The sequence below is a fragment of the Paenibacillus sp. WLX1005 genome (assembly GCF_046603685.1).
Lineage (GTDB): Bacteria > Bacillota > Bacilli > Paenibacillales > Paenibacillaceae > Saccharibacillus.
Window position 1 is genome coordinate 2,900,730 of the sequence record NZ_CP176756.1, and the last position, 115,343, is coordinate 3,016,072.

Here is a 115,343-nt window from a genome sequence, read left to right on the forward strand (position 1 = left end):
AGAATCAACGTCTGACCGACACCATTCGCATTACGTGCCACCCAGCCATTTTTTTGATTCAGGAAAAAGATACCGCTACCATACACCGGTGATTCGGAAAAAGTAACCGTCGGTGCTGGCGATACATTGTCCCATATTTTCCCGTTATCCTGCGTTACATAAATCCGCAGTTCGTTACGCGTGATCCCCCAAGCCAGACCGGCATTCGCACTAAGCAACTGAAAATCAGTCAGTCTTGTTTGAATGCGATATCCTTCTTCTTGCGTTTTGTTGTCTCCACCTTTATTTATATTGGAATCCGTTGTTTTTTTGAGTGTAATTGTTTGTCCCTGATCTTCTTTTGACTGTTGAAGCTGTTGCTGTACAGATTCACTAACAGGCGCCATATCTCCGCCATTAGACGTACAAGCTGACAGAAGAAGGATCAAGGCTATTCCGGGTAGAAGCGATTTGGCAATACTCCACTTCATTGGTAATTCTCCTTCCACACACTTGCCCTGAGCCAAGATATTCATTGATCACAACTTATATTAGAGTAAACTATATTTTTGATAGGTGGTTTACAGAAAAGTTACAAGGCATTACAGTTTCAAGTCTTTTCGATACGTTTTTACAGTTTTTTGGGTAAAGGACAGAGAAGCCCTTTTTACATTCAGGTGTCTTTCCGCTACAATAGTAGCGAATCTGTAACACAAAATGAGAAGGAGATGATAATTTATGCCTGAATCCGTATCCAAACCTCACCGTGTTGTTGTCATTGGTACAGGTGCCGTTGGTGCCACTACCGCGTACACACTGTTACTGCGTAACCGAATGTCCGAGCTTGTCTTCATTGATGCCAATAAAGACCGTGCCCTTGGCGAAGCACTCGATATGAACCATGGACTGCCCTTCGTGGGTGGAGTCAAACTCTGGGCTGGCGATTATTCCGATTGCAAGGACGCCGATATTATTATCATCGCCGCTGGTTCTAACCAACGACCGGGCGAAACCCGGATCGATCTGTTGAACCGCAATGCTGCCATTTTTGACGACATTATCAAAAATATTACGCAGTATAACAATCATGGTATTCTGCTGGTCGCCACCAATCCAGTGGATATTCTGACCTATGTATCATGGAAAAAAAGTGGTTGGCCTGCCAACCGCGTTATCGGTTCCGGTACGCTGCTTGACAGCGCTCGCTTCCGCTACCTGATTGGTAAGCATAAAGAAATCGATCCACGTAGCATTCACGCCCATATTATTGGCGAGCATGGTGATTCCGAGCTGCCGGTATGGAGCCTGGCGAACGTAGCCGGTGCGACGCTTGATTTTGAAGAAGCCGAACGCGACGATATTTTTAACAGCACCAAAAATGCCGCCTACGAGATTATCAACGCCAAAGGCTCTACCTCGTATGCGATCGCACTTGCGCTCGATCGGATCGTCGCAGCGATTTTGCAAAATGAACACGCCGTATTGAATGTATCTTCCCTGCTGGATGACTATCACGGCATCTCCGACGTCTACCTCGGCGTACCGTCCATTGTCGGTCGTGAAGGTATTCGTGAGAAGCTGCAAATCCCATTGAACTCGCAGGAAGAACAGCTGCTGCGCGCTTCGGCACAGAAGCTCAAGGATCAGATTGCGCAATTGAATATTTAAATTAGAACAAGAATACAGGGCCAGTATGCGCCTGTATTCTTTTTTCATTTATTGCTCTGTATACATTTTTATCGAATCTATGTGTTTTGTCAATGAAAGCGATTGCAAATGTAGTGTTTATACGAAATAATTTAACAGCTTAGTCATCAAAAATCCACTATTTATGTATGGCTTAACAAAGCTTATTATGCAGCTCTAACTAAAGTCCTCCTCATACCATATGATACAGATGAATATAAAAAAGCATCCGTCGTTTCATTATGCGGATGCTTTTTGCTGTTCTATTTAGGTTCTATTATATATTTTACCAGATTACAATATTTATCTGCCATTAAGCATACTTCATTAATACGGCATCTCATCATCTGGCTCAGATGGACGATTTGCTTTCTCGATCAACTGCTGTGCCAGATTCTCAAAGCTATCCGGTTGCAGCAACTCAACCGGTGAGAAGCCTTTTTCAAACGTAAATGACTCGCCTTCAATGACCATCGCATAATGATCGCCCAGTTTGGCGATATGCATACGGAACCCGAAATCCGCCAGTAGCCCTTTCACACTCGTATCACCCAGCTTCACCCGAATCTCAATCTCCGGCTTGATCTCGACGATTCGCTCGGCTGCTTCAATAACCTGCTGCGGCTCCCACTTTTCCTGCAAATCGCGCTTATCACTAGCTGCCCACAGCTCCAGATCCTGCTCCTCGCGCTGACGCTCCACATTGCCTGCATCGGGCCACTTTTCTTCCACATACGTCTGTACATAATCCATCACCCGCTCATTAACGATCTCAGGAATGGACTGCTCATACGTCACGAATTTCAAAAAGTCCTCAAAATAACGCGCATGCGACGACTGATGCACCTTCAGCTCCCATTCTTCGATCATGCCTTCTTCCGGCATATGTGGGTACTGGATTGATTTCATGTTACGCGCACTAATCGCCATCTCCACTTCGCTGATCAGGCTACGTTCGTCGGAAATGCGAGCGATTTGCTTTTCAAAATCGCATTTCATTACAAATACGAACGGATCGTCCAGATGCGTGTCCAGCTTCACCTGCGAGACGATCAGCGCACCGCCGCGCACAGAACTGGTATCCAGATAGCTGCGTACCAGATCGTCGCAAGCATTTTTAAAATCATCCTTGTTATCGACCGTACGCAAACGAGCAAACAAATTGAAATTCGGATTGCTGGTCAGTTCATGTCCCGGCTCAACGAGAAAGGTTGCTACCTTCGTTGGCGGCTGCTCACTAGACGGATTCTTTTCCACTTTGCGCTTGGCGGTACGTGTGAACTCCGCATGTAAAAAGTTCTTAATCTGGCTCAGCTCATATTCGTCCTCATCCAGTGTTTGATAATGCTTATAGTTTTTGGAGGTCTGACCTTCCTTACCTTCGACCTGCAATACGAAAAATGATAAAAATTGAACGCTAAATCGCATGATCTGCTCCTTTATAACGTAATATGCCGATGCTGGTTGAACGTGCGGATTCCGGTCAAGTATCCACGTTAAGGACACTGCCGAATCAATAGCTACGTTCTCCACTATACTTGAAATCGAAGGCGAACGTAAGTTTTAATTTTGAAGATATGTAGCATGAAGCGGTATAATAAAATGAGCTTATTAATATACGATGATTGTCCGGCATTGTCGGATATCATCACTGGAGGATACATAACAATGAAACTTGATCTTGCACACCGTCAATTAAGCACGATGCCCGAACTGGAAACAAACCCTCTGGATATTACTGATTTTAACTTGTTTGACAATGAATTGACCGAAATCCCGGAGGCTACTTTTGCCATGCACAATCTAACGATTCTCAATGTTTCGGTGAACCGTCTCACTCATATTTCCAATCAGATCGGTGAACTAACCAAGCTGAAGATGATCGATCTGGGGCATAACCAGATTACCCATGTGCCGGATGCGCTGTATACGTTATCGAATCTGTCAGACTATCTGTATCTGCATAACAACCAGATTGAGCAATTGGATGACCGTATTGGCGATTTTCCGCAGCTTCGTTATTTGAATCTTAGCGATAATGGGCTCCAACAATTACCAGATGGGATTGGTAAGCTGGAAGCAATTGTGGAACTTCGCTGTATGAATAACACGTTGACTTCCTTACCAGAAGCTCTGAAAGGTCTGCATCGTATTCGTGAATTGCATTTCCGTAACAACCAGTTAACTGCAGTGCCTGACGTGTTCGATTCTCTGCATACGCTACGTGTACTGGATCTGGAAAGCAATCGTTTATCTTCGCTACCAAATAGTATTGGAAATGCTACACAATTGCGTCGTTTGAATCTTCGTCATAATGAGCTGACCACATTGCCAGACGAGATAAGTGGCTGTCATGCGCTGTTAGAGCTGGATTTGCGAAGTAATTTGCTGACTTCGCTACCAGAATCGTTGCGCAAGTTAACAGGTCTGGAGCGGCTGGATCTACGTTGGAATCATGAGTTACAATTTCCAGCTTGGCTGGACGAGCTGGAAGCCAATGGATGCACTGTGTATCGGTAATATGTCGATGGGAACTGGAAGATTTCATTTCTGCATGATGTAACTTGTATTGCATCACATTGCTATTGTTATTCAGCTGCATATTAGCCAAAAGAGGAAGCAACCTGCCACTTCGGCACAATTGCTTCCTCTTCTGCTATCTGCTATCTGCTATCTGCTATCTGCTATCTGCTTAACTATTATCTTCAATAGCTTGATTCAATGTATACCTTGTTTCAGCCACTGTTATACTTCCTTCATCTGCTTGAGCTTGCTTCTGGACACCCCCGGTTGGCGCATGGATAAGAGCGCATTGACTACGACTCCACTCACTACCATCACCATACCGATCCACATCCCAAGCGAAGACAGCATTACGCCAAGCAGAATCCATTCGCCCAATAAAGTAAATACGACTTCTAACGCCTGTGTCGCTTCTACTGCCGCTAATTGGGCTGGGTGTCTACGCGCCTGATCCGTCGCACCGAAAAACAATACCGTAGCAATAACACCGGAAAAGAGCGCAACCAGAAACGATTGACCAATCTGATTATAAGAAGGTCCTCCCTGCTGTACCCAGCCTACTACTGATAGCACAATCCAAAAAGGCAAGCTCGCAATGCTCATCCCAAGCGTTCGCTGAAAGGCATTCAGTCGACCATCGCATACTTGCATCATTTTACGGTTCCCAAGCGGATAGGCAAACGCCGCAATCACAATCAGCACAATCGCCTGCCAGCTTCCACCTCCTGCTTGTGCCTGTTCCAGCTGCATCAATCCGATTCCAACTAGCATTACTAGCGCAATGATCAGTGCACTACGGGGAATACGCCCGCGACGACGTACCGGTCCATCTGCTCCTGCATATTCGAAGAAAAAGAACGGTGAAAGCAGCATGCCTGCCACAATTGTCAATTGAAAGCCTGCTGCGGTTAACCATGCCGGTGCATACACAGCCGAAGCACATAGCGGTGCATAAAATAGTCCAAAGCCAACCGTACTCCATAGCAGCCATTGCCACGGCTGACGCTTCATCTCCTGCCATACCGGATGCAATTGCCGCCGCATCACGACCAATATCCCTAATAACGGTACCATGAAAAAGTAACGCAATGAGCCACTCCATACCCAGTAGCCACCACCAACTTCCATCAATCGATTCAATACAAAGCTGGAAGCGAAAAAGAAGGCTGCGGCAACACCAATCCAGACTGCCTTCATAATACTTCCCCTTCGTCATGATCTTTTCCAGTCAGCCATTGACCGAGACTAAGCCAGTTTTGCTCCATTAGCTGGGCGGCTTGCTCGGCTTGCCCTTCACGGCAGGCTTGCATCATTCGCTTATGATCTTCCGGCGACTGCGTATGATCAATTTGACTGAATTTTGCCAATTCCAAACGGCGGATTTTGGACATACTAATCTGTAGGGACGCAGCAATCTCCGGGTTGCCTGCCACCTCAATCAATACCTGATGAAAACGATCATCCGCTTCTACTGCACGCTCAGCATCCTGCTGCTGCAATGCAGCAATCAACTGTTCATTCGCTGCTTGCATCTCCTCATAATGCTCATCTCGCAACAAAGGAGTTGCTATTTTGGTAGCCAGTGCGTGCAGAACAGCTACCACTGGAAAAGCATGTGCTGCTGCTTCTGTATGTAACGGTGTAATCCGCGTAACTGCCCCCGGAAATGACTCAACCAGACCTTCGTCCTCCAAACGCTTGAGTGCTTCTCTAACAGGCGTACGACTGACACCAAACTGTGCAGCCAGCTCCGAATCGTTTAGTTTCTGTTCAGGCGGCAATTCCAATGAAATAATACTCTGCTTGAGCGTAAGATAGATTTGCTCTCTTAGCGATAAACGATGAATTTTTTGAATGCTTGATTTGCTTGCAGGCGATTCCGACAAACGACGATGTGAAGATGGTTGGGGAAGATTCTCATATGTATTCATAAAACCAATATATTGCATATCAATTAGGATGACAAGGTATTGCGTATTATTTTTCCAATATGATCCTTATCAGTACAAAGGTGATGAAAGAATCTGTACTCCCACATCAAAGTGAACATAATCAACCAACACAATAAATCCAATATAATCCATCAAAATAATACATGTAGACAACATCAATGTTAGTACGATACATTCCGGTACAGTACATTCATATACCGCAAAATAAAGAAAACAAAAAGCCTCTCCACCGCGATAAACGATGAAGAGGCTTGAGTGTAGACGTCAATCTACTATGAACGACGATTACCATTCAGCAGACTGTGACGGCGACCGTAGGAGAAGTATACAGCCAGACCGATGATCAGCCAGATGAAGAATGTGATCCATGTGAGAGCTTGCAATTGCAGCATCAAGTACACGCAACCAATCGCACTCAGAATCGGAATGACTGGCACCCAAGGAACGCGGAAGCCTCTTTTCAGATCAGGTTGTGTACGGCGCAATACGATAACACCAATACTTACTACTGTAAAGGCAAACAAAGTACCAATGTTAGTCAATTCTGCAAGACTACCCAGTGGAATAAAACCGGCGAAGAATGCGATAATTACGCTGGCAACCCATGTACCAACAGCTGGCGTTTGACTTTTGCCACTGATTTTGGAGAATACCGGTGACAATAGACCATCACGGGACATCGAATACAGCAAACGAGTCTGTCCATACATCATAACGAGCAGTACTGTTGTAATACCAGTAATCGCACCTAGCGATACGATCCAAGCAATCCCATTCAGATGCACATACTGCAATGCAAAAGCAACTGGATCACTAACATTCAGCATGTTGTAAGGCACGATACCAGTCAGAATGAGCGAAACGACAATATACAATACGGTACAAATCGCCAGTGAAGCAATGATGCCGATTGGCAAGTCGCGCTGTGGACGTTTGACTTCTTCCGCCGCTGTCGAAACCGCATCGAAACCAATGTAAGCAAAAAATACAGTCGCCGCACCCGCTGTCACACCGCTAAAGCCGAATGGCAAGAAAGGTGTCCAGTTGGTTGGTTGTACATAAAATACACCTACAGCGATAAAGATCAATACGACAACCAGCTTAATTGCAACCATAACGCCGTTGGCGCGAGTCGCTTCCTTGATACCACGCGTCAGCAGCAATGCGATAATCAATGTAATTGCCGAAGCCGTAATATCAAAATAGGTTCCTTTCGCCGGATTGAAGGCGCTAGTAAGCGCAGTTGGTAAATGAACCCCGAAACCTGCCAGCAAACTCTGGAAATACCCAGACCAGCCGCTTGCTACTGCAGCACTGGCAAATCCATATTCCAGAATCAAGTCCCAACCTAGAATCCACGCGATGATCTCGCCGAATGTGGTGTAACTGTAAGTATACGCACTGCCTGATGCAGGCACCGAGGAAGCGAATTCCGAATAACAGAGGGCGGCGAATGCGCAGACCAGCCCTGCAAGCAGGAAGGAAAGTACAAGTCCAGGTCCAGCATATTTAGCTGCTGCTACACCAGTCAGTACAAAGATCCCTGTACCGATAATGGCACCTACACCAAGTGTAGTTAGATCAAGTGGGCCCAGTACGCGTTTCAGATTGCCTTCGGATGGGACAATCGGTTTGCGTCTGAATAATGATTGTTCGCGTTTGAGATTGCTCATACAACAAATCCTTTCTTCCTGTAAGGTATAGTTACATTATGGACTAATATTAAACGACACCTATAAAAAACTACATAATACTACACTGTGGCGCGTTAAATTATCATAATCTTTTTTTCAGAGTGATATAAAATCTTCCACCTCCAACTTGTTCTTTATGTCCATTTCTACAATGAATGAATCAAAATTGTATATTTGAAACAAAGAATGTTGAAAATCGAATACATTTAGCCTTTTTTTCTGCAAAGCATCATTTATATTCATAAAACAAACTGCAACTGTCATGTAAGCAAATCTACATTGCTCATACATCTGTATGAATCTATTCTCCAACATATGGTATGACCTATACAAAAAACACGCCTGTCAAAGAACAGGCGTGTTGAAGTTGTACTGTAATTGGTTGATACCTAGTTGATACCAATTTTGCTTGGCCAGTTGCCATACCAAGCGTAACCAGCTCTGCGTTCCTGATCGATATCTTTTAGCGCGTATTTCACAACGCCATCGCGACCGGTGAAGATCGGTTTATTCGTATCCAGCTGGTAGAAGCGCGCCCAGATGGGTGCTGCACTGGAATCTGCAACGATATAGCTGTCTGTGCTATTGCGCTCATAACGATAACCCGTAATTTTCACTTTTTTGAACCAGTCTTCCGCAGCTTTGATCGAAGCTGTGATCTGGGACGTTGCTGGTCTTGTTTTCAGGAATTTAACAATCGTTGTGCTCTCGCCTGCGCTCAGCGAAGGAACTTCATAGATCCGTGCACTGGTTGGTTTCAGTGTATTCTCATCATGTTGCTGTCCCCACGCCGTCAATTTGCCGCTGGAGACATATTGGGTTTTCAGCAGGCAATCCACGCCTTTGTCGACCGCTTGTTTAGCTTTGCTTGCCAGATTGCTATCCACGAAGGAGAAATCACCTTTTTTGTTAGCGATTTCGTCTAGCAGGATCAGCACGTTGACCATTGCATCATCGTTGTACGTAATGTGCGTGTGGTAGTCGGAGCTTTTGTATACTTGCGGGAAACCGCCGTTAGCATATTGCATATTCAACAGGAAGTTGATACCTTTGATCGCTGCGGCAGAGTAAGTAGTATTTTTGCTGCTGGAATATTCGCTAGCAAGACGGCGAATTTCCGTATATGTAGCTTTATTGTCGATGGTGGATTTTGCCCATTCACCGCTCGTTTCAGAATAGTATTTTTTCCAGCCGCCATCGGATTGTTGATTTTTCAAAATGTCGGAGATGCTGGCTGTTGTGCCAGAACCATCTGCTGCCATGACGATCGCTGTCGGAGCCGGTATGAATAATGATGCTCCTACGGAACCTAGCAGAGCAATAGATAATGCACATGTTAATGTACGATTTTTCATGAATAATACTCCCTCTCAACATGATTTGTGCGATGCGTTAGGATGATGTTTTGCGATGTGCTGCCTCAACACGAGACTCATTCTAGCGAATCAATGTTAACGTTGTCAATTATTTACTCCACTTGCATATCATGCAAATTTAAAATAAATCATTTTCCATTTCTGTATTTTTATGCTGATATTTTTCAGTCACATATCCGCTTTTCTATATAGCAAAATACTTACATGAACCTGATCAAGCACATCCTGTTTCTGGATCACTGTACTGCTTTAAATGAAAAGTCCGTCATAGCAAAAAGACCGGGCAATTCAGCTCCGGTCTTTGCACTTCTTTCTATTATGATACAATACGGAAATTTGCAGCATCGCAATTCACAATATGTGTTCTACATTCGCAACAAAACAGATCATCATCTTTTCCTGAATATTATGTCACTTTTTACGTTTCATTATGCTGCTTGATGTTGCAATCGGCTTCATTGTTATCCTTTTATCCACTTTATATTAGGTGCTCACATGCCTGCTCAAACCCATTCAAGCAGTTCGGATTGACCGATTCACTCGTTCTGAACAGTACAGCATTAACACGATAAACGCCAATACAACATACGGAAATAGACCAATCTGTACATAACTCGCTACCAGGCCGAACAATGGCGGTAGCAATGTGGCGCCAGTATAAGCTGTCGCCATCTGATAGCCAATCAACCTCGCTGAATTGCCTTCCCCAAACCTCGCCGGTGTCTCGTGTAATAACCCTGGGAAAATAGGAGCGAAGCCAATCCCGATCAAAATCAATCCCAGCATAAGCAAACTACCCGGCAATGGCAATACTAACAAAATCGCTCCCAGCACCGCCAATACTTGTCCTAGCAAAATCAATGTACGATTACTTGCCCGTAACGTCAAAAATCCCGTTACAAACCGACCAATCGTAATCCCTGCAAAATAAAGCGAAATCCAGCCTGCCGCCACATCCGGTGCAACTTGCCGCGAACCAACGAGAAAGCTTGCGCCCCACAATCCGACGGTCGTCTCCGCTCCGCAATAAAATAAAAAGGTAAACAGTGTAAATGTAACCCCTCGCAATCGAAACAAGCCTTTACCGGGGATAGCTTGCGGAGAAATGTTAGTGTTGGCAGCAATTGTGTTCGTCTCATCTGCAAGATTAGCGTTCCCGCCTTTGCTATGGGAAGCTGCATCCTCATTTCCTTCTATAGTTATATTGTCTGCCACAACAGGCTCACCAGCCGTACTGTCTGCTAATACATGTTCACCAGTTGTACTATCTGCTACTATAGGCTCACCGCCAGCTGTATGAAATTCATTTGCTAGTATGGACTGTTGCCGCTGCTCTTTTTCCGCTTGTCGTAAACGAGACACTTTGCCCCACAGCGGTAATGTGAGCAGTAAGATGACAACGAGTATGCCCTGTACACACGCCACTGCTATATATCCACTACGCCAAGAACCCGCTCCAATATAATGCGCCATGATGATCGGCCCAGTGGTTGCTCCTACACCCCAAAAGCAATGCAACCAGCTCATATGATGTGCTTTATAATGAGAAGCAACGAAATGATTCAGCCCTGAATCGACTGCTCCAGCGCCAATACCGAGCGGAATCGCCAGTACTGCGAGCCATGTTAATGAAGGAACGAAGGCGAATCCTAATAATGCGCCTGCTGTCAAACAACAACTGATCAGTGTAATCACGCCTGTACCGAGCTTTTCGATCAACCGTCCACTGGCAAGGCTGGATACAATTGTACCTCCTGCCGCAATAATCGATAATACTCCTGCTGCACCAAACGGTGCACCGATATCGACGTGCAATACCGGCCATGCAGCACCAAGCATCGAATCGGGAATACCCAAACTGATAAAAGCAAGATAGATTACGATCAGGAAAAGAGTCGCCATGAATAGAACCTCCAGTATGTATACGATCCTTTTGTTTGTTTATTGAAAATCAGGATTATCATACCATCTATCCACTTTTTTGCAAGCGCATACGTGAGCTGATCCCATTGACTGATGTATTGACTGGTTTTTGTTTTATTTCTTCCCTTTTAAGGATATTACTTCTTCCACAATATGCTTCCATTGCACGTTTCGGCGCTCACGGGTAGCACGATCTACCCATTCCACTTCCCCATTTATAATTCCTTTGCCGATAACAAGGCGCACAGGTATGCCAATCAGATCAGCATCCTTGAACTTCACACCAGCACGTTCGTCACGATCATCCAAGAGTACGCTTACGCCATGCTGACGTAATTGCTCATACAACTGCAATGCAGTGTCATATTGCTGTTCGTCTTTTACTGATACCGGAATCAGATGCACGTCATATGGAGCTACTGCAATTGGCCAGCGTATTCCGTCTTCATCATGATGCTGCTCAATAATAGCAGACAACAGACGAGATACACCGATGCCATAACAGCCCATTAATAACGTCTGCTGCTCTCCCTGTTGATCATGTACACGCGCCTGCATCACTTCACTATATCGTGTGCCAAGCTCAAATACATGCCCCAGTTCAATGCCTTTGCCCAATTGTAATGTTCCCTCTGCGCAACGTGGACAATGATCACCTGCCTGTACATTACGCAAATCATACGAATCAGCCGCTGACAGGTGTACAGATGGTACGATATGCGCATAATGGTAATCTGCTTCGTTGCCACCACAGATTGCCTCCTCCATCTCATATACCGCATGATCAACCAATACACGCAAGTGATTATGCTCTAATTCTTCCAGCGCATAAGGTCCAAGGAACCCGACCGGTACACCTGTCAAATGAACGACTGTATCGTGATCTGCCAATGACAATTGTTCCGCCTGTACCGCACGTTGCAGCTTGATCTCGTTGATCTCATGATCGCCGCGTACAATGACCAGTAACGGTTGTTCATCCGCGATAAATACTAGCGTTTTGATAATAGCGGAAGCTTTCACATTCAGAAAGGCAGACAGTTGACTGATCGTTGTTGTGTGTGGTGTATGAATTTTCTCTGGGATGAATGGTAATGGTGTTCGGTTTGAGTTTGCCTTATCGCCCGGTGGGAATCTGTCAGCCTGAGTGTCATGTTCGGTGTGTGCATCTATGATTGTGTTAGCAGCTAGACGATATTCGGCTTTTTCCAGATTGGCTGCATATTGGCAATGCGTGCAGGATGCAATAGTATCCTCCCCCACATCCGTCAATGCCATAAATTCATGAGTCCATCCATCACCGCCAATGGAGCCAGCATCTGCTTCCACTGCACGGAAGTTCAACCCACATCGCTCAAAAATCCGGTGATATGCCTCATACATCAGCATGTACGATTCCCGCAATGCTTCCCGGCTACTATCAAATGAATACGCATCCTTCATCGTAAATTCGCGTCCACGCAGCAAACCAAAACGCGGACGATTCTCATCGCGGAATTTGGTCTGAATCTGATACACTCGAAGTGGCAACTGCCGATACGAACGAATTTCATTACGGATCAGATCAGTAATGACCTCTTCATGTGTCGGACCTAGTACGAAGTCACGTCCATGCCGGTCAGCAAAGCGCATAAGCTTGCTGCCATACGTATCATATCGCCCTGACTCTTGCCACAATTCGGCAGGGTGTAGAACAGGCAAATGCAGTTCCTGCAATCCCGCTCTGTTTAATTCTTCACGAATAATCTGCTCTACCCGTTGCAGTACGAGTTGCGCCAATGGTAGATGCGTATAAATACCAGCGGCAACTTGACGAATATAACCAGCACGCAATAACAGACGATGACTGGCAACTTCGGCGTCAGCTGGATGTTCACGCAATGTATGTCCTAGCAATTGACTCTGCTTCACGTCTATCACTCCTTCAAGATAAAATAACAAATTCGAATCTGTGCAATTGCAATAGAAAACGCAAAAAGACGCATCCGTCAGGGACGAATGCGTCGTGGTACCACCCTTGTTTATTCATCATGCTAGACGTGTACAGCTGCATGCCGTCAGACAATGATGAACCTCATTTGCCGATAACGGGGCGACCGGCAACACGCTCAACAGCTCTCCTTATGACTTACTAACGACATCGGGAAAGTACACGTCAAGGTCTGCTTGCTCACGGGGTAGGGCTTAATCTGACCGTATGGGAGAAACCTTTCAGCCGGTGGATTTCTTCTCTGTACAACGGTGGAATGGATCAAGGAGCCCGATCATTGCAATACTCGTATAGATCATGTTCCGGAATATGTAGTGAACAGATTACTGTATCCTTCCCCGATTCGTCAATCCCTTTTTTTCACGCTTCGTATTGACCGGATACATCTGTACACCATTCGGCAATCCATTGATACTTGAGTGAGGTTGCCGGTTTACCCAGTGCATAGCCTTGTCCAAATTGAATATGATGATGATGTAAAAACAGCAATTCCTCTGTCCGCTCAATGCCTTCCGCAATAATATGCGTACCCGATTCCAGCGCGAATTCTTGCAGTAATTTTACGACACGCTGCTGATCAGGACGTGAATCGACATGCCGCACCAGCGACTTGTCCAGCTTAATGAATTCTGGCTTCAGACTGACGATCGATTTGAGGCTATTATATCCTGATCCAGCATCATCGATAGCAATCCGAAATCCCTGATCCCGGTAATTGGACAGTACGTTTTCGAATGCTTCGTAATCTTCCACCGCCTGCTTTTCAGTCAATTCAAATACAATCTGCTCCGGCTTGAGCCCGTAACGGAATAGATGCCGCAGCGTCTCTCCGCTCCGATAATTCGTATCGCCCAGCACATCTGGATGAACATTGATGAATACGGCGCCCTGCGCAGCCGACGGTGAATAATCTAACGCCTCACGATAACGTTTAAACGATAACTCACGGCAAAATTGCTCAAATGCAAATACTTGATTCGTACCGCCAATATAATCGTAAAATGCATCGGTATGTGGGAATAACCGACAGAATGGCGGACGGTTCAACACTTCATAACCGAGACAGCTGCCATCCTGCAAATTCAGAATCGGCTGAAAAAACGTAGCGAGCTGTTGTTGCTTCATGATCTGTTTGAGTTTGAAAAATTGACGCTGGGACGTAATCAAATGCCCTGTTGTATACTGCAAATATTCCAAATAATCGTACGTTCCGTACTTCGCTCGCTTGGTCAGAAAGGGGATTTTCATGTGTATTCATCCTTTGAATGCGAAAGCCAGGACAATCATTCCTGTTGCGTGAATTATGATGGGTCTATAGTAACATTTTTTTCAAGAAAAATCGTTAATTTAACATAAAAAATAAAAAAAGAATGAACAATCGCTTTGGAAAACGATTGTTCATTCTTTCATTTAGTAATATAGGCATACAATCAGCTTATATCACCGATCTTTGGGATCATATTAGTTATAGTATGCTAGCCCTATTATCGAAACAAATTGGATTTGGCAAGATCAATCAACTCATCACCGCGTCCATTCATGATTGCTTTTGCCATCCAGAGTGAGAAGCCCTTAACTTGAGCACCTGTAATCGATGGCGGCATCGACAACTCCTGACGATTCACGACTACATCCAGCAATGCCGGACCTTCATGCGCCAGTGCGCGTTGTACCGCATCTTCCAACTGCTCTGGATCTTCCACTCGAATCCCCTGAATGCCGAGCGCATTAGCAACCGCAGCAAAGTCGGTGCTATGCAGATCTGTACCAGATTCCAGATAACCTCCAGCCTTCATTTCCAGCTCAACAAAGCTAAGTGCACTATTGTTAAACACGACGACTTTGACTGGCAAATTGTGCTGCTTCAGTGTGATCAGATCACCCATCAACATACTGAGTCCACCATCGCCAGAGAAGGAAATAATCTGGCGATCCCGTTCCGTTGCTTGCAAGCCAATCGCTTGTGGTAAAGCGTTCGCCATCGTACCATGATTGAAGGAACCGATCAAACGGCGCTGCTCGCTCATCTCCAAATAACGCGCTGTCCAGACCGTTGGTGTTCCTACATCCGCAGTAAAGATTGCATTGGATGCAGCAGCATCGCTAACAACCTTGGTCAAATATTGCGGATGCAACCCTTTGCTACTGTTATTCCCTTTCACTGCCATCTCATCCAGTTCCTCACGCACTTTGCGATAGCGATCCAGCGACTTGTCCAGATGCTTGCTATTATGTTCAGTAGTGAGTAGTGGCAAGAGGCGGTTCACCGTTTCTTTGACATCGCCACATAGTCCATAGGTAAGCGTCGTACGGCGCCCCAGATGAGAAGGATCAATATCCACCTGCAAAATAGTCGCCTTCTCTGGATAAAACTGACGATACGGGAAGTCCGTTCCCAGCATCAGCAATACATCGCAATCCATCATCGCATGATAACCAGACGAATAACCGATCAATCCAGTCAGACCGACAAAGTACGGATTATCGTATTCCAAATGCTCCTTACCACGTAGCGCTACAATCATCGGTGCTTGCAGTCGTTGACACAATTCCATTAATTCAGCATGAGAGAATTTGCAACCTGCTCCGCATAATAAGGAGATCTTTTTGCCTTCATTGAGGTAGGTTGCCAGCTTTTGCAAGTCCGCATCGTTCGGCACGATAACAGGACGTGTTGGATATGCCACCTGCTCTGGTACTGGATGCGTTGTTTCTTCCAAACCAGCGATATCTCCTGGTAAAATAACGACTGACACACTCGATTTGGCAATCGCAGTTTGAATCGCCATCGTTAAAGTACGCGGCATCTGCTTCTCAGTCATAATTGCTTCACAAAAGTCACTGCATTCTTGGAATATCATTTCTGGATGCGTTGCCTGAAAATAGCTGCTACCAATCTCATCACTTGGGATATGAGCAGCAATCGCCAAGACAGGCACTCGGTTACGATAACAATCATATAGACCATTGATTAGATGCAGATTGCCGGGACCGCTGCTGCCTGCGCACACAGCAATCGTACCGTTCAACTCCGCCTCTGCACCCGCAGCAAATGCGGCTACCTCTTCATGCCGCACATGAATCCACTCAATCTTGCCTGAACGACGAACCGCGTCAATGATCGCATTGAGCGAATCCCCGGTAATTCCGAATATGCGTTTCACGCCTGCGTTTACTAATGTTTCTACGACTGCATCTGCAATTGTTTTTTTCAATGTATTCACCTTCCGTTTCTACTATGTGTGACAATATACCGACTTATCATTTGTAGATGTATCATTTGTAAATAAGCTTTTATTCTTTCCACCACACATCGTTATAGCTGCTGTCCCGTTTGAACTGGACTGCGGCATAAGAACAAACAGGCAGAATTTTTTTATTTTCAGCGCGCGCAGCGTTAACGACCTGATCCAGCAAACCTTTAGCGATATTGCCACCACGGAAATCTGGATGTACATACGTATGGTTTAATGTCCATGTATCGCTGAATGGACCGGGAATGTATGTAATCTCACCGATAACCTGTTCTTCTTTTTTTAAGAAAAAGGCAGTGCCTTCTTGATACAATTGTCCACCTTCGATTAGCTGTGTTCCAGCACTGGCTTGATCGGCGGCACGATCAGTTGCTGTATAGCCGGATTCTTCAGCGGGTGTACGCTGCGTTACTACGCCGAATAGACCTTTAACAATACTAACGCCTTGTTGAATATCTTTTTTGGTAGATGCGATATGTTTCTTGGACTGGGTCATGCCTGTATTGGCTTTTTGCAGACTTTGCTTGAGTTGCTGGGTTGATGATTGAGCCTTTTCAGATGTTTGTTTGGCGTGATCCATTGTGTTTTGCAGACGCTTTTGCACCTGATCTACATCGCCTTTTACATCATCAAGTGTACCTTTGATACCATCCATCGTTTGCTTGACCTCGTTAATGCTATCTTTAATACCTTTTAATTCTTTGATTGGGTTTCTCATGCCATGCTCCTCCGTTTCGTCTTCACCTGTATTTTGCACGTCTCATAATTGGATATACATTGATGTTACGCTCATAGAAGTATGCTCATTATTGTATTACCCACATCTCGCCCACTTTAAGACGGCAATTCAGAATGAATATCCAAGAGCGAAGCTTGATGATTGCGTAGAGATTACATTCGCTTAACACTGAGATTTTAAATATGATTTGTTTACAACATTTACAAATGCGTATACACGAAAAACGGACGAAATAAAAGGAAAAAGATGGATTTTAACGTAAGTGGGATGTATTTGCTCCAAACCGGATTTTACACTGATTTAACGCAATTTACACCGCTTTCAATTTCAGTAGGAGGGGTTTATGATGTAGACATCACCAACATTAACGCTTCAACATACAGCATCACTAGCGTTGTTAGCGGTGATATCCACTCAATTCCTATCCTCAGGAAAGGAGAGACGTCCAATGGAGTAGGTTAGCGAACATACCGTTTCGACTGCAGAACAAACTGGCGTCCGTGAAAACGTCCATATTGCGCAGATTGAAGGTATGTGAAGACAACACTTATCCCATTTGACGACTGTAGGAGGAAGCTTTTTCAAGCAAGCATATTCTACTTGCAAGAAAGGAGCAGGATTCCGTTGGAAAAGGTTAGCGAAGCATACTGGCACAACTTCACGCAAGAAAAGTGTAGTGACAGCATTTTTCGTGACTTTGGAGTATGCGGGATGCAAAATGTGTATGATAAGTTGTATTGTTGATTTATGAATTTGAGAAAGTAGGTAAGGAATGAACTGTTTTCAAGCAAATGATATGAGTTGCTGAGAAGGGAGCAGGATTCCGATGCAATAACGTTAGCAAAGCATATTATAATCGACTGCACATAGAGAAATGTCCGTGAAAACATTTTTCGCAGATCGTGGATATGTGGGACATCACCTATGAATACGTTTCGTATTTCGTAATAAATCAGTACGATTTCAGGAAAGTACAAGTATGTGAAGTACGTATTTCTCAAACTTCAGAAAGGCTGTGAACAGAGGAAAATGCTATTTTCGAGCAAGCTTACAACAACTTGTTAGGAAGGGAGCAGGATTCCAATGAAGCAGGTTAGCGATGCATACTAAGGCGTAGTTCACGCTTGAGAAGTGCACGTGAAAGCATTTTTCGTGAAGACGTTGTATGCTGGAAATCATCCCATATGCAGCGACATGGATGGTTAACAGGGAAATGTGCGGACCCATTATTCAATCGATCTTGGATTGAATAACATAAATTGCCAACAGGCCAGTAGAAAATGGCTGCGGCAATCAAGTAAACAATCGCTAAACGATTGTCTGCGACTGCAGAGCATCGACGATCGGCAAGCATGGACGGCGAAAGTAACCATGTCAGGCATGTGGATTGTGTATACGTATAGGAGGAACGTTTAAAATTGAATATTGCTGTTAACGATTAAACCCCCACAGTCTTGTTGATTCAAGGATGTGGGGGATTTCATTTTGTCCAATGGTATGAAATTCAGGATAATAATATATGGCGAATCTTCTCCCCCGCCTCTTGCAGCACTTCGCCGGAACGATCAAATTGCAGCATGGACAGGAAGCCGTGAATCATCCCCTCTTCATTCTGATACTCTACTATATTGCCTGCTTGTTGTAGACTATCGGCATATTGTGCTCCATCATCTCGCAAAGGATCGTATTGAGCGGTAATGATGATCGCTGGTGGCAATCCGCTTAGATCAGAATACAGCAACGGTGAAGCATACGGCTGATCTTGATTTTCGCCCTTGCTAAAATAACTTTGCCGGAACCATGTCATCGTCTCTGCGGTTAACATATATCCTTGCCCATTCTCGCGGTAAGAATCGGTGTTTTCCCCTTTGCCAGTCGATGGATAGATAAGCAGTTGCCCTTTGATGGACGGTGCTCCCTTGTCTTTGGCGATCAGGCAAACGACGGCAGCTAGATTCCCACCTGCACTATCACCAGCAACAGCGATGGCTTGATTGTCTACTCCCCACTCTGCTGCATGTTCTGCAATATAACATAGAGCATCATACGCATCCCACACAGCTGCTGGATACGGATTCTCCGGTGCCAGTCGATATTCAACAGCGATAACTATGGCACCGGCTGCCACACTCAAACGGCGGCATAATTCATCGTGGGAATCCAGACTTCCCAATACCCAGCCACCTCCATGGTAAAAGACAATCGCTGGATGGATCGGCTGCTCATGTGGTGTGTATTTGCGAACGTTTATTGTACGATCAGCGAGTTCCATCTGTATATCAGTTACTTCATGAACAGGTGTACTCTGGCGCTGCTCTGCCATTTTCCCTTCCATGCTGCGGATTAATTTGGGATCAATCGTATGCAGTGGCGGAATCGGCATTTTGTTAAATGTATCAAGAAATTCTTGTACCTGCGGATCAAGTGGCATAAGATCAAGCTCCTTTTTCCAAATTATAAATAGTATGAATGGGATGATAGTAAACTCGGATACATAGAAATGGTACTGCCTGACTTTACTTTAGCGTATTGACATAGACAAAAGCAATTTGTGCAGAGCCGAAGCTCACTTACACTTAGAACACTGTATTGAACTGCAACTAGATGGATACGCGACGGAATAGCACAAGACAGAATGAATACATATAACAGATAAAAAGCCGCATTCCTTTGTATGGAAATACGGCTTTTCTCATTAGGTTGTTGTTCTCTTGATGTTATTCTGTTGATGTTATGAGTCTCTGTTCATTTATTGCAGCTTTTGCAGATGATCTTCAACACGGCTGACCACTTCATCAATGGATTGACCATCAATGCTGATCACCGGGAAATCGTACAGATCGTTATCACCATCGTTAATTGCACGCACAACGCCCAGATCGTAACCTTTTACTTCCTGGTCGCTTTCTACCAGATCTACCTGGTGTCCTTTCGCGACAAGTGCTTCTTTTACGTCATCAAAAGGTTTTTCTACTGCAATTTTAGCCATGGGAATAACCTCCTTTAAAATGTAAGCATGGATGCACAGGTCATTATATATCAAGCCATTATAGGTAATGATGAAATGACAGGTCATGTATGCTTTTCTATTACAGTGCTTCCCCATAATCAGCCATATTGAAACGTTAATTATATCATTTTATACATAAAGTTCGCTTATTCCTATGTTGCGGTTACGTTGGAGATACTTGAAGTGTGGGATATTTTGCAGCATATAAAAGAAAACAGGATGTCTCTTGTGTATACAGAGACATACTCCTTCTCATATTGCTATGCTGTTAGGAATGCCAGACTTCGTCAGCAATTTCCTTGATAAATCGTAGCTTGTCCCATTGCTGCTGCTCGGTAAGAATATTGCCTTCCTCGGTGGAAGCAAAGCCGCACTGTGGGCTAAGGCAAATCTGGTTAATGTTCAGGAATTCGGTCGCTTCTTCAATCCGCTTTAAGATCGTTTCTTTATTTTCCAGCTCGCCGATTTTGGAACTGAACAGACCGAGTACAACTTGCTTGTTCGCTGGTACATGCCGCAGTGGTGAGAAGTCACCCGCGCGATCAGTATCAAATTCCAGATAAAATGCATCTACATTTACAGTTCCGAACAGTACTTCGGCAATCGGCTCATAGCCGCCACTACCTGCCCATGTAGACTTGAAGTTACCACGACATACGTGCATTGTGACGGTCAGATCTTCTGGCAGATCCTTGATTGCTTCGTTATTCAGATGCGCATACAGCTTGGCAACAACCGCTGTATCAATGCCTTGTGCTTCGGTAAATTTCGTATCACACAGCATGCCCCATGTGCAATCGTCCAATTGCAAATTGCGGCAGCCTGCTTCATAAAATGCCAGAATCGCATCACGATACGCTTTGGCAACATCGGCAACCAGTTCATTGTTATCGCTGTACACTTTCGCAAGTTCAGCGCGGTTCTCTTCATTGCGATTCAGTTCCAAGAACAGCTGCGCTGGAGAAGGAATCGTCTGACGAGCAATCACATCGTCGCCAGCTACACGTTTCAGGAATTTGAAATCATCAAGATGCGGGTGATTGGCGTATTTGATTTTGCCAGATGCGTATGCCGTTTCAGCGCGAGTCTCTACGCCATGGAACAGATAGCCTTCGCCCAATACTTTTTTCGTTACACCTTCAAAGCCCCAGAAGAAATCAAGATGCCACCAAGAGCGACGGAATTCACCATCGGTTACAGCTTTTAGACCGACTTCTTTTTGCTTTTGAACCAGCTTGGTGATTTCTTCATCTTCGATGCTGCGAAGTTGCTCAGCGGTAATTTCGTTATTTTGAAACTGCGTGCGCGCTTCTTTCAAGTTTGCTGGACGCAGGAAACTGCCTACGATGTCATTGCGAAACGGAACATTTTTGCGTTGAACGGCTTGCTCATTGTTGAATACGATACTCATAGTATTGCCTCCTCGTTACCCTCATTTGCGTTGGATCTACTATAGCACGGAGGTAGCGCTTCGGCATAAGTTCAAAAAGCTATGACCTATTATAAATTAAAACTATAGCGGTTTAGCTTTAGGCTATAGCGGCAATATTGGTTGTTTGGCGTAGTGAAATAAAAAGACTCCCAAATAAATCGGGAGTCTGCATCATGTACATGTAGCAGTGAAATTATAAGCTGAGGCAATTCAAGCATATCATTCAAATGATACTACAACTTTAAAAAGACAATGCAAATCCCCACAAATTTTGTAGAGATACACCGTGCGATAAGTAAGGGTTCGCTGTAACAAACCCAACAACTTTCCCACGATACACAAGAACAGGTGGTGTAGAGGTGTATGGATTAGTCGCACTGTACGAAGAATATTTACTGCCATACGTACTATAGGAATTCCACATACTTGCACTATTGTATTTACTTCCATACGTACCATACGTGTTAAATACTGAATTCGCATTATACGTGTTCGTAGATAAACTTCCTAAAAAAACCTTACCATCATACGAATAAACGTATATTTGTGCAGGATTAATAGATGCTGCATAACTTGTACTCGTATGCCCAATCAGCATAATGACCATAACGATTAAGGCGAAACCTATCTTTTTCAATATCCTAATCCCCCATTCCATATTATCCCTATTTTAGGTGTAATATTAATAATGAGCAAGTAGAATATACATTTCATTTACTTCCGTTTTTATATCATTCATTTCTTTATGATCTTATACCGAATTGCCATTCCAAACTTCGTTTGCTGTCTCGCGCACTAAGCGGATTTTGTTCCACTGTTCTTCCTCGGTCAGCATATTGCCTTCCTCTGTCGAAGCAAAGCCGCATTGTGTGCTCAGACACAATTTGTCAAGATCGATATACTGCGTCGCTTCAGCGATTCGCTCCTTCAGCACGTCTTTACTTTCCAATCCGCCATGCTTGGTCGTGACCAATCCGAGCACAACATATTGGTCTTTGACATAGCGAAGCGGCTGGAAGTCGCCTGATCGTTCGTTGTCGTATTCCAGAAAAAAGGCGTCCACTTCCGCATTGGCGAACAGTTCCTCTGCTACCGGCTCATATCCACCAGCTGCAAACCACGTCGAACGGAAATTACCGCGACAGACGTGCAGTGCAATTACCATATCATCTGGACGACCAGCAATACTTTCGTTGATCAATCGCACATAATCACGCGCCAGCTGATCTGGGTCTTGACCGCGATTACGAATCAGCATCCGGTGTCGACTACTGCACAACGTACCCCATGTCGTATCATCCAGCTGCAAGTATCGACAACCAGCATCGTAAAATGCCTGAATCGCTTCTCGATACACCGCGATAATATCCTGATTCAGCTCCTCTGGATCGTTATACACGTCATTGCCGTTATAACTTTCCACAAAATGAAAGAGCGCGGGCGATGGAATCGTCATCTTCGCCATCCGATCACCGGCAAGATCCCGCAAATAACGAAAATGCTCGACCATGTGATGATCGCCAAAGGAAATCCGATCCACAATACGGAAGCTCTCCGCCCGGTTACGGTTATCGATCCCCGCCGTCGGCAATCCGATCTTCTCTGTCCCCTGTACCCCGCTAAAAAAGTCCAGATGCCACCAGCCACGACGGAATTCACCATCTGTCACTGTCTGCAAGCCCATTTCCTTTTGCTTGGCAACCAACAGCGCGATCTCCTCGTCCTCGATCACTTTCAACTGAGCCGCCGTCATCTCGCCACTTTCAAATTGAAATCGTGCCTCCCGCAGCTGTTCTGGACGCAGATAACTGCCTACAATATCACAGCGGAATGGAGGATGATTTCGACGCGTACCTGTCATTGGAATTGGCATATGCTCCCCCTATAATAAAAATTGATTCATATTCAGATAACTGTTGGATACCAGATCATTCAAAATATCAATATATCGCGAAGCAATCTCGCTCGGCTTACGATCCTTGTGCGCAATCCAGCCCACTGTAAAATCCTCATTCGTCTGTAATGGAACCGACATCAATTGCTCATAATTAAACTGTGACACGAGAATGCCCGTACCAATCGTATACCCGTCTGTGCCTGCCAGCAGATTGGCTAGCGTCGCCCGGTCATTCACCTTGATGCTCTTGCCTACCGTCGAGAAGCTGACCATCTCCTCCGAGAAATGCAGCGAATTGTTTGCTCCTTGATCAAACGTAATATACGGATAATTCGCCACATCCTGAGTCGTGACATACTCTTTCTGCGCAAGCGGATGACCGGCACGGATGAAGATATGTGGGCTTGTATTAAATAACGGTGTAAACATCAGATTGCCATCACTGAACAATTTGTTCATGACTTTGAAGTTACGTTCGTTAATATACAGGATGCCGATATCGCTACGCAATGTTTTGACATCCTCGATAATATTGTATGTTTGGGTCTCGCGTAGATGCAGATTATACTCGCTAATGTCACTTTGATCCATCAATTTCACAAATGCATCTGCGACAAACGCATAGTGTTGCGTCGATACGGAGAAGTGAGTCAGATTACGCTTGCTGCCATGATAACGGTTCTCGATCAGTTCCGCCTGCTCAATAATCTGGCGTGCATATCCGAGAAATTCCATCCCTTCTACCGAAATGCTAATCCCCCGGTTCGTCCGGTCGAAGATTGAAATGCCCAGCTCGTTTTCCAATTCCTTGATCGCATTGGATAGGCTCGGCTGGGAAATAAATAACCGCTTGGCGGCTTCGTTCATCGAGCCGCAATTTGCAATCTCGATCGCATAGCGGAGCTGTTGCAGTGTCATGCCGTTCCCCCTTTGACTGTATGACTGTAGATCCGCCGCTGTACGTCCGGGGCGGATCTGTCTATCTTTACACGGAGTTATCGTAGCACAGATAGCTATCGGAATCCAAGAGCCTTCACTAGAAAGCCAACAAATGAACAAAACAAATACAAAAAAAGACTGCCCGGTTATGACCGAACAATCTTTTCGTATCTAGCGTTATTGCCCAGCAATCCGAATATCCTCGACGACCTCAAGTCGCTTCAATTCCAGCGCCCGATCATCAACCCACTTCTTGAAATCTGCCGTCTTCATCGGTCGACTATAATAATACCCCTGAATATAATGACAACCGAGCTGTAGCAACTGATGTACATGCTGCTGAGTCTCTACACCTTCGGCAAGCACCTTCATACCGAGCTGTTCAGCCAGTTCCAGTACGGAGCGTACGACCGCTTCGTTCCGCGGATTACGATCAATATCGTATACGAGGGAACGATCGATTTTGATAAAATGAAACGGGAAGCTGGTCACTGTACGCATCGACGAATACCCCGTACCAAAATCATCAACAGCCAGCGTTACGCCCATTTTGACAATCTCATTACATAGTGCCATAATCTGCTCATCTTCACGGATTGCAGCACTTTCCGTAAATTCCAGACAAAGCATCTGCGGAGGCAAGCCGGTCTGTTTCAGTACCGTTTCTACTTTGTGGGCAAAATATGGATCAGTCAATTGGCTGGCAGATACGTTAACTGACATCTGCATATCGGTAAAGTACCCTTCATTCATCCAGCGCACTGCCTGTTCTGCTGCTTCCTGCATCACCCATTCGCCGATCAATCGGATCATACCGCTCTGCTCCGCAATCGGGATGAAGTCCTGTGGCGAGACAAATCCTAATTCCGCAGAATGCCAGCGCAGCAACGCTTCAGCACCAATCATATTGCCTGTCTCACTATCCACCTGCGGCTGATAAACAAGCGAAAACTCTTCATTTTCCAGCGCTGTTTCCAAACCTTGTTGCATCATCAGATACTGTTCCGCTGTGCTTTTCAGTGTCTCGTTAAACAATTGATACTGATTACGTCCCATTTGCTTGGCAGCATACATCGCCGTATCTGCATTGCGTAACAGAGTTTCCGGGTCGCCGCCATCCAGCGGTGCGGTGCAGACGCCGATACTGCATGATACGTGGTAGTATTTTTCCCGCAATGCAATCTGTTTGGCGAATCCGCGCAGAATATGGCTTGCCATCTCCGCAGGCGCATCCGCATCTTCATCGGTTGGCAACTCAACAAGCAGTGAAAATTCATCCCCGCCCATACGTGCCACAAGACTATTTTCCGGAGCATGCTGACGAATCAGTCGCGCCACATTGATCAGTAGCAGATCGCCTGCCGAATGTCCCATCGTATCATTAATCCATTTGAAATGATCCAGATCCATCTGCATGACGACTACACGATGATTGTATATACGTGAGCGTTCCAAAGCTTCTTCTAGACGCAAGTTGAATTGGTAGCGATTCGCAAGACCAGTTAGGGAATCGGTATATGCAAGCTCGAGCAGACGCGCTTCGTCTTTTTGCTGCTGCGTAATATCCCGAATGAGCAAATAGCAATGCACTTCACCTTCCATTTCCAGAAAGTCACTATTCACTTCTACCGTATACTGAACACCCTTGCGGTTAATGATCTGAATCTGCATATTTTGCGGCAGTGACTTTTGCAAAAAGCCCTGCTCAAACAAATACATATATCGAACTTTGCTGTCTTCTGAAAACAATTCAAAGATATCGATATCGCGTTGTTCATCGTCTTCGCCCGCCAGTTCGCGGAATGCCGGATTGCTCTCTACAGCGATTCCGGCTGCATTAACGAGTGCGATTCCCCCACTAGATAGGGAAAAGATTAGCTTGTACCGCTGCTCTGCCGCTGCTAGAAATTCATACTTGTTCATGGCAACGCGTAATGTGCAGGCAAGAATCAATCCAGCATACGAAGGCAGATTGTTAAGCGGAACGATTGGATTTTCGGGTAACACATTGCCCAGCAAAAAGGCAACAATCAGCCAGATCGAAGCGACAATTCCGCCGCGAACCATCGTCAGCATCATCTGCTGCTCACGTAAGTAGGCACGATTAAGCTTTAATTTGCGATAACCAAAAATAATAGTCATCAGCAAATAAGCTAATGAATAACAAGCAATGACCATAAACATCGTATCAAAACTAACACTATGCAATTCCACGCGCCAGTAATCGCCCTGGATGAGACTGACATGGAAAACATCCGGTTCCAAGAACATCAAAACAATGCCGCTGAGAGGCACTACCGCTACCATATGCAGTAAGATTCCTGATATTTTGATGCGGCTTAAAATTGTGAAAAAGTAAATCAATAACGTGAGTTCAGTAAAACTTAATACATATGCTGTGATCGGATTGATCTGACTGGCAATCGGAAAGTCTAACGATTGTGTCAGAAAATCGCTCAAGAAAATCAAGGCGAGAAGAACAATCAACACCATAGTCAGCCGATGTAACGGATGATTCGGGTGACGAAGCAATATCTCAATAGCCAGAAATCCCAGCAGTATAAACGGAATAAATGAAAGAATCAAAGACATCAAAAATACGTACATACGCTTTTTCCTCCAGACAGAAGGTAACCCACTTAACTTATTATCGAAAGATCAGGCGTAAATTGTTAGGTTTTTGTTCCTTTGGAGTTGGCTGGAAACGACTGTCAACCTGAGATGAGCCATTGACGCAATTCATCTGCACTCATCGGGCGTGCATAATAATACCCTTGCACATAATGACAACCAAGTTGCTTCAGCAATTCGACCTGTCGTACCGTCTCAACGCCTTCCGCTAGTACGCTCATATTAAGCTGCTCTGCCAGCTCTAGTACTGAGCGTACAACCGCTTCATTGCGCGGATTACGATCAATATCGAAGACGAGCGAGCGGTCGATTTTGATACATTCAAATGGAATGCTGGTGACGGTGCGCAGCGATGAATACCCGGTGCCGAAGTCATCGACTGACAGTGAACTGCCCATGGTGATAACATTTTCACATATAGTATGAATGTGTTCGCTCTCGCGAATCGCCACGCTCTCTGTAAATTCCAAACAAAACAATTGCGGCGGTAGCGTAGTCTGCTCTAGTACATGCCGCATTTTCACAATAAATTGCGGATCATTGAGTTGACTGGCAGATACGTTGACTGACATTTTCAACTTACCTGTACCATCCCTCTCCCATGCCGCCGCCTGACGTGCCGCTTCTTTCATAACCCATTCGCCGATCGGACGAATCAGACCGTTCTGTTCTGCAATTGGAATGAATTCCTGCGGTGATACCGTGCCGAGCGTAGCAGAGTTCCAGCGGAGCAATGCTTCTACCCCAACAGTACGGTCGGTACGGATATCAACCTGAGGCTGATAGACGAGCGAGAACTCGTTATACTTCAGTGCTGCTTCCAATCCGCGCTGTAGCTGCATCAATCGTTCCGCGGAATTTTTCAATTGCTCGTTAAAGATTTGATACTGATTACGACCTAGCTTCTTGGCATGATACATCGCAATATCCGCATGACTGAGCAGCATTTCCGGTGTATCCCGTTCATTCTCGGAAATGTAAATTCCAATGCTACAGGATACATCGTAATATTTCTCCTTCAAATTCACTTCCAGGTGAAATCCTGACAAAATACGATTGGCGATCTCAGTCGCTTCCTGCTGCAATTGATCTGACGTCAGTACGGAAAGCAGTGCAAATTCGTCGCCACCCATACGCGCAACCAGACTTGTTTCTGGAATATGCCGACGGATTAAACCGGCAATATGAACGAGCAATTGATCGCCAGCAGAATGTCCCATCGTATCGTTAATCCATTTAAAATGATCGACATCCATCTGCATCACAGCCAGATGAGTACCATCTGCACGGCATTGTTTTAGCATCTGCTCAATATACAGACTGAATTGATAACGGTTGGCAAGCCCAGTTAACGAATCGGTATATGCTAGCTCCAGCAGTCGCTGTTGATCCTTTTGCTCTTTGGTAATATCGCGAATCATGGCATAGCAGTACAATTCGCCTTCGATTTCTAAAAAGTCACTATTCACTTCAATCGTTAGCGAATCTCCAAGGAAGTTGATAACGGGTAATTGTATTCCTTGTGGCATTCGGCGTTCGCTATAGCCCTTTTTTTGCATATTGATAATGTCTTCACGCTGCTCCTCTGGATACAGTTGAAGCACACTCACATCGTTCCGATCAGCAGCTACGCCCATGATCGTACGAAACGCAGGATTCATCTCAATCGCAATCCCACGGGAATTAATCAATGCAATCCCATGTGTGGACAGCGTAAATAACAGCTTATAACGCTGCACTTCCCCAATCAAAAATTGATGTTTACTCATCGACAGTTGTAGAGTATAAGCCAGAATGAGTCCAGCATATGTAGGCAGACTGTCAATAGGTACATACGGGTTATCCCGCAACCACTCGCTAATGACAAAGCTCGTTAACAACCATACAACCGCATAGAAGCTTCCCCGGATAATGGTAAGCATCATGCGTTGTTCATGCTGATAGATACGTTTACTCTTTAATTTACGATACCCAAACCACATAATTAGTAGTAAATAGATCATCGTATAACAGGAAATGACGATGACCAGATATTGAAAGCCAATGCTCTGTACTTCAACCCGCCAATATCGTCCCTGAGCAACGGTAATACTGAAAACAGATGGTATACACTCCATCAGCACAATGCCGCATAAGGGGATAGCCGCCGCTGTATGCAGCACAAAACCGGGTAACGTTACCCGACTCAATTTGGTGAAAAAATAAATCAACAATGCCATCGCGCCAAAGCTAAAAATGTACGTTCCCCGAATCGTGATCTGCCTGGCAATATGATGATCCAACACTTGGGTTAAAAAATCCGACAAAAAAATTAGCGCAATTGCACTAATTAACAACATCGTCAGCCGGTGTAAAGCATGATCCGGATGTCGCCACAAAATCTTCAATGCCAAAAGACCAAGGGCTACAAAAGGAACAAAAGAGATAAAAAATGCAATCACAAATACATACATACTGTCGCCCTCCAGCTGAAATCAAAAAGCGTCCTATCTTACATATCGAAACGAAGCGTTCAAAAAGTTATATCTAATAGGCTTAATTAGTATATTTTTGTCGATATTTGTATCATTTTGGGCCGACAGGTAGTAATTCGGATGCAAAAAAGCGTGGTTGACGGCACTATACCGTTCAACCACGCTCTCCCATACATCAGAATGCAGATGACAATGATGATCAACAACTACATTTTTCACGCATGATCTTGACCTTGATATTTGCTTTGAATCGTATCTGTAACGTAGCAATTATTGCTGTTTATGCTCCTGATCGCGCAGCTCGACACGGCGAATTTTGCCGGAGCTGGTTTTGGGCAGATCGCTGACAAATTCGATTTTACGCGGATATTTGTAAGGGGCTGTCCACTCTTTGACATGGCTTTGTAGCTCACGTATTAATTCGGGTGAACCTTCCACCCCGTCGCGCAATACGATGAATGCTTTGACAATATGACCACGAATCTCGTCCGGGCTGGCAACGGCTGCACATTCCTTCACCGCCTGATGCTTCATCAGCGCCTCTTCCACTTCAAATGGTCCAATCGTATAACCGGAGCTGATAATAATATCGTCGCCACGACCTTCAAACCAAAAGTACCCTTCTTCATCGCGACGTGCACGGTCGCCAGTCACAAAGTAATCACCATTTACACTTTGCTGCTTGCGCTGTGGATCAAGGTAATACGTTTGAAACAATGCTGGCATATCATTACGTACGGCAATATCGCCCACTTCGCCAACTGGCAGCGGTTGACCATGCTCATCAATAATCTCAACAAGTCCCGGCGAAATGGATTGTCCCATCGCACCAAGGCGCACGGGCGCGCCCGTCAGATTGCCGATCAGCAACGTGCTCTCGGTCTGACCGTAGCCATCGCGAATCGTAATATCAAAATGACGACGGAACGTATGAATGACTTCTTCGTTCAGCGGCTCACCAGCGGAAACAGCACTGCGCAGCGCTGACAGATCATAATTGCCCAGCCCTTCCGTTTTTGCCATTAAACGATATTCGGTTGGTGTACAGCACAGCACGTTGACACCATGCTGCTGCAATAGCTGCAAGTATTTATGCGGTTGAAATGGTCCATTGTATACTAGCCCAGTTGCGCCCCAGCCAAGTACGGATAGGAATGGACTCCAGATCCATTTTTGCCAGCCCGGTGCGGCGGTTGCCCAGACGGTATCCTGTTCACGAATATCGAGCCATGGGCGGGTAATGCGCAGATGAGCATAGCCCCAGCCGTGACTGTGTACAACGCCTTTGGGATTGCCGGTTGTGCCGGACGTATACGCCAAAATCGCCATATCGTCACGATGGGTATCAACGACGGTGAATTGCTCAGATTGTTCATTCATCAATCCGCGCAAATCCAACCAGTTAGCGGGTAATTCGCGTTCATCCGCAGCAACCGAGATTTTCCAAGCCCATTCCGGCAGATGATCGTCGATCTTGTCGACTTCCGCCGTTACGCTTGACCAGGCAATAACGGCGCGTGCTTGCGAATGATGCAGACGATACGCCAGATCTTTGGCGCGTAGCATTTCGGAAGATGGAATGATGACGATGCCACTTTTCAGACAAGCCAGATAGATAATATAGGCAACAATCTGTCTTGGTACCATGACCAGCACCTTGTCGCCGCGCTTCAATCCAAGCTCTTGCATACCGTTAGCGAGCTGATTCGCTTGTTCTAGCAGATTGCCATACGTAATCTCTGCTTGCTCACCAGCTTCATTCAGCCATTTCAATGCGAGCTTGGTAGGGTTATGTTTTTCCATTTTCGACGTGATATTGTATCGTTCCGGTGCGATCCAATCCTGTTGATTCAATGTGATGACCCCTTTATGCTATATAATATGAAATGCAGTTCTTAAGCTTCCATACAGTATAGCACGTCCTAGTACCAGGTTCTAATACTAATTTAACATTTCAAGGTTCTTTCACAACATGAATGTCGTTCACAGGATCGTCGGAATGGATTGAAACGATGCGATTCTATTGTTAGTATTCTATCATTATAAATCCAAAATACCAGCACGCGGCGTAACGCCAAATGCTTGCGCGAGATCTATCAGCTCCTGCTGTGTAATTTTCTGACGGATCGGTAGATGAGCGATTAGCATATAAATTTGGGCGGCTTTCTCAATCGTTTCGATCAGACCAAATGCCTCGTCAATACAACCGCCTGTTCCAAAAATACCATGCTGCGGCCAAATGACAGCGCGGTGTTCTCTCATCTTGTCCGCAGTAGCACGACCGATCTGACTCGATCCAGGCACCATCCACGGAATGATACCAATCCCGTCAGGAAATACGACCACGCACTCGGTGCACATTTCCCACAGTGTACGAGTGAACGCATTTTCATCCAGATCATGGACAAAGGTCATCGCCAGAGTATGTGTCGCATGATTGTGAATGACGACGCGGTGCTGCGGATCAACCCGCAACCGCTCTATATGACTCATAAAATGCGCGGGCAGCTCACTCGTCGGTACTGCTCCATTCTCCAATCCCCATAACACTTCCAACTGTTCTCCATCTGCCGATACGCGCAATACGCCAAGATTACCTGCTGGATCATCCAGTACATTTTTAAAATATTTGCCCGAACCTGTCACGATAAAGTAACGTCCAGCCAGCTCATGCACTGGAAATGCTGGTTGCAGCGTACGTTTCACGTCCTGAATATCGATATAGGCAGCGACTTCCTGCTCATCCAGAATGCAACTGACATTGCCACCATTGCGCTCATCCCAGCCGGATTTCCACATACATTGTGTAATCTTCGCCATTTCATGAACGAAAGGAATGTCCAGCGAATGGTGCTGTGTTACATATTCATTGACAGGTAAGGTACTCATGATTATCACTCCTGAATGTAATTTTTTTCACAAGAATAGATAAGACGTAACGAAACTGGCTTAGGCGCAGAACTGAAGAAACGTATGAAACATCAACTGAGCTTCACGAGTCTTGATGATCGTTAATAGGCTTTTGTATGTGTTTATCATACTCTTTTTATTATGTACAGTCAATAAAAAACAAACATATTCAAAAATAAATAAACATTTATTTTCTGTTTATGTCTGAAAATTAACTTGTATTGCTTGTATTGCTTGTATTGCTTGTATTGCTTGTATTACTTACATAGTAGCTTGTAGTCCGCTTTACTCACTTAGCTTTATTCACTTAGCTTAATTTCTCATTTTCTCATTTCATATACTTTAGCCCGACTATTCCAACCGAATATCATATTAAGGAAATTTGCATAAACAAGTATTTTTGTAAGCGTTTTTATATTACACTGAACTGGAATAAATTTCTTATTTTGTATGGCACAATTCAAAGTATTCTATGCTTGTTTACTGAATCGAAATTTGCTTTGCCAACCTTATGTTGAAAAGGAGTGTATTTACGCATGAAAGGCAAAAAGACAGGCTTAATGTTACTTTCCCTCATCTGTTCGGCAACACTGGTTATTCCATGGAGTGCAAGCCCCTCCACAGCTTCTGCTTCATCATCCAGTCCATGGGTGCAAATCTGGGCAGACGATTTTAACGGAGCCAATGGCACCGGAGTCGATACGTCCAAGTGGAATCAGGAAATTGGCAACAACGGCGGTTGGGGCAATAATGAGCTGGAATATTATACGAATAGTACGAAAAATGCGTATATGGACAATGGCAATCTAGTTATTCAAGCGAACAAGGAAAATATGCAGGGCTATCAGTACACCTCTGCTCGCCTAACTACCGCAAATAAATTCAATGTCAAATACGGTAAAATCGAGATCCGTGCCAAAGTTCCATACGGTAAAGGCATTTGGCCTGCTGCATGGATGTTAGGCAGCGATATTGGCAGCAATCCGTGGCCAGGCAGTGGTGAGATCGACATTATGGAATATGTAGGGCCTGTCGCTCCGAACACCGTATATGGTACGATTCACGGACCCGGCTACTCGGGAGCCAATGGACTCTCTGCCGGCTATACGATTGGCGAGCGTTTTAGCAATGCTTTTCATACGTATACAGTCGAATGGGAACCGGCAGTGATTCGCTGGTATGTAGATGGCAATCTGTATCATACCCGCACACCAGTCGATGCAGGCGATAACACATGGGCGTTTGACAAACCGTTCTTCCTGCTGCTCAATCTGGCAGTCGGTGGCAATTGGCCGGGCAACCCGGATGCTAGCACAACCTTCCCGCAAAAATATCAGGTCGATTATGTGCATGTATTCCAACGTCAAAATGGTTATAACATCGTAGCCCTCAAAGCAGGTGCTAACAACAAATACGTCTCTGCCGAAAACTATGGCAATGGCGCGCTGATCGCTCGTTCAGATACTGTAAGCACATGGGAACGCTTTGAGCAGATCGATCTGGGCAATAACCGTATCGCCCTACGTTCGATGATTAACGGCAAATATGTGACCGCTGACAATAACGGCACCAGCCCACTCATTGCTAACAAAACAGCAATCGGGACATGGGAAACGTTTGAGCTAGGAACGACCGCAGATGGCAAACGAACGTTGAAGTCACTTGCGAATAATATGTATGTAACCGCCGAGAACGGCGGCAGCGGATCATTGATCGCTAACCGTAGCAGCGTCGGCGGTGCGTGGGAATCGTTTGAGCTGGTGAAGCAGTAACTACGTATATCAAAAAACAGGACAGCCCAAGGCTCTCCTGTTTTTTTACTGTCATCAATGCTATCTCTGATTCTCTCCACGTCGCAATAACGAGAATCCACCAGCGAATACAACGCCAATCCAGATTGTGAATACAAGGAAAATCATGCTAAACACGCTTCCCTGCTGCATTCCGAATATATTACTTGGCGACCAGCCACTATAGCCCTGATCCAGCAGCAAGCCAAGCACCGTCGTGCCCACCGCTCCACAAATAAAGCTCAGCATCATATACATACCCATGCCAACACCAACCTGTGAACCAGTTAATGTGCGCGATACCGCATTGGCAATTCCTACCTGTGCAAAAGTCAGTCCCGTATTACCCAGCACCAGCAGCACCATAATGACCAGATAATAACTACCAGTGAACAGCGATAACAATCCATACGTGATCAGCTGTAGCGTAAACGCAATGCCTAGCAAAAAGGAATTCCCTCGACGATCGGCAAGTCGACCACCAATAATGCCGAAGATTGCCGCTACCAGCGCACCGGGGAACATCACCAGACCGATCTGAAAGGAACTTAATCCATTCACACTGCTCAGCAGTTGCGGAATAAGATAGGGAACACACAGATTGAACACTAGCACCAGACAGGCGATGATGAGTGTCATCGTATAATTCCGATTAGCAAAAATAGCAGGATCGACGAATGGTGCTTCTTCCCTTTTCCGCACAATGTGCCAGACAAATGCAGCCAATAGCACAATGGTCAGCAAACCGAGCAATATACTTTTGTTCGTAATTGCCAGCAATAGCAGCGTTACACTCAATGCCAGCAGCACACCGCCCAGCAGATCGATCCGCGTCGCTTGCGTCTCATCACGATTCAGATATTTACGGAAAAATGGGATCGTGATTAGTGACAACAAGCTAATCGCAAACAGGTATCGCCAATCAGCAAAGCTTGTCACCAGACCGCCGATAATCGGACCGAGTGCTGTGCCCAGTGCCATACCGGACGAGGTAATACCAAGTGCTCGTCCGCGTTGCCTCGCATCCACATAGCGGATCGGAATTACCATCGATGAAGCGGGAATTACCGAAGCCCCTGCCGATTGCAGCACTCGCCCCGCAACGACCATGGCATAATTTTGCGATAGAAAGCCTAGCAGTGATCCTGCGGCAAAGACGAGCAGTCCGAAGGTAAGCAGATTTTTTAATTGATAGCGGTCAGCCAGCTTGCCATAGGTAACAGAGCCAATCGCATAGATGATAATATAGCCGGTCACGACCCAGCTTACCTGTGAGCTGGTCAGTTGGAATTCGGTTCGCAGGGCGGGCAACGCTACATTGAACATCGTCGAATTCATAACCGACAGAATCATGGCAAATGCCAGAATGTAAATGATTTTCATGTCATTGTTCCTTTAGTTGGATTGATGATAATTCGGTGGTGCGACGACTTTCAGATCAAGTTTGTCCATATTCGCCATCACTCGATCCATCCGAACGGCACCTGCCTCATTTGGGAACATATGATGCTCATATTCATCGCCCAATAGACGGAAAAACGGCTCAAACAATCCGCTAACTAGCAAGCCGACCACCTGTGTAAAATGATCATCCAGTCGGTAGGAATGCACCGTACCAGCAGGTACATGCAGAAAATCCCCTGGGAACAGCTGCACCTCCTGATCATTTGCCCACATCGTCATTTTGCCGCGAGTACAGAAGAATGTCTCTGTATGATGCTCATGATAATGCGAGACGATCTCGTCGCCTTTTGGTCCATCGCTGGCAACGACGATATACTCGCCACCGGTCGTTTGCTGAGTAGCAAGCAGACGATGCAGCTGATCTCCCGTCAACAGTCGAATGCCTTCTCCACTTTCCAACACATAACTGGTCACTTCGTTTGGCACATGATTATTCTCGACTAGAGAATAGGACGGAAATTCGTTGTTTGTGGCAATAGAATCATTACTTTTGTGGAATACGATATCTGCTTGCTGCTCTGCCTGACGAAGCTGCTGCTCCTCATACGTATGCTGACTTACTGGCGGATACTCGATGTAGGGATGGTGCTCGCCAAGGATCGGATAGATTGCCGTAATATCTCCGTTAATAGAATATGAAATAAAGTTGTTGCGATGTCCGATCATCCGATATGCATGCTCCGTACCGGGCGCAATATGCGCATAATCACCGGGCAATAGCAAATGACTTTGACCGTCCAGCAGCAGTTGTAATCGTCCTTCCAATACATAAATGGATTCAAAGGTGTGCTCATGTCGATGTAGCGGGAAGCTCTGCCCCTTTGCTCCGCCGATTACGGCTGCTGCGAAGATGCCGCCTGTACTTTGTTCATTCGCAATAATGGTTGCCACCTGATTGCCGAACAGATAACGTTCGCCCTCTCCACGTCGCAGCAGATACGGCATTTTCTCCTTTGGTAAATGGGTTGTTAGTGTAGATGTTGTCATCATTTGCCTCCTTGAAAAAGTGATTGGCAGTGCTGCTATAGTAGCGATGCCCAAACAATTACTTTCTCATTGTAGCCAACAGTGCAAATTTGAAATATAGTTAAAGGCGACGCATATATGGGCAATTACGACATAGGAGCGATAGAGAATGAACAGTCATAGAATATCGTACACCCGACATCCATTTGAACAAAATAATCCGCTAGCTTTTATTAAGATTGATGTGGATCATTCATATCAGCAGCATGCGCATGATTTTTATGAATTGATGTATATTTCTGAAGGGAAAGGGATTCTCTTTATAGAGCGGCAATCGCTGCACGTATCGGAAGGAGATTTATTTTTCATTCCACCGGGTACGCCGCATATGCTGCAACGGCAGGATCAAGATGCTACATCCGCTCCGCTGCAAATGCTGAATTGTCTGCTGCTGCCGGAAGTGCTAGCACCGCAGTGTCAAGAGGGACAACCCGCGTGGGATCTAGAATTTGAGCAGATCGCTTCCTTTTTCCGGCAATCAACGTCATGGCTTGGTTATCGGGAGCAGCAACATGAATTTGCTCGCATTATGTACGGCATGCATGTAAATCAGCAACATATGCCGCCCGGTTATCGGCACAAGCAGTATATTTTGCTATTGGATCTGCTGCATACGTTATATGTTCAGCATCAATTCAGCTATCCGGCGGTGCAAGCAAAGGTAGATCATCCGGCTGAATTTGCGATCAGTTATATCGAAACGCATTATCGTGATCCACTGCGGTTGGATGCGCTGTGTAGCTGGATCGGCGTTAGTCCGCGTCATTTGCAGCGGCTTATTAAACAAGCTACAGGTCAGACATTTGTACAATTGTTGCAAAATGTAAGGGTGCTGCACAGTTGCGAGCTGTTGCTGGAAACAGATTGGAGTGTACAGATGGTAGCTGCGGAGGTGGGGATTCAGGATATGAAGTATTTTTACCGGATCTTCAAGCAGCATTGCGGACTTACCCCTTCGCGGTTTCGGACGGAGCGTACTTCCAGAGAAAAGCATACAGCGGTGACTCAGGATGCTTCTATGAGGGATGATTAAAGTAGCAAAATGATCAACATAGCAAGATGATCACAGCAGTCAGATCATCACAGTAACAAGGTAATTACAGCAATAAGGTAATTCAGCAGTATGACAAAAAACCGGAGGTCTATTTCCTCCGGCTTCCTTATATGGCTGCATCAATGCACAGTTGAATCAGTCAATACGGACGCTTCAATGTACATCCACCACAAATTACATACAGATACAACGTGCACAATATATAACACTTTACGAGTCTATACACTTATTGCGGTGCATCGTGATCAATCGTTTCCAGTGGCAGACGCACTTCAGTTGTACTACAGCTATCGCATTTGTTTTTCGCTACTGCAAAAGCAATCGTTGCTAGACCTGCTAACGCTAATGTGGTGAGCACCGGATGGCGACTTGCCTCTACATACAGACTACCTTTGCGCACTGCGCTTGGACTGCTGCCACGTTCATGCAAACCATACCCCGGTTGATGCAATCCGCTCTGATCGGATGGCGCTGCCGGTTGCGGTTTGGATTGTCCACGGAAGCTGAGCGCATCGAATACGTTGTCGGCAAGCTGAGGTAATGTACCGCCTAATACGGAACCTACTTTTGCTTGTGAACCGACGAACATGTCGCGCTTCGGATGTTCAGCAGCGTATAGAATGGCCCGTGCTACTGCTTCTGGTGGATAGACGACACCGCGTTGTGTAGGTTGTTTCTCCAAATAGTTCTGTGCATGATCATTGTGCGGTGTGTCGATTTTGCCCGGATGAATCAAGGTAACAGAAACCGGCGCTTTGGACTTCTCCAGCTCTATACGCAGATTGTCCGTCCAGCCATGTACTGCATGCTTGGCAGACGAATACGTCGGTTGCAGATCACTGCTATGATCGCCCAGCAGACTGCCGATATTGATCAGCGCTCCCGGTACGCCGCGCTCGGTGAAATGCTGCACTGCTACTCTAGAGCCATACACTACGCCCCAGTATACGGTATCAAACAGACGCTTCATATCGTCCACGCTCACATCGGTTGTTTTACCGAAGATCGATACGCCTGCATTGTTAATCCATGTATCAAACCGTCCAAAGGTACGGATCGCTGTATCGGCAATACGTTGTACGTCCTCTTCCTTACCCACATCGGCAGTTACCCATGTTGCCGGATAGCCTTTGCCGCGCAGCTCTGCCGCCAATTGAATGATCGCTTCCTCATTGCGTGCAGCGACAACCACTTTTGCGCCTTTGGCTGCTGCCATTCTAGCCGTAACCAGACCTATTCCACTTGATGCACCGGTGATTACGATTACCTGATCTTTTAGTTTTTTGAGTGATATTGCCATGATGGTGATCCCTCCTTGAAATAGTCTCATCAACAATTTACCCGCAGATTCTGTCTACCAATCCTGATGACAACGGGTGATTCATTCCAGCCAAGGGGTCATAACGGCAAATCGGCTTTCGGAATATACACCGCTCTGCCTGTTGTTATGCCTGCCGGGTCCCTGCCAGCATTCTATCGTAGATGTACTGGCTAATATGTTTTTATTATGACAGGTCTGCGATAGAGAATCCACTTTTCGCAACGATAAAAAAGGATTCCGCCCGGTCATAGACCAAATTACGGAATCCTTGATATTTTATACCATAAGGTTGAAAAGGTGTGGTCTGTCTCGACAATGAGATATCACGTTTGATCCATCGTCAGACGCGGTTACACAACCGTATTCACTACGAAAGCAATTGCTGCACAGCTTGCCGCACATCGTCGCGCAGCAGTTCATGACCGAAGATCGACACATGTCCGCGATCCCCGCTAGAACGGATCAACCGACCTATTCCTTGACGTAAGCGCAGCAGCATATACGGCATATCCACTTCATGAAACGGATCATCCGACTCACGGCGACGTGCTGTGAATACCGGATCATTCGGCGGAAATGGCAGTGACCAGATAATCACACGCGACAATGAAGGTCCGGGTATGTCCAATCCTTCCCATAAGGTCACAGCGCATAATACACTGCTCTCTTCCTGCTGGAACGTGGAGATCAGATGACTGATCTCTGCCGTACCTTCATAGAGCATTCGATAAGGCAATGATGCACCACTTGCTTCTACAGCGCTACGGAATGCACTCAGTTCCTGCATGGACGAGAACAATACTAACGAACGTCCGCCTGTGTCTTCTATCAGGGACAGTACTTTTTCCGTCTGAAGAATCGACAGCTCTGCATCATTCGCTGTAGATATCGAAGACAGAGAACGAGATGACACAGCGGAACTCATCAGAACTTTGTCATCGAACAACTCCGCCTTCATCTGCTCCTCATAATCATAAGGAGATGCGACAGAAAAAGATTGATACTCCTGTATGCCCAGATTGTCGGCGATATAATCAAAGGAGCCTTCAACCGACAAGGTAGCAGACGAGAAAATAACCGGCATTTTGCGACCGAACACCATCTCTGCGAGTACTTCTTTTACCTTCTTCGGCATAATGACCAGCGTCAGATCATCGCCTTCGCCATCCACCCAAGAGATCAGCTGATCTTGCTGACGGCACAGACCGAGAGCGAGCTGAATCATCTCCAGATGCTCTTCTACAATCTTCATCTGGTATTCGTCCAGTGTGAACAATCCACTCTCAAATACCAGTTCTTCCTCGATCACATCAATATGATGCTTGACCCGATTGATCTGCGTCAGCAAGGCATCATTCCAGTCAATATCGCGACGATTCGAACCCGGCACCGGACGGCTGTGTGATGCTAGTAGCTCGAACAGCAGATCGCTCTCTGCAATTACTTCTTCTACTGCTACTGCCAGCGTTTCGCGAACTTCACCTTCCAGCAGACGCGTAACAATGCTCTCAAATAGCGCTTGCTTGAGCTTATACGTCAGCGCATTTTGCGCAGCCGTTTCCAGTAAATGCCCTTCGTCAAATACAACCGAACTGTGCTCCGGCAGCAGCGGCAATTGACCTTCACGTTTGCGACCTTCATACGTCCACACATGCTCCATATAAAAGTCATGCGAACAGATGATAATATCCGCCGCTTTGCGATAATGATCACGCGATAGTGTTTGACCACAGCGATGACGCTGCGAGCATACTAGACAATCCTGAAATACGTCCCAGCCAATTCGATTCCACTGTGCATCATCCAGCTCAGGATAATCTTTGCGATTGCCATACGGATAAAAGCGTTGCAGCGTATCTGTATAATGTACAAACTCCGGCAGATCGGTATAGATATCGCGATACAAATCATCTGCCAATGGCTCTGCCCGCACAGCATCCAGCTTGTTCAGACAAATGTACTGATCCGGCGATTTGCCCAGACGTGCATCGACATTCAGTCCTAGATACTGTGCCAGCTTGTTAATATCGCCCTCTGGCTTCACCAGCTGTTCAATCAGCGATTCATCTGCACAGGCAATGATCGCCGGCTTGCGTGTATACCGTGCATATGCAATGGCGTACAGCAGATACACTAACGTTTTGCCCGTTCCGACACCTGCTTCGGCGAACATCGTTTTCTTTTCGGCATATGCCTTTTCCAGCTGAAACGCCATATAAATCTGCTCGTCACGCAGCTCCAGACCAGCTTCTGGCAAAATATCATAAAATACATCGGCAATCCATTCGCCTGCTTGCTGCATAAATGGACGCTTCGAATCAAATGTAAAAGGATAAGTACTCAATCCGTTAGTTCCCCCACCCGCTTAAAAGTACAAGCCAAAAACCGCTGTATTGGACCCAGCTTTGGCTTGAATAGCATCATTTCATTATAACGGATAAGGTGGGGGTAAGGGAATCTTTATTTATATTTTATCTGCTGAATCTGTGCATCCAAATATTCCTTTAACCGATGCGCCAGTTCATCGTCCGCTAGCGGATTGCGATGTGTATTTTCCAAATAAATATGCTTTTCCGTTTCCGGCATCAGATACTGCTTGTACCATGCGAACAGATCCGGTCCATCACCCATGATGCGTACATATCGACGCAGTGTGTCCACATGCTCCAATGTATTGCGAATATTGGTCAGCCAATCCGCCCGGTAAAAGTTCTGCCAACGCCCCTGCGCCGCTAAATCCAGCGCCTGTTGCCCTTGTTCATATGCCCATAGTGCCTGTGAAATCTGGACAAATGCTCTTGCATGTTCGCCGCTACGATAATCACGGTATGCCGCGCATAACAACAGCAAACCACGGCAGCCACTCTCATGCAGCTGCACCTGAACGCCGAATTGGCGATACAGCCGCTCCGCATCTACAGGCTGCAATTGTGCTGCCACCTGTGCTGTCTCCGTTTGCAGCTGCTGCCAGCGAGGTAGTGCCTTTTCCATTAACGATTGAATCATCTTCAATTGCGCCGGAAATGGCAAATGACCTGTCAGCCAGTACAATCCACGATCTCCGATATGCTGCTGCTTCATCCAGTGACCGATCAGACGGCGTCCAACATGATGATACAATTCTTCCCCAGCGCGATCATCCTCATGCGGCCCGTACACAATCGTGGATTGTGCATACTGTTGATAGAGAGCAGCAATTTGGCGATGCAAATCATCATCGATTTGCGGATACAGACGATGAATCCATTGCTCCTGTTGATTTGTAGCATCGATATATCCTGTCTGCCATTTCGCAGCAATCAGATCAAGAAACGGCAAATGCTGCAAAATATTGCCGCAGTTGATCAGCCAATACCGATCAGCACCAGCCTGTAGCACATCATCTAGCTCACGATTCATCAATGCAGACGACGAGGGAAACATCGTCAGATGATTGGACGCCTGCAAATCATGAAAAGTCACATGATAGTAAATGCCATGCGGTCCGTGATCATCAACTTGCGGCAAAGCAGAGACGCGCACATTATGATTGCCATGTCGACGCGATACCATTTTCCCATAGCCGTTGTCCGCCCATATCTTGATCACACCATCTGGCAATTGCAAATGACCGTCCCGATACAACTCGGCAAGCTCACCATACAATGCAATACAATACACCGGCTGCTGCACAACATCTGCAATCATCTCATATTGCTTGCGCAGCACATTGGAGATCACTGTACCGCGACTGGATGGCGTATCAAATTGGGGATCATCTTCCCAGAACGGCTTATCTCCCTGTCCGCGAAATGATAATACCCAAACGATCTTCTCGTCTTGTTGACGCTCAATCGCCTGCCGCCATAACTGTTCAAACTGCTGTGGATACTGTTCGTATGAAGGCGTTAGCTCTGGAAACGCACGGGCAAACATCTCCGCGCCCAGTGGCTCAGCATGATGATGCGTTACCCATAAGCCCATATCGACAGCGAGTCGATGATGGATCCCTTCACGCGGAAGATCTGTGCCGGGAATGACCATATTCCCACCGCAGCGCAGCAATGCTTCGAATACCGGTTGCCATACATCTTCTCCCGGTGGATACACATCTGTCCAGCCGATCAGACAAACTTCATCATTCACAAACCAGCCCCGATAACGGACAGCAAACGGCTGTGAAACATACGGCAATTCCGCGATATATACCTGCTCACGCCGCGCAGGAGCCAACTCCGCCCAGAACCAGAACGGATCAACACCAAGCACATATCGGCTATAATGCAGCAATCCATAGATGATGCCCAGCTCATCTATACCGATGATGTCCAGTACACCTTGTGCGCCCATACGATGAACGAACATTTCCGGTTCTCTTGGCAGTAGGGGATCGTTTGCTATCTCCTCCATAAGCAGTATACGAATATGATGAATCTGATCCTCCTGTACATCAGTTTGCTGCTCATACTCTACACTATCATTTGCATCAAAAACCTTTATATTAGGTTGCTCGCCAAATACAGCCTCATGATCGCGATAGATCATACGTAGCACATAACGAATCGGCGTAGTGATCTGCTCTGGCTCAATGTATGTCACCTGTTTATCAATGGACCATGACATAAGTAATCACCTTCCCCATTCAATTGTAAACGCTATCACTCATACAATAATAGCAGAATTTTACAGAGGATGGGCTTATTTCAACAATCCTTTTTGTTGCAGGAAATCATGTGCTACTTGTGCTGCCGACTCTCCACCTACATTGACGCGGTAATTCATCTGCCGCATCTCATCATCGGTGATCTGTCCGGCTAGCTTGTTAAGCGATTCGGCAACTTCCGGGTATTGTTGGAGCGTTTCTTCTCTCATTAAGGGCGCTCCCTGATATGGTGGGAACAAATTGCGGTCGTCCTCCAGCACTTTGAGTTTGTACTGTGCCAGCTCGCTATCGGTTGAATACGCATCAATCAACTGAATATCACCAGACTCAATCGCAGTATAGCGAAGCTTCGGCTCCATCGTTGTCAGATTCGGAAACGTGAAGCCGTACAGCTTCTGCATTCCCACATATCCGTCATTACGGTCAGCAAATTCGCGCGTAAAGCCTACTTTCACCTGCGGAGCAACCTGTTGCAGATCAGAAATACGACTCAAATTATGCTGCTGCGCATAATCCGCTGGTACTGCCAGCGCATACGTATTGTTGTATTGCATCGGCGATAATAGCTCCATATGGAACGTTTGCTTCATGCCTTCTTTTGCCTGCTGATATACTTTGCCGCTATCTGTACTGTTGGCATCTTCACGCAGGAATTCAGCAATCGCTGTCCCAGTAAATTCAGGATAGATGTCTACATCACCATTTTGCAGCGCGTTGAACAGGAATGATGTTTTGCCAAGTCCCGGTTTGAGGGAAACATTGAGATTCGTGTCCTGTTCGATCAGCTGTTGATACATATTAATGAGGATTTCTGGCTCAGAGCCAAGCTTGCCCGCGATCACTAGATCTTTTTGCGATTGATTGACCAGTGGACCGACCGTCAAGGCAACCACTACAACCGCCGCAATACCAAGCATCCATACAGCACGGCGGAAATTCGCCCGCTCTACTACCCGCAACAGCAGATCGAATACAATCGCCAGCAGTGCCGCCGGAATCGCACCAAGCAGAATCAATGCGGTATCGTTACGGTCAATCCCTAGCAAAATAATATCGCCTAACCCACCAGCACCGATCAATGCAGCCAGCGTCGTTGTACCGATAATCAGCACCATCGCGGTACGAATCCCCGCCATGATGATCGGCAATGCGAGCGGCAATTCGACTTTGAATAACCGCTGACCACGTGTCATCCCCATCGCATCCGCCGCTTCCAGCAGTGAAGGATCGACTTTGCGGATACCAGTGTATGTATTGCGCAGAATGGGTAGCAGCGCATAGATAACAATAGCGACGATGGCTGGAACGATCCCGATACCGAGCAGCGGGATAAGCAGACCGAGTAGCGCCAACGACGGAATCGTTTGCAGCACAGCAGCGATGCCAAGCACACCTTCCGATATTTTCAGATGACGAGAGATGTATATGCCAAGCGGAATGGCAATGACTAATGCGAACAATAACGCGACAAACGAAATCAGAATATGCTGCGATAATGCCTCCAGCCACTGATCCTGACGCTGCGTCCAAACTTCAACCAGATTGTTCCACATCATTGCTCACCTCGCTTAGGCTTAACTTCTGCCTCATACGCTGATACATCCGAACCAGCAGCTCGGAAAAATTCACGTACAAACTCATCCACTGGTTGATGGATTAATTGCTGCGGCGTATCTACCTGAATCATTTTGCCATCACGCATCACACCGATGCGATCCCCCAGCTTGATTGCTTCCTGAATATCATGGGTGACGAATACGATTGTTTTATGAATGCTATCTTGCAGCTCCAACAGATCATTTTGCAGACGTTCCCGAGCGATCGGATCAAGTGCACTAAACGGCTCATCCATTAAAATGACCGGTGGATCAGCCGCCAGCGCACGTAGTACGCCAATTCGTTGCTGCTGTCCACCGGATAATTCATGCGGTTTACGAGTACGGAAGACAGCTGGATCAAGCCCAACCATATGTAGCAGCTCGTCGATGCGCTTGTCAGTCTTCTTCCGATCCCAACCGTTTAATTCAGGTGTAATGGCAATATTCTGCTCTACTTTTAGATGTGGAAACAGTGCAATCTGTTGCAGCACATAACCGATCCCACGCCGTAACTCATGTGGCTGCATCTCCTGTACAATTTGGTTGTTCACACTGATCATGCCAGAGCTAGGTTCAATCAGCCGATTGATCATCTTGAGCGTTGTCGTCTTGCCACAACCACTTGGTCCAACCAGTACAAAAAATTCTCCTTTTTCAATATGTACATTCATCGGCTGTACAGCGATTGTTCCGTCCTCATACTGCTTCGTTACCTGTTTAAATGTAATCATGTCTAACCTCCTACATCATCGTTACCTGCTCATGTGCTATTACCCTGCATACTGTCAGCTCACCCAGTAAATTACCTTGTATCGACAATATTTCATTTAACTTTTTATAGAAGAGGATCTGCGACTGATATGTAATGAGGTATGTGTCGGTAACGTAATAAACAACACAATATAAACATGAAAAAGACGACTATATTGAAAATAGTCGCCTTGTATATTGTATTTGTATCATGAACATTGTATTGATGATTGCTTATTCCTGTTCATGTGTATACAGCGCGGAATGAAGATAGACAATCAATCTTCCAGCGCTGCACGCAGATCGTCGATCAGATCTTCCACATCTTCAATCCCTACCGAGATGCGTACGAGACCCGGAGTAATACCCAGCTCGGTGCGACGCTCTTCTGGAATGGATGCATGGGTCATGCGTGCCGGTACAGAGATCAGACTTTCCACGGCACCTAGACTTTCTGCCAGTGTAAAGTAGTGCAGTCGGCTCAGCAAACGCTCTGCATGTTCATTACTACCAACGTCAAAGGAAATGATGCCGCCAAAGCCTTCCGCTTGCTCAGACGCCAGCTTATGCTGTGGATGCTGTTCCAGACCTGGATAGTATACTTTGCTAACCTTGTCATGCTGATCCAGAAACTTCACAATCTCCTGCGCATTGCGCTCAATTGCTTCCATGCGTAGACCAAGCGTTTTGATCCCGCGAATGAGCAACCACGAATCCTGTGGACCGAGAATACCGCCTACCGCATTCTGGATAAAATGCAGCTCATCGCCTAGCTTCTCACTGTTCACTACAGCCAATCCAGCGACCAGATCGCTATGTCCGCCCAGATATTTGGTCGCAGAGTGCAGTACGATGTCCGCGCCGAGCACAAGCGGATTTTGCCAGTATGGGGTTGCAAATGTATTGTCCACGACAACGAGTAGATTGTGCTCATGACCGATGTCGGAGATTGCACGAATATCCGTCACTTTCAGCAGTGGATTCGTTGGCGTCTCGATATAAATTGCTTTCGTATTCGGCTGAATCGCCTGTTTTACCGCTTCCAGATCGGTTGTATCCACAAATGTAGATTCGATGCCAAGACGCGTCAATACTTTGGTAAAGATGCGATACGTACCACCGTATACATCGTCAGTCAGCAATACATGATCGCCAGTATTAAACAATGTAAATACCGCGTGAATCGCTGCCATACCAGAACCGAAGGCAAAGCCGCGCTGTCCTTCTTCCAGATCCTTGATCAACTCTTCCAGTGCAAAACGAGTCGGGTTGCCTGTACGAGAATATTCATAGCCTTGATGCACACCGATTTGTTCCTGCTGATACGTACTTACTTGGTACACGGGGACGCTAACTGCGCCTGTATTAGGATCGCCTGTAATACCGGCGTGAATAAGTTTTGTTTTGCGTTTCATATTAAATGCCTCCTTCGTAAATTTTCTTGCTCAGATACCGTTCACTACTATCCGGGAATATGGTAACGATATGCGCACCATCCGGCGCTTGTTCTGCTTCCAGCAATGCCGCATGTAGTGCGGAACCTGCGGAACTACCGATTAACAGCCCTTCCAATCGCGCTAATTCTGCTACCCGATTGAACGCATCTTCATCCGTAATCGTATGAATGGCATGAAAGTACGATTGATCGATAAAGTCAGGAATCATCTCCATGCCGATCCCTTCCGTTTTATGCGAACCAGATGGACCGCCGTTCAGAATCGAACCTTCCGGTTCTACAATTACCGTCTTCAATTGCGGATTCTGTTCTTTCAAGTAACGCGATGTACCCATGAACGTTCCGCCGGAACCGGCACCCGCTACGAATACGTCAACTTTACCATTCAGATCGTTCCAGATTTCCGGTCCCATCGTTTCGTAGTAAGCTTTCGGATTTGCTGGATTGGAAAATTGACCTGGGCAGTAGGCGTCTGGAATCTCTGCTTCCAACTCACGCGCCTTTTCAATCGCACCACGCATACCGAGTGCAGTCTGAGTATGCACAATTTCTGCACCGAGTGCCTTCATCAGAATCTGCTTCTCGATACTGAACTTTTCCGGCACAGCAAAAATAACGCGAATGCCTTCGTGAATCGCCGCCATCGCCAGTCCAATGCCCGCATTACCTGCGGTTGCTTCGACCAGCGTACCACCACGCTTCAACTTACCCGTCGCAAGCGCTTCCTTCACAAGTGCGCGACCGACACGGTCTTTGACACTTCCACCCGGATTCATAAATTCCAACTTGGCAAATAAACGGATGCCACGCGGCAACTCATAGGCGTGAATCTCTACCAGCGGTGTATTACCAATCAAATCCATTGTATTGTTATATAAAGTCATGATCATGCTCCTGTTCTTCTTTTAGACCAGTGGTCAATAAAATAACAAACCTTGATGCAGTGCTATTTGATAGCATCGACTATAGTATGTTTATATTCATAACCTATTAAGTTCATAGGAATTGTGAATAAGCAATAATTTGAGTATATAATCGTTTGTGCTAACCGTCAAAGGTTATTTGCTTTTTACTACAATGAAAAAAAGATGACCAGACAGCTGCAAACAACTATCTGGTCATCTTGCTATATTGTCGTATTGTAAACATAGATCAAGGATAACGAAGAATGAACAGAACATCACTTTTCCGCATCCTCTTCTTTAACCAATCTTCTTTAACAGTCCAACTGTTATTTACGCGTACGGTCGATTTTATCTTTGCCGCGTTCTAATAGATCTTTGGTTTTGTCGCGCAACGATTCATCTTCTGTCGTGCGATCATAATCGGTATCCCGAACAGCTTCGGTATTGTCCATATTCGCACCAAGCGCGCCACTTGTACCAACACCGGTAGTAGGTGTACTGATATTCAGGTCGCGATCTACCGGTTGACCAGTACGATTCAGACGCTGTGCTTCTAATGCTGCCTGACTTGTACCTGGATCATCTTGATTCAGACGGCGATTCGCTTCGTCCAAACCATTCGTTTCGGTACGACGAATCGGTTCATTTAACATATCGCGATCTTCCTGACCATCCATAAGTGGCAATGTTTCACGCATATTACGATCTGTCTCGGATTCATTCCACTCGTTGCGATCTGCCAGATTGCGATCCTGAATGGGAGGATCATTGCGATGCAAACGTTGCTCCGATTCTTCTGTTGTGAACACACCGTTCACATGATCATCACTACCTTGAATCGGTGGCGTACCTGTAGCATCGGTTACAGTAGTAGTCGCTGCTGTTGCAGTTGTGTCGAAATAGCGGCTGTTGGTAGCATTGTTACGGCGGAAGACGTCATAGATGCGACCACGGTTACCGGCTGCACTATCGACCATCACCAGAATGTTACCTTCATTAATGTTAGTTTCATATTCCTTAGCTTCTTCTTCTGGAATACCTAGACCAATCAGTCCGCCTACCAGACCGCCGGCGCCCGCACCTGCTGCTGCCCCTGTCAATGCTACAGCAATCGGTCCAGCTGCCATAATCGGTCCAAAGATTGGAATCGCGGCGATGCCGAGTCCTGCCAGCAATCCCGCGACACCACCAATAACACCACCGGTTGCTGCACCTGTTGCCAGACCTTCCGGTGCTTTGGTGCCTGTTTCCTCGCTCAATTCGCGCAGATCACGGCGATTTTTCCCGACGATAGAAATATCGTCCGACGAGAAGCCTTCATCCTTCAAATCACGAATGGCTTGACTTGCTTCTTCCTCGTTCACAAATACACCTACGATTTTACGAGTTTCGTCCTGAAGATTGTCATTACGGTTGTGCTCGTTGTTCAACATGATGTTTCCTCCTTCGCATTCACGCGTATTTATCTTTCAGTTTTTAGATATCATTATGAACCGTAAACCGTGCGAATGATTGCGCACTCAGTGTACTATTAACCTTGATTATGGTTTTCAAACAAATGGAATATTGTACTGCTGCTAAGCTTCTATTCTTGCGTATCCTGCACATTGGCAGCATGATTTTGACGGAAAATCTCGTACACTTCTGTCGTCCGTCCAGCTGCTTCTGCAACCAGAATCAGAATGTTTCCATCGCCCAACTGATCATGATAGCGGTGTGCATCTTCTTCAGATAATCCATAGCCAATTAGTGCGCCAATAAGTCCACCCGCTCCTGCACCGAACAGAGCACCCGTGAACATGCCGATGATCGGTCCGGCTGCTAGAATAGGACCAACGCCTGGAATGGCAAATGTACCGATACCAGCCAACATTCCTGCTAATCCACCGAATACGGTCGTTTCTGACATACTCGTCTCTCGCTCCGCTTCAATATCAACGCCTGTCTCCTGTTCGATCAAACGTGCGTCTTCCGCATTTTTAGCTAGTACTGATATATCGCGTTCCTCGAAGCCAGCTGCTTTCAGATCACGAATCGTTTGTACTGCATGCTGTTCATTGATAAATACACCGACAATCTTTTCCATTACTTTGTTATAATAATCGCTCATGCGTTTCACCCTCATTTCATAAAGTTCAGCTCATGTTGTATGGTTCTATGTATTATTTAGACGTATGAATAGGTCTGTTAAACGTATATTGCATAATTCATAGTTACAAATAGTTGGAACGGATAAGATGTAGGATATGTTTTCTGTGATATTACGAAGGGCGACCATGCTATTTTATTAGATAAGATGCAGCGATATGAATTAAGTAAGAGTAACTGAAAGACATAATCATTCCAATCGCAGCTTCTTCCTTTCCCTTCTAACTCAAACCTAACATATGTAAACGCAACCAACTAACATCATGTTTAAAATGTCATTTATGATAGCGTTTTCAATATTATATTACGCACTTTGATCTTCTATTATGAGGTGACACAATAAGCCAATCATGACGTCATATTTCACATATTGCCTGTCATAGCGGGCTTTAAACAGGTTCCTATTGCTTTATTACTCATGGATGTACCGCTCTGTATTCTTTATAAAAAGAACACATCTATACCGCATGAGGAAGGAAGGCAGCACATTCTACATATTTACGCTATATTGCAACTTTCCTTACAATAGCCTCAACGCGATACCGCTTGTCGCTAAACAATAAGCCCAAGATATCGCAAGCAAACGTCACCCATTGCTAAAGGAGGAATAGGATGCAAAAGAATATGTCCGATACGGTTCAAGTCGACCGGCTATCCCAATCCTCAGTACGGGATAAACGTCAAGGCAGATGGAAACGAATTTCGCGCAATTGGGAGTTGTACTTATTAATCGCTCCCGCCTTTCTGTACTTCCTGATCTTTCATTACGGACCGATGTATGGCATCCAGATCGCCTTCAAAAACTTTATGCCCGCACGAGGCATTACCGAAAGTCCGTGGGTCGGCTTCGACCATTTTATCCGCTTCTTCAATTCATACTACTTCTGGGATCTAATCAAAAATACACTAACCATCTCTCTCTACCAGCTCATCGTCGGTTTCCCATTACCGATCCTGCTGGCACTCGCTTTTAACGAGATCAAAAATGGCTGGTTCAAGCGTACTGTACAAACGGTTACATATGCTCCCCATTTTATCTCGGTCGTCGTTATGGCAGGGATTATCGTTACCTTCCTCTCGCCGTCAACAGGCATTATCGTCAAAATGATCGAGTGGCTCGGCTTCACCTCACCATCCTTTCTCACTGATCCGGCATGGTTCAAGACGATGTACGTTCTATCCGGCGTCTGGCAAAGTACGGGTTGGGGCACGATCATTTATCTTGCTGCTCTGTCCGCTGTCGATCCGCAGCTGCATGAAGCCGCGATTGTTGATGGAGCAAGCCGCTGGCGTCGCATTTTGAGCATCAATATTCCGACAATCATTCCGACGATTACGATTTTGCTTATTTTGAATGTGGGCAGTATTCTTGGTGTCGGTTTTGAGAAAATATTGCTGCTGCAAAATCCACTCAATATGAGTTCATCTGATGTCATCGATACATTCGTGTACCGTACCGGTTTGCTGAATGTACAGTATAGCTTCTCAACCGCAGTCGGACTGTTTAACTCGGTAGTCAATGCGGTACTGTTAATCGCTGTCAATCAGGTCGCCCGTAAGACGAGCGAGAACAGCCTGTGGTAATCAAGCCGCGATATTCCCGACTGAAGGAGGAATTTGATTATGGCATCTGCAATTAAGGAAAGCCCGTCTGACCGCGTCTTTCTTATTTTCAATTACATTTATCTGGCGATTGCGCTAACCTGTGTACTGTATCCACTCGTCTATATTGTCAGCGCCTCTATCAGCTCGCCGACATACGTCAATTCCGGTGAAATGTGGCTGTTCCCGAAAGGAATTACATTTGAAGGGTATCAACGGGTATTCGAGAATCAGTCGATCTGGCAAGGATATGGCAATACGATTCTGTACACCGTTGTGGGTACACTGGTCAATCTGATCGTAACCATTCCCGCAGCGTATGCGCTGAGTCGGTCTGACTTTGTAGGTAGAGGATTTTTTATGGGTATGTTTCTGGTCACAATGTTCTTCAGTGGCGGCTTGATTCCAACCTATCTGCTGGTGAAGAATCTCGGTATGGTCAACACGATGTGGGCACTGATCTTGCCGGGTGCCGCCTCCGTATGGAACATTATCGTCGCCCGTACGTTTTTCCAATCCACGATTCCGAAAGAATTGCAGGAGGCTGCTCATATCGACGGCTGTACGAATCTGCGCTTATTTTGGAAAATCGTCGTACCGCTGTCCGCGCCAATCATTGCTGTAATGGCACTGTTCTACGGCGTTGGTCACTGGAACAGTTATTTTAACGCACTGGTATACTTAAATGATGAATCCAAATACCCGCTGCAAATGGTACTGCGTCAGATTCTCGTCTTGCAGGAGATGACGGGTAGCGGAATCGGTGCTGCAACGAGCGGCGAAGCAGCGATGGCAATGAATGCGCGCGCGGATGCAGCCGCACTGCTGAAATATGCAGTCATTATCGTATCTACTTTACCGATTATCGCGATCTATCCTTTCTTGCAACGCTATTTTGTACAAGGTGTGATGATCGGTTCGGTCAAAGGATAACACCACATAGGTCATCCATTTACAACATACATTGCATGTCGCAAGCGTTATCTGCTCCAACCCAATCTGAAGGAGGAATACTATGACTCACCCATCCCGTGTTCAATCCGGTTCATCCAAATCGATGTTTGCCCGGTTCAAAGCGCCCAAAACGGCAGCACTGGTCATGTCTTTTATTCTCGGTACTTCTATTCTTGCAGGCTGTTCCGGCTCGGCTGAGCCACAAGTCGGTAGCGCCGAATCTGCTGCCAATGTGAACAAGGAAGGCTTCCCGATCGTGAAGGAAAAGATTACGCTCAGCATGATGGGTCCCGATGTCGGTATGCAAAACTGGAAGGACATGCCTGCTTTTCAAGAAATGGAAAAGCTGAGCAATATCTCATTCCAATTCGAGAATCCACCACTGGACAGCTTTGAAACGAAAAAGAATCTCGTCTTCGCCAGCGGCGAATATCCAGACATCTTCTACGCTTCCTCGCTGACACAGGCGGATGAAGTGAACTACGGTAGCCAAGGGATTCTCCTGCCACTAGAAGACCTGATCGACAACGGCTACGCACCTAATTTGAAAAAAGTACTGGACGAACATCCTGAAATTCGCAAATCGATCACTACACCGGATGGACACATCTACTCTCTGCCAGTTATCAACGAACAAAGCATCTGGTACCGCAGTCCAATGTGGTACAACGGTGACTTCCTAGAAGCACTCAATGTCAAAGATACCGATCTGCCAACGACAACGGAAGAGCTATACGACCTGCTCGTACGTTTCCGTGACGAAGATCCGAACGGCAATGGCAAAAAAGATGAAATCCCGCTCGCTTCCGTCAAACTGGACGATATTCGTTCGTGGCTGCTGGGCGCATGGGGCATCTATGGGGAAGACATCTACAATGACGCCAACGGCAAAGTCCATTTTGCCCGTACCGAAGATGGATACCGTGAATTCCTGACGTATATGAACCGCTTGTGGAAAGAGAATCTGCTGGATCATGAGACATTCTCGCAAACCCCAGATCAGAAAAAAGCCAAAGGTGCTAACAATCAACTCGGACTGTTCCAAGATTGGCACGCTTACTTCACTCATGGCGGTAAACCAACGACCAAAGACCCTATGTTTATTCCCGTTAAGAGCGATGCCGTTGACAAACCTGCTGTAGCCGTTCATCCAGGGCTGTCCACTGGTGCATTTGCAATTACCGAGAGCAATCCAGCTCCAGAAGCTTCTCTGCGTTGGGTAGACTATATGTACAGTTATGACGGCGCGATGCTGTTCGACAAAGGACCAGAAGGTCTTATGTACGAAACCGTTAACAAAGAAGATCACACGAAGAAATGGACAGAACTACCGAGCCAGTATAACAGCCGTGAAGACTATCGTGGTACATTGACACCTAACTATGGTACACCAGCACCAACGCTGCTCAGTCAAGATCTGCAAAAAGGGTTAAAAGAAGATTTCGACATGTGGGTCGACAAGCAAAATGAGGAGAAAATTCTCGCTTACGATCCGCAGCCTCCATTCCCTATCCTGTATCTGACCCAAGAAGAGCAAGCAGAGATCTCCAGCTTGCGTGCTGATATGGATACGTACATCCAGCAGATGGAAGCCAAATTCGTAACGGGTCAAGAGCCACTTACTGGTTGGGATACGTATCTTGCTACGGTAAAACAGATGGGCAGCGACCGCATCATTGAGATTTATCAGACTGCATATGATCGCTGGAAAAATAGCTAAGCTGTCTGCTTCAACAACTCAGGTAACCCGGCAAAATGTCACCCAGAACTTCAAATGCACATCAAGAAAAGGCAGTCCCGCGAAGGGGCTGCCTTTTTCTCATTGCAATCATTTATGAAATGGAATTCCGTACCTGCAAATGATCTTCTCCTTCACTGCCATGATGCAATTTACGGTATTGCCCAGGAGTACAGCCCATTTCCTTTTTAAACTTGCGGATAAAATTAGCCGTATCCAAATAACCTACGCGCACGATAATATCCTTGAGTGGATCATCCGTTTCCGTAATCTGACGAATAACCTCATCCCGGCGTAGCTGCCAGATATATTGGGAAAAGGTCTGCCCGGTCTTATCCTTGAATGTCCGGCTCAAATACGAACTGGAAATGGAAAACTGCTGCGATATCGCTTCCAGACTGAGCGCATAATCGCAATACTGCTGATGTACATGCGCAACGACCTGATCCATGAGCGATACTTGCTCTGTTTCCTGCTTGTGCTCCGCACATGCACAGATTCGTACAGCCAGCTGCTGTAACCGTCCCTCTAGCTCTTCCGCTGTCTCGAATGCAGATAGCTGCGGCATATCGCGCAGACTGCCCAGCAATCCCGCATCGGTAGCAGCACGCAGCACCGTATTCAACAGATCGAACAATATACATCGCATCAGTGGCAGTGGCAGCGATTCACTGTGCACACCAGTCGTAATGACATGAATCATATGACTGGCAACTTGAATATTGCCCTGCTTCAAGCTCTGAGAAAGTTTTAATAGCGATTCATTGCTGATCCAGTATTGTCCACTGCCCTGTCGCGCATCATCGTCATGCAATTGATTGAAATAAATGACACTCGCATCATCACCACTTACCCGATACTCCATCGCGGTTGCAGCTTCGATAAACGACTGGTTGATCGCCTCCAGCTGCTCATATCCATTCCCTACACCGACATTCGGACGTATGCCATAATGATTGAACACAATATCGCGCACGGCTTCCACAATGTCCGTCATGCCATTTGCAATATTGTCATCCTCCTGCGGCTGCCAGCACACGGCAAGTGCCAGACGATTGCTGGACGAGTATTCTACCCCATACACCTGAGCAGATAAAGACTCCAACTGCACCTCACTCAAAATATCCGGCAGTGTCAGATAGGCACTCAATGTCTCATCCAGCAACTCCACATTACTCTGCTCTAGCGATGATTCTGGACGGCGGGCAATTAATGTATCTCCCGATACAATCATGACAAAATATCGTTTCCTAGCACCACGTAATCCCAGATCATCGATCAGACGCGCGGTTTCTGCATCATCCGGCTGCCCATGCTTCATCAGCATCAACAGACACTGATGCCGTACATACGGCTCCTGCAAGCCAACACGATCGCGATAATCAAGCAGCGTCTGACGAATCCATGCCCACTCGTTGTTAAGCGGCTGTGCAGATGCTTTTCCACTGGATGACGTTATACCACCACGGCTCTGTGCAAACTCCACCAGATCACGCAGCGGACCATATTGCCGCCTTGCTAGCATTAATGCCACTGGAATACCCGCAAGCGCCACCAGTGCGAAGATCAGCACAATGAGTGTCTGTACATGGAAGATACGGCTAAAAAATTGATCGCTCGGCATCGTAGTCACATACGTCCAGCCATTTTCCTGCGATTCTACCGCTACCACCGATTGTTGCTTGCCGTTCAATTCCATATTGTGAATACCGGATGTTAGCCCTGACAACGTACCCAGCTCTAACGGCGTTGGCGGTGTATCATGATTGTTCGTCGTCAGCACATGACCATTGTTATCAAAAATATAACTGTTACCTTTGAAGTCGCTCAATACCGAATCCATCATGCCGGTCAGACGCGATTCATTGATCAAATACACGACCGTTGCATATGGATACGCATCGGTCGGTTTGATCGGCACCATATGTACCAGCATGGACGATTGCCGCGAATTGACACTCACCTCTTCCGCAGGGCGAGTCATCGGATACTTGATTTCGTTCAGATCACGCCGGATCGCCTGCTGATCCCAGCCAGTGAACTTGTACGTTTTCCCAAATACGACATTTAATCCGCTTAATCCATCTGAAGAGTAAATGACCGAATCATTGTGAAAATAAAGTAGTAGATCATCCACAATTGCACTATTCGCACGATATTGATCCAAGCGACGAATCGCTTCGCTGCTATAATACGGATGCTTGACCATATAACGGGTCAGACTATTGTCATAACTCATACGAATCGCAATATCGCGTAGCTCTGTCATACGCCCGTCAATCGTCATTCGCACCTGATTGAGTTGATTGACATTGGACTGCTCAATCTCAGTACGCAGACTGTTGACCGCACTTTGGTAGATGAAGATCGTAATCACAATCAATGGAACTAGAAAAATCAGCAAATACGACACCATATAACTCCGCTGCAAACGGGAACCTAAGCCTGAACGTATCAACCTCATCCGTCTCCTCCTCACGCGCCTTCATTCATAGTATTGAATAATGGCGCAAATGAATTATGGAATACGCAACAACGTCATGATTGTTGTTGATCGGAAATGTGGAACAAAGCGTAATGTTTCTGTAAATCATCTTCTTCATTCGCAAATGACTATCAAATCGTGAAAACATTCATAACATTACAATGATTCATTTTACAAAACGAAAACATGATTAACCCAATTGTAACTTATTTTCGCTATCTGAAAAGGCTTAACTTTGTTTAAACACCAAATTTAGTACTTTTTGATCACCTTTGTCTAACGCAACATTTACATAGATTGTTGGAAAATCCGGCATAGATGCAGAAGTGCGTAAAATTCAATGTGATGAATTGCATGGGCAAGTAGGAGTTTATCAGGAAAGGAATGACTTTCTTAGCCTATTCTGGTATGATGAACACGAAATCCCGACAGAAAGGATGATGATCATGAGAACCTTTACTTTTTTTCACAGCTGTCCGACGCCCTTGACCATTTCTGAATCGGGAGCCATGACCGGATAACGTATCATAAGCTCCCTTCATCCAAAGGAGCTAACCGAATTGAATAATAATATCAACACAAGCACGAATACGAATACGAATACGAATACGAATACGAATACGAACCATGTTGTAAGTATGTCTGACTATGGATACAATGATTATTTTGCAGATCAATTTAATCAGCTGGAGCAGAGTACGCCGCTTATTCCAGCGCGTGTGACTGCTGTCTTCAAGCACGTACTGCGCGTCATGTCTGCGGATGGCGAACAGCTTGCACGTCCGAAGACTTCTGTCTTCCGTGATGCTCTGCGCGCCGAACGTCCGGCGATTGGTGATTTTGTTGCACTGGAGAGTCATCCAGGTGATACTTCGCTGATTCATGCCGTCTTACAGCGCCAGACATTATTTCTGCGAGATGATCCAGACCCGGATGCACAGCAGCAAGTCGTCGCGGCGAATTTTGATTATTGCTTTCTTGTTAGTTCAGCCAATGACGACTTCAACATCAATCGGTTGGAACGCTATCTGACCATTGCCTGGAACAGTGGCGCTCGTCCAGTTATCGTTTTGACCAAAGTAGACCTGGCACATCATCTGTCCACTTATCTGGATGAACTGGAAGCCGCAGCGGTAGGCGTGCCTGTCTTTGCCGTAGATAGTCTGAGCGGCAGCGGACTACCGGCACTTCGCGCGATGCTGTCTCCCGGTCAGACGATTGTGCTGCTTGGCTCATCTGGTGTTGGCAAGTCGTCACTCGTTAACGCACTGGCGGGTGAGGAGAAAATGAAAACAGGTGGCATTCGCGAAGACGATGCGCGTGGTCGTCATACGACTACTCACCGTGAACTGCATCTGCTATCCAATGGCGTGATCGTCATTGATACACCGGGTATGCGAGGGCTTGGTGTTGGTCAGGCATTAGAAGGGTTAGTAGAAACATTTAGCGATATTGAATCATTGGGTGAGCAATGTCGTTTCGCCGATTGCTCACATGAAAATGAACCCGGCTGCGCGGTACAACAAGCGCTAACCGATGGTACACTCTCATCCAAGCACTACATCAATTGGCAAAAGCTCAAACGCGAGATCGCCTTCAACGAGCGCAAACAAAACAGCCAACAAATGCGCCAGGACAAGCAAAAATGGAAAGCAATTAGCAAAGCTATTAAAGGCAATAAAAACAGCCCAAAAAACAGTAAAAAAGCTTAATTGGGACGTCTATTTGAATATTTCATTCTGTTTCGTCTCATTATTATGTAGTACCGCTATAATGGTCACTGCGCTAATCACTTTGCTATTATATCTTTAGTGTTGCTATGTCCATGTTACTCGCATGTCTACACAACAGTCACTCCCATGCTTATACCATATGGTTAAGTAAATCCACATAAATATATTCATACATTTATGTGGATGAATGAGCATATCCCTTCCATTTATTTAGCATATGCAAAAAAGCTTCCCTTTCTCTACACGGTTTTCAGAACCGCTTGAAGAAGGGAAGCTTTTTTATGCGTAAGATACTATTCATTTCTAACCAGTATGCTCTGAAAATTATAAAATTACAACTTCCGGCTCCGGTACAAAACCGAAGCGTGCATCTACTTTTTCCTGTACGAGATTGATCAGATACAGCACATCACTGGCAGTTGCACCCCCGGTATTTTGAATAAAATTGCCATGATGCGGTGAGATGCGTGCCTGTCCATGCTGGGTACCACGCAATCCCAGCTCATCTACCAGCTTGCCAGTCGGCTGACCGAAATCGTAGTTATTTTTGAATACCGATCCACAACACGCATGGTCAAAATGATGCTTGCCGCCCCGATCGTCGATCACATCGTGAAATGCCTGTGGAACACGATAACCCGCTGCTTCCAGACGAGGAATCCAGTTTTTGTAATAAGCAAAATACTCTGGCAAGATCGACGACGCGATACTCGACTCTCTCATCTCGCGCATAATCTCATCCCATTGCTCTTGTTCCGGTAGCGTGTACTCCCCGATATGCAAATCTGCACCAACGATAATCCACGGATTTTGCTGAAAAATGGATTGCTTGTACGCATACTGACATTGCTCTACGCCAATCTGCTGCATCCCCTTTTCCGGGTGCATCACATCAATGTAATACACACGCTCCAGCAAACCGCTAATATCGTGTTTAAAATATTTGGCATTCATATAAATGCCTGCTCCCATTGTACCGGGCAGCAAATACGTGAAGTCCATCCCCTGTATACCGGTCATAACACCGATCAGCGCAAGCCATGTCATCGGTACTCCTGCCGACACAAACAGCCGGTTTGTGGAAAATTCCAATTCTACATGGCGCTTGAGCGACAGGAATAGCATATCGTCCTGCGGCTGATCCGGGAACAGTACATTGGAACCCATACCGAACCATTTCACGCCCAGCCCTTTTTGCTGACTGCCTTCCAGTAGTGTCGCTAGTTCAGCAGTCGTTGCAGGCTGTCCCAGATGCCTCGCGGTGCCGCCAATTTCATACGTCGAATAAGGAGCCAGACTGGCATTCAGCTGGCATAATTGATCAAATTGCAGTGTGTTCACATTCATCGTAACCCCTCAGTTCATACACCAAATGTTTGCTTCTCTCTTTTGCATATTGTTGTAGATGTATACTCCAATTGCCGACGAGCGGCATCTTACCTATTATAGATAAGCTTGCATGAAAACCCAAGCATAAAAAAATAATAATTTTCTCATTTTCATGACTTTTTCAACATATTCATTGACTATGCCTGTGAACAGGCGTAAAATTTTAAATTGCGATTATATGAAATTCACGTGTCTGCACTACCCATTTTTGAATAAAAGGTGATAATTATGTCTACAAGTCCATACCGGATTTTGTTGTTCTATAAATTCGTCAACATTGATGATCCGGAAACATTAACCGCTGAGCATCTGCAATATTGCAAAGACCTCGGCATTAAAGGTCGCATCCTGATTGCGCCTGAAGGTATTAACGGTACACTATCTGGCACATGGGAGCAAACAGAGCAGTATATGAACGATATGCGTGCTGATGCACGTTTTGCCGATATGGTGTTCAAGATCGACGAATCGGACGTTCATGCGTTCAAAAAGATTTTCGTTCGTCATAAGCAAGAACTCGTCACGTTCCGTCTGGAAGAGGATGTAAACCCGAACGATCTGACCGGCACGCATCTCTCGCCCAAAGAATTTTACGAGCAGCTGCAACGCGATGATGTCATCGTCATCGACGGTCGCAACGACTACGAATATGATATCGGTCATTTCCGTGGTGCAATCCGTCCAGGTGTCGAATCGTCCCGTGAGTTCCCAGAATGGATCCGCGAGAACTTAAGCGAGTTCAAGGATAAAAAGATTCTGACGTATTGCACAGGTGGCGTGCGCTGTGAGAAACTGTCCGGCTTCCTGCTGAAAGAAGGCTTTAATGATGTTGCTCAGCTAGACGGCGGTATCGTCACATACAGCAAAGACCCTGAAGTCCAAGGTCGACTGTTCGACGGCAAATGCTATGTATTCGATGAGCGCATCTCCGTTACAATTAACCATACTGACGAGGATATAATCGTTGGAAAATGCTTCCACTGTGAAGATACGACAGATCATTATGTGAACTGCCCGGTGTGCAACTTGCAGCATATCGTGTGTGATAGCTGTGAAGATGAGCATGAGCATTATTGTTCAGATGCTTGTCGGGAACAGGCGCTAGTAACGGCACAAAAATGAATGTAAAAAATAGTCGACGATTGCTGTGTTCGCAGTGATCGTCGACTATTTTTAATTTATGGGTATTATAGCTTGGGTATATTCACATCATGCGGCTGGAATCAAAATATTGGCTTGGTCCGCCGTGATCGAGTTCAAGTTGTTCGCGGTAATTGCCGCTCGTATATTCGCCGATGATACGGCGCCAGAACGTTTGAGCGGGAATGTTGGTGCTGACCTGCGTAACTTTCCAGCGACCGGAATAGCGGTCGAACAGTTGATGGGCTGCCCATTTGCCGACACCAGCGCGTCTATATTTGTGCAGTACGAAGAATTCGGTCATATAGTAATCCGCAGCTTCTCCGGTTCCAAGTCGGTCAACAAGTGCAAAGCCCGCAATACGGTAATCCGAGTAGATGAGATATGGAAATTTGCGTCCGGGGCGGCTCCAAAATTCGTCAAGATCGGGGTATTCAGGGAAGCGTCCTTTGTCGTTCAATTCGATATTCAGATAATATGTAAAATCGTATAGATAGAATTGCATCATTTCGCGAATGACTTTTTTCTTGCTTCTTGGTACCAGTTCCAGCGATAGCGCCATGATCGCCCCTCCGTTGTATGTCAGTCGGTGTGTGTACACATCCAGCACATGAAAATTTTGGCATTTGTCTCATGCCTTCCTTCTACTATATAACGTGGATGTCCAAGGAAGCAAATCATTGTGTTACAATCAAATTATGAGGTGAGACAACGATATGACGATACAGAAAATCAACGATCGCCGCAAGCTGGATGAGAAGTTGCCGTCTATGCCTTGGTATGTAGAACAGTTCATCGGCTACAAGCTGCCCGATCTGTCACCGTCCACATTGCTGGAATACATACGGGATTATGAATCCTTTTTTGGCTGGCTGATTGCCGAAGGATTATCCACTGCGACGTCATTTACAAATATTCAATTGCAAGAATTGGAGACGCTGCGAATGGATGATGTGACAGGTTACCGACTACATTTGACGACCCGTGCTGAGAGTACGAACGCGCGTGTCACCGTGTCACGCAAGCTGTCCTCCCTGCGCTCGCTATTTCATTATTTAAGCCAAATTGCTGAGGATGATGACTTTTATCCCTTATTAAAGCGCAATATTATGGCCAAAATCGAAGTCAAACGGCTGCACAAACCTAAGGATACCGCTGCCAAGCTAAAAGGGAAAATTCTGGAGGATGAAGAACTGCTGGAGTTTGTCGGCTACATTCTCGAAGGGCACCGCGAGACCATTGCCAAAAACAAACAAGCACTGTATTCGTATGAGCTGAACCGAGAACGCGATGCCTGTATTGCCAGTCTCATTCTAAACTCCGGGTTACGCGTGTCCGAGGTTGTGAATTTGAATATGAATGATCTGGATCTTAATCAGAAGATGCTGTATGTATCGCGTAAAGGTAATAATGATGAGACATTCAAAACGCCCGTGTATTTCCGTGAGCAGGCGCGCGATGAATTGAATACGTATTTGCAATTGCGTGAGTCTCGTTACCGTACACCACGCAATGAGTCAGCACTATTCGTTGCCAAGCCGAATGGACAATCTTCCGGTAAACGCATGACCAAGCGTGCAATTCAAGCGATGATTATCAAGTACGCCACGCATTTTGGCAAGCCCTATTTGACAGTTCATAAGCTGCGGCATTCCTTTGCCACTGATTATTATTTGCAAAATGATATTTATAAGACCAAAGAGCAGCTTGGTCACGCTTCAACAGAAACAACGGAGATCTATGCGCATCTGACCGATAAAACGATGTCTGAGGCGATTGAACGTCGCAATGATCAATAAAGTAATACCGTCCTACTCTCCATCTGGAAGCGCAGGACGGTATTTGTCATACCAATCATTAGATGATTGTTACTTCTCGTTTGTCAGTTTAACCGCCAGCTCGATAAACGAAGCGACTGCTGTACGAATACGAAGCTCCACACCTTCGTCCGCCGGATTACCGTCCTGATCAAACTCACGCTGTGCGCCGCCAATGGATATCCATTCCGGGCAGTTGATGCCGTGCAGATTGCGCACGATCGTTTGCAGATGCAGCAGCGAAGCTGTACCAACCTGACCACCTGCGGAGTTAGCAGCTAGTACTACTTTGTTATTAAAGGACTCGCTGTTGAGGAAATCGAGTGCATTTTTCAGAACACCGGATAGGGAACCGTGATACTCCGGTGTTGCAAGCACGAGTGCATCCGCGCCTTTGGCAGCAGCGGACAGCTTCAGTACTTCCTCATGACCGTACGCTTCGCCCGGACCGTACAACGGCAATGGATGCTGTTGCAGATCAAATACTTCTGCTTCATGCCCTTGCTCTTTTAACAGACGAGCAATATATTCACACAGCCGGGTGGTGGATGCTTCCGGGCGCGTGCTTCCTGCGATGAGTGTTACTTTTACCATATTAATCTCCTCCTACGTTCTATCATCTCTATTTGTTCACATGCGCTTGTTCATCCTTAGGTAATGCGGGAAATCAGGATTCTATGTAAGCATTCAATAACGTGAACAATTCCATAATACCATCTTTTCCGCATGGAATAATAGGTGTTTGCTTCAAATTTGAAAAATGGGCAGCGACGATCTCTGGTTGTAGACGTGCATAGATCCAGTGCAGCGCAGTCACCTGCTCTACTAATTCCAGCCCTGCTTCATCTGCAACAATGACCACCTTCGGATAACTTTCCATTTTAAAGCCTTCCACGATAATCAGATCATACGGGGGCTTGCCGGTTTGTGCCAGTTGGTGAATCAACTCATCCAAGGGTGTCGATTGCCCATATAGAATTGCAGTACGAGACGGCGAAGTGATTGCTACCGCCGCCGCACCCGCTTCTGTATGGGCAAATGTATCGGTACCTTCATGATCCATTTGAAAATTATGCGCATCATGCTTGATGACTGCTACCCGTTTGCCTGCCGCTGCCCATAATGAGAGTAATGAAGTGATGAGTGTTGTTTTGCCAGCATTTTTGTAACCGACGATCTGAATAACCGGGATGGACGTGTTCTGCTGATTACCGCTCATTAGCGTACCAACCTCAGCACACTGACACTGGTGCCAGCAGGCAATGTTTCACTCGTTGGTGGAATGACGATTAGGCAATCGCTATCCTTGATCGTCACCATCACATTCGACTCATCCAGCAATGCGGGATAAGCGATCAGCTTGCCATCGTGCGCTTCCAGCCGTCCGCGTACATAGCGGGTAAAGCTGTTAATCTTCACATAGTCACGTCCCAGCTCTGCTTGCCACTCTGGCAAATAACTGTCCTGACTGCCCATCATTTGACGAATGGTTGGACGGACAAGTAATTCACAACCGACAAAACAAGCACCCGGATTACCAGACAATGCGAACAACAGCTTGCCATCCTTGACTGCACCAGTCGTTACGCTGCCCGGACGCATTGAGATTTTGTTAAACAGCATCTCTACATCATCACTGCGTACAAGGTCACCCATAATATCGTAATCTCCAACCGAGACACCACCGCTGGATACGACCAGATCATACGTTTCCAGTGCATTCAGCATCATGCCACGTGCCAGTTCCAGATCGTCTTCGACAGCTCCCAGCAGATGCGGCTCACCACCTGCGGCAGTAATTTGCTCAGCGAGCATAAGCGAGTTGCTATTGCGGATTTTGCCCGGTTCAATCTCGTCCTCCACACTAAGCAATTCCGTACCTGTGGAAAATACCGCTACCTGTGGACGACGATATACCGTGACCGTATGTACGCCAAAGGTCGCCAGTACACTAATCTCCCCTGCTCCAATTGCTCTGCCTTGCTCAAGTAGCACATCGCCCTGCTGAACTTCCAAACCGATCGGCGTAATATTACGTCCACTCTCCACCTGACGCTTGATACCGACAAAGGTCTCTCCGTCTTCTATCCGTTGCTCGGTCATTTCCAGCATTACGACCACGTCCGCACCATCCGGCACCATTGCGCCTGTCATAATGCGTGAAGCATGACCGGACGTAATATGTACAGATGGCGTATACCCACACGGAATATTATCAACTACTTTGAGCCAGATCATCTGATCACTAGATGCTTGCTCCAGATCAGCAGATAATAGTGCATAACCGTCCATGCCGGAACGACGAAAATGCGGATAAGGATGAGGTGCTGTGACCGTTTGTGCCAGAAAACGTCCGCCAGCTGCATGCAATGGAATCTGTTCAATTGCAGAAGGTTGGACATAAGCGGCAATCTTCTGTTGAGCCGCTGTGGGTGTAATCGGTTTACGATAAAATTTGGCAGGATCCAGCTGAGCTGGTATTGCACTATTTTGCTCTGATTCGGGTTGTGCTGTCATAAGTATAGTCCCTCCAAAATAAATATATATACAATCACTTCATTACAAGATTCACTTGATTATGCAAACTTGATGATAAAATCAAATGGTAAACATGCCAGGTACATATTTCTGTCCTGGTATCGTAGTCTCATTTATAACTCAACTATGGTAGACATGCAAGTCAACCTGTAATGAACGTACATGCAAAGGTCGGCAGGGCGTTGTATGTCGAAGATGGTTATTGAGTTTGCATACGTTGCTGTATCTTACTATAAAAAGTAGCGGGGATTGTTATAAAATGACGATTTACGTTTTCTACGTATTGTATGTATGTTAGAACTGGAAATGTTGGGTTCGCGGTTGAAGTAGCATAGAATATTATATTTTCTATTATGAATTTTTCATATGTTGATTTTTAATATTAACAAAATAGAACAAATCCCTCCTCGACTAACAATATGGTTGGTTGGTTGGTTGGTTGGTTGGTTGGTTGGTTGGTTGGTTGGTTGGTTGGTTGGTTGGTTGGTTGGTTGGTTGGTTGGTTGAGCCAGCTCTTTATCTACAAACAAAAGCAGGAATCTACGTATCACCAATGTAGATTCCTGCTTGGATGTTGCCAAATGCAATTCATTTTACCGTTCTATCTTCGTCCGCGTTTACGAACTTTACCGGAGCCGAAGCTGGATTTGGGCGAACTGCTGCGTGAGGAGAAGAACCCCCCGCTTTTGTTGGACGAGCTGCTGCCGCGATTGATCGTGCCGCTAGAAGATGGCGAACCGCGATTGGAGACATCACTTCCATACGTAGAACGCTTCGATCCGGATGTATTGCCTCGTTTGAAAATAGAACCGGATTTATCCACCGTCAGCGGCGGAGCCTGCTTCATATCCTGTGCAGATGGCTTGGTATACTGCGTCTTCGGCGGATAGGTGTTCTGACTTGTATATCCTCGGTATGTACCGCCGCCATATCCTCCGTAACCACCATAACTGCTACCGCCGAACAATTGCTGAAGCAGCGATGCCGTCAAATACCCCTGCAAAAAGCTAGAGTTGTAATTTTGTCGTACATATTCGGTGGAATCGACCTCAATCAATGTATCTTCTGTTTTCGCCGGATCACGCTGCACCTGAATCAGTTCATCGTTATAGACCAGGAACATACGCTCCGGGTCTTGCACTGACATATTTTCAGGCGTGCGTTGATCAGACAATTGCTCCGCCACTACCGGCACCGTCTGATTGGCAGCACGATATACATACGAAGTAGAATTACCATTGCGACTAACCGATTCTAGCGGGTAGTTGATCTTCGAGCTGCCAAATCCACAGCCTGACAGTAGCGATGCAACCAGACTGACGATCAGAATCAGTTTTATTGTAAAAGATGATCGTTGTTTCATATACATTCGCTCCTAATTGGCCCGGATGACCGAAACATCGCCATTCAGTACATATTCGCCTTCATACAGAGTAAAACGCCCACCCTGCCATTCAATGCGCAACAGCTTGTGGTCATCCGATTGATGCTGCCACACATGCTGATCACCGTTGGCTGCTCCCGGCAATACAGGTGTACGCCCAGTAGATAACACCGTCCCACTATATTGCTCATCCAAATAATAATCAGTGCCATCCATCTCAATATGAGTTGGCACTTCATTCGGATTCTCCAATCCACCATCAATTGGTGTATACAGTGCATAACGCAGTTGTTCCCGCGATTCCACATGCAGATATACAATGTTCGAGCCATCTTGCAGCGTTAGCATGACCGCGTTACGCGCCGCATTACGCGCAGTGCCGACCACTTCGTATGTAATCAGCGACACCTCGCATATATCACCAGCACGCAAATCCAGCGGCCCTTTATCTGGACGCGGTGCTTCTGGTTTGGAGATCAGATTGCTAATTCGTTTCCACAATCCCATAATTATGCCTTCCTCTCTATCTTTGGTACTATCAATTGATATCGTTTCCTTCAGATTCGTAACATACGTGTTCATTTACAGCGAAGCGGAAATGATAAATGCGCCAACTAGTTGCAGCGCGCCACCAAGCAATCCATGTCCGATCATACCTTGACGTGTACCTTCATCCAGATCCAAGCCAGCAATTTTCTTAAGTAGTAATCGTGCGAGCTGTTCCAACACGAGCAAGATCACAAACGATACGATCGATACAAGCACTGCTTCCCACAGACTCCACGACGTATTAATCGATACCGATAAAATGTAACCTTGTGCGAACAGCTTCATCACCAGTCGAATGGCTACCGCTGTATTGCCTGCCTTGATCTCGGCAATGTCCTTGTATTTCGTAAAAAAAGAATCCAGATACATGAGCACACATAACAGTACAGCACCTACACCAGTCCATACGAGAATTTGCAGTATAATATCCCAATTCATGCAGTTTCCAGCCTCCAACAATTTAGAATCAATTCCATGTTACTGTCCATCTAATTAAAATAGCCAAACAAAAACGAAGGAAGAACCGTTATCGTTCTTGCCTTCGTTCGTTATCCGCATCATGAGGATACAATTATTGCTTTTCGTATTGCTTCATCAGCGCAGACAGTTCGTCCTCGATCTCCTTGTTCGTGCCAAGTGCTTCGATTTCGTCGTCCAGCGATTTGCCTTTGGTGTTCATCTCGTTGCTTGCTTCGGCGCGTGCTTCCATTTGCAGCATTTTGTCTTCCATGCGCTTCATACCGGAAGCGGCTGAATCGGCACTGAAGCCATTCATCGTTTTGTTGATCTCGGTTTGTGCCTTCGCTGCGTTATAGCGAGCAACCAAAGTTTCGCGCTTGTTCTTCATCTCATTGAGCTGCTTGCGCATCTCTTCCAATTTGCCACGCAGATTGTCAGCTGCCGCTTTGTTTTGGTCAAAATTAGCTTTGTATTCGTCACGCTTCGCTTCGGCGCTTTTCTTTTCTTCCAGCGCACGACGAGCGAGATCAATGTTTTGTGCTTGAGCAGCAACATGCGCTTGCTCTTCACGTTTTTTCACTAGTGCATCCTGTTCTTCGTACAATTGCTTAAAACGCTTCTCAATAGCAATTTGTGAAGCGACTGCTTTTTCCGCATCTTCCAGATCGGCTGCCATGTCGCGAATATACTGATCTGTCATTTTGATCGGGTCTTCTGCCTTTTCGATCAGGGCGTACACATTGGACAGCGTAAGATCACGCAAACGTTTGAAAATAGACATAACTTTGTTCCCTCCACTTGATTATTTAAAATGCGCAATGCCTAACACAAAACCCCGGTCATGCACACCCGGTTGTTTGTTATGCAGGTTAATACGGAGAAACATACATATGGTTTCAGCTTCAATTCTCAGGTGTGCCAGCACCCTATCGATTGGTAGAACGAACGGACGGCATAGAGTATGTACAACTATGTTCCATGAATATCCAGATCGCTCTATCATCATTAAAGCTCGCTCTGGAAACACATGTTTTCCATTAAGAGGTAATAAATAATTACCCAAACAGATATGCCTTTGATTCTCGACACCTTCATTTTAGCGTATATTAGGACTATAGTCTATATTCAAGCATGTAAAATGGCATATTTGCACAAATGCGCAAGAAGATCATTTCAGTCATCTATTCATTTTAACTTTGTCATACTTATCGATAACATAGATCATGACACATAAATACCCCTCATCAGTGGTTGGGGAGCCACCGATAAGGGGTATCTGTTCATTCAGAAGGGGTTGGATGGTTTGTAGTCAACCACGTCGCCGGGACGAAGGGCGAGTGATTGGATTTTAACGTGTTGTTACAAACAGATTATTGCTGTATTACATCGATTTGGTCAGTGTGATCGAGCTGTTGTTGTCGCTCCATTCTACATCCCAGCCAAGCAGTTCAGTGATCGAGCGCAGTGGTACAACCGTACGACCATCGCTGTTCACCATTGCTGTTGCGGACAGTTTTTTGGTTTGACCATTTACTACGACTGTATCTTTGCCAATCCAGAATTTCATAGTATCGGAACCAGCAGTTACAGTTACTTCGTTAGCTGCTTTGTTCCAAGTTACTTTCGCACCGATTCCTTCGCCCAAATAGCGCAGTGGAATATACGTAGTGCCATTCATAACCATTGGAGCAGTATCCATCATCGTTGTTTTACCATCGATTTTCAGCGTTTTGCTGTTCAGCTTCATCCAGATCATCATATCGTCAGAAGTCGAAGTCGATGGTGTAGATGTGCTTGGTGTTGTCGGAGTTGGTGCTGGTGTCGTTGTTTGCGGTTGCTCTGCTGGTGCAGAAGCTGTTGCAAATTTGTCAGGGTATTGTTTTACAATTGCGCCACCCAGTGCTTCACCGATACCGAACATTGTTTTGTAGCCTTCACGGTCGGCAGTGTAAGAACCAGCATAGTCTTTGCTTGCATATTTATCAATGACAGCTTGTACTTGATCTTCGTGTGTCATCAGTGCATTTTGGGCTGCGCTAGCTGGCAGGTTGTTGGCTGTAGCTGTACCTAAGAAGCTAGCGAAGTCTTTTGTAAATGTAGTGATGCGATCTTTCACTGCTGTCAATGCTGCTTGATCATTCTTTTTCAGGGCATCTACATAGTCGCTTTGTGCTTTAATGTGATTGGTTACCCAGATTTGTTCGAATTGATCAGCACCTGCATTGCCATAGATAGATGCAATCGCTGCTTTGAAATCGTTTGTGTTGCCTGCTTCAGCGGCAATCAGTGCATCAGAAGCAGCAGATTTACCATCATACTGCTCTTTCATTTGCAGTGTGGACAGTGCAAAGTGCTCAGCTGCCAGATGGTTCAATGCAGAACGCAGATCAGCGGCTGGTGTATCAACGCTCGTGTTGTCAAACATTGCTGGTTTTTGCGCTACGATAGCACCGGACAATGCTTTACTGATAGTAAACATCGTGTTCAGACCTTCACGATATTCTGTATACGCACCGCTGTAATCGCCAGCTACGTATTTTTCAAATACATCTTGTACTTCATCTTCATGCAGGCGAATAGCTTTGGCTGCTGCATCTTCAGGCAGTTTATTTTCGGTTGCTGTTGCCAGGAAAGCGGAGAATTCATCGACAAACGTTTGAACTTTCGCTTCGGCTGCTTTCACAGCTGTCTGATCATTCGCTTTTGTTGCTTTTACCAGTTCATCAGTGTATTGGTTATGAGCACGGAAGATACGCTCGAACTCGTCAGCTCCTTGTTTGCCGTACAGAGATTCGATAGCAGGTCCCATATCGACCGCATTCTGGTCGAGTGCTTTGTAAGCTTCGGCTGCATCAGGCGCGCCTTCATATGCTTTGGTCATTGCTTCAACAGCCAGTTTAAAGTGCTCGGATAAAAGATAATCCAGACCTGCACGTAATTCCGCTGCTTTGGTGCTTACTGTTGGTGCTGTTGTAGTAGTGGAATTCATGTCTGCCGCAAAAGCACCAGTAGTCGGCACAAGCAGAGATAACGTCAAAACAGGTGCAATTATTTTTTTCATCTTCATCATTAAAAACTCCTTTGCAAAAATGATTGTTGTTGACTGTTCCTATCCCTATCAACGCGGATGGTTTCCATTTGGATCACATCTTTGCAAAAAATTATTTCAAAATGGTTAAAAGTAGCTGCACTATTTTGCCACAAATCCAAGCACCGTGCGGCTTGCAGGTGACAAATATACATCTACATTTATTTCAACTTTGTCATTTTTAATATAGCAAAAACGCCATTTTCCAAAGTTACATTTCGGAAAATGGCGTTCTTCGATTGTACAATTGCGTGAAACGATTATTTGCGATAGCCACGCAAGTATGGAACAGGAACATCCGCTTCCACTTGCAAAGCTTTGGCTGCATGGACAGGCCAATATGGATCGCGCAGCATTGCACGTCCAATCGCAACCAGATCAGCCTGATCTTGCTCTAGTACGCGCTCAGCATCTTCGTACTCATCCAATAAGCCAACGGCAATGACAGGAATATTCAGTGCACGTTTCAATTGTGCAGCCATTTCCGCTTGATATGCAGGGCCGACCTTCATGCCACCTGCTCCAACCGGGCCTTCTCCACCGGAAGATACATGTAACATATCAACTCCAGCATCGCGGTAACGACGACATGTGTCTTCAATCTCGTTCACGCTATACCCATGATCTACATATTCGCGTGCCGATACTCTCATTAATACTGCCATATCGTCCGGTACTGCTTTTCGAACGGCTTGAACGACTTTTTCTCCAAACAATGGCAGATCTTTGCCGTACTCATCATCGCGCGTGTTCACAAGTGGAGAATGGAACTGATGCACCAGATAACCATGCGCTCCATGAATCTCTACAGTGTCAAAGCCCGCTTCTACAGCACGGCGTGCAGCATCACCATATGCCTGAATCAGTTCTTCGACCTCTGCTGTAGACAGCGCGTGTGGCTCCTTGTAACCTTCTCCATCGTACGCAATCGCAGATGGCGCAACCGGCGGATTGGCATCTTCTGCTTTGCGCCCAGCGTGACCGAGCTGAATACCAATTTTGCTGCCATAACTATGAACTTGATCGACAATATGGCGCCATGCCGGGATAAATTCATCCGACCAGATTCCAGTATCTTCGTCGGTAATGCGTCCATCTGGATGAACCGCCGTCATTTCTACAATGATCAGACCAGTGCCGCCAACAGCGCGGCTAATATAGTGAACGTTATGCCATTCGTTGGGCATTCCGTCTTTGGTATGCACGGAGTACTGACACATCGGTGGCAAAACCACACGATTTTTCAGCTCTAGGTTTTTTAGTTTGTAAGGTGTAAACAACTTCGCCACAGTACATTCCTCCAATAAGTAAAATAACTGATAGTACAATAGAAGATTATCCTTTTACAATATATAAACAATATCAAATAAAGGATTCCATTCGAATCGGCATTATCGGTAATCATTATATACTATATTACTAATAATAACAATTTACGAGAACCTGTAATACGTTATACAAAAAAAGCATACGATCATTTACCCTCATTTGGATAAATCATCGTATGCTTTGCGGTTGTTCAATAGTGAATCGCCATGATAGGCAATCTTTTACAATACTTTGCTGAGGAAGTCCTGAGTACGTGGATGTGAAGGTGCGCCGAAGACCTGCTCCGGTGTGCCCTGCTCCACAATTTGCCCGCCATCCATGAAGATGATACGGTCGCCAACTTCACGTGCGAAGCCCATCTCATGCGTGACAATGACCATCGTCATGCCCTGCTGAGCGAGTTTTTTCATAACTTCCAGCACTTCGCCAACCATCTCTGGGTCGAGTGCGGATGTCGGCTCGTCAAACAGCATCACATGCGGCTGCATTGCCAGTGCGCGAGCAATCGCAATACGCTGCTTCTGACCCCCGGACAGCTGATTCGGATAGCTGTCTTTTTTGTCAGACAGACCGACGGTTTGCAGCAGATCAAGAGCGATCTTCTCGGCTGCTGCTTTGTCGAGCTTTTTCACTTTGATCGGTGCAATCGTCAGGTTTTGCAGTACCGTTTTGTGCGGAAACAGATTGAAGTGCTGGAACACCATGCCCATATTTTTGCGAGCACTGTCGATATCGTACTTGCGGGCAGTAATCAGTTCATTTTCAAAATAAATCTCGCCGCCTGTCGGCTGCTCCAGCAGATTCAGACAACGCAAAAATGTACTTTTCCCCGAGCCACTTGGACCAATTACAACGACAACTTCGCCCTGTGCAATCTCGATATCGATGCCGGTGAGCACCTGATTTTTGCCAAAAGACTTTTGTAGACCTTTAACGTCGATCACTTACACTCCATCTCCTTTCCAAGATGCCCAGCAATTTCGACAATACAAATGTCATGACAAAGTAAATGGCTGCTGCAATCAGCAACGGATTTAATGCGGAATACGTAATACTGCGTACTGCTTGCGCTTGGAACATCAGATCGGCGACCCCGATAAAGGAAACAATCGATGATTCCTTGATAATGACGATAAACTCATTACCGATTGCTGGCAATACACTTTTGACTGCTTGCGGGATAATAATGTGGCGCAATGTTGCACCATACGACATACCAAGCGAACGTGCCGCTTCGGACTGTCCACGATCCACACCTTGAATACCAGCTCGGAAAATCTCTGCCAAATAAGCAGAGCTATTGATCGATAGCGTAATAATACCAGATTGCAATACGCTGAATTCAATATGGAACGTTTGCGCAATCCCATAATGGATGATCAGCAATTGCACCAGCATCGGTGTACCACGCAAAATCTCAATATACGTCATCGCGATCCAACGTAGAATACCTACGTTCGACAAGCGCATGAGCGCTACAATCAGACCGATTACAAAACCGAACAGTACGCCCAGTGCGGAGAGCAACAGTGTATACTGCACGCCTTTGGCATAATAATGGCGATAATCCCAGAAAATATTGAAGATGTTGGACGAAGCTTTCTGCTCATCTGAATTCAGGGCAGTTGCGTCCTGCACGAACTTGGAAACCTCGTCTGTCTTCTTTAATTCAGCCAGTGTACCGTTGATCTGGCTCAATAACTCAGTATTGCCTTTTTCTACAGCAATCGCCATCTCGGTATCACTATCTGGAATAGTCGCTGCTGTAATAGCCAGATCACCACTATTGGCAACCTGACCTTCTGCTACAGGTCCTTCCATAACTGCTGCATCTACACGACCGGATTGCAATTGCAGTACGATATCAGAAATGCGGTCAACTGAAGTCAACTTGGCACCTTCGATATCTTTGGCGATGCCTTCTTGGATCGAACCTTTTTGTACGCCGATGGATACACCTTTCAGGCTGTCCAGCGTAGCGTATTTGTCTTTATCTTCCGCACGGGTCATGATAACCTGACGCGAAATATAGTAGGAATCTGAGAAATCGACATTTTTACGGCGTTCCGCTGTTGGCGTCATACCGGAAATGATCATATCGATCCGTCCGCTGTCCAAAGCAGGTAGCAAACTGTCAAACGGAATGTCTTGAATTTCCAGCTGCGCGCCCATATCTGCGGCGATGCGCTTGGCAATCTCTACATCAGAACCGACGATCTGATCTTCACCGTCGATATTTTTGCGAAACTCATACGGTGCAAAATCCGCGCTCAAGCCGACAATAATCTTTTTGCCGGAACCTTCTGAGGCAGATGCCAGAGGTACAATCATAAAAAACAGCATCAGCATGCTGAGTGTACATGCAAGCCATGGTTTTAGTGCTTTCAACCTTCTATCTCCTTTACGTCCTATGATGTGGATGGTGCTTGTTCCTATGTGACTTTGGAGTCAACCGGGTTATTATAAATGAAATTGTATGATTATTCAATGGTTTTGTATACATGAGTGGGAATAAATTGGGACGCTATAGCAATTTAAAATAGGTTAGTTGTGAGTACAACCGCTGCGGAAAAGGATTGGGGAACGAACTCGGGTGGAGGCACGAGAATCTTTTGGATTAGGAGTAAATGAAGATTCTCGCACCTCCAAAGTCGTTCTTTTCCCCAATTCCTTTTCCTCCGCTAGTGCAATCAAGTATCTTTGAATGTATCTAGTTTATTTTCAAGCTTTCTTTACTGTAGTGCAAAGTAAACCAGCTTGTTCCAAACTGAAATTCGTTTGCAACACACTTGATTCCGCCATCATGCTATACTGTTAGCAGATACATCTTTACATATTTGATTCAAAGGAGAATTACATCATGAGTCATGAGCAACTGAAACAGCAGATTAGAGCTACGATTGAGCAGAATGCGGAAGCGTTTCAAGCGGTATCGACGTATATTGGACAGAATCCGGAATTGGGCAATGAGGAGTTTAAAGCTTCGGCGGCTTTGAAACAGGTGCTGGTGGAGCATGGGTTTGATGTGCAAGGGGCTGCACTTGGGATTGAGACGGCGTTTTTGGCTACGTATTCGGCAGCAAAGCCGGGTCCTGTTGTCGGGTTGATGTGTGAGTATGATGCGTTGCCTGAGATTGGGCATGCGTGCGGGCATCATCTGATTTGTATGATGAGTGTCTGTGCGGCGGTTGGGCTAAAAAGTGTACTCGATGAGATTGGCGGTACGATTCGCGTGTATGGTACACCAGCAGAGGAAACGCGCGGGGCGAAGGTTCCGATGGCAGCAGCAGGCTGGTTTGATGACTGCGATTTTGCGATGATGGCGCATCCGTATTATGCGTATGAAGAATCGGGAATTTCGCTGGCGATGGATGCGCTACAATTTGAGTATTTTGGTAAATCGGCTCATGCGGCAGCTAGTCCACAGCATGGTATCAACGCATTGGATGCGGTATTGCAACTATTTAACGGCGTAAATGCAATGCGACAACAAACGCGTAGTGATACACGGATTCATGGCATTATTAATCATGGCGGTGTAGCTGCCAATGTCATTCCAGATTATGCGTCTGCACAATTTTATGTACGTTCAAGTAGTCGTGCGTATACAAATGAGCTGGTAGAACGTGTAAAAAACGTCGCTCACGGTGCGGCACTGCAAACCGGTTGCCGTGTGGAGATTTCTAATTACGAATATTCCTATGATGAGCTGATTACGAATCAGACACTATCGGCTACGTTTAACCGCAACCTGATTGCTAACGGTATTGCCCCAGACGAAATTCATTCTGGCAAAGATGCAGGTTCGCTTGATCTCGGTAATGTCTCCGTACGCTGTCCGGCAATTCATCCTTATATGAAAGTAACGGACGAAAAGCATGAACTGCATAGCATTGGTTTCCGTGATCGCGCGCAGGAACCGCAAGCGCTGGATGCTATGATTTTCACCGGAATTGTGTTGGCAGAAACGGCGTTTGACGTAATGACCGATAGTGAATTGCTACGAGAGATTCGCCGCGAATTTGAACAGCGTGTGCAGAAGCAAGCTGTACTCTAATATTGTTATCGATTTTATATTCCTGATGTGTATATGAATGGAGGTTATACGTTATGCCCACGTCATTTACAGTCGTTATTGTTATATTTGTTGTCGTTTTGATTATCATTAATGTATCCAAAAGCAAATCGCAGCAGCAAGGTCGTCTTGCAGCGCAGGATGAGCGATTTTTCCGTAAACATTCTCCCCCTCCTGCTCATCTAGTGCCGCCCGGTCATCCTTGCGAACCGTTAGCGCACAAGTTGTTGCAATCGTTACCGGATCATTATGACCATCAGCTGCGCCAGCGCATATTGACCGAGCATCCAGAATTGAGTCGGGATGAGTACGAATGGCGCTGGTTTGAGATGAAGCGTTATCTGCTGCTCTGTGCTCTGTTTCGTGAAGTACCGATGTTTAGCGATAAAGTGGATAGTGTATGGCATGAAATGTTGATGTTTACACGGGATTATCAGCAATTTTGTGAGCAATTTTATGGGTATATGCTGCATCATTCTCCGCATGGTGGCAAAGTATCGCTACCAGATCAACGAGCGCTATTTGATTGGGCATATGCGGAGCTATTCCCAATGGAGCGCGCCAATTCGTATTTGTGGGGAAGCCTCTTCCGGTTTCCGTTATCGAAGTCCACGATTAATGAATTACTGATGTTTCATCCGAATCAGCAGGGTCAATGGACGTACAATCGGGCGACATTTGAACATAGCCCGGAAGCCAAGCAGGCGATTTTGTATCTGAATCAGCGTTTTCAGGCGCATAATCAAGCAGTGCTACAAGGTAATAAACCGGGCGATCACCGGAATCGTACAGCCAACCCCAATAGCAGTTCTGATTCTAGTAGCTCGTACACATCCAGTTATTATAGCGATAACAATTATGGACTGGGTACGGCAGCAGCGGCATGTGTATACTATTCAGCTTTGCCACCTGCGGATTTCTGTTCATCTATCAATTCCCATTTGCCAACAGACGTGCAACAGCAACATTCCCAAGCGACCTCGCACTCCAGTTCAGCATGCGGAACGGGTTCTTCCGGTTCAGACTATAATTCGGGTCACTCCGGCGGACATCATTCGAATCACTCGGATCATTCCGGTAGTTCGTGCAGCAGTAGCTCGTGTAGTAGTAGCTCATGCAGCAGCGGAAGTTCGTGCAGCTCGTGTAGTAGCAGTTCGTGATTGGAATTTTTATTTTGGTGTGGAGCGCAATAGAGCATTCAATTATTATAAGTAAAAGGAAGGTGGCATCATTCGCTACCTTCCTTTTTGTCGTCTTGAGATATTTCCCAATACTATAGTAAGTATACATGCACCTGCTTAAAAGTTAATCTACTTTAGAAGGTCCCTTTTCTACACAATATAAGCTCATCCTATCTAATAAAGTGCTACTTCCCAATTCTCAAATTCTGGCTCCACTTTGTATTGTTCATCAATATAACTACGAATGAACTGCGCTGCTCTCATTTCTGCATGCTTTGCATTACAAACTACGCCATTCTCATCCATCTCGATGACATTAGCAAAAATCGCATATACTTGCTCCAAAGCACTCGGTTCTTCAAATATACATGAGTAATCCATACCGTTAAGTAATGGTAATCCAACTGTCCCATTTGCAATCCAGAACGAAAACGTTCGAAGGGCACCGCTGAAGGAATGGCTTATTTTTTGCATTGAGATTCTCCTTTATCTTTCAGTTCAAAACTTGACTCCTATGATATTAGTATACTTCTATTCAATCAGTCACACAAAAACAGTAACTCTGTCGTTAAATACAGCTATCCAGAATTACTCCTCTAAATGCAATAGCTCCAAAGAGTTATTGTGCATTTTTTCACTAAATTGACTTAAATCTTTGTTATTTGTTTGAAAATTGTATTAAATATCACATCGCTAATAAAAAAATTGGTACGCTAGGCTCCATTAAGACTCTCATTATAGAGTAGTTAAAAGAAGGGATATCACATATGATCATCGACACAGTATTATGGAGCCGATTGGTAACCGGGCTGACCTTATCTTTTCATGTTATCTTCGCAACGATTGGCGTTGCCATTCCACTTATGATCTCAATCGCAGAATTAGTCGGTATTCGCAAAAAAGACAAGCATTATACGTTAATGGCAAAGCGTTGGACTAGAGGATTTATCATTTCCGTTGCCGTAGGTGTGGTCACAGGAACTGCCATTTCGTTGCAATTGGCATTGGTTTGGCCTAACTTTATGCAGCTTGCTGGGAATGTGATTGCGCTCCCGCTATTCATGGAAGTATTTGCTTTTTTCTTTGAAGCTATTTTTCTAGGCATCTATCTGTATACGTGGGAGCGATTCCGCAATCCGTATCTTCACTGGCTATTAACGATCCCGATTGTTCTGGGCGCAGCCATGTCTGCTGTTTTTATTACTACGGTCAACGGTTTTATGAATCAACCGGACGGATTCGTACTGGAGAATGGACAATTTACGGCAATCTATCCGCTGCAAGCGATGTTTAATGAAGCAACACCATCCAAAGTATTTCACGTACTCACATCCGCTTATATGACTGGTGCCGCCCTGCTAGCAGCCATCGCCGCATTTTCCATTCTCAAAAAAGGGGCTTCTGTATACAGCCAAAAAGCGCTCAAGTTAATGATGAGCGTGCTGCTGCTTTTCAGCTTTTTGACTGCATTTGCAGGCGATGTTTCCGCCAAGTTTCTCGCAGAGCATCAGCCGGAAAAGCTAGCTGCTGCCGAATGGCATTTTGAGACTGAAAAAGGTGCCGATCTGATCTTTCTCGGCTGGTTGAATGCGGAACGCGAAGTGATTGGTGCGCTACATCTACCAAAAGCACTCAGCTTTTTGGCATTTAGCGATTTTAATGCCGAAGTTACAGGGTTGAACGAATTTCCTGCCGATGAGCAACCGCCGCTACTGGTGCATTATTTGTTCGATTTTATGGTTAGCATCGGCTTTGCGTTACTGGCTGTGTCTGTGCTGTTCTTTGTACTCCTATTCTGGAAAAAGCGTAACGAGCATCATCGCTGGATGCTGCGCACGATTGTGTTCGGTGCACCGCTTGCTTTTCTCGCGGTAGAGCTAGGCTGGTTTTATGCTGAAGTCGGACGACAGCCATGGATCATTCGTGGTTATATGCGTGTGGACGAAGCAGCCACCACTTCACCAAGTATTATGCCGCTCTTTTTCGTCTTTTTATTGCTATACATTATTCTCGGCACATTGTGCATTGTCGTGCTGCGTCGACTGTTCCGTAACAATCCCGCAGAAGCCGAGCTAGAAAAGGCGGCACATGCAGAGGCAACGTTGTCCAAGGAAGCAGGTGATCTGACATCATGAGTTATGAAATGGTCGGCATTTCGGTATTGTGGATTTTTCTGTACGGATATTTGATAATTGCATCTATTGATTTTGGCGCAGGATTTTTTGCCTTTTATGCGCGGGCAACGGGTAAAGATCATCTGATCAATCGCCTCATTTCTCGCTATCTGTCGCCTGTCTGGGAGATTACGAATGTATTCTTTGTATTTTTCTTTATCGGGCTGATTGGCTTTTTCCCAGATGCTGCTCACTATTATGGAGCGGCGCTGCTAGTGCCGGGCAGCATTGCGATTATTTTGCTGGCGATTCGCGGTTCGTTCTATGCGTTTGAGAATTATGGTTCTAAGAAAAACATCGTTTTTCTGTTTTTATACGGTGCAACTGGATTGCTGATTCCAGCATCGTTATCAGTTGCACTCGTATTGTCAGAAGGCGGATTTATTATTGAGCAAAATGGTGCTGTACATCTGGAATATGTAAAGCTGCTTACGAGTCCGCTTGCTTGGAGCATTGTCGCTCTGGCGCTGACTTCAGTTTTGTTTATTAGCGCTTGTTTTCTATCCTTTTACGCCCATCGGGCAGATGATCGTCCGGCGCTTGAGCTATTGCGCAGCTACGCGCTATTCTGGAGTACTCCGACCATCATTGCCGCGTTTACAGCATTTCTATATTTGAGTCAGCACAATGAACGTCATTTTCAAAATATGATGAATTTGTGGTGGTTACTCGGTCTATCCGTTCTCTGTTTTCTAGTTGTACTGTGGCTACTGTACAAAGGACGCCATTATGGCTGGGCATTTATAGGCGTGATGCTTCAATTCGGCTGTGCCTTTTTTGCTTACGGCATCGGGCATTATCCGTACATTCTTGACCCTTATATTACGGTGCAAGGTAGTGCAACTGGAGAAGCGATGGGGATTGCGCTGATTGCTGCTTTTATCGGCGGACTGCTGCTGCTCATTCCGTCACTTGCCCTCGTATTCCGACTATTTCTTTTTGATGCGGATTATGTCAAAGGCAAACGCTGAGGAGGGATGAATCCATGAAAACAAACGCCGGAATTTTAAAGGAAATCATGTTTGCACATCACAAACGTACTCGGCTCATACGATTGCTCTCCTTTGCGCTTGGCATCATGACCATCTTGCAAGCTGTACTGCTGGCTGAAGGCGTGCAGCAGGTCTTTGTTGAATCGGCTCCACTACGCTCATGGGCTGTCGTCGCTGGCGCTTTGCTTATCGTGATGATCCTGCGTACTTGGATTTCATATGTAAATAGTTCAATCGGGCTAAGAATAGCGGCAGATGCGAAGCGCACACTGCGTCTTCGATTGCTGCGCCTGCTAGCTTCGCATCCGCTGATGTCTTCACGTCAAGGGCAAACCGGCAGTAAAATCAGTGTCGCACTCGATAGCGTTGATGAAGCGGATAGCTATTTCAGCCAGTACGTGCCCAAAATGATCGAAGCGTCTATCGTACCGGTGCTAATTTTGCTAGTCGTGTTCAGTCTGCATGTTCCATCAGGACTTATATTGCTGTTTACCGCTCCATTTATCCCGTTATTTATGGCATTGATCGGTATCCAGACACGGCAAAAATCCGAAGAGAAATTCCAGCAGCTGTCTTTGTTTTCCGGCACCTTTCTCGATTCTCTGCAAGGAATGATTACATTAAAATTGTTTGGACGTACCGGAGAACAACAGCGCACAATAGAACAGCGTAGTCTGGCATATCGGGATTCCACGATGAGTATTTTAAAAGTGGCTTTTACAAATACGTTTGCACTGGAAACAATTGTTATGCTGGGCATCGGTATCGTTGCGCTAGAACTGGCTTTGCAGCTAGTGGTCTTCAAAGCGTTGAATTTCCATGTAGCGTTTCTGATTTTGCTGTTGGTGCCGGAGTTCTATAATATGCTAAAAAATGCAGGTACAGCATTTCACGGCGGACGTACAAGTATTGGCGCTATTCGCAATATTGAAGCATTATTGCAGGGTTCAAATGATGGTAGCAACAATGAGTATACGCAAGAGAATGATGCAAATATCGCCATTCAAGCTACTAATGCTGGCAAAGCTACACAAGCTAACTTCACTACAAATGCTACAAATGCTACAAATGCTACAAATGCTACAAATGCTACAAATGCTACAAATGCTACAAATGCTACAAATGCTACAAATGCTACAAATGCTACAAATGCTACAAATGCTACAAATTATGCTGCTCTGTCCCCCCTACTGTCAATTGCCAAAAACACCGCACCTATGATTGAATTGCGACAGTTGGCTTTTCATTATGGTTCTGGAGATTTTGAATTGAACATAGACGGACTATGTATCCAGCCAGGACATAATATTGCGATCGTAGGCAAAAGCGGTGCTGGCAAAACGACACTGCTACATTTGATTGCTGGGTTGCTTCCTCCTTCCAGCGGCGAAATTCGTGTGGATCATCAGTTATTGACGACTGCCAATGAACAAACATGGTTCTCACAAATCTCGTATATTACACAGCATCCTTATATTTTTGCAGGAACGATTGCTGAAAACATTGTCATATCAGTAGATAGAGAGGTATCGGCAGCAGAAATCGCGGCAGCAGCTGAAGCAGCCGGTTTATCGGAACTAATTGCGGAGTTGGAACATGGTTACGATACCCCGGTAGGTGAGGGTGGACGAGGCTTATCCGGCGGCGAAAAGCAGCGGCTCGCTCTCGCACGAGCATTTTTGAAAAAGCCGTCTGTGCTACTGTTTGACGAACCGACCACCGGTCTTGATTTGCATACAGAACGTATATTGCTGCGTTCAATCCGTCAATTATCGCAGAATGCCACAGTCATTACGATTGCGCATAGGCTGCATACGATTCGAGAAGCTGATTGCATTTTATTTATGGAGCAAGGCAAGCTGCTATCCAGCGGCACACATGAGCAATTACTACATGCTGTTCCGCAATATGAGGAAATGATGCACACTCGTCGTCAGGAGGTGGTAGGATGAGCGAACTGTCCATTTTTGCCAGAGCAATGCTTCAAGAGCGCAAAGATATACTGCTCTCCATCGGTGCCGGATTTCTCGCTGGGATTGCTGGGGTTGCTTTATTTTCCATGAGTGGGTATTTGATCTCGAAAACGGTCTTCCTCCCTCCTCTTTATACGCTGATCTTACTGGCATCGCTGGTCAAATTGCTGGGACTAACGCGCGCAGCCAGTCGCTATGGCGAGCGTTTGTATTCGCACCGTGCTACATTCTCGTTGCTGAGTCGGCTACGGACGACCTTTTTCGCCAGACTGATTCCGCTGTCGCCAAACGTGTTGAATCGTCAGCGTAGCGGGGATCTGCTCGCTGTAATTGTTGGGGATGTGGAGAGTCTGCAATTTTACTTTTTGCGGGTTGCCTATCCACCGATGATCGTCATATCGGTGTTTTTGGCTACGGTGATCTTCACGTCCTTTTTCTCAATCTGGATTGCATTGTTGTTCGTACTTGGCATGATCCTGATCGCGTTTGTCGTACCAGCAGTTATTCGAAAAGGACAGCAAAGCCAAGGTGCTGTACGCAAACGACGAGCAGCATTTTCAACTGAGGCAGCGGAAATGATGTATGGCTTTATCGATCTGAAAGTATATCGTCGTCTGCAACAGCGTGAGCAACATCTGGCACAGATTTCCGAGGAATTGACCGAGATGCAGCACAACGACGCTACTCGTCTCCTTCGCGGGCAATCTCTGCATGCATTGACTACCTTTATCATGTCGTGGTGTGTGCTTGCAGTAGGCGCGTGGTTAATTGTTGACGGTTCGATGGAAGGTATATTTCTGGCGATGCTGATCATGACGGCTATGACGGTATTCGATGAGTCCGCGGCGATGGCGACATTGCCTGCCTACAAGCAGGACAGCGAATTTGCAGCCAAACGCCTGAATGAAATAGTACCGCAAACGCCGCCAGTGCCAGAACCTGTTCAATCATTGCAACATGATGCAGCAGTAGACATAGAACTGGAACATGTCTACTTTCGGTATGAAAACGATTGGCGCTGGACACTACAAGATATCTCCTTACAATTGCCTTCCGGATCAAAAACCGCTATCGTGGGAGCAAGCGGTTCGGGCAAGACCAGCTTATTAGAATTGCTGCTGAAGCTACACAACGCAGATCAGGGACAGATTTCTCTAAATGGTGTACCCATCCGTGAATGGAATACAGATAGCATCTGGAAGCAGAGCCGTGTCTTACTACAGCAAGGTCACTTTTTCCGTGGAACGTTACGCGAGAATCTACTAATAGAACCGAACGCATTCACCGATGCTCAATTGACAGATTTGCTAGAGCAAGTAAATCTGGGTCATAAAAAACTGGATGATCTCATGCTGGAAAAAGGAGAAAATTGGTCGGACGGTGAGAAGCAGCGTCTGGCGTTGGTTCGTGCCATGCTTACATCAGGTCAAGTATGGCTGCTGGACGAGCCTACTTCATCGCTTGATTATGTTACAGAGCGCCATATTCTCCGCCTTCTGATGGAGCGAGTCCAAGATGCTACACTGGTCATGGTGAGTCATAGATTGACCGGATTGGAAGATATGGATCAAATTGTTGTCATGGACCAAGGGAAAATCGTGGAAAATGGAACTTATTGTGAGTTAATGGCGCAGAGAGGTTACTTTTACGAGTTGAAGCAGCTGGAATTGGAGCTGATCGGTTAATTTTTATAATGATGAGAGTAGTATGGTTTGATTATCTATTCAATGAAATACCGGTAATACTCCATTTACAAACAAGTTATACGCAAGCCACCAGTACTCATGAATGTTGATCAAGCCTCGATTTAATAGACAGTTTATAAACACCCTGTAAAACGAACTGGCGTCGGTATTCTATCGGCGTCTATTTGTTTTATTTTTGCTTGGTCGTTTGGTATTGTAAATACGCGTCCAGCAACGTCAGCGGTGTACGTAAACTGACGCTTTTTGCGGATGAGAGACTGAGTACCAAGAGATTATATGAGCCAGAGTACTTTAATCCAGATATTTACTCAGAATAGACATTATAATGTGTACGCAATCTCTACACCAATTGAGATAAAACCCTTTGTTCGTTGCTTTTAACATGTTTAAATGTCCTCCATGTCTTATGATACGTTCAAAAGCATCATGTTGATGTTGAAGCCAAGGTTGTTCATATCTGGTTGGCTTGAAAAATAATGATTGAGCTTTTTCACAAATACTTAATTATCATCTGCTATCATCACTCGAATCATCGTTACATCCTCTCCTTTCATCCATTCTCAGTTCAGTTGAATTTTAAATACAACAGGCACTAAAGTGGACATAGGTCTGCTTTGAATATAGAGAGCCTCTGGCGTTTGTTGCCAATGCACTTGATCCTCAAATCCCAATACACTTATTATTTGAATAATACCAGCAAAATGTGGAGATTTTATTCGCAGGGATGTAATACGAACCCTTCCATCTTGTGGATAGACAAGTACAATCGCGTATAAAGTAGTACCTTTGAACGTAAAACGAATATCCTGCGATGTATACGGTTTCGGTTCATGATCTGTAAAATGTCCCTCCATAATGGTCGTTGGTCCTTCTCCAGAAATACGCCAGTGTGTCGTTTCATAGATTGCTTCGCCATTCCTACGTAGCCAATCGCCAATATCAAGCAAAATTCGTTGATCCTCTACTGGAATACTGCCATCGGCTTTGGGACCAATATTAAGCAATAGATTACCGTTTTTGCTAACAATATCAACTAAATCACGAATGATATCAACAGAAGATTTGTACACATTCTCTTCGGTATGACACCATGAATTTTTGGCAACGGCAGTGTCAGTTTGCCAGTAATAGGGCTGAAGTTCAGCAAACTGACCACGTTCGACGTCGGGAACAGCCGTACCAAACATAAACGCATCAAACTTGTAATTGATTGCTACTGGTATGCCCCACTCTTTGCCTTTATTGTAGTAATAGGCTGCGAATATTCTAAGATATGGCTTAAACGCGGCATGTTGAATCCACCAATCGAAATAGATAAGCTTCGGCTGGTAAAGGTCTACAATTTCGCAAGTTCGAATTAGCCAATCCTCTAAAAATTCAATACTAGGTGGAGAAGCAAATAGGTCATGATGATCCGGTTCTGGCTCAGCTGGCCAATAAAAGTCGCTTCTGGTCAAAGGCTTATGGATATCAGATGGAAAAGATCTACCATGTGACATAAAAAACCAATGCTCTGCTCGATGCGAAGAGGCACAGAATATTAAATGTTTTTCTTCAAACGCCTGCTTCATCTCACCAAGCAAGTCGCGACGAGGTCCCATATGAAAGGCATTATAAAATGAAACATCACTTTTATACATCTGAAAACCATCGTGATGTTCAGCAACTGGCATTATGTACCTTGCCCCTGATGCTTTGAACAACGTTGCCCATTCCTTTGCATCGAATTGATTAGCAGTAAACATCGGAATAAAATCTTTGTATCCAAATTCCGTATGCTTCCCATATACTTCAATGTGATGTTCATAAGCTTTAGAACCCGGAATGTACATATTACGTGAATACCATTCATTTTCAAAAGCAGGGATAGAATACAATCCCCAATGAATAAAGATCCCAAATTTCGCTTGCTTATACCAATCTGGAACATCGAAACTTTGCAATGATTCCCAACTTTCTTTAAAATCCCCTCTTGTAATTACTTGTTGAATTTGCTCTAAATAAGAAGATCGATTCATGTCATACTACACATCCTTTATCTTTTCTTTTCGCAATATAGTATACGAAACACCTACAATCCGATACATGTAGATTAGTAACTAAATCCTATACAAAAATAACGAAAAAGGGAGATTTGCATCCATGAATGACGATATTCTGCTTTCTAATTATCTAGCCAACCTCAAAGTAGAATTCATTACTGCGAATTACAATAGATGTTCTTCACAATGGAAAGAACTAGACTACACGCCCGATTACAGTAAATTCTATTGGATATGTGAAGGAGAAGGTTGGTTAAAAATTGGAAGAAATGAATACTATCCGCAACCGGGAGAATTATTTTTATTGCCACAAGGCATCAAACAATCCTACTCAGTCATTAATGAGCATCCTTTTCAAAAATACTGGTGTCATTTTACCGCACATGTAAATGGCATTAATTTATTTAAACTGTTGGATATTTATCCTTTATGCATACCATATCAACCTGATCGGTTAACCCAAATTTTTCAAGATATTATCACTTTTGCTCATTCCGATGCAGTCTATGCCAATTTGTTGGTTAAAAGTAAACTGATGGAACTTATTAGTTATTTCATCATGAATGTACATTCAGATCATCGACAACTCGTTTTAAAAAATCGAGCTGCTCTAGATCAATTAGCTCTTGTCTTAAACTATATTGATGATCATATTGGTTCTACTATGACGCTTGAAGAATTAGCACATCTTATTTACATGCATCCGAATTCTTTAATCCGTATGTTTAAGCTGCACATGGGAATGCCTCCCATTCAATATATCAGCCGCAAAAAAATCGAAAAATCGAAACAGCTGTTAACAGTAACCTGCTGCTCAATTTCCGATATTGCACAACAGTTGGGATTCAATGATAATTTTTATTTTTCTAAGCAGTTTAAAAAATATGTAGGCTTAGCACCAACGGATTATCGAAGATATATAAATACTCATTAAAGCTGCCTATCAAGAATGGCAGCTTTTTCTCTTATAATTTGGATGTATACAATGGATTTTCTCCCTACATATTCACTTTCTATTTTTTAGTAATATGGTAATTTCTTCATCCGATTCTTGCATTCCTCTTGCAAACCATTCTTCAATCCAGCCGAATAATCCATAAGAGAAATATGCTGCGACATACGCACCAAAATTTGGATATTCTGGTCTTGGTCCATATAAGGTTTTCAACACTTCTTTAAGCAGATGAAAAAGCTGGCGTTGACTAAACAGCAAGTAAAAGCCACTGTTTGCTGTGAAATGTGCAAACAAACTGCCCAACATTTCTTCCTCTGATTTATGATCGCTACTCTCATACTCTCTATGCCAGCCAAGAATTAAGGTATTGATATACTCCCGAAGCACGTCTTCCTTTTCACTATAATTTCGATAAAAAGAGATCCGACTAACTTGTGCCGTTGCAACGAGTTGGCTAATAGAGATACTTTTGAGTTCATAGGTCTTTAGCAAATCAAGCATAGCATCAGTAATTTGCTGCTTTACATAGGTATTTTTCACATTAGAATCCGCCATGTTACATTTACTCCTTTCTGTATCATTTTTGCTCATTATATTGCGTGTCCTCTACTGTGGTGCTACATTCGTTATATCAAATGATACATTTGTAACATGAATCTGGTCAATATAAATAGGTTGATCATAAAGGAGTTTGACAAAGATGACACTTACACAAAAACGCATCCTCATACTAGCTATAATTGTCATTGCAGCTATCGTCTCTGGACGGCTGGCTGTAAGAGCAACACTGAATTTCTTGCTCGGTGGCACATTGCTTGGAGGCAATTTTTTATGAAAAGTGAAGACAATCGTAGAAGAAAAAGAAGATGGGGTTTTATTTATATTGGTACTTTTATTGCTGTATTCGCCATTTCCGCTATTTTCAAAATGACGTATAGTCCGCTATCTGGCGAAATGAAAGTAAATTGGAACGATTCTGTCGGGCATATCTACACAGATATCGCTTATGGCGATCAAGAGAAGAACAAATTCGACTTGTACGTTCCTGCTGATCATACAAAGAAACATTATGGTCTTGTCGTATATCTTCATGCAGGTGGCTTTACCGGTGGTGATAAAAGTGATGACGTTAATATGCTGAAATGGCTCACTTCCAAAGGTTATGTTGCAGCAGGAATCAACTATACACTACGCGACGATAATAATCCCCAAGCTAGTGTCTATACTATGTCCCAAGAAATCAAAAAAAGTATGCCTATCGTCAAAGCGGAAGCACAAAAGTTAGGCTATGATCTCGATCACATGGCTATCGCTGGTGGATCGGCAGGCGGAACACTTGCATTATTATATGCCTACCGGGATGCAGATACTTCCCCTATTCCTGTCAAAATGGTTTTTGAAATGGTTGGACCACCTAGTTTTTATCCTAAAGATTGGACGAACTATGGTTTAGACAAAAATCCAGAAGCAGCAGCAGGATTGTTCAGTATTATGTCTGGTAATCACATTACACCTGATATGATTGGAACAGAACGTTATAAAGAAGCTGTGAAGGATATCTCCCCCTACATGTGGATTCATGCTAACTCTGTCCCTACACTCGCAGGTTATGGAAGATATGACAAGGTAGCTCCATTTGGTAGCGTGAAATACCTTGTTAACGCATTGAAAGCAAATAATGTTCCGTATGACTATTTTGAGTTCCCTCATTCAGGACATGGTCTACAAAATGATAACAAAATCTATGCCCAGTATATCAACAAGCTTAATGAATATTTAGAACACTATATGGGCAGCAACTAAAAGCAAAGGATTGTTAACATATGAGAATATTATTACGTATATCACTCATCTTCGTCATTCTGATTGTTGTTGTGATCGCAGGAGTATGGGGGTTTATTTCATATCGTGGTTCTCACTATTTTGACTTTGTCACAACTGATCAACCTATGCGGCTCTAAACTTTATGCTTAATCTAAATACGGATCAGCAAAGTGATTTTTATAAAAAAATTGATGTCGATCATATTGGAATTTCGGGACATTCACAAGGTGGTGTAGCAGCGATAAATGCTGTCACTCGCCAGAAAAATGGTCACTACTATACAGCCATGTTTACAGCAAGCGCTACATCAAGTTTTTGGGGGCAAAAAAATCAATTGGGATCGGGCTGGAGCTATGATGTTGCCAATATCCATATTCCGTATCTGATGGTTGCTGGCACTGGAGCATTTGATGCGGGAATTGCTACAAGTATACAAGCAAAACAAGGACAGGGAATCGCTCCATTATGGTCATTACAAACCAATTATGATCGTATTTCGGATAAGGACAATAAAATTATGGCACGACGTGTTAATACAGATCATAGTGATATGCTCAATCATGCAGACGGATATATGACCGCCTGGTTTATGTATTAGTTAAACGGCGATCAACAAGCAGGAGATGCCTTTTTTGGTGATCGTGCAGAAATCTTAACAAATGCAAACTGGCAAGATGTTCGTAAAAACCATTAATTATATACTTTATTCCATGCAAATCTATACACCATTTGCAGGATACGATACCGTCCGTCTAAGCAAGCAATATGTATTTTAAACTTTATTATGTGAGGAAATTATAATGAGAATCTCTAACTCTGTTACGAAAAGTGAAACAAAAAAGCCTCAAAAAAAGCATATCATTTTGAAGACTCTCGGTATTCTGTTTGGCTTGCTAGTAGTAGCAGCACTTTGTATATATCTGTTTGTTTTACAATATCCCAATCTAAAAGAAAATCCAAAGATCGATACATGGTATCGAGTCACCAGTTCAGAAATGAAATCATCAGATGGAAGTTCGTATAGAGCATTTTTCAAAAAAGGAAGTGCGAATAAAGTCATTGTTTATTTTGCGGGTGGTGGAGTCAGCGTAAATGAGGAAATGGCCAAAGATGAAACGTACAATACCAAAGAGATTCCTATAGATATTTTAGCAAATCTAACAATGAATATGGGTGGAATTGCAACAGCAACAGATACTAACCCTTTTAAAGATTGGACGATCATTGAGTTTCCTTATGCTACAGGAGATTTTCATGCAGGGACTGGCGAGTTCAAATATATAGACAAAAAAGGAAAAGAAAAAATACTATACCATAATGGATATACAAACTATTCATTGGTTATGAAACAAGTAATGCAACTTGCTGGTATCGATCATGCCGAAGATGTACTGGTCACAGGCTATAGTGCAGGTGGCTTTGGTGCAGCTTTATTGGCCGATGACGTCTTTACGAATTATTTCCCAAATGCTAACAGTAAAACGGTTTTAGCAGATGCTTCCTTATTACTCAATAAAAATTGGCATGATATAGCCACCAATGTCTGGAAAACACCAGTTCAAATTGCGAATCGATTAACGACAAATAATATTACATTAGACAGCCTTACTGCTTTGCATAAAAAATATGGTGATCAGGTTCATATCTTATTCGATTCTTCCACACGCGACGGCGATCTTGCAAAAGTTCAAAATTATTTTGATACCGGAGTAATGGATGTAAACGAAGCTAAAGCCGACATCTACCAGAAAAACTTAAAAACTATGATACATGAAATCAAAAATCAAGCCGGCGGTTATCTATTTATTTGGGATGGGTTACCATGGTATGATGACCCACGGAATTTGACGATGCATACAATTATCGCAACGCCGTACATTTTTGCACCATTTGATGGGCAGGATATTTCTGTCAGTGAATGGCTTAAAAACGCTGTAGATGGTCATTTGCAGGATTACGGTCTTGATTTAGTAGATAAACAGTATTACTTAGGGAGAAAATCATGAAAAAGATAACAAAAATAATTGGTATTTCATTATTGGCTTTGGTAATACTTGTTATTGCCGGTGGAGCTTTCATAGTTTATAAGTTTACTACTGCAAAACCGGAAATTATGACTCCAGAGAATTATGAAACTACGGTAAGTACAGGCGGTCCCATTGAAAAAAAGTATTTGGCTCATGGGAACCATAAAACTATTTATTTTGAGCAAGAAGCCAATGAAATATGGAAAAAGTATGAGATATACTATCCATCCGATTTGGAAAACAGTAGCAAAAAATATCCTGTTATTGTTATGGCAAACGGCTCAGGTGTGTGGGGTTCCCGATACATCGCTTCATTTGAGCATTATGCTTCATGGGGGTTTATTGTAATTGGAAATGAACATAATACCGAATTCGCTGGAGATTCGTCAGATGCCAGTCTATCATATCTTATAAAAGCTAATACTGATCCTAGTTCTGTGCTTTATCAGAAAGTGGATTTAGAAAATGTGGGAATCGTTGGCCATTCTCAAGGCGGTGTAGGCGTATTTAATGCTATTACTGTGCAGCCTCATGCCGCTATGTATAAGACAGCAATATCAATCTCTCCGGTAGGAGAAGATACTGCAACTGCACTCAATTGGTCATATTCAGCAGACAAAATTGTAATCCCAATTATGGTGGTGGCAGGTACGGAGAATGATGTTATTACTCTTGAGGACTTTAAAAAATTGTATTCACATATTAGCTCAGATAAAGTTATGGGTAGGCGCTCTAATACAAATCATCCAGAAATGCTATATAGTGCAGATGGGTATGTCACAGCATGGTTCATGTGGCAATTGCAAGGAGATAAAGAAGCAGCAAAGGCATTCAACGGTAATAGTGCAGAAATTCTTCAAAATAGCTTGTATCAAGATGTCCAAATTAATATCAATTAACGTAATTATAAGATGTGGGGTATGCGATAAGCAATACTGTGCTTAACTAAAGCTAAGTAAATGCTCTATTACTAGGGCGTGTTGTAAAATATATCCTAGTAGATAAAAAATACTAAATGGAAGATATGTACTTTTCCCAATAAAAAATTGTAAATATAACCAAAAGACTCCTCTCATAAAAGAGAAGATGTATACACAGGATTCACATAATTTCTTCAATCCAGATTCTATATGGCATAAAGTTGGATTGGGCTTAATTTTGTCTCTTTGAAACTCTGAACGACATTGCTACAATGGATGGAGATATGGACAGGACAAAGTGAACTTATTCATTAGAAAGGGATTCATCATCTGCTTCCCCTTGCCCTGTCTACGATTTCACTTACATCGGAGGAATTCACCCACTATGATGCGCACTTGGTTTCCACGCTTGCAAGGCAACAGCCGCGGCTGCCTTGCCTTTGAACCCTTTTTCCTAATCCCATTTAGTGGCGAAGATCATAGGGCATCAAATACCGCGTAAACTCTGGCAAAATGGCGTTTTGTTCGGTTCGACTTTGCATAATATATCATCGAATATCTTGCTTCGTCGGCACGAAATCGGCATGCCACTAAGATGAATCTGATGCATTTTCGTTTCTATGTAACATTTTGATTTTGCATAAAATAAGGCTTACACTCTTCCGACTTCAGTAACACTTAGTAGATCCAAAGGAAATATTTACTTTTTCTATTATCTGGCTATTACTCACCCTACTCTGACATGCAATATTTCATTACATTACTTTTCACTTCTTCCCGAGTTTCCATCGTAGCATAGAAATCTAAATTATTTATTTTGCGTCATTTTGCATATTAAACATATCGACAACCTCATATAATAAATCTGTTTTATCCTCTAATCGTTTAATCTCATCTTTTATAATTTCCATATATTCTTTTCTTTTTTCTTCAGTTACATTCTGAATCACAGCTTCAATCATTAAAAATGACTTTCGACTCACTTCAAAATTCCCTTCCATTTTGCTCAATAAGATAGGGTACAGCCTCGTTTACTTTTTTCTCGCCAATTTCTTCAATCGTTTGGATTGCTTGATCAATAAAGTTTTCATTTATTTCTCTAGATAATTTATCAATCATACTCCTCATCTCCTATTACCAATATTGATAGTAATCAGCTGCTATTTGCTACCATACGTTAAGTTTTGACTTATTGCTTGTAATGGTATCATTCCAACTTGGAAATCTGTCTGCATAAAAGAGACTTATCCTAATACATTATAGGTAAAATTCATTTCACACACATAGTCAATGCTCGTCGTAAGCATAATTAGTACCGGAGTCATTCCGATCCGTATAATATTCAAGGTCTCCACTATTCTTTTCTTCTCCATATGTGTGTACTTTAGTTTATGTTGTAAAGAAATTCGTTTATAAATAAAAATCTAGGCTTCCATACGATATATACTGGGAATAAGAAGTGTATATACATAATTATCTACCATAAATATTACATTTAATTACAAATATTATAATTATTTGATATAATATTTGTAATTCTAACATAAAGAGGTGATACATATGAAAAAGTATTTAGTGACTTTAGGTTTGACTGCTCTTTTAGCTATATCATTTTCCGCAGTCTCTTTTGCCGATACTCCACCAAAATGTCCGCCGTATAATCAAGGCTGTGCGCTTCCATGGTAAACAAAAGCCCAAAGACTATGCCTCAGTCTTTGGGCTTTTGTGATTTACGATTATTAATTCAGCATCTTTGTTTCATATCGATGTTTTACATTTTCATCTGTACATCTTGCCAGTTCGTTTTGTTTTGCACTAGCTCTGGATTGCTACCTGTAAATACACGCGCTGCCTCTGGATCTTGAAGCAAGGTATATCGAAACCAGGCTGTCATATACCCATCTGCATCAGCAAGCATATCGCCATGGTTTGCTCCTTTTCGTCTTGCCATAATCGTAAGTGCTCCTTCGTTCACACGATTATAATTTTCGCGTAATGAAGTTAGTGGGGCAATCAAATTGGCATCTGCCTCTCCTGTACCTGCAACCATCAGATATGGAATGTGAATCTTGGTCACATCATAATTCCATTTTAATGCATTGGATAATTTCAACTCAGTTGCGCTAGCAGTATACATAGACGTAAATCTATTGCTATTGTCAAACTCGGTCACTGCATTGATCACTCCTACTCCACCCTGAGAATGACCAGCTATACCAATATGCTGAGTATCTAGTCTATTATAAAAAGGACTGTTGCGATCTTGATTTAAAGACCAAAGGAAGTGTAATGCATCCGAAGAAGATTGACCACTCCAAGAATCGGAATCGTCATTTCCAATGACAATAAATCCCCATGATGCTAAATGATTAAAAATTGCTTCATATTTAAAAAAAGGAATCCCTGAGCCATTCGCAAATACAACAATAGGATATAACGTGTGACTCTGCTTTATAGCCGTCGGATACCATATTTTATACGTATCGAAAAAGGTCTCTTTACTTTTGTATTGATCCGAACTCGTCTCAAATGGTCCGGGTTGTGTGTATTTTTTTTCTAGCGGAGCTGCTGCATATACTCTAGTATAATAATCAGCACGAATCATGGGCAGATTGGTAATATAGTGAATCGATAAAAAGCCACCTGTGATCCATAGCAATACACCAAGCATACTACTCATCACTCTCATCCTACGCAGCTTAAACCCCGGAACACCAATAGGTAATCCTTTCTTATCGGTTCTTAGCCCAAAGATCAATTGCATTAAATCTAAACAAACTCCTAATCCGAATCCTCCAAAGGTAAACAAATACAAAATCCCCGTAATCCTTTTGCCTTCATACAATCGATGAACTCCCAATACACCTAGCAATACACACAAGAGTATATCTAGCTTTTTCGACTTGGCTGATAATACTACTTCTTCTTCCATCTGTCTGTCTCCTCCTCAATTTCTTCATTGGTTATTTATTGCTGTTCATATCCAGCTCCATGTCATCCTAACTGTATGGAACATGCGTAAACTGAACATAAACAACAATTAGCAATCTTGTTTATGTTCAGTTGTTCTTCTGTAGCTATAGTCAAAGAAACGCAGCTGTTTCACTGTTTACGCACACAAGAAAGGAAAAAGTGAACGAAATGAAAAATACTCGTATGTCGACGCAGGGAACAGAGGAGATATCCAGATCTTCTACAATACCTCGTTTCAAGCGATGGATGACCATTCCTCTCGGTATCCTGATCATTGTATTGTGCATTGGTGGAAGTGTGGGTTTGTATATCAATCAGCATCCAAGTATTATAGTAAGCTGGATACAAGATGCGCTATATCAAGGCAAGCCGATTAATTCCTATCAGCCGGCACATCAACCAGAAGAACAGTTGAAACAAAATGGGATCGTATACCGCAATGATATTGCTTATGCCCATCAGTACCCTAATAGCTATCTCGATATTTCTTATCCTGATCCACATCGATTTGCCAATCGGCCAACGATTATTTATTTTCATGGCGGTGGCTATTTTGGCGGAGACAAAGCGATGGGTGATCCACTAGCAGAAAATAATAATGCAAATGCACTTTTTAATGATCTAGTACAGCATGGGTACAACGTAGTCAATGTCAATTATGCGCTCGTTCCTGAATATCGGTTTCCCGTACCACTCATTCAGATGAATCAAGCCATCAATTTTCTTAGTGCTCACAGTAGCGAATATGACCTAAATATGAATAACGTTATTATTATGGGTTCCTCTGCGGGCGCTATTCTGACTAGTCAGTACGGTGCTCTATTATCCAATTCCCAATATGCTGACAGCATGAATATTCATCCTCAGCTGACAACGCAGCAGGTGAAAGCGTTGGTGATCGATGATGCGCCGCTACAAACGGCAACGCTGAATTGGGGGACTGGGGTACTGATTCGCAATTATTTGGGAACGAATGATCTTATGAATAGCAAACAAGCTCAGCAGTACAATCCTCTGCTTCATCTGACGACACGCTATCCACCATCTTTTCTTACAGCCGCAAATACTGGTGGATTTCCTGATGATATGAGTGCATTCTCTGCGCAACTTACGTCTTATGGGATTGATAATGAATATTTTTATCTTGATCCGTCACATGGCAATATTCCACATGGGTTTCTTGCCAATATACAGACTGATGCGCATGCACAAGCGTGCTTGGTGCAGTTATTAGAATTTATCGATAAGTATACAAAGCTGACTTCTGCTTCCCTATAATCCTCTGTGTATCTTCTATCCATTCTGGATATAATGGATATTAGCGCAAATTACTCGGTATACTGACAATGATCGTGTTGCAGCAACAAAGAAAGGAGTATACACGCATGGTTCAAATTCTGGTGGTTGAAGATAATCGTTCTACCGCTAAGCTAATGAAAATCATTCTAGAGCAAGCAGGATATGATGTGTTGCTGGCGGAAAACGGACTTGTCGCTTTGAATAAAATGGATACACATCATATTGATCTTATCGTGCTGGATATTATGATGCCAGAGATGGATGGTCTGGAATTCACTACACTGATTCGTAATACCAATAACAATATTCCCATTCTTATGGTGACCGCCCGGCATCTTCCGCTGGATAAACAACAAGGATTCCTCGCTGGTACGGACGACTATATGGTGAAACCAGTCGATGAAGACGAGATGATTTTGCGAATCAAAGCGCTACTTCGAAGGGCAAAGATTTCAAGTGAACACCAACTACACGTGGGCAAAGTGACACTGCATTACGATTCCCTTACTGTGACGCGTGAACAGGATGTACAGAGTTTACCGCAAAAAGAATTTTATCTACTTTATAAATTACTATCGTATCCAAATAAAATTTTCACGCGTATCCAGCTAATGGATGAAATCTGGGGATTGGATTCGGAGTCAACGGATCTTACTGTGAACGTTCATATTAATCGATTGCGCAAGCGGTTTAGTGAGTATCCTGAATTTGATCTAGTTGCGATTCGCGGTATTGGTTATAAGGCGGTTAAACATGTGGATTAATGGGAAACGAAAATGGCGTGAAAAGTCGTGGTTTAGCGGTCTCGGATTAACTCTTGTGTTTACGTTTATTGTATTTATCATTTTACTTCTTTCTATTTTTATTGCTGTACTTATACTGTTAGTCTTGTCCTATCTTGGGTTGTACACACCTCCTCCTGCTGATCAAGAACATGCTGCTAGTGGCTGGCTCTTGGCTTATTTTGCTACAGTCAGCATTTTGGTTAGCATAGTAGCTTCATTACTCTTTAGCCGGATTCCACTTTCTCCGATCCGCGAAGTGATTCGTGCCTCAGAAGAGTTGGCGAAAGGACACTTTGATGTTCGTATTCAGATCAAAGGACCAAAAGAATTACGGAAACTAAATCATAGCTTTAACCATATGGCAGAAGAACTAGGTAGTCTGGAATTGCTTCGCGCTGACTTTATTAATAATTTTTCGCACGAGTTTAAAACTCCCATTGTGTCGCTACGTGGATATGCTAAGATGCTAAAAAAAGAATCTCTGACACTGGCAGAGCGCGAAGAGTATCTCGATATTATTCTCAACGAGTCTCAACGTTTATCCGAACTTGCAACGAATGTTTTGTCCTTGTCTCGCCTTGAACACCAATCGATTTTAAGCGGAATGACTACCTTCAATCTTACCGAGCAGCTACGTTCGGTGATCGTATTGTTGGAACCAAAATGGTCGGTTAAGGATATCGAATTCGATTTTGACGCAGCGGAACAGAGTATACAAGGCAATGCTGATTTGCTTCATCAGGTATGGATCAATCTTCTGGAGAATGCGATCAAGTTCTCACCCAATCATGCTGAAATTCAGATCAAATTGTGTCAGACCAACAACATGGTGCATGTCGACATTACCAACCATGGACCCGAGATTGCATCAGAGCAGCAACCCTATATTTTTGATAAATTTTATCAGGGAGATACGTCTCACTCCACGCCAGGCAATGGGCTAGGACTGAGCATTGCTCACCGGATTGTTACATTACATGACGGAACGATTCAGCTGGTACAGTCCAATCTTACAGGTACCACGTTTCGAGTGACGTTGCCTTCTTCGCTTTCTTCTCATTTGTAGCCCATCTATTTGTACTTACTGCCTGTTTAGGGAAATGGCGACAAGGATGGGAAGGGATAGTACAGACGCTATGTAATCCTCTGATGAGATTCTTCTGCTCTATTTGACCTTAAGATCTGTAGCGAGTTAGCCAATGTAGAAATAAACAGGCTATTTGTAGGCTTAGACGTAACTGCAAGATACTTATATCCCAGTAACTCGTTAAACCGTTCTGGAGAATGCTTTGTCCAAGATGATTGCACGGCACGCCGAATGGCTCGCGATACTTGCGCAGGTGTCACATCATATTTTTGAGCGATAGTAGGATAAATATGACGAGAGAATGAAGTGACTGTGTGTTGACGATGATAGACAAGGAGAATCGCTTCTTGCAAATAAAAGTAACCTTTCCATTTAGGCAAAATGGTAAAACTATTTAGCAGTGCGGCAATTTGATTTTCAAGGGGAAGTGACTGAAGGATAGAGGGGGCTTCATTACGCGTTTTGTCTTTCTTTTTGAAGCGCTGAGATGCATCAGCATCACACAATTGCCGAATGCGTATGCCTAAAAGCTCCACATCAATAGGTTTCAGCATACAGTATGATACACCGAACGCTGCACTCTTGACGACAAGATGTTCCTGAGCAAATGCGGAAATAACGATAACCTTTAGATTAGAAAACCAATTCCATCGACTCAATGTTTCCAGCACACCTAGCCCATCCAAATAAGGCATAATTAAATCCAGTAATAAAACATCTGGAGCTTGCGATAAATTTTGCAATTGATAGAGAGCATCGTTTCCGTTGTAAGCTTTCCCAACAACGCGCATATCCGGTTCACCCATGATATAGGTAGACAGTTCATCAACCAATTCTGTATTATCATCGACAATCATCACTTTGATCATTGCTCAACCTCCTTGATTACTTCGAATGCTCCTCTCTGCTGTCTTTATCCTATCGATGGTTCTAATGCTTATTATATCGTTCTAATAGTGAATCATCTCGTTTTGAAAGTTATAAAAATGAGGCAATATTATTGAAGGTAAGCTTGCACGTACGCTGTCCAAACGTTTGCTGTTACAGCAAACGTTTGGACGTATCATGCGTAGCGTACGATTTCTAATGGCGTACTGAAAACAAAGAATCTAGTCCTTGTCCGATCCATATCGCGAGCCATCCCAATGGCGTTGTTGCTCCACTATTCAAACTAATACTCTCTTGGATACCAGGACCTAACGAAATATGCGAAAGCTGGGCGGCTTCGGTGTAGTAAGGAGCAAGACTCGTACCAAAGTACAACATGCCTATCACCATTATGATACCTGCTATCAGCATTCGAAGCATGTCTTTCCCGCAGTACGCCCCAAGCATAGGAAGAACAAAAATCAATGACGGTAAATCGACCAGAGGCAACACTTGATTACCAGGTAATACAATTGCTAGCAGCAGAGCGATTGGAATAAGTAATACACCTGTCGCTAAAATCGCTGGATCGGTTGTAATCACAGCAACATCCATCCCAATATAAATGTCTCGGTTTGGATATCGATGCCGCAATTTTTGCTGTACGGTTTCTCGTACAATATTTAGTCCCTGCATTAAAATCTCAACCATTTTGGGAAGTAATACCATGGCGGCTGCTACATTTATCGCTAACGAAAGTATCGCCGTCGCGGCAAATCCAGCTAAGATACCGATAAGGGCTCCCAATACACATCCAATCATGATCGGTTCACCAAACACTCCAAAGGTACGATTCAGCTTGGCGGCATCCCATCTCAATTGCCGAACTCCTGGTATGCGATTGATGATAGCATTCACTGCCATACCTAATGGAATCCAAGGTGCTGTATTCATATGTGGAAACGATAACCCCTGTACGCCGTATACGGCTTGCATTTTAGGTGCTGTCCAATCTGCGATCTTTAATAACAAGATAAACAATATTGCCATGATCCCTAACGATAGCCACCAGTGATCAGTAGCTGCATATAGCACTGTGCCCACTACGAGAAAAATCCAGTAATTAAAAATATCGATATTTACGGTTCGCGTTAGATTGCATAAAAACATCACTGTATTAATCAGTAGAAATAGCAAGATTCCTGGAATCATCAGTGGAGAACTCCAACCAATAGTCGATGATACCGCCCAACCGGTATCAATGACGGTTAAGTCAACCCCAAATCGCTCCACAATCTGATTGGTTGCTGGTCCAAGATGGTCTAACAGCAACTGGATTACAATTCCAAGACCGGTAAAGCCAACACCGATCAGTAGTGCGGCTTTGAGAGCCTGACCGATTTTGACGCCTACGAGTAGAGCCAACAATAGAAAAATCATAGGCATCAGTACCGCAGCGCCCATCTGCAACATAGTATTTATTAGCGACAACCTACTCTTCCCCTCCATTGCTTTGTTCCATATATACTGCTAACTCCCACTAATGCTTATTGCAGTGAAACTAAGGTGGGGGTAATGGGACGATGAATCAATTGCACAGCTTCGTGCCATCCGTTTAAAAGCACTTGACGTTCTTCTTCTGAAATTGCTTGTTGAAAGGTGGTATAGTGTAGCATACCTTTCATCGAATGGGGATATAAGCCGGCTGCTATCCCTGCACTGTATGCAGCTCCCAGCGCGCTTAACTCGTTAACGTTGGGAACATGTACATCGACCCGACTAATATTGCTTTGAAATTGCATTAAGTACTCATTAGACGTTACGCCTCCATCTACTTTGAGTGCAGTTTTGGGAAGACCTACACGTTGATGAATGCAATCCAGTATATCTTCAATCTGATACGCAATACTGTCCAATGAAGCTTTCACAACTTCTGCTCGTCCGGTCATACGAGACATGCCGCACAAAATCGCTTTCGCCTGATCCTCCCAGTAAGGGGCACCGAGCCCAGTGAAAGCTGGAACCAAATACGTGGTATCTCCCGGAAATGCTGCTTTAGCTAACCACTGCGTTTCAGCCGAATCTTCTACAAGTTGCATATCCTCTTTCAACCAGCGAATCACTGCGCCCGCGTAATTGATATTGCCTTCTAGTACATAATGTGTTATTCCATTCATTGTCCAAGCAACCGAGGTTAATAAACCATGTGGATCTATGACCAGTTCTTGTCCAATATTCATCATTACAGAAGAACCCGTTCCAATCGTAGCTTTGACTGTTCCTTTTTCTCGGCATCCTTGTCCGAACAAAGCCGATTGCGAATCGCCAAGCATAGTGTAAATCGGGATCTTCTGCTTTAGTACGCCTTCGATATCGGTATATCCAAACAAAGCATTGGATTCTTCTACATGCGGGAGCGCATTCATTGGAATGTTAAACCAATCACAAAGTTCTGCGTCCCAAGCTAATGTTTGTATGTTCAAAAGCTGAGTACGAGAAGCATTGGAGACTTCGGTACGATATTCCGTTCCTCCAGTCAGTCGAAACAGTAACCAACTATCGATCGTACCAAAACACAAATCTTGTTGCGCAGCTGCCGTTTGAACCTCCTCTATATGTCGATGCATCCAGGCAAACTTAGCTGCGGAAAAATAGGGAGACAAATGCATGCCTGTTTTGTCTCGAATAGCTGTACCATACTCTTCACGGATGTCTTCACATAATTCCGCTGCGCGTGCACATTGCCACACTAGCGCATAGTGTAATGGTCGACCAGTCGCTCGACTCCAAGCAGCAGCGGTTTCTCGCTGATTGGAAATGCCCATCGCCACAATATCACGGGTATCGATTTGCGTAATCAGCATCAGTTCTCGTACAACGTCAATCAGATGTTCATAAATCTCCTCTAAGTTATGACTGATCCAACCTTTTTCATTAATCAACTGTTGGTGTGCTTTCGATGTTTTGGCGACAAGATGTCCTCTCTGATCAAATAAGAACGCTTTCGTATTTTGTGTACTTTGATCAATGGCCAGAATATATTTGCTCATTTGCTCCTACCTCCTCATTCCGAGATGTAGAAGGCGGTAGTTGATCTACCGCCTGATCATCTCCAAACAGTATGAATGGATTGTTAGTGTATCGATTGTTGTAGCATATCTAATGCTACTTCTCTTAGATGGGATGCACTGATGCCATAATGTTGAAAGACCTGAGCGGACGTTCCCGCAATGGCAGGTTCATCTGGAATGCCGACGATTCGTAGCGGCACTGGATATTGTTGAGACACCACTTCAGCTACTGCTGCTCCAAGTCCTCCGTGAATACTATGTTCCTCTACCGTAATCAGATGATGTGTCTCGCGCGCCGCTTGTACAATCGCTTTCGTATCCAGTGGCTTGATCGTATGGATATTGATCACGCGGCAAGATATGCCATCTTGCTTCAAGATAGCTGCGGCATCTAGCGCCACCCGTACCGTTTCTCCAGTAGCAATTATCGTCAGATGCTGCCCCTCTTGCAGTGTCACAGCCTTCCCAATCGCAAACTCATAATCATCGGATGGATATACATCTTCGACGGCATTTCTACCTATTCGAACATACGCCCCTCCTTCATGTGTTACTAAAGCTTCGATCATTTTTTTAGTTTCATGGCGATCCGCAGGTTGAAGCACAGTCAATCCAGGAATGGCACGAGTCACTGCCAAATCTTGCACGGAGTGATGTGACATTCCCAGCGCTCCATAACTAACACCGCCGCTAATTCCAATTAGTTTGACATTTGTACGGGAGTAGGCAACATCCACTTTGACTTGCTCAATACTTCGCATACTTAGAAAACAAGCTGGCGAAGTTACAAACGGTTTTTTTCCACTATGTGCAAGTCCTGCTGAAATACCAACAATATTTTGTTCTGCAATACCAACTTCTACAAACTGATCTGGAAATTGTTCGGAGAAGGGAGCCATGGCAGCGGAACCACGCGAGTCACTCGCTAACACCATAATATCGCGATCATGTTCCGCTAGTGACATTAACGTTTCGCAAATCACTTTACGATTGGGAATTTGATTCGTACTCATAAATGTGCCTCTCCTTTCAACATACCATTCGCAACGACAGATAACTCTTGTAAGGCTTGTTCTAGCTCTTCGTCCGTTGGCACATGATGATGCCAGTGCGGAACATTTTCAGCAAACGATACCCCTTTGCCTTTCACCGTATTGGCCATCACCAATGTGGGTTTTGATGGTATCGATGGCGCTGCTTGAAATGTATTGACTAGCGCTTCCATATCATTACCATCAATCGAAACGACATGCCAACCAAACGAAGTCCACTTCTCTTCCAGCGGTTCCAAACCCATCACATCTTCTGTCGATCCACTAATTTGTAGACGGTTACGATCCACAATGCCGATTAGATTATCCAGCTTATAGTGTGCTCCTGCCATAGCTGCTTCCCAGATCGATCCTTCCGCAAGTTCCCCGTCTCCCATTAAACAAAACACACGATACTCTTTCTGATCTCGTTTTGCAGCCAGTGCCATGCCGACCGAAATGGCTAGCCCGTGACCCAATGCACCGGTATTCATTTCAATGCCCGGCACTTTATTGTTCGGATGCCCAATAAGGCGCGTCCCAAACTGGCTAAAGGTGGCAAGCTCCTCTTTTGAGAAAAAGCCACGGTCTGCGAGAATACACCAAAGCGATTCAACCGAATGCCCTTTGCTGGCAACAAATCGATCCCGAAGATCCCATTTTGGATCACTAGGGTTGATTCGCATCACATGATAATACAAAGCGGTCAAAATGTCCGTATTGCTCAATGATCCTCCTGTATGTCCTGTTTTTGCATGATGAATCATACGAAGCAGATCCATTCGGATCTGCGCTGCTTTAGCTTGTAACGTTTGGATATCCATAGGTTCTCCCCACTTTCTCTGCAATTATGTTTAATAAAACGAGTGTAAAGATGACGCTTACAATCTATGCTTTATTTGATCGTAAATCCGCCATCGACCACCAAATTTTCACCTGTAATCATATTCGCTTCATCACAGGATAAAAATAAAATAGCAGCTGCAATCTCATCGACTTCCGCAAAACGATGCGCAGGAATGGCTTCGATCATATCGGTTTTCACTTTGCCTGACCAAGCACGGTCACCCATATACGTACGAACTACTGTAGGAGCTACTCCATTTACATTAATTCCATACTCAGCCCACTCTAATGCCAATACTTTGATCATCCCAATCAAAGCAGCTTTGCTCATCGTATATCCAACGTGTTTATCAATCGCGATGAATCCGGCTTGAGAAGTTACACAAACAATTTTGCCCCCCTCTCCTTGCAATATCATCTGGCGAGCGACTTGTTGGGATATTCGAAATACACCGTATGCGTTTACATTCATTTGCTGTTCAATGCATTTCATGTCAATATGTTCTGCACGTTCCAGATCTACATAACCAGCAATATTCGCTAAAATATCAATGCGTCCAAACGTTTTAGTGATCTGTTTCACTACTAACGTAATGTCATCCATGGAGGTAATATCGCAAGTCCATCCAATCACTTCCACACCATACTCTTCTGCAATAGTAGCTGCGACCTTAAGCACTGTATCTTTAGTGTCAAGGATAGCAACCTGTGCTCCTTTATAGGCATACATTCTAGCCGTTGCTTCACCAATACCACCAGCTCCACCCGTGACTACGGCGACTTTCCCTTGCAAACTGAAATCTCCCTTTACTGCTTTATACGCAATCATTGACTTGCTCCTTTCGCCTTGAATGGTTTCATCGTAAATCTGAATTTAGTAAATGTCAATTAAATTTAGTAAATATAAAGGATAAATTTATTAAATTTAGTAAATGGATTGGAAATATATATTTTGAGATCACCAAAAGTTAAGTGTTTCCGCCCAATCATTACAGCGAAACCTATGTTTCGAATGGAACGTTATATGATACACTAGGTTGTAAAGCAAGTATGTACCTCAGCGGGAGTGTATTCATTTGACCAATAAAGAATTAGCAAAATTACTTCAAGTATCAGAAGCTACCTTCTCTCTTATTATTAACAATCGACCAGGCATTTCAGATAAGACGCGAATACGTGTCATAAACGAATTGCAATCGATGGGCTATGGGTCACTTCTACAAAGTGGCAAAAAAGTAAAAGAAACCTCGGAACAATCCGTCAACTCACAGCACCTTGGCTTTATTGTGTATAAAAAGCATGGACAGATTGTCGGAGATTCTCCATTTTTTCTATTACTACTTGAAAGTATTGAACAGTACGTCCGCAAGTGCGGATACCAGCTGGTGGTGCGAATGATCTCCGCTCAGTCCGATGTAGATCAACAAATGGAAGAGTTGAATCAAGCACAGTTAGCAGGCATTATCCTTTTCGCAACGGAGATGTCAGAGGAAGATATGACGCATTTTCGTTCTTTTCCATCTCCAATTGTCATTTTGGATAATGATTTCACTCATATTGCGTATGATTCCATCATGATCAATAATGAATTGGGAACTTACCAAGCGGTTAAACATTTATTTGATCTGGGACACCGCCGCATCGGATATTTGCAGTCTTCTATGGCAATCAATAGTTTTGTAGAGCGAGAAAAAGGATTTCACCGTGCATTGGCTACGCTCGGTCTTACTCTTGATCCGCAGCATCATATACAGCTCAGTTATGCAGAAGATCAAAGTTACACAGAGTTTAGCGAGAACATCGAATATAGGAACGATTGGCCTACCGCGTTTGTGTCTGACGATGATACGATTGTATTTGGAGTGATTCGAGCGTTACGTGAAAAAGCGCCCGATCTACTAAATCAACTGAGCTTTGTTGGATTTAATGATCGCCCTATCTGTGAATTATCGCACCCCAAAATCACATCTATTGCTGTTCCTAAAGATACATTTGGTCTAATTACGGCTCGCACTTTGATTGAACGTGTACAGCAAGTGCGTTATGCAACCGAACAGGATTTTCATAAAATAGCGGTTGGCGTGCACTTGGTAGAAAGAGAAAGTACTCGCTCATTCTCGCTGCCCTCCTAAGTAGGGGGATGTGTGTACGTTGTTTGCCTTCCTTTTTTGAATTTTGTTCTAACTAATATGGATGTAATCCGGTACTATACATTGAAAAAACCACGACTCCAGTATAGGAGATCGTGGTTTTTTTCTTATTTTGACCTTATTCCTTATATGAGGAAGCTGTCTTGCTTAACAATTGATATAGCATTTGCGCAGCCTCGGCGCGAGAGGATACTCCTGTAGGCTGCAATTCTTGATCTCCTCGGCCTTGAATCCAACCTAAGGCTTGTGCTTGCTTCACATAGGGAATAGCCCAAGAAGCGATGCGATGTTGATCCGAAAACGCAGAAGTCGTGTTCTGTAACATTGGGTCATTCTCTTTCCTATTTGTATAACTCCGCATCGTCATAACGATCATTTCTTGCCGTGTGATCGGCGCTTTCGGCTGAAAAATGAGGTTACTCTGTCCCTGTATAATCCCAGCTTGCGCCAATGTCATCACAGCATCATAATACCATGCATTCATCGGTACATCTTGGAAAATAGGTTTGCTACTGACTGACGAAGGAATGGGGAATGCTCGTACAAGCATCGCTGCAAATTCCGCTCGTGTTACACTGCGATCAGGTTCAAATTCGCCTTCTCGCGTACCTTGTACAATGTGTTGTTGTGTCAGATATTGAATCGCTGTGCTCGCCCAATGGCTGGAAGACACATCATGAAATGACGTTCCTTCGCTATGCTGGGTTGGAGGCAATGGTTCTGAAGATGAAGGATTAGTGGAAGGAACTTCAGGGATTGGCTGGGCATTTGGAGTCGGTTCAGGTTTAGTTTGCTGATCGCTATTCCCTGATGCTCCGCTACTAGCACTTTGTTGATTGTTGTTCTTGTCTTTTTTTCGTGTAACTTCGACTCTTACCGTTTGCGCCAAATGAGAACCGTCTGTTGTTTCTGCTTGTATTTCAGCAACGCCTTGCGCAATAGCATGTATTTGTCCATCCGCGTCTACCTTAGCTATTTCGGGACGGCTGGAACTCCAGCGTAGCTCTGGGTGACTCGCTTGCTCTGGCAGTATTTGTGCAGTTATTTTTTGCGATTGCCCCACTGTAAGCGTCAATGACGAAGGCGTAAGTCGTACATCGGTGACCGGTTGCCCCGCATATACAGTAAGTTCTTTCTGCGTAATATGGGATACAGAAGGAATCGTTTTATTACTTGTCGTTAGCTTAGATTGCAGCAATGCGAGATGACCAATCACACTTCCTGACTTCGGTTTGAACTGAAGATGTAGAACAGGGAGATACGTATCTAGATCAGTACGTAACGGTTGCTGAAGGCGAGCTGCTAGCTCTAACGTTCCACGAGTAGAATCGTTTTCGATTGTCATGTAGGAATCAGACTGATTAGAATCTACAACTGCGGGTTCCATCAGATTCGCTTTCCCAAATTCCATTGTACGATTGTCATATTGAAAAGAAACATTCAGCGTTTGTACTGCATTCGCTTTACTGATGGCGTAATATACATCCATTGTAGCTGGAGTAACGCTAGTATTCTGTTGAATGCGAACTTCTTCTGGCTGCTTTGTTATACGATACGTGTCCACCAACGTAAGGCGGTCAAGTCCAGGGTCGCTTTCTTCGGTATGCGCAATATCAAGGTCTGCTTTTCCATCTGTACGCTCTAGTTCATACGTTTCAATCGCTAATTGCTCCGGGGTAACCTGTAAACGAATTCCCATCCGTTTATGATGTTGAATTTGTTTTTCAATATAACGCTCATTGCCTACGTTTTGTAATTCGTAATATTTACTACCACTGGATGAACTGGTAGTGACGAATGTAATCCCTGCTGGATTAAGATCGGATTGATCTTCCAGTTGCAATTGTTTGCCTTGATCTTGATCAGCACTCATTACTTTGGAACGCACATAAGCATGATCGTGACCAGTAAAGACCAGATCAATATTGTTTGTCTCTAGTACTGGAACAATCTTGGCACGAAATTGTCGCACACTTGCTGCATCGCCTGCACCCGCAGCATGAGGTCCATTACCGTAAATGTCATGATGAAAGGTCACAATTCTCCATTTCGTATCTGGATATTGTTGTATTGCATGTTGTATGGTTTCTTGATGCTCTTGTATTCGTTGATCCGAAGCGTCTGCGGTATCGTTATACATATGATTGCTATTCAGGACAATAAAGAGGGCTTCCCCGTATTTATAATAGTAATCAGCTCCTGCTTGCGTGGCACCTAACTGCTGATTCTCATTGGGAACATAAAAATGCAAGTTGGTGCTGGGATTCCGCGCATCATGATTACCAAGTGTAGGAGCAACTGGAATACTACGCAACATGGACGGTGCTGCATATCCTTCGTGTTGAGATTCTACAAAATCTAGTGCCGTACCTAAATATCCATTTTCCACTTGATCGCCCGCAGAAATGATAAAGCTTGTATTCGGAAAAGCATACGTCATTTTCGTTACACTTCGATTCCAGCCATACGTATCACGCTCCACGTTACGGCTCGCTCCAATCTGTGCATCGCCAAATACAAGCACGTTATAATTTGAGAAACTGGATGTAGAATAGGTGTACACATCGCTCCAATGCTCTCCGTCCCCTACTCGGTAGAGATAATCTGTATGTTCCGTTAGACCAGTCATTGTAACTTTATTTGAATAATATACCGTTCCTTTATACGTGACTGCCTCAAACGAAATCCCCTCAAAACTCTGAGCAGTATGAATTGGAAACATATCTTTTGCTGAGCCTACTGCTAGTTGTACCTTGCTGTGCGATGGTGGACCAGAAGAGAGCCAGACTACATTCAGCTCAGTCTCATTCGTACCGGGAGTAAGCGTAATGTCTTTCACTTGATATGGACTCGTTTCCTCAGCCGCTGCAATTCGTATAGGGCTACTTCCATACTCCATTGCTACTGTTGTAAACAATAAAACAAACGAAAAGCATATCTGTGCTATTCGTATCGCTACCTTTGTTTGATATTTGTTTGATCTGTCAGACATATTAAATATACCTCCTGTATCATATGTAGTTGCCTTCGATTCAGTATAAGACGGTTGTGTTAGTTCTCCGTTAAATGAAGATGATCATTATGTTACCTCTTTCATTCTTTGTTGTATCATCTTGAAAATCACAAAACCGTTTTGAATTCAAAATTGACGAAATCAGGAAAATATTTTCATCACTGATGATAATGTTCCACGTACATAAATCGACTTTATACTAGAAAGACGTAGCTTTATAATTAATTACTATTCATAGCAAGTTCTTGAAAATTTAATTAATGGATTGTTAAATTTGAAAAATAATTCTCTTTTTTTTCCATTCCAATATACTGTTATAGTGTTATAATGAAATTTTCAAATGATATATTAATTATTATTTTAATAAATAACGAAAGAAAAATTCAGTGTATTTTGCGAATGAAAGATACAATGTACTCGTTAATTGAATCGTCCAAAAAAATAAAGCGTATATCTGTACAGATGTCTTTTGTCTGTTTTATTGTAATGAGCTTATAAGATACAATCACCTGTTCTATTGCAAATACAAAAGCTGTGTTTCTCCGAATCTATTGCTCTACAGGAATTGTAAATATAGCCCGCTTCTAACAATGGATTCCCGTTTTTATTTGTACATCATTTGTATCGTTCTCCTGTAAACGTTTATAACAAATTGCGAATATCGAACCACTCTTTTGATAAAATGAAAAGACCAGAGCTAATTTCTTAGCTCTGGTCTTTTGGAATCGATTTTGAAACGTTATAAATAATTAGGATTCACTTCATATTTTTAAATAGACTTGTGCTTCCTCACTTATTGCATGTTTTGGCGAAACTCAAAAATTAATTGTTCTCCAGCCTCTTTATTTTGAGGATCAGAAGCAAGTATCTTGATCGTTTCCGTAATTTGATCTTTGTTATTGATCGTTTTATTAAACTTGAGTGCATTTCTTTGTTCTGTCAGTAAAACAGCAGGATAGTCTGTCAATGTGCCTTCATTCTTAAAAGTCGTATAATTTTTCAGTGTATTCAATTTAACAATGCGGTCTAATATATCAATATTAGACCCACTCTTCACCTCATCAGCCAACTGACTAAGTACATAACTGAACTGTTTATCTACTTGCTCTTGCTTCACTTCATTTTTAGAGTGTACGAATTGGACAATAATAATCCCTACACAAAGTAATATTGTTAAAATAATACCTATTCTTTTCATGAAATAACTCTCCATTAACAATTATGTTATTTATTTTCTACCGAGGCTTATATTGGGCCTGACCCTCTACGATACTGTACGAAGTAGCACTGTTTAAACTCCCAACGAGAGAAGTATTAAAAGATGGAAAAACTGAGAGCATTTTTCTTGGTGAGCGCAATGTACAAAGAATAAACTCTATTAAAATCTCAAATTATTCATTTCAATTTTGCAAAACATATCATCATTTATCTTATGCTGTAGGCGCGAAACTAGAAAGGAGTTCGTTCTCTTGTATATATTGCGATTACTTGTCATCTACGGTTTCACATACATAAAGCAGAAATTATATACGTATACTATCTTCCCTATATCTAAACTAGAGATCCACTTCTTTTGATCTCCACTCTACTTTCTTCACGGACAAGCATGTAAATAGTACTGTTGACCTTTTACAAATTAAGCGGCAAATAACTTTGCCTTTCATACAGCAGCATACTCTTCTTCCAACTGACACAGCTGGGCAGCGTATTCGTGCAGCACGAATAGAGAATCATATGACCATTCGGGAAGTTGCATCGTGCATAAAGATTTCAACGAATTCGCTCAGCTCGATTGAGAATGAGAAAACTAATCCTTCATTACCTACGGTTAGAAAACTCTCTATATTATATGACAAAGAGATTTGGTATTTGGGTGCCTATGAGCATATGCCTGAAAAAACACAGGGTCAGCGTATTCATAAAGCGAGGTATTATCGAGGATGGATAAAGCAGGATTTAGCGAATCATTTTAAGATTGAAGCAAAATCTGTTTATAACTGGGAAGCTGATCGGGTTCGATTTTCCGATAAGACCAGAAAGAAAGTAGATTTATTTTTGGAAATACTGAATTAAATATACAAAGCCGCTTATGCATGGATAAGCAGCTTTGTATATTTTTTATGGACATTGAGATATTTGAGCTATTAATTAATCCTTTGATTAACAAGTGAAATAAAAGTATCTTTGTCAACATTGGTACTTTTCGATTATTCTTCTTTTCTCCACCAAGCAAAACTCTCATCTGTGAAAGTGACTACAAGACCTTGCTTTACAAGGACATTTAAGTAGACCTTCACATTATCTTTTCCTATACCAGTAATAGTTGAAATTCCCTCGATAGTCATTCGTTCGGGAAATTCATTTTGTAAGTAATTTGAAATTAGGTTTATATCTTTCTTAACTTTATTTTCTGAAACCTCAGCATGAGCATCGGCAAGAGACATAGGGTTACGTTTTCCAACTTCTGAAAGCATTTGATAGTAACTTTCCAACATACTTTTATCAAATTTCTTTTTATATTCTTCTTCTACTAATATTGTAGAAGACCCTTTCTCTTTAAGCTCACTTTCAATAGCGTTCAATCGCTTTATAAAAGTATCCATTACTTCGACACTAATGTTTTGATTTTTTGTTACATTCTTCATTTCTAATACTACATCAGTTGTCTGAGAAATTGCATGTTTAGCTGTATTGTGATCTTTAAGTAAAGAAATAAAATGCTCTTCATTAGAGAAATCACTTGGAGCATAAAGTACGCGATGCTTAAAAAGAAGTACTGCAAAAAATGCTCCAACTAATAAAAACGGAAAGCTAATCACAAACCATACGAATACTTTTTGAATTTCAAGTGGAAGTCCTAGTAAAACTGTAGTACCTGCGATTTCAGCTATACCTGCAAATATGGCTATGATGGTTAAAGGATTTTGAACCCTAGTACGATCGCTCATCAAATACCCCTTCTAATTCCACATAATAGCATAATTTAATAGAACTTTGTCGATTAGCAAAAATCTGCAATCTTAAATGGTTCATATTTATCATTATGCTAGTTCGATGCAATATAAAAAAGCCAGCATAAAATGCTGACCTGAGTAACACGTATTGATATCTTGAAAATTTCCCATAATATAAATTTACAACGAAACATTATAAAGAAATCATAAATGAACATAGAATATTCACTGAATTTATAGTCTAATATTCAAAACATCTGCTATTTCTTCAGCACTTAAAGAATATGATGCTTTAATAGGCATAATATCTTGAGCATACAGTTCATAATCAAATTCTATAATCTTTTCTTCATCAATATTTCTTTTAATTGATTCAATGCTCTTTGCATGATGTATTGGAACTAACCGCACAATATCTATATAGCTGCTTGGATGAATCACGTCATCTCGACCGCCAACAAAGGTATTTATTCTACTATTGCTCTGATGCAACATTGCTAGAGCATAGCGATCAATATTTTCCCGTGAAACTTTCAGATTTTCTAGATCAATTAATTTTAAACAGGGATAAGTTGCAAGGTACTTTCCTTGATTTTCTATTCTAATCACTAATGAAAATGGTACGTATCCAACAACAGGATCGTGATACTCTGAATTATCGATTGTAATACCCAACCCCAATTTTGGCTTTTGCCTCCTTCCAAATTGATCCTCCAGAATCGAATGTTCCATCATTGCAAAACTATCACCACTTCTTAAAAAATACTTATGATCTTTTTTAATCGCTCTATGCGGAGTCAATTCACTCTGAGGCACGAAAGTAACAATGAACCCTTTATCGCATTCCTTATCATCATTCAAATAAATCGCAGTATTATATACTCCTAGATTAGCTGGTACAAGCACTTGACTAGTTGCATTATTTAAATCGGTTAAAAATCTCTTAAGTTCAAAAATTGGTTCCTCACCGATAGCAACATCTGCCTTATCTTGTAATCCTGGTGCATTAATCCCCCAAACTATTACTCCACCAGATGTATTAGAAAAACCAGATAATGCTTCAGAATATATAGATTTATCAGATTTTTGTGCTCCTCCAATCGAAGGAGCTGATTTTCTTTTAAAATCTATAAATACTGTTTCTTCCCATTGTTTGTTCCTGATAGATCGACTTGATTTTCTCATATCCTCCATTAATAATTTCATTATAAATAGATTCAGCATTATTCATATGTATATCCCCTCTACTGGTTGAAGTTACAAACAATTTAATACTACTAGGAAAATAAACCAGCTTTTACTGGTATCATAATACCATATTATACTGTTTTTCTTGCTCTCCCTACATTAGTAATCGTAAACGAATTGCTAGAATGAAGATTGCTTCCTTCTTGATCCGGAGGGAGGTTTTGACAAATAACTCTCTCTCTACAGCTAATGTAATCAAACTCGTCTTCATCCTCTAAGTAACTATATCTATCCGTTGGCTGTTCAGTGAGCTAATAGTTTCTATTAGCTCTGCATCTTGTCGTTGCAGCTTAGCTTCCATACCTGCGTTTCAAATCGCGATGCGCTCTGTTTACTTATTGATTTCATTGGTTGATCCATACTACCTCGGGCTGTATCCTTATTAATGCTTGCCTCACGCCGTACAAAGCTGATCTGTCGGTATAGCTGAACTTCCTCAATAACTTTACTAATCCTTGACTAGTAGCGTCCTCATCCGGTGCCAGTATACACATCTGTACTATATTTTCGCGCCTTTTTCTCATCTTACGATTTCCCCCACCCATGTTATAATGGTTAGGGGAATGTTTTGAATTAATCCTCACTTTTTAGCTACGGATTAGGAGGATGAATTACATATAAAGGAGTAAATCATGAAAAAAAGAGAGCTAATTACTACTGAAACTTTAGGAATTCTCAAAAATCGTCCTACTGAAAGTTTGATTATTGAGAAAATAAAATGGGAAGCTAAATTAGAAAGTATCAAAAATTCTGGTTTGCCTTTACCTGCTATATCGATTGCCGTTGCACTTTTTTCTATCTCACTGAACAAAACGATTGGAGAAGAAGGTACTTTCTGGGCTATTATAACTATGAAATCAATTATTTTTCTAACCATTGGATATCTTATTGGTAAATTACTTGCAAACTCTCAAGACTCAGCTAGCTATGTTGCACGTATTAAATCTATTGAGTACGAATTGGAAAGGCGCAAAAACCAACAAAAAGAAATTGCTTCCGCTTATGAAGCTGCTTTATTATATAAAAAAGAAATTGAAAATAGTATTAAAATAAACAAATTGTCCTCTGAGGAAAAACTTAAAGATCGTCTCAAAGCTAAATACTGTTTCAAAACAATAATTATCAACTGGCATACTTATACTAAGAATCTCAAACTAATTTACTATTGTTATAAAAAGAGGTTAATCATCTCATTACATGCTTTTATTTAGGAGGAAAAATGCCATTAAATATTGAATTGAAATTAGACTTTAATAGTGACTGGAAAGAATATTTACTTATGCAATTCCAACATTACGGCTATGAGCTAACGGAAAAGTTAATAAATAAAGATGTCGCAGAAATAGCTATTATGTATCATAACTTTCAATTAAGAAGAATAA

General features: G+C 44.0%; 89 protein-coding genes and 1 pseudogene (2 of these 90 cut by a window edge). 29 read left to right on the plus strand and 61 right to left on the minus strand.

The annotated features are described in order from the left end of the window. Window positions 1-470 carry the start of a WD40/YVTN/BNR-like repeat-containing protein gene (locus ACE3MZ_RS12390; RefSeq protein ID WP_411342478.1) on the minus strand. 835 nt of this gene lie to the left of the window's left edge, so only the first 470 of its 1,305 coding nucleotides appear in the window; its start codon is at window positions 468-470; the stop codon falls past the left edge of the window. Window positions 471-717: 247 nt separating this feature from the next. Between ACE3MZ_RS12390 and ACE3MZ_RS12395 the strand changes: the two genes are divergently transcribed. Continuing rightward, window positions 718-1,647 (plus strand): L-lactate dehydrogenase, encoded by a 930-nt coding sequence (locus tag ACE3MZ_RS12395; protein WP_411342479.1) that lies wholly within the window; start codon window positions 718-720, stop codon window positions 1,645-1,647. Between the two features lie 345 nt (window positions 1,648-1,992). On the opposite strand, the gene ACE3MZ_RS12400 is transcribed toward ACE3MZ_RS12395, so the two are convergent. Then, a complete protein-coding gene (locus tag ACE3MZ_RS12400; RefSeq protein WP_411342480.1) occupies window positions 1,993-3,093 on the minus strand; it encodes a DUF3900 domain-containing protein in 1,101 nt (366 codons plus the stop codon). A gap of 240 nt (window positions 3,094-3,333) precedes the next feature. Between ACE3MZ_RS12400 and ACE3MZ_RS12405 the strand changes: the two genes are divergently transcribed. Further along, window positions 3,334-4,185, plus strand: a complete 852-nt coding sequence (locus tag ACE3MZ_RS12405) for a leucine-rich repeat domain-containing protein (RefSeq protein ID WP_411342481.1) — start codon at window positions 3,334-3,336, stop codon at window positions 4,183-4,185. Between the two features lie 225 nt (window positions 4,186-4,410). Here the strand turns inward: ACE3MZ_RS12405 and ACE3MZ_RS12410 are convergent, their stop codons facing one another. The 18 genes from ACE3MZ_RS12410 to rhaD form a co-directional block, all read right to left on the minus strand. Then, window positions 4,411-5,385 carry a multidrug resistance efflux transporter family protein gene (locus ACE3MZ_RS12410; RefSeq protein ID WP_411342482.1) on the minus strand — a complete coding sequence of 325 codons (975 nt, stop codon included), beginning with the start codon at window positions 5,383-5,385 and terminating at the stop codon, window positions 4,411-4,413. Further along, a complete protein-coding gene (locus tag ACE3MZ_RS12415) occupies window positions 5,382-6,119 on the minus strand; it encodes a GntR family transcriptional regulator (RefSeq protein ID WP_411342483.1) in 738 nt (245 codons plus the stop codon). Before ACE3MZ_RS12415 ends, ACE3MZ_RS12410 begins: the two co-directional genes overlap by 4 nt. A gap of 293 nt (window positions 6,120-6,412) precedes the next feature. Further along, on the minus strand, window positions 6,413-7,813 hold the full coding sequence (locus ACE3MZ_RS12420) for an amino acid permease (protein WP_411342484.1): 1,401 nt from the start codon (window positions 7,811-7,813) through the stop codon (window positions 6,413-6,415). A gap of 410 nt (window positions 7,814-8,223) precedes the next feature. Beyond that, window positions 8,224-9,189 (minus strand): pectate lyase, encoded by a 966-nt coding sequence (gene pelA, locus ACE3MZ_RS12425; RefSeq protein ID WP_411342485.1) that lies wholly within the window; start codon window positions 9,187-9,189, stop codon window positions 8,224-8,226. Between the two features lie 534 nt (window positions 9,190-9,723). Beyond that, window positions 9,724-11,112, minus strand: coding sequence for an MFS transporter (locus ACE3MZ_RS12430; protein ID WP_411342486.1), 1,389 nt, complete (start codon window positions 11,110-11,112; stop codon window positions 9,724-9,726). 135 nt (window positions 11,113-11,247) lie between these two features. Further along, complete coding sequence (locus tag ACE3MZ_RS12435; RefSeq protein WP_411342487.1) at window positions 11,248-13,044, minus strand: proline--tRNA ligase; 1,797 nt, start codon at window positions 13,042-13,044, stop codon at window positions 11,248-11,250. Window positions 13,045-13,483: 439 nt separating this feature from the next. Next, window positions 13,484-14,371: an EAL domain-containing protein gene (locus tag ACE3MZ_RS12440; protein WP_411342488.1), complete on the minus strand. Its 888-nt coding sequence runs from the start codon at window positions 14,369-14,371 to the stop codon at window positions 13,484-13,486. 236 nt (window positions 14,372-14,607) lie between these two features. Further along, on the minus strand, window positions 14,608-16,338 hold the full coding sequence (gene poxB / locus ACE3MZ_RS12445) for a ubiquinone-dependent pyruvate dehydrogenase (RefSeq protein WP_411342489.1): 1,731 nt from the start codon (window positions 16,336-16,338) through the stop codon (window positions 14,608-14,610). 79 nt (window positions 16,339-16,417) lie between these two features. Next, on the minus strand, window positions 16,418-17,095 hold the full coding sequence (locus tag ACE3MZ_RS12450; protein ID WP_411342490.1) for a GNAT family N-acetyltransferase: 678 nt from the start codon (window positions 17,093-17,095) through the stop codon (window positions 16,418-16,420). A gap of 1,525 nt (window positions 17,096-18,620) precedes the next feature. Next, window positions 18,621-19,547, minus strand: a complete 927-nt coding sequence (locus ACE3MZ_RS12455; RefSeq protein ID WP_411342491.1) for an alpha/beta hydrolase — start codon at window positions 19,545-19,547, stop codon at window positions 18,621-18,623. 318 nt (window positions 19,548-19,865) lie between these two features. After that, window positions 19,866-20,105, minus strand: coding sequence for a YkuS family protein (locus ACE3MZ_RS12460; protein WP_411342492.1), 240 nt, complete (start codon window positions 20,103-20,105; stop codon window positions 19,866-19,868). A gap of 289 nt (window positions 20,106-20,394) precedes the next feature. Beyond that, on the minus strand, window positions 20,395-21,537 hold the full coding sequence (locus ACE3MZ_RS12465; protein ID WP_411342493.1) for a 5-methyltetrahydropteroyltriglutamate--homocysteine S-methyltransferase: 1,143 nt from the start codon (window positions 21,535-21,537) through the stop codon (window positions 20,395-20,397). A gap of 772 nt (window positions 21,538-22,309) precedes the next feature. After that, the gene (locus ACE3MZ_RS12470; protein ID WP_411342494.1) at window positions 22,310-23,431 is read right to left on the minus strand and encodes a 5-methyltetrahydropteroyltriglutamate--homocysteine S-methyltransferase; all 1,122 of its coding nucleotides are present in this window, start codon (window positions 23,429-23,431) and stop codon (window positions 22,310-22,312) included. Window positions 23,432-23,440: 9 nt separating this feature from the next. After that, a complete protein-coding gene (locus ACE3MZ_RS12475) occupies window positions 23,441-24,373 on the minus strand; it encodes a LysR family transcriptional regulator (RefSeq protein ID WP_411342495.1) in 933 nt (310 codons plus the stop codon). 198 nt (window positions 24,374-24,571) lie between these two features. Next, complete coding sequence (locus ACE3MZ_RS12480) at window positions 24,572-27,001, minus strand: putative bifunctional diguanylate cyclase/phosphodiesterase (RefSeq protein ID WP_411342496.1); 2,430 nt, start codon at window positions 26,999-27,001, stop codon at window positions 24,572-24,574. Window positions 27,002-27,105: 104 nt separating this feature from the next. Then, entirely contained in the window at window positions 27,106-29,478 is a 2,373-nt protein-coding gene (locus ACE3MZ_RS12485) for a putative bifunctional diguanylate cyclase/phosphodiesterase (protein ID WP_411342497.1), read from the minus strand. A gap of 291 nt (window positions 29,479-29,769) precedes the next feature. After that, window positions 29,770-31,302, minus strand: coding sequence for an acyl-CoA synthetase (locus ACE3MZ_RS12490; RefSeq protein ID WP_411346781.1), 1,533 nt, complete (start codon window positions 31,300-31,302; stop codon window positions 29,770-29,772). Window positions 31,303-31,539: 237 nt separating this feature from the next. Continuing rightward, entirely contained in the window at window positions 31,540-32,388 is an 849-nt protein-coding gene (rhaD, locus tag ACE3MZ_RS12495; RefSeq protein WP_411342498.1) for a rhamnulose-1-phosphate aldolase, read from the minus strand. 557 nt (window positions 32,389-32,945) lie between these two features. Here rhaD and ACE3MZ_RS12500 point away from each other — a divergent pair. Next, window positions 32,946-34,181 carry a family 16 glycosylhydrolase gene (locus ACE3MZ_RS12500; RefSeq protein WP_411342499.1) on the plus strand — a complete coding sequence of 412 codons (1,236 nt, stop codon included), beginning with the start codon at window positions 32,946-32,948 and terminating at the stop codon, window positions 34,179-34,181. Window positions 34,182-34,241: 60 nt separating this feature from the next. On the opposite strand, the gene ACE3MZ_RS12505 is transcribed toward ACE3MZ_RS12500, so the two are convergent. After that, window positions 34,242-35,582, minus strand: a complete 1,341-nt coding sequence (locus tag ACE3MZ_RS12505; protein ID WP_411342500.1) for an MFS transporter — start codon at window positions 35,580-35,582, stop codon at window positions 34,242-34,244. Between the two features lie 12 nt (window positions 35,583-35,594). Continuing rightward, window positions 35,595-36,650 (minus strand): quercetin 2,3-dioxygenase, encoded by a 1,056-nt coding sequence (locus tag ACE3MZ_RS12510; RefSeq protein ID WP_411346782.1) that lies wholly within the window; start codon window positions 36,648-36,650, stop codon window positions 35,595-35,597. A 148-nt stretch (window positions 36,651-36,798) separates the two neighbouring features. Between ACE3MZ_RS12510 and ACE3MZ_RS12515 the strand changes: the two genes are divergently transcribed. Further along, window positions 36,799-37,722 (plus strand): helix-turn-helix domain-containing protein, encoded by a 924-nt coding sequence (locus ACE3MZ_RS12515; RefSeq protein ID WP_411342501.1) that lies wholly within the window; start codon window positions 36,799-36,801, stop codon window positions 37,720-37,722. A 247-nt stretch (window positions 37,723-37,969) separates the two neighbouring features. Here ACE3MZ_RS12515 and ACE3MZ_RS12520 read toward each other — a convergent pair whose 3' ends face one another. The 9 genes and pseudogenes from ACE3MZ_RS12520 to ACE3MZ_RS12560 form a co-directional block, all read right to left on the minus strand. Next, a complete protein-coding gene (locus ACE3MZ_RS12520) occupies window positions 37,970-39,043 on the minus strand; it encodes an SDR family oxidoreductase (protein ID WP_411342502.1) in 1,074 nt (357 codons plus the stop codon). Between the two features lie 388 nt (window positions 39,044-39,431). Next, on the minus strand, window positions 39,432-41,408 hold the full coding sequence (locus ACE3MZ_RS12525) for an ATP-dependent DNA helicase (protein WP_411342503.1): 1,977 nt from the start codon (window positions 41,406-41,408) through the stop codon (window positions 39,432-39,434). A gap of 116 nt (window positions 41,409-41,524) precedes the next feature. Further along, window positions 41,525-43,666 carry a glycosyl hydrolase 115 family protein gene (locus ACE3MZ_RS12530; protein ID WP_411342504.1) on the minus strand — a complete coding sequence of 714 codons (2,142 nt, stop codon included), beginning with the start codon at window positions 43,664-43,666 and terminating at the stop codon, window positions 41,525-41,527. A gap of 75 nt (window positions 43,667-43,741) precedes the next feature. Continuing rightward, window positions 43,742-45,262 (minus strand): ABC transporter permease/substrate-binding protein, encoded by a 1,521-nt coding sequence (locus ACE3MZ_RS12535; protein ID WP_411342505.1) that lies wholly within the window; start codon window positions 45,260-45,262, stop codon window positions 43,742-43,744. A gap of 65 nt (window positions 45,263-45,327) precedes the next feature. Further along, a pseudogene (locus tag ACE3MZ_RS12540) lies at window positions 45,328-46,035 on the minus strand (ABC transporter ATP-binding protein); the annotation flags it as partial. A 297-nt stretch (window positions 46,036-46,332) separates the two neighbouring features. Further along, window positions 46,333-47,469, minus strand: coding sequence for a bifunctional cystathionine gamma-lyase/homocysteine desulfhydrase (locus tag ACE3MZ_RS12545; RefSeq protein WP_411342506.1), 1,137 nt, complete (start codon window positions 47,467-47,469; stop codon window positions 46,333-46,335). 1 nt (window position 47,470) lies between these two features. Beyond that, window positions 47,471-48,394, minus strand: a complete 924-nt coding sequence (locus ACE3MZ_RS12550) for a PLP-dependent cysteine synthase family protein (protein WP_411342507.1) — start codon at window positions 48,392-48,394, stop codon at window positions 47,471-47,473. 347 nt (window positions 48,395-48,741) lie between these two features. Further along, the gene (locus ACE3MZ_RS12555; RefSeq protein ID WP_411342508.1) at window positions 48,742-49,848 is read right to left on the minus strand and encodes a general stress protein; all 1,107 of its coding nucleotides are present in this window, start codon (window positions 49,846-49,848) and stop codon (window positions 48,742-48,744) included. A 152-nt stretch (window positions 49,849-50,000) separates the two neighbouring features. Continuing rightward, window positions 50,001-50,525: a general stress protein gene (locus ACE3MZ_RS12560; RefSeq protein WP_411342509.1), complete on the minus strand. Its 525-nt coding sequence runs from the start codon at window positions 50,523-50,525 to the stop codon at window positions 50,001-50,003. A gap of 650 nt (window positions 50,526-51,175) precedes the next feature. Here ACE3MZ_RS12560 and ACE3MZ_RS12565 point away from each other — a divergent pair. The 3 genes from ACE3MZ_RS12565 (at window position 51,176) to ACE3MZ_RS12575 (ending at window position 54,839) form a co-directional block, all read left to right on the plus strand. Next, entirely contained in the window at window positions 51,176-52,147 is a 972-nt protein-coding gene (locus ACE3MZ_RS12565) for an ABC transporter permease (protein WP_411342510.1), read from the plus strand. Between the two features lie 39 nt (window positions 52,148-52,186). Next, window positions 52,187-53,098 carry a carbohydrate ABC transporter permease gene (locus ACE3MZ_RS12570; protein WP_367058333.1) on the plus strand — a complete coding sequence of 304 codons (912 nt, stop codon included), beginning with the start codon at window positions 52,187-52,189 and terminating at the stop codon, window positions 53,096-53,098. Between the two features lie 82 nt (window positions 53,099-53,180). After that, a complete protein-coding gene (locus ACE3MZ_RS12575; RefSeq protein WP_411342511.1) occupies window positions 53,181-54,839 on the plus strand; it encodes an ABC transporter substrate-binding protein in 1,659 nt (552 codons plus the stop codon). 112 nt (window positions 54,840-54,951) lie between these two features. Here ACE3MZ_RS12575 and ACE3MZ_RS12580 read toward each other — a convergent pair whose 3' ends face one another. Then, window positions 54,952-57,321, minus strand: coding sequence for a helix-turn-helix domain-containing protein (locus ACE3MZ_RS12580; RefSeq protein ID WP_411342512.1), 2,370 nt, complete (start codon window positions 57,319-57,321; stop codon window positions 54,952-54,954). 659 nt (window positions 57,322-57,980) lie between these two features. On the opposite strand from ACE3MZ_RS12580, the gene rsgA reads away from it, so the two are divergent. Next, entirely contained in the window at window positions 57,981-59,054 is a 1,074-nt protein-coding gene (gene rsgA / locus ACE3MZ_RS12585; protein WP_411346783.1) for a ribosome small subunit-dependent GTPase A, read from the plus strand. Window positions 59,055-59,399: 345 nt separating this feature from the next. On the opposite strand, the gene ACE3MZ_RS12590 is transcribed toward rsgA, so the two are convergent. Beyond that, complete coding sequence (locus tag ACE3MZ_RS12590; RefSeq protein ID WP_411342513.1) at window positions 59,400-60,422, minus strand: UDP-N-acetylmuramate dehydrogenase; 1,023 nt, start codon at window positions 60,420-60,422, stop codon at window positions 59,400-59,402. Between the two features lie 270 nt (window positions 60,423-60,692). Between ACE3MZ_RS12590 and ACE3MZ_RS12595 the strand changes: the two genes are divergently transcribed. Further along, window positions 60,693-61,586: a rhodanese-related sulfurtransferase gene (locus tag ACE3MZ_RS12595; protein ID WP_411342514.1), complete on the plus strand. Its 894-nt coding sequence runs from the start codon at window positions 60,693-60,695 to the stop codon at window positions 61,584-61,586. 82 nt (window positions 61,587-61,668) lie between these two features. Here ACE3MZ_RS12595 and ACE3MZ_RS12600 read toward each other — a convergent pair whose 3' ends face one another. After that, entirely contained in the window at window positions 61,669-62,166 is a 498-nt protein-coding gene (locus ACE3MZ_RS12600; protein WP_411342515.1) for a GNAT family N-acetyltransferase, read from the minus strand. A gap of 154 nt (window positions 62,167-62,320) precedes the next feature. On the opposite strand from ACE3MZ_RS12600, the gene xerS reads away from it, so the two are divergent. Continuing rightward, window positions 62,321-63,403 (plus strand): tyrosine recombinase XerS, encoded by a 1,083-nt coding sequence (gene xerS / locus ACE3MZ_RS12605; protein WP_411342516.1) that lies wholly within the window; start codon window positions 62,321-62,323, stop codon window positions 63,401-63,403. A gap of 69 nt (window positions 63,404-63,472) precedes the next feature. On the opposite strand, the gene ACE3MZ_RS12610 is transcribed toward xerS, so the two are convergent. The 11 genes from ACE3MZ_RS12610 to ACE3MZ_RS12660 all read right to left on the minus strand — a co-directional run bounded on the left by ACE3MZ_RS12610 (window position 63,473) and on the right by ACE3MZ_RS12660 (window position 75,156). After that, entirely contained in the window at window positions 63,473-64,015 is a 543-nt protein-coding gene (locus ACE3MZ_RS12610; protein WP_411342517.1) for an NADPH-dependent FMN reductase, read from the minus strand. Between the two features lie 73 nt (window positions 64,016-64,088). Then, a complete protein-coding gene (gene mobB / locus ACE3MZ_RS12615; protein ID WP_411342518.1) occupies window positions 64,089-64,640 on the minus strand; it encodes a molybdopterin-guanine dinucleotide biosynthesis protein B in 552 nt (183 codons plus the stop codon). Then, window positions 64,640-65,938 carry a gephyrin-like molybdotransferase Glp gene (gene glp / locus ACE3MZ_RS12620; RefSeq protein ID WP_411342519.1) on the minus strand — a complete coding sequence of 433 codons (1,299 nt, stop codon included), beginning with the start codon at window positions 65,936-65,938 and terminating at the stop codon, window positions 64,640-64,642. The genes mobB and glp overlap by 1 nt, the downstream gene beginning before the upstream one ends. Before the next feature lie 622 nt (window positions 65,939-66,560). After that, window positions 66,561-67,322, minus strand: a complete 762-nt coding sequence (locus ACE3MZ_RS12625; RefSeq protein ID WP_411342520.1) for a DUF4247 domain-containing protein — start codon at window positions 67,320-67,322, stop codon at window positions 66,561-66,563. Window positions 67,323-67,334: 12 nt separating this feature from the next. Beyond that, complete coding sequence (locus ACE3MZ_RS12630) at window positions 67,335-67,850, minus strand: DUF4178 domain-containing protein (RefSeq protein ID WP_411342521.1); 516 nt, start codon at window positions 67,848-67,850, stop codon at window positions 67,335-67,337. A 75-nt stretch (window positions 67,851-67,925) separates the two neighbouring features. Then, window positions 67,926-68,330, minus strand: coding sequence for a DUF350 domain-containing protein (locus tag ACE3MZ_RS12635; RefSeq protein ID WP_411342522.1), 405 nt, complete (start codon window positions 68,328-68,330; stop codon window positions 67,926-67,928). A gap of 133 nt (window positions 68,331-68,463) precedes the next feature. Next, complete coding sequence (locus ACE3MZ_RS12640; protein ID WP_411342523.1) at window positions 68,464-69,132, minus strand: PspA/IM30 family protein; 669 nt, start codon at window positions 69,130-69,132, stop codon at window positions 68,464-68,466. 600 nt (window positions 69,133-69,732) lie between these two features. Beyond that, a complete protein-coding gene (locus tag ACE3MZ_RS12645; RefSeq protein ID WP_411346784.1) occupies window positions 69,733-71,418 on the minus strand; it encodes a copper amine oxidase N-terminal domain-containing protein in 1,686 nt (561 codons plus the stop codon). A gap of 281 nt (window positions 71,419-71,699) precedes the next feature. Continuing rightward, a complete protein-coding gene (locus ACE3MZ_RS12650; protein ID WP_411342524.1) occupies window positions 71,700-72,728 on the minus strand; it encodes an NADH:flavin oxidoreductase/NADH oxidase in 1,029 nt (342 codons plus the stop codon). Window positions 72,729-72,989: 261 nt separating this feature from the next. Beyond that, the gene (locus ACE3MZ_RS12655) at window positions 72,990-73,712 is read right to left on the minus strand and encodes an amino acid ABC transporter ATP-binding protein (protein WP_411342525.1); all 723 of its coding nucleotides are present in this window, start codon (window positions 73,710-73,712) and stop codon (window positions 72,990-72,992) included. Then, window positions 73,699-75,156 carry an ABC transporter substrate-binding protein/permease gene (locus ACE3MZ_RS12660; protein ID WP_411342526.1) on the minus strand — a complete coding sequence of 486 codons (1,458 nt, stop codon included), beginning with the start codon at window positions 75,154-75,156 and terminating at the stop codon, window positions 73,699-73,701. The genes ACE3MZ_RS12655 and ACE3MZ_RS12660 overlap by 14 nt, the downstream gene beginning before the upstream one ends. A 472-nt stretch (window positions 75,157-75,628) precedes the next feature. On the opposite strand from ACE3MZ_RS12660, the gene ACE3MZ_RS12665 reads away from it, so the two are divergent. Continuing rightward, window positions 75,629-76,825 (plus strand): M20 family metallopeptidase, encoded by a 1,197-nt coding sequence (locus ACE3MZ_RS12665; RefSeq protein WP_411342527.1) that lies wholly within the window; start codon window positions 75,629-75,631, stop codon window positions 76,823-76,825. A 53-nt stretch (window positions 76,826-76,878) separates the two neighbouring features. Next, window positions 76,879-78,003 carry a hypothetical protein gene (locus ACE3MZ_RS12670; protein ID WP_411342528.1) on the plus strand — a complete coding sequence of 375 codons (1,125 nt, stop codon included), beginning with the start codon at window positions 76,879-76,881 and terminating at the stop codon, window positions 78,001-78,003. A gap of 195 nt (window positions 78,004-78,198) precedes the next feature. On the opposite strand, the gene ACE3MZ_RS12675 is transcribed toward ACE3MZ_RS12670, so the two are convergent. Continuing rightward, window positions 78,199-78,498, minus strand: a complete 300-nt coding sequence (locus ACE3MZ_RS12675; RefSeq protein WP_411342529.1) for a hypothetical protein — start codon at window positions 78,496-78,498, stop codon at window positions 78,199-78,201. 293 nt (window positions 78,499-78,791) lie between these two features. Here ACE3MZ_RS12675 and ACE3MZ_RS12680 point away from each other — a divergent pair, with 293 nt between their 5' ends. From ACE3MZ_RS12680 to cydC, 4 genes are read left to right on the plus strand one after another with little or no spacing between them, the layout of a single operon-like run. Next, window positions 78,792-80,159: a cytochrome ubiquinol oxidase subunit I gene (locus ACE3MZ_RS12680; protein WP_411342530.1), complete on the plus strand. Its 1,368-nt coding sequence runs from the start codon at window positions 78,792-78,794 to the stop codon at window positions 80,157-80,159. Continuing rightward, a complete protein-coding gene (locus tag ACE3MZ_RS12685; RefSeq protein WP_411342531.1) occupies window positions 80,156-81,169 on the plus strand; it encodes a cytochrome d ubiquinol oxidase subunit II in 1,014 nt (337 codons plus the stop codon). Before ACE3MZ_RS12680 ends, ACE3MZ_RS12685 begins: the two co-directional genes overlap by 4 nt. A 14-nt stretch (window positions 81,170-81,183) precedes the next feature. Beyond that, entirely contained in the window at window positions 81,184-83,142 is a 1,959-nt protein-coding gene (locus ACE3MZ_RS12690; protein WP_411342532.1) for an ABC transporter ATP-binding protein/permease, read from the plus strand. Then, a complete protein-coding gene (gene cydC, locus ACE3MZ_RS12695) occupies window positions 83,139-84,848 on the plus strand; it encodes a thiol reductant ABC exporter subunit CydC (protein WP_411342533.1) in 1,710 nt (569 codons plus the stop codon). The genes ACE3MZ_RS12690 and cydC overlap by 4 nt, the downstream gene beginning before the upstream one ends. A gap of 581 nt (window positions 84,849-85,429) precedes the next feature. Here the strand turns inward: cydC and ACE3MZ_RS12700 are convergent. Then, window positions 85,430-86,887, minus strand: a complete 1,458-nt coding sequence (locus ACE3MZ_RS12700) for an alpha-L-fucosidase (RefSeq protein WP_411342534.1) — start codon at window positions 86,885-86,887, stop codon at window positions 85,430-85,432. A gap of 124 nt (window positions 86,888-87,011) precedes the next feature. Here ACE3MZ_RS12700 and ACE3MZ_RS12705 point away from each other — a divergent pair, with 124 nt between their 5' ends. Next, entirely contained in the window at window positions 87,012-87,845 is an 834-nt protein-coding gene (locus ACE3MZ_RS12705; RefSeq protein WP_411342535.1) for a helix-turn-helix domain-containing protein, read from the plus strand. 72 nt (window positions 87,846-87,917) lie between these two features. On the opposite strand, the gene ACE3MZ_RS12710 is transcribed toward ACE3MZ_RS12705, so the two are convergent. Next, window positions 87,918-88,421 carry a TetR/AcrR family transcriptional regulator gene (locus ACE3MZ_RS12710; protein ID WP_411342536.1) on the minus strand — a complete coding sequence of 168 codons (504 nt, stop codon included), beginning with the start codon at window positions 88,419-88,421 and terminating at the stop codon, window positions 87,918-87,920. Between the two features lie 145 nt (window positions 88,422-88,566). On the opposite strand from ACE3MZ_RS12710, the gene ACE3MZ_RS12715 reads away from it, so the two are divergent. The 5 genes from ACE3MZ_RS12715 to ACE3MZ_RS12735 all read left to right on the plus strand — a co-directional run bounded on the left by ACE3MZ_RS12715 (window position 88,567) and on the right by ACE3MZ_RS12735 (window position 92,616). Next, window positions 88,567-88,701: a hypothetical protein gene (locus ACE3MZ_RS12715; RefSeq protein WP_411342537.1), complete on the plus strand. Its 135-nt coding sequence runs from the start codon at window positions 88,567-88,569 to the stop codon at window positions 88,699-88,701. Beyond that, entirely contained in the window at window positions 88,698-89,669 is a 972-nt protein-coding gene (locus ACE3MZ_RS12720; protein WP_411342538.1) for an alpha/beta hydrolase, read from the plus strand. Before ACE3MZ_RS12715 ends, ACE3MZ_RS12720 begins: the two co-directional genes overlap by 4 nt. 163 nt (window positions 89,670-89,832) lie before the next feature. After that, entirely contained in the window at window positions 89,833-90,288 is a 456-nt protein-coding gene (locus tag ACE3MZ_RS12725) for a hypothetical protein (RefSeq protein WP_411342539.1), read from the plus strand. A 202-nt stretch (window positions 90,289-90,490) separates the two neighbouring features. Further along, window positions 90,491-91,696: a pectin acetylesterase-family hydrolase gene (locus ACE3MZ_RS12730; RefSeq protein WP_411342540.1), complete on the plus strand. Its 1,206-nt coding sequence runs from the start codon at window positions 90,491-90,493 to the stop codon at window positions 91,694-91,696. Further along, window positions 91,693-92,616 (plus strand): chlorophyllase/cutinase-like alpha/beta fold protein, encoded by a 924-nt coding sequence (locus tag ACE3MZ_RS12735; RefSeq protein WP_411342541.1) that lies wholly within the window; start codon window positions 91,693-91,695, stop codon window positions 92,614-92,616. Before ACE3MZ_RS12730 ends, ACE3MZ_RS12735 begins: the two co-directional genes overlap by 4 nt. A gap of 833 nt (window positions 92,617-93,449) precedes the next feature. Here ACE3MZ_RS12735 and ACE3MZ_RS12740 read toward each other — a convergent pair. The 3 genes from ACE3MZ_RS12740 to ACE3MZ_RS12750 all read right to left on the minus strand — a co-directional run bounded on the left by ACE3MZ_RS12740 (window position 93,450) and on the right by ACE3MZ_RS12750 (window position 95,569). Continuing rightward, window positions 93,450-93,620, minus strand: coding sequence for a hypothetical protein (locus ACE3MZ_RS12740; RefSeq protein ID WP_411342542.1), 171 nt, complete (start codon window positions 93,618-93,620; stop codon window positions 93,450-93,452). 1 nt (window position 93,621) lies between these two features. Beyond that, window positions 93,622-93,756, minus strand: coding sequence for a hypothetical protein (locus ACE3MZ_RS12745; RefSeq protein ID WP_411342543.1), 135 nt, complete (start codon window positions 93,754-93,756; stop codon window positions 93,622-93,624). Window positions 93,757-94,408: 652 nt separating this feature from the next. After that, window positions 94,409-95,569 carry an NINE protein gene (locus ACE3MZ_RS12750; protein ID WP_411342544.1) on the minus strand — a complete coding sequence of 387 codons (1,161 nt, stop codon included), beginning with the start codon at window positions 95,567-95,569 and terminating at the stop codon, window positions 94,409-94,411. A gap of 344 nt (window positions 95,570-95,913) precedes the next feature. Here ACE3MZ_RS12750 and ACE3MZ_RS12755 point away from each other — a divergent pair, with 344 nt between their 5' ends. The 3 genes from ACE3MZ_RS12755 (at window position 95,914) to ACE3MZ_RS12765 (ending at window position 98,760) form a co-directional block, all read left to right on the plus strand. After that, window positions 95,914-96,888, plus strand: coding sequence for an alpha/beta hydrolase (locus tag ACE3MZ_RS12755; RefSeq protein WP_411342545.1), 975 nt, complete (start codon window positions 95,914-95,916; stop codon window positions 96,886-96,888). A gap of 107 nt (window positions 96,889-96,995) precedes the next feature. After that, window positions 96,996-97,673, plus strand: coding sequence for a response regulator transcription factor (locus ACE3MZ_RS12760; protein WP_411342546.1), 678 nt, complete (start codon window positions 96,996-96,998; stop codon window positions 97,671-97,673). Next, window positions 97,663-98,760 (plus strand): ATP-binding protein, encoded by a 1,098-nt coding sequence (locus ACE3MZ_RS12765; RefSeq protein ID WP_411342547.1) that lies wholly within the window; start codon window positions 97,663-97,665, stop codon window positions 98,758-98,760. The genes ACE3MZ_RS12760 and ACE3MZ_RS12765 overlap by 11 nt, the downstream gene beginning before the upstream one ends. A 68-nt stretch (window positions 98,761-98,828) precedes the next feature. On the opposite strand, the gene spo0A is transcribed toward ACE3MZ_RS12765, so the two are convergent. The 6 genes from spo0A to ACE3MZ_RS12795 form a co-directional block, all read right to left on the minus strand. Next, window positions 98,829-99,650: a sporulation transcription factor Spo0A gene (gene spo0A, locus ACE3MZ_RS12770; RefSeq protein WP_411342548.1), complete on the minus strand. Its 822-nt coding sequence runs from the start codon at window positions 99,648-99,650 to the stop codon at window positions 98,829-98,831. A gap of 214 nt (window positions 99,651-99,864) precedes the next feature. After that, window positions 99,865-101,139 carry a PTS transporter subunit IIC gene (locus ACE3MZ_RS12775; RefSeq protein ID WP_411342549.1) on the minus strand — a complete coding sequence of 425 codons (1,275 nt, stop codon included), beginning with the start codon at window positions 101,137-101,139 and terminating at the stop codon, window positions 99,865-99,867. A 56-nt stretch (window positions 101,140-101,195) separates the two neighbouring features. Then, window positions 101,196-102,698, minus strand: a complete 1,503-nt coding sequence (locus ACE3MZ_RS12780) for an FGGY-family carbohydrate kinase (protein WP_411342550.1) — start codon at window positions 102,696-102,698, stop codon at window positions 101,196-101,198. Between the two features lie 83 nt (window positions 102,699-102,781). Then, complete coding sequence (locus tag ACE3MZ_RS12785) at window positions 102,782-103,732, minus strand: transketolase family protein (RefSeq protein WP_411342551.1); 951 nt, start codon at window positions 103,730-103,732, stop codon at window positions 102,782-102,784. Continuing rightward, window positions 103,729-104,574 (minus strand): transketolase, encoded by an 846-nt coding sequence (locus ACE3MZ_RS12790; RefSeq protein ID WP_411342552.1) that lies wholly within the window; start codon window positions 104,572-104,574, stop codon window positions 103,729-103,731. The genes ACE3MZ_RS12785 and ACE3MZ_RS12790 overlap by 4 nt, the downstream gene beginning before the upstream one ends. A gap of 71 nt (window positions 104,575-104,645) precedes the next feature. Next, window positions 104,646-105,425 carry a GolD/DthD family dehydrogenase gene (locus ACE3MZ_RS12795; protein WP_411342553.1) on the minus strand — a complete coding sequence of 260 codons (780 nt, stop codon included), beginning with the start codon at window positions 105,423-105,425 and terminating at the stop codon, window positions 104,646-104,648. 247 nt (window positions 105,426-105,672) lie between these two features. Between ACE3MZ_RS12795 and ACE3MZ_RS12800 the strand changes: the two genes are divergently transcribed. After that, window positions 105,673-106,728: a LacI family DNA-binding transcriptional regulator gene (locus tag ACE3MZ_RS12800; protein ID WP_411342554.1), complete on the plus strand. Its 1,056-nt coding sequence runs from the start codon at window positions 105,673-105,675 to the stop codon at window positions 106,726-106,728. A 136-nt stretch (window positions 106,729-106,864) separates the two neighbouring features. On the opposite strand, the gene ACE3MZ_RS12805 is transcribed toward ACE3MZ_RS12800, so the two are convergent. Both ACE3MZ_RS12805 and ACE3MZ_RS12810 read right to left on the minus strand, forming a co-directional pair. Next, window positions 106,865-109,738: an S-layer homology domain-containing protein gene (locus ACE3MZ_RS12805; RefSeq protein ID WP_411342555.1), complete on the minus strand. Its 2,874-nt coding sequence runs from the start codon at window positions 109,736-109,738 to the stop codon at window positions 106,865-106,867. 814 nt (window positions 109,739-110,552) lie between these two features. Beyond that, complete coding sequence (locus tag ACE3MZ_RS12810) at window positions 110,553-110,957, minus strand: hypothetical protein (protein ID WP_411342556.1); 405 nt, start codon at window positions 110,955-110,957, stop codon at window positions 110,553-110,555. 455 nt (window positions 110,958-111,412) lie between these two features. Here ACE3MZ_RS12810 and ACE3MZ_RS12815 point away from each other — a divergent pair, with 455 nt between their 5' ends. Continuing rightward, window positions 111,413-111,832 (plus strand): helix-turn-helix domain-containing protein, encoded by a 420-nt coding sequence (locus ACE3MZ_RS12815; RefSeq protein ID WP_411342557.1) that lies wholly within the window; start codon window positions 111,413-111,415, stop codon window positions 111,830-111,832. Window positions 111,833-111,966: 134 nt separating this feature from the next. Here ACE3MZ_RS12815 and ACE3MZ_RS12820 read toward each other — a convergent pair whose 3' ends face one another. Both ACE3MZ_RS12820 and ACE3MZ_RS12825 read right to left on the minus strand, forming a co-directional pair. Continuing rightward, window positions 111,967-112,707 (minus strand): hypothetical protein, encoded by a 741-nt coding sequence (locus ACE3MZ_RS12820; RefSeq protein ID WP_411342558.1) that lies wholly within the window; start codon window positions 112,705-112,707, stop codon window positions 111,967-111,969. A gap of 240 nt (window positions 112,708-112,947) precedes the next feature. Next, window positions 112,948-113,898: a helix-turn-helix domain-containing protein gene (locus ACE3MZ_RS12825; RefSeq protein ID WP_411342559.1), complete on the minus strand. Its 951-nt coding sequence runs from the start codon at window positions 113,896-113,898 to the stop codon at window positions 112,948-112,950. 695 nt (window positions 113,899-114,593) lie between these two features. Here ACE3MZ_RS12825 and ACE3MZ_RS12830 point away from each other — a divergent pair. Next, window positions 114,594-115,172 carry a hypothetical protein gene (locus ACE3MZ_RS12830; protein ID WP_411342560.1) on the plus strand — a complete coding sequence of 193 codons (579 nt, stop codon included), beginning with the start codon at window positions 114,594-114,596 and terminating at the stop codon, window positions 115,170-115,172. A gap of 8 nt (window positions 115,173-115,180) precedes the next feature. Then, window positions 115,181-115,343 carry the 5' portion of a hypothetical protein gene (locus tag ACE3MZ_RS12835; RefSeq protein ID WP_411342561.1) on the plus strand. It continues 56 nt past the right edge of the window, so the window shows 163 of its 219 coding nt (coding positions 1-163); the start codon lies at window positions 115,181-115,183; its stop codon lies beyond the right edge, outside the window.

Excerpts from the sequence above, each read along its gene's own strand:
- ACE3MZ_RS12395 (WP_411342479.1), top strand. The coding sequence starts at position 718 with ATGCCTGAATCCGTATCCAAACCTCACCGTGTTGTTGTCATTGGTACA.
- ACE3MZ_RS12400 (WP_411342480.1), bottom strand. The coding sequence starts at position 3,093 with ATGCGATTTAGCGTTCAATTTTTATCATTTTTCGTATTGCAGGTCGAA.
- ACE3MZ_RS12405 (WP_411342481.1), top strand. The coding sequence starts at position 3,334 with ATGAAACTTGATCTTGCACACCGTCAATTAAGCACGATGCCCGAACTG.
- ACE3MZ_RS12410 (WP_411342482.1), bottom strand. The coding sequence starts at position 5,385 with ATGAAGGCAGTCTGGATTGGTGTTGCCGCAGCCTTCTTTTTCGCTTCC.
- ACE3MZ_RS12415 (WP_411342483.1), bottom strand. The coding sequence starts at position 6,119 with ATGAATACATATGAGAATCTTCCCCAACCATCTTCACATCGTCGTTTG.
- ACE3MZ_RS12420 (WP_411342484.1), bottom strand. The coding sequence starts at position 7,813 with ATGAGCAATCTCAAACGCGAACAATCATTATTCAGACGCAAACCGATT.
- pelA (WP_411342485.1), bottom strand. The coding sequence starts at position 9,189 with ATGAAAAATCGTACATTAACATGTGCATTATCTATTGCTCTGCTAGGT.
- ACE3MZ_RS12430 (WP_411342486.1), bottom strand. The coding sequence starts at position 11,112 with ATGGCGACTCTTTTCCTGATCGTAATCTATCTTGCTTTTATCAGTTTG.
- ACE3MZ_RS12440 (WP_411342488.1), bottom strand. The coding sequence starts at position 14,371 with ATGAAAATCCCCTTTCTGACCAAGCGAGCGAAGTACGGAACGTACGAT.
- ACE3MZ_RS12450 (WP_411342490.1), bottom strand. The coding sequence starts at position 17,095 with ATGAGAAACCCAATCAAAGAATTAAAAGGTATTAAAGATAGCATTAAC.
- ACE3MZ_RS12455 (WP_411342491.1), bottom strand. The coding sequence starts at position 19,547 with ATGCCACTTGATCCGCAGGTACAAGAATTTCTTGATACATTTAACAAA.
- ACE3MZ_RS12460 (WP_411342492.1), bottom strand. The coding sequence starts at position 20,105 with ATGGCTAAAATTGCAGTAGAAAAACCTTTTGATGACGTAAAAGAAGCA.
- ACE3MZ_RS12465 (WP_411342493.1), bottom strand. The coding sequence starts at position 21,537 with ATGAGTATCGTATTCAACAATGAGCAAGCCGTTCAACGCAAAAATGTT.
- ACE3MZ_RS12470 (WP_411342494.1), bottom strand. The coding sequence starts at position 23,431 with ATGCCAATTCCAATGACAGGTACGCGTCGAAATCATCCTCCATTCCGC.
- ACE3MZ_RS12475 (WP_411342495.1), bottom strand. The coding sequence starts at position 24,373 with ATGACACTGCAACAGCTCCGCTATGCGATCGAGATTGCAAATTGCGGC.
- ACE3MZ_RS12480 (WP_411342496.1), bottom strand. The coding sequence starts at position 27,001 with ATGTACGTATTTTTGATGTCTTTGATTCTTTCATTTATTCCGTTTATA.
- ACE3MZ_RS12485 (WP_411342497.1), bottom strand. The coding sequence starts at position 29,478 with ATGTATGTATTTGTGATTGCATTTTTTATCTCTTTTGTTCCTTTTGTA.
- ACE3MZ_RS12490 (WP_411346781.1), bottom strand. The coding sequence starts at position 31,302 with ATGGAAAAACATAACCCTACCAAGCTCGCATTGAAATGGCTGAATGAA.
- rhaD (WP_411342498.1), bottom strand. The coding sequence starts at position 32,388 with ATGAGTACCTTACCTGTCAATGAATATGTAACACAGCACCATTCGCTG.
- ACE3MZ_RS12500 (WP_411342499.1), top strand. The coding sequence starts at position 32,946 with ATGAAAGGCAAAAAGACAGGCTTAATGTTACTTTCCCTCATCTGTTCG.
- ACE3MZ_RS12505 (WP_411342500.1), bottom strand. The coding sequence starts at position 35,582 with ATGAAAATCATTTACATTCTGGCATTTGCCATGATTCTGTCGGTTATG.
- ACE3MZ_RS12510 (WP_411346782.1), bottom strand. The coding sequence starts at position 36,650 with ATGACAACATCTACACTAACAACCCATTTACCAAAGGAGAAAATGCCG.
- ACE3MZ_RS12515 (WP_411342501.1), top strand. The coding sequence starts at position 36,799 with ATGAACAGTCATAGAATATCGTACACCCGACATCCATTTGAACAAAAT.
- ACE3MZ_RS12520 (WP_411342502.1), bottom strand. The coding sequence starts at position 39,043 with ATGGCAATATCACTCAAAAAACTAAAAGATCAGGTAATCGTAATCACC.
- ACE3MZ_RS12530 (WP_411342504.1), bottom strand. The coding sequence starts at position 43,666 with ATGTCATGGTCCATTGATAAACAGGTGACATACATTGAGCCAGAGCAG.
- ACE3MZ_RS12535 (WP_411342505.1), bottom strand. The coding sequence starts at position 45,262 with ATGATGTGGAACAATCTGGTTGAAGTTTGGACGCAGCGTCAGGATCAG.
- ACE3MZ_RS12545 (WP_411342506.1), bottom strand. The coding sequence starts at position 47,469 with ATGAAACGCAAAACAAAACTTATTCACGCCGGTATTACAGGCGATCCT.
- ACE3MZ_RS12550 (WP_411342507.1), bottom strand. The coding sequence starts at position 48,394 with ATGACTTTATATAACAATACAATGGATTTGATTGGTAATACACCGCTG.
- ACE3MZ_RS12555 (WP_411342508.1), bottom strand. The coding sequence starts at position 49,848 with ATGTTGAACAACGAGCACAACCGTAATGACAATCTTCAGGACGAAACT.
- ACE3MZ_RS12560 (WP_411342509.1), bottom strand. The coding sequence starts at position 50,525 with ATGAGCGATTATTATAACAAAGTAATGGAAAAGATTGTCGGTGTATTT.
- ACE3MZ_RS12565 (WP_411342510.1), top strand. The coding sequence starts at position 51,176 with ATGCAAAAGAATATGTCCGATACGGTTCAAGTCGACCGGCTATCCCAA.
- ACE3MZ_RS12570 (WP_367058333.1), top strand. The coding sequence starts at position 52,187 with ATGGCATCTGCAATTAAGGAAAGCCCGTCTGACCGCGTCTTTCTTATT.
- ACE3MZ_RS12575 (WP_411342511.1), top strand. The coding sequence starts at position 53,181 with ATGACTCACCCATCCCGTGTTCAATCCGGTTCATCCAAATCGATGTTT.
- ACE3MZ_RS12580 (WP_411342512.1), bottom strand. The coding sequence starts at position 57,321 with ATGAGGTTGATACGTTCAGGCTTAGGTTCCCGTTTGCAGCGGAGTTAT.
- rsgA (WP_411346783.1), top strand. The coding sequence starts at position 57,981 with ATGTCTGACTATGGATACAATGATTATTTTGCAGATCAATTTAATCAG.
- ACE3MZ_RS12590 (WP_411342513.1), bottom strand. The coding sequence starts at position 60,422 with ATGAATGTGAACACACTGCAATTTGATCAATTATGCCAGCTGAATGCC.
- ACE3MZ_RS12595 (WP_411342514.1), top strand. The coding sequence starts at position 60,693 with ATGTCTACAAGTCCATACCGGATTTTGTTGTTCTATAAATTCGTCAAC.
- ACE3MZ_RS12600 (WP_411342515.1), bottom strand. The coding sequence starts at position 62,166 with ATGGCGCTATCGCTGGAACTGGTACCAAGAAGCAAGAAAAAAGTCATT.
- xerS (WP_411342516.1), top strand. The coding sequence starts at position 62,321 with ATGACGATACAGAAAATCAACGATCGCCGCAAGCTGGATGAGAAGTTG.
- ACE3MZ_RS12610 (WP_411342517.1), bottom strand. The coding sequence starts at position 64,015 with ATGGTAAAAGTAACACTCATCGCAGGAAGCACGCGCCCGGAAGCATCC.
- mobB (WP_411342518.1), bottom strand. The coding sequence starts at position 64,640 with ATGAGCGGTAATCAGCAGAACACGTCCATCCCGGTTATTCAGATCGTC.
- glp (WP_411342519.1), bottom strand. The coding sequence starts at position 65,938 with ATGACAGCACAACCCGAATCAGAGCAAAATAGTGCAATACCAGCTCAG.
- ACE3MZ_RS12625 (WP_411342520.1), bottom strand. The coding sequence starts at position 67,322 with ATGAAACAACGATCATCTTTTACAATAAAACTGATTCTGATCGTCAGT.
- ACE3MZ_RS12630 (WP_411342521.1), bottom strand. The coding sequence starts at position 67,850 with ATGGGATTGTGGAAACGAATTAGCAATCTGATCTCCAAACCAGAAGCA.
- ACE3MZ_RS12635 (WP_411342522.1), bottom strand. The coding sequence starts at position 68,330 with ATGAATTGGGATATTATACTGCAAATTCTCGTATGGACTGGTGTAGGT.
- ACE3MZ_RS12640 (WP_411342523.1), bottom strand. The coding sequence starts at position 69,132 with ATGTCTATTTTCAAACGTTTGCGTGATCTTACGCTGTCCAATGTGTAC.
- ACE3MZ_RS12645 (WP_411346784.1), bottom strand. The coding sequence starts at position 71,418 with ATGAAGATGAAAAAAATAATTGCACCTGTTTTGACGTTATCTCTGCTT.
- ACE3MZ_RS12665 (WP_411342527.1), top strand. The coding sequence starts at position 75,629 with ATGAGTCATGAGCAACTGAAACAGCAGATTAGAGCTACGATTGAGCAG.
- ACE3MZ_RS12670 (WP_411342528.1), top strand. The coding sequence starts at position 76,879 with ATGCCCACGTCATTTACAGTCGTTATTGTTATATTTGTTGTCGTTTTG.
- ACE3MZ_RS12675 (WP_411342529.1), bottom strand. The coding sequence starts at position 78,498 with ATGCAAAAAATAAGCCATTCCTTCAGCGGTGCCCTTCGAACGTTTTCG.
- ACE3MZ_RS12680 (WP_411342530.1), top strand. The coding sequence starts at position 78,792 with ATGATCATCGACACAGTATTATGGAGCCGATTGGTAACCGGGCTGACC.
- ACE3MZ_RS12685 (WP_411342531.1), top strand. The coding sequence starts at position 80,156 with ATGAGTTATGAAATGGTCGGCATTTCGGTATTGTGGATTTTTCTGTAC.
- ACE3MZ_RS12690 (WP_411342532.1), top strand. The coding sequence starts at position 81,184 with ATGAAAACAAACGCCGGAATTTTAAAGGAAATCATGTTTGCACATCAC.
- cydC (WP_411342533.1), top strand. The coding sequence starts at position 83,139 with ATGAGCGAACTGTCCATTTTTGCCAGAGCAATGCTTCAAGAGCGCAAA.
- ACE3MZ_RS12700 (WP_411342534.1), bottom strand. The coding sequence starts at position 86,887 with ATGAATCGATCTTCTTATTTAGAGCAAATTCAACAAGTAATTACAAGA.
- ACE3MZ_RS12705 (WP_411342535.1), top strand. The coding sequence starts at position 87,012 with ATGAATGACGATATTCTGCTTTCTAATTATCTAGCCAACCTCAAAGTA.
- ACE3MZ_RS12710 (WP_411342536.1), bottom strand. The coding sequence starts at position 88,421 with ATGGCGGATTCTAATGTGAAAAATACCTATGTAAAGCAGCAAATTACT.
- ACE3MZ_RS12715 (WP_411342537.1), top strand. The coding sequence starts at position 88,567 with ATGACACTTACACAAAAACGCATCCTCATACTAGCTATAATTGTCATT.
- ACE3MZ_RS12720 (WP_411342538.1), top strand. The coding sequence starts at position 88,698 with ATGAAAAGTGAAGACAATCGTAGAAGAAAAAGAAGATGGGGTTTTATT.
- ACE3MZ_RS12725 (WP_411342539.1), top strand. The coding sequence starts at position 89,833 with ATGCTTAATCTAAATACGGATCAGCAAAGTGATTTTTATAAAAAAATT.
- ACE3MZ_RS12730 (WP_411342540.1), top strand. The coding sequence starts at position 90,491 with ATGAGAATCTCTAACTCTGTTACGAAAAGTGAAACAAAAAAGCCTCAA.
- ACE3MZ_RS12735 (WP_411342541.1), top strand. The coding sequence starts at position 91,693 with ATGAAAAAGATAACAAAAATAATTGGTATTTCATTATTGGCTTTGGTA.
- ACE3MZ_RS12745 (WP_411342543.1), bottom strand. The coding sequence starts at position 93,756 with ATGATTGATAAATTATCTAGAGAAATAAATGAAAACTTTATTGATCAA.
- ACE3MZ_RS12750 (WP_411342544.1), bottom strand. The coding sequence starts at position 95,569 with ATGGAAGAAGAAGTAGTATTATCAGCCAAGTCGAAAAAGCTAGATATA.
- ACE3MZ_RS12760 (WP_411342546.1), top strand. The coding sequence starts at position 96,996 with ATGGTTCAAATTCTGGTGGTTGAAGATAATCGTTCTACCGCTAAGCTA.
- ACE3MZ_RS12765 (WP_411342547.1), top strand. The coding sequence starts at position 97,663 with ATGTGGATTAATGGGAAACGAAAATGGCGTGAAAAGTCGTGGTTTAGC.
- spo0A (WP_411342548.1), bottom strand. The coding sequence starts at position 99,650 with ATGATCAAAGTGATGATTGTCGATGATAATACAGAATTGGTTGATGAA.
- ACE3MZ_RS12780 (WP_411342550.1), bottom strand. The coding sequence starts at position 102,698 with ATGAGCAAATATATTCTGGCCATTGATCAAAGTACACAAAATACGAAA.
- ACE3MZ_RS12785 (WP_411342551.1), bottom strand. The coding sequence starts at position 103,732 with ATGAGTACGAATCAAATTCCCAATCGTAAAGTGATTTGCGAAACGTTA.
- ACE3MZ_RS12790 (WP_411342552.1), bottom strand. The coding sequence starts at position 104,574 with ATGGATATCCAAACGTTACAAGCTAAAGCAGCGCAGATCCGAATGGAT.
- ACE3MZ_RS12795 (WP_411342553.1), bottom strand. The coding sequence starts at position 105,425 with ATGATTGCGTATAAAGCAGTAAAGGGAGATTTCAGTTTGCAAGGGAAA.
- ACE3MZ_RS12805 (WP_411342555.1), bottom strand. The coding sequence starts at position 109,738 with ATGTCTGACAGATCAAACAAATATCAAACAAAGGTAGCGATACGAATA.
- ACE3MZ_RS12810 (WP_411342556.1), bottom strand. The coding sequence starts at position 110,957 with ATGAAAAGAATAGGTATTATTTTAACAATATTACTTTGTGTAGGGATT.
- ACE3MZ_RS12820 (WP_411342558.1), bottom strand. The coding sequence starts at position 112,707 with ATGAGCGATCGTACTAGGGTTCAAAATCCTTTAACCATCATAGCCATA.
- ACE3MZ_RS12825 (WP_411342559.1), bottom strand. The coding sequence starts at position 113,898 with ATGAGAAAATCAAGTCGATCTATCAGGAACAAACAATGGGAAGAAACA.
- ACE3MZ_RS12830 (WP_411342560.1), top strand. The coding sequence starts at position 114,594 with ATGAAAAAAAGAGAGCTAATTACTACTGAAACTTTAGGAATTCTCAAA.